The 111,618-nt window shown below is 73.4% G+C and carries 107 protein-coding genes and 1 pseudogene (2 of these 108 cut by a window edge); 50 read left to right on the forward strand and 58 right to left on the reverse strand.

Going from position 1 to position 111,618, the window contains the following annotated elements; translation table 11 throughout:
- From FHS37_RS06710 to FHS37_RS06720, 3 genes are all read right to left on the reverse strand, one after another.
- Positions 1-399, reverse strand: partial view of an ABC transporter permease gene (locus FHS37_RS06710; RefSeq protein WP_184818112.1) — the start only. It extends 1,047 nt beyond the left edge of the window; the window shows 399 of its 1,446 coding nt (coding positions 1-399); the start codon lies at positions 397-399; its stop codon lies off the left edge, out of view.
- Between the two features lie 138 nt (positions 400-537).
- On the reverse strand, positions 538-1,791 hold the full coding sequence (locus FHS37_RS06715; protein ID WP_184818113.1) for a L,D-transpeptidase: 1,254 nt from the start codon (positions 1,789-1,791) through the stop codon (positions 538-540).
- Between the two features lie 223 nt (positions 1,792-2,014).
- Positions 2,015-2,425 (reverse strand): hypothetical protein, encoded by a 411-nt coding sequence (locus FHS37_RS06720; RefSeq protein ID WP_221499409.1) that lies wholly within the window; start codon positions 2,423-2,425, stop codon positions 2,015-2,017.
- 109 nt (positions 2,426-2,534) lie between these two features.
- Here FHS37_RS06720 and FHS37_RS06725 point away from each other — a divergent pair, with 109 nt between their 5' ends.
- A complete protein-coding gene (locus FHS37_RS06725; protein WP_184818114.1) occupies positions 2,535-2,861 on the forward strand; it encodes an LAETG motif-containing sortase-dependent surface protein in 327 nt (108 codons plus the stop codon).
- Between the two features lie 138 nt (positions 2,862-2,999).
- On the opposite strand, the gene hutH is transcribed toward FHS37_RS06725, so the two are convergent.
- The 3 genes from hutH to FHS37_RS06740 form a co-directional block, all read right to left on the reverse strand.
- Positions 3,000-4,538 (reverse strand): histidine ammonia-lyase, encoded by a 1,539-nt coding sequence (gene hutH, locus FHS37_RS06730; RefSeq protein WP_184818789.1) that lies wholly within the window; start codon positions 4,536-4,538, stop codon positions 3,000-3,002.
- A gap of 105 nt (positions 4,539-4,643) precedes the next feature.
- The gene (locus FHS37_RS06735) at positions 4,644-5,792 is read right to left on the reverse strand and encodes a GGDEF domain-containing protein (RefSeq protein ID WP_184818115.1); all 1,149 of its coding nucleotides are present in this window, start codon (positions 5,790-5,792) and stop codon (positions 4,644-4,646) included.
- Positions 5,793-5,890: 98 nt separating this feature from the next.
- Positions 5,891-6,691 carry an enoyl-CoA hydratase/isomerase family protein gene (locus FHS37_RS06740; protein WP_184818116.1) on the reverse strand — a complete coding sequence of 267 codons (801 nt, stop codon included), beginning with the start codon at positions 6,689-6,691 and terminating at the stop codon, positions 5,891-5,893.
- A gap of 214 nt (positions 6,692-6,905) precedes the next feature.
- Between FHS37_RS06740 and FHS37_RS06745 the strand changes: the two genes are divergently transcribed.
- Positions 6,906-7,517, forward strand: a complete 612-nt coding sequence (locus tag FHS37_RS06745) for a hypothetical protein (protein WP_184818117.1) — start codon at positions 6,906-6,908, stop codon at positions 7,515-7,517.
- A 10-nt stretch (positions 7,518-7,527) separates the two neighbouring features.
- On the opposite strand, the gene FHS37_RS06750 is transcribed toward FHS37_RS06745, so the two are convergent.
- Both FHS37_RS06750 and FHS37_RS06755 read right to left on the reverse strand, forming a co-directional pair.
- On the reverse strand, positions 7,528-8,688 hold the full coding sequence (locus FHS37_RS06750) for an adenylate/guanylate cyclase domain-containing protein (RefSeq protein ID WP_184818118.1): 1,161 nt from the start codon (positions 8,686-8,688) through the stop codon (positions 7,528-7,530).
- Between the two features lie 561 nt (positions 8,689-9,249).
- A complete protein-coding gene (locus FHS37_RS06755) occupies positions 9,250-10,116 on the reverse strand; it encodes a biotin--[acetyl-CoA-carboxylase] ligase (RefSeq protein ID WP_184818119.1) in 867 nt (288 codons plus the stop codon).
- 110 nt (positions 10,117-10,226) lie between these two features.
- Between FHS37_RS06755 and FHS37_RS06760 the strand changes: the two genes are divergently transcribed.
- The 4 genes from FHS37_RS06760 (at position 10,227) to FHS37_RS06770 (ending at position 12,929) form a co-directional block, all read left to right on the forward strand.
- On the forward strand, positions 10,227-11,816 hold the full coding sequence (locus FHS37_RS06760) for an acyl-CoA carboxylase subunit beta (protein WP_184818120.1): 1,590 nt from the start codon (positions 10,227-10,229) through the stop codon (positions 11,814-11,816).
- 28 nt (positions 11,817-11,844) lie between these two features.
- Positions 11,845-12,057, forward strand: coding sequence for an acyl-CoA carboxylase epsilon subunit (locus FHS37_RS06765; RefSeq protein WP_184818121.1), 213 nt, complete (start codon positions 11,845-11,847; stop codon positions 12,055-12,057).
- Positions 12,058-12,148: 91 nt separating this feature from the next.
- On the forward strand, positions 12,149-12,277 hold the full coding sequence (gene mmpB / locus FHS37_RS40440) for a morphogenic membrane protein MmpB (protein WP_268254628.1): 129 nt from the start codon (positions 12,149-12,151) through the stop codon (positions 12,275-12,277).
- A gap of 31 nt (positions 12,278-12,308) precedes the next feature.
- Positions 12,309-12,929, forward strand: coding sequence for a Maf family protein (locus FHS37_RS06770; RefSeq protein ID WP_184818122.1), 621 nt, complete (start codon positions 12,309-12,311; stop codon positions 12,927-12,929).
- Here FHS37_RS06770 and FHS37_RS06775 read toward each other — a convergent pair.
- The gene (locus FHS37_RS06775) at positions 12,898-13,392 is read right to left on the reverse strand and encodes a hypothetical protein (protein WP_229890326.1); all 495 of its coding nucleotides are present in this window, start codon (positions 13,390-13,392) and stop codon (positions 12,898-12,900) included. The genes FHS37_RS06770 and FHS37_RS06775 overlap by 32 nt on opposite strands.
- A gap of 395 nt (positions 13,393-13,787) precedes the next feature.
- Between FHS37_RS06775 and FHS37_RS06780 the strand changes: the two genes are divergently transcribed.
- On the forward strand, positions 13,788-15,563 hold the full coding sequence (locus FHS37_RS06780; protein WP_184818123.1) for an acetyl/propionyl/methylcrotonyl-CoA carboxylase subunit alpha: 1,776 nt from the start codon (positions 13,788-13,790) through the stop codon (positions 15,561-15,563).
- A gap of 294 nt (positions 15,564-15,857) precedes the next feature.
- Here FHS37_RS06780 and FHS37_RS06785 read toward each other — a convergent pair whose 3' ends face one another.
- Together FHS37_RS06785 and FHS37_RS06790 are read right to left on the reverse strand one after the other, a co-directional pair.
- Entirely contained in the window at positions 15,858-16,811 is a 954-nt protein-coding gene (locus FHS37_RS06785; protein ID WP_184818124.1) for a DeoR/GlpR family DNA-binding transcription regulator, read from the reverse strand.
- A 98-nt stretch (positions 16,812-16,909) separates the two neighbouring features.
- The gene (locus FHS37_RS06790) at positions 16,910-18,358 is read right to left on the reverse strand and encodes an NAD(P)H-quinone dehydrogenase (protein WP_184818125.1); all 1,449 of its coding nucleotides are present in this window, start codon (positions 18,356-18,358) and stop codon (positions 16,910-16,912) included.
- Positions 18,359-18,453: 95 nt separating this feature from the next.
- On the opposite strand from FHS37_RS06790, the gene FHS37_RS06795 reads away from it, so the two are divergent.
- From FHS37_RS06795 to FHS37_RS06805, 3 genes are all read left to right on the forward strand, one after another.
- On the forward strand, positions 18,454-18,921 hold the full coding sequence (locus FHS37_RS06795) for a gamma-glutamylcyclotransferase family protein (protein WP_184818126.1): 468 nt from the start codon (positions 18,454-18,456) through the stop codon (positions 18,919-18,921).
- A gap of 103 nt (positions 18,922-19,024) precedes the next feature.
- Entirely contained in the window at positions 19,025-19,849 is an 825-nt protein-coding gene (locus FHS37_RS06800) for a purine-nucleoside phosphorylase (protein WP_184818127.1), read from the forward strand.
- A 351-nt stretch (positions 19,850-20,200) separates the two neighbouring features.
- Entirely contained in the window at positions 20,201-21,832 is a 1,632-nt protein-coding gene (locus tag FHS37_RS06805; RefSeq protein ID WP_184818128.1) for a phospho-sugar mutase, read from the forward strand.
- A 160-nt stretch (positions 21,833-21,992) separates the two neighbouring features.
- Here the strand turns inward: FHS37_RS06805 and FHS37_RS06810 are convergent, their stop codons facing one another.
- The gene (locus tag FHS37_RS06810) at positions 21,993-22,745 is read right to left on the reverse strand and encodes a PH domain-containing protein (RefSeq protein WP_184818129.1); all 753 of its coding nucleotides are present in this window, start codon (positions 22,743-22,745) and stop codon (positions 21,993-21,995) included.
- A gap of 133 nt (positions 22,746-22,878) precedes the next feature.
- On the opposite strand from FHS37_RS06810, the gene deoC reads away from it, so the two are divergent.
- Genes deoC through FHS37_RS06825 form a run of 3 tightly spaced genes read left to right on the forward strand, consistent with a single transcriptional unit; the run spans position 22,879 to position 26,175 of the window.
- A complete protein-coding gene (deoC, locus tag FHS37_RS06815; RefSeq protein ID WP_184818792.1) occupies positions 22,879-23,838 on the forward strand; it encodes a deoxyribose-phosphate aldolase in 960 nt (319 codons plus the stop codon).
- Between the two features lie 11 nt (positions 23,839-23,849).
- Positions 23,850-25,295, forward strand: coding sequence for an aldehyde dehydrogenase family protein (locus tag FHS37_RS06820; protein ID WP_184818794.1), 1,446 nt, complete (start codon positions 23,850-23,852; stop codon positions 25,293-25,295).
- Positions 25,288-26,175 (forward strand): aldehyde dehydrogenase family protein, encoded by an 888-nt coding sequence (locus FHS37_RS06825; protein ID WP_184818130.1) that lies wholly within the window; start codon positions 25,288-25,290, stop codon positions 26,173-26,175. The genes FHS37_RS06820 and FHS37_RS06825 overlap by 8 nt, the downstream gene beginning before the upstream one ends.
- Positions 26,176-26,295: 120 nt before the next feature.
- Here the strand turns inward: FHS37_RS06825 and FHS37_RS06830 are convergent, their stop codons facing one another.
- Entirely contained in the window at positions 26,296-26,703 is a 408-nt protein-coding gene (locus FHS37_RS06830; RefSeq protein ID WP_184818131.1) for a hypothetical protein, read from the reverse strand.
- 127 nt (positions 26,704-26,830) lie between these two features.
- Here FHS37_RS06830 and FHS37_RS06835 point away from each other — a divergent pair, with 127 nt between their 5' ends.
- The gene (locus FHS37_RS06835; protein WP_184818132.1) at positions 26,831-27,472 is read left to right on the forward strand and encodes a uridine kinase family protein; all 642 of its coding nucleotides are present in this window, start codon (positions 26,831-26,833) and stop codon (positions 27,470-27,472) included.
- Positions 27,473-27,721: 249 nt separating this feature from the next.
- On the opposite strand, the gene FHS37_RS06840 is transcribed toward FHS37_RS06835, so the two are convergent.
- Positions 27,722-28,459, reverse strand: coding sequence for a SigE family RNA polymerase sigma factor (locus FHS37_RS06840; RefSeq protein ID WP_184818133.1), 738 nt, complete (start codon positions 28,457-28,459; stop codon positions 27,722-27,724).
- Between the two features lie 241 nt (positions 28,460-28,700).
- Here FHS37_RS06840 and afsQ1 point away from each other — a divergent pair, with 241 nt between their 5' ends.
- The 5 genes from afsQ1 (at position 28,701) to FHS37_RS06865 (ending at position 32,706) form a co-directional block, all read left to right on the forward strand.
- Complete coding sequence (gene afsQ1, locus FHS37_RS06845) at positions 28,701-29,378, forward strand: two-component system response regulator AfsQ1 (RefSeq protein WP_006133375.1); 678 nt, start codon at positions 28,701-28,703, stop codon at positions 29,376-29,378.
- Entirely contained in the window at positions 29,375-31,042 is a 1,668-nt protein-coding gene (locus tag FHS37_RS06850; RefSeq protein WP_184818134.1) for an ATP-binding protein, read from the forward strand. Before afsQ1 ends, FHS37_RS06850 begins: the two co-directional genes overlap by 4 nt.
- Positions 31,042-31,743: a hypothetical protein gene (locus tag FHS37_RS06855; protein ID WP_229889798.1), complete on the forward strand. Its 702-nt coding sequence runs from the start codon at positions 31,042-31,044 to the stop codon at positions 31,741-31,743. Before FHS37_RS06850 ends, FHS37_RS06855 begins: the two co-directional genes overlap by 1 nt.
- 120 nt (positions 31,744-31,863) lie before the next feature.
- The gene (locus FHS37_RS06860; protein WP_184818135.1) at positions 31,864-32,445 is read left to right on the forward strand and encodes a VanZ family protein; all 582 of its coding nucleotides are present in this window, start codon (positions 31,864-31,866) and stop codon (positions 32,443-32,445) included.
- 60 nt (positions 32,446-32,505) lie between these two features.
- Complete coding sequence (locus FHS37_RS06865) at positions 32,506-32,706, forward strand: PspC domain-containing protein (RefSeq protein ID WP_184818136.1); 201 nt, start codon at positions 32,506-32,508, stop codon at positions 32,704-32,706.
- An 81-nt stretch (positions 32,707-32,787) separates the two neighbouring features.
- Here the strand turns inward: FHS37_RS06865 and FHS37_RS06870 are convergent, their stop codons facing one another.
- Together FHS37_RS06870 and FHS37_RS06875 are read right to left on the reverse strand one after the other, a co-directional pair.
- Positions 32,788-33,132 (reverse strand): ATP-binding protein, encoded by a 345-nt coding sequence (locus FHS37_RS06870; RefSeq protein WP_184818137.1) that lies wholly within the window; start codon positions 33,130-33,132, stop codon positions 32,788-32,790.
- A 137-nt stretch (positions 33,133-33,269) separates the two neighbouring features.
- Entirely contained in the window at positions 33,270-34,427 is a 1,158-nt protein-coding gene (locus FHS37_RS06875; protein WP_184818138.1) for an adenosine deaminase, read from the reverse strand.
- A 113-nt stretch (positions 34,428-34,540) separates the two neighbouring features.
- On the opposite strand from FHS37_RS06875, the gene FHS37_RS06880 reads away from it, so the two are divergent.
- Complete coding sequence (locus FHS37_RS06880; protein WP_184818139.1) at positions 34,541-35,302, forward strand: alpha/beta hydrolase; 762 nt, start codon at positions 34,541-34,543, stop codon at positions 35,300-35,302.
- Between the two features lie 8 nt (positions 35,303-35,310).
- Here the strand turns inward: FHS37_RS06880 and FHS37_RS06885 are convergent, their stop codons facing one another.
- The gene (locus tag FHS37_RS06885) at positions 35,311-36,264 is read right to left on the reverse strand and encodes a LysR family transcriptional regulator (protein WP_184818140.1); all 954 of its coding nucleotides are present in this window, start codon (positions 36,262-36,264) and stop codon (positions 35,311-35,313) included.
- 63 nt (positions 36,265-36,327) lie between these two features.
- Here FHS37_RS06885 and FHS37_RS06890 point away from each other — a divergent pair, with 63 nt between their 5' ends.
- Positions 36,328-37,644, forward strand: coding sequence for an MFS transporter (locus FHS37_RS06890; RefSeq protein ID WP_184818141.1), 1,317 nt, complete (start codon positions 36,328-36,330; stop codon positions 37,642-37,644).
- 383 nt (positions 37,645-38,027) lie between these two features.
- Positions 38,028-39,041 (forward strand): sigma-70 family RNA polymerase sigma factor, encoded by a 1,014-nt coding sequence (locus FHS37_RS06895; protein ID WP_184818142.1) that lies wholly within the window; start codon positions 38,028-38,030, stop codon positions 39,039-39,041.
- Here FHS37_RS06895 and FHS37_RS06900 read toward each other — a convergent pair.
- Positions 38,925-39,314 carry an STAS domain-containing protein gene (locus FHS37_RS06900; protein WP_184818143.1) on the reverse strand — a complete coding sequence of 130 codons (390 nt, stop codon included), beginning with the start codon at positions 39,312-39,314 and terminating at the stop codon, positions 38,925-38,927. The genes FHS37_RS06895 and FHS37_RS06900 overlap by 117 nt on opposite strands.
- Before the next feature lie 145 nt (positions 39,315-39,459).
- Here FHS37_RS06900 and FHS37_RS06905 point away from each other — a divergent pair, with 145 nt between their 5' ends.
- Complete coding sequence (locus FHS37_RS06905; RefSeq protein WP_184818144.1) at positions 39,460-40,380, forward strand: AEC family transporter; 921 nt, start codon at positions 39,460-39,462, stop codon at positions 40,378-40,380.
- A 1-nt stretch (position 40,381) separates the two neighbouring features.
- Here the strand turns inward: FHS37_RS06905 and FHS37_RS06910 are convergent, their stop codons facing one another.
- The 9 genes from FHS37_RS06910 to FHS37_RS06950 form a co-directional block, all read right to left on the reverse strand.
- Complete coding sequence (locus FHS37_RS06910; protein ID WP_184818145.1) at positions 40,382-40,894, reverse strand: PDDEXK family nuclease; 513 nt, start codon at positions 40,892-40,894, stop codon at positions 40,382-40,384.
- A gap of 95 nt (positions 40,895-40,989) precedes the next feature.
- Positions 40,990-42,267, reverse strand: a complete 1,278-nt coding sequence (locus FHS37_RS06915) for a thymidine phosphorylase (RefSeq protein ID WP_184818798.1) — start codon at positions 42,265-42,267, stop codon at positions 40,990-40,992.
- Between the two features lie 101 nt (positions 42,268-42,368).
- A complete protein-coding gene (locus FHS37_RS39140; protein WP_184818147.1) occupies positions 42,369-42,782 on the reverse strand; it encodes a cytidine deaminase in 414 nt (137 codons plus the stop codon).
- On the reverse strand, positions 42,779-44,053 hold the full coding sequence (locus tag FHS37_RS39145; RefSeq protein WP_184818148.1) for an ABC transporter permease: 1,275 nt from the start codon (positions 44,051-44,053) through the stop codon (positions 42,779-42,781). Before FHS37_RS39145 ends, FHS37_RS39140 begins: the two co-directional genes overlap by 4 nt.
- Positions 44,050-45,174, reverse strand: coding sequence for an ABC transporter permease (locus tag FHS37_RS06930; protein ID WP_184818150.1), 1,125 nt, complete (start codon positions 45,172-45,174; stop codon positions 44,050-44,052). The genes FHS37_RS39145 and FHS37_RS06930 overlap by 4 nt, the downstream gene beginning before the upstream one ends.
- A complete protein-coding gene (locus FHS37_RS06935; RefSeq protein ID WP_184818152.1) occupies positions 45,174-46,751 on the reverse strand; it encodes an ABC transporter ATP-binding protein in 1,578 nt (525 codons plus the stop codon). The genes FHS37_RS06930 and FHS37_RS06935 overlap by 1 nt, the downstream gene beginning before the upstream one ends.
- Before the next feature lie 214 nt (positions 46,752-46,965).
- The gene (locus FHS37_RS06940) at positions 46,966-48,015 is read right to left on the reverse strand and encodes a BMP family lipoprotein (protein WP_184818153.1); all 1,050 of its coding nucleotides are present in this window, start codon (positions 48,013-48,015) and stop codon (positions 46,966-46,968) included.
- A gap of 266 nt (positions 48,016-48,281) precedes the next feature.
- A complete protein-coding gene (locus tag FHS37_RS06945; RefSeq protein WP_184818154.1) occupies positions 48,282-49,334 on the reverse strand; it encodes a BMP family lipoprotein in 1,053 nt (350 codons plus the stop codon).
- 278 nt (positions 49,335-49,612) lie between these two features.
- Positions 49,613-50,842: an amidohydrolase gene (locus FHS37_RS06950; protein ID WP_184818800.1), complete on the reverse strand. Its 1,230-nt coding sequence runs from the start codon at positions 50,840-50,842 to the stop codon at positions 49,613-49,615.
- Between the two features lie 398 nt (positions 50,843-51,240).
- Here FHS37_RS06950 and FHS37_RS06955 point away from each other — a divergent pair, with 398 nt between their 5' ends.
- Positions 51,241-51,693: a hypothetical protein gene (locus tag FHS37_RS06955; RefSeq protein WP_184818155.1), complete on the forward strand. Its 453-nt coding sequence runs from the start codon at positions 51,241-51,243 to the stop codon at positions 51,691-51,693.
- 62 nt (positions 51,694-51,755) lie between these two features.
- On the opposite strand, the gene FHS37_RS06960 is transcribed toward FHS37_RS06955, so the two are convergent.
- From FHS37_RS06960 to FHS37_RS06975, 4 genes are read right to left on the reverse strand one after another with little or no spacing between them, the layout of a single operon-like run.
- The gene (locus tag FHS37_RS06960; protein ID WP_184818156.1) at positions 51,756-52,820 is read right to left on the reverse strand and encodes a hypothetical protein; all 1,065 of its coding nucleotides are present in this window, start codon (positions 52,818-52,820) and stop codon (positions 51,756-51,758) included.
- A 47-nt stretch (positions 52,821-52,867) separates the two neighbouring features.
- Complete coding sequence (locus FHS37_RS06965; protein WP_184818157.1) at positions 52,868-53,806, reverse strand: N-acetylneuraminate synthase family protein; 939 nt, start codon at positions 53,804-53,806, stop codon at positions 52,868-52,870.
- Between the two features lie 14 nt (positions 53,807-53,820).
- The gene (locus tag FHS37_RS06970) at positions 53,821-55,038 is read right to left on the reverse strand and encodes an acylneuraminate cytidylyltransferase (RefSeq protein ID WP_184818158.1); all 1,218 of its coding nucleotides are present in this window, start codon (positions 55,036-55,038) and stop codon (positions 53,821-53,823) included.
- A 44-nt stretch (positions 55,039-55,082) separates the two neighbouring features.
- Positions 55,083-56,390, reverse strand: a complete 1,308-nt coding sequence (locus FHS37_RS06975; RefSeq protein WP_184818160.1) for a DUF6716 putative glycosyltransferase — start codon at positions 56,388-56,390, stop codon at positions 55,083-55,085.
- A gap of 198 nt (positions 56,391-56,588) precedes the next feature.
- Here FHS37_RS06975 and FHS37_RS06980 point away from each other — a divergent pair, with 198 nt between their 5' ends.
- The 7 genes from FHS37_RS06980 (at position 56,589) to FHS37_RS07010 (ending at position 66,472) form a co-directional block, all read left to right on the forward strand.
- Positions 56,589-57,575, forward strand: a complete 987-nt coding sequence (locus FHS37_RS06980; RefSeq protein ID WP_184818162.1) for a glycosyltransferase family 2 protein — start codon at positions 56,589-56,591, stop codon at positions 57,573-57,575.
- A complete protein-coding gene (locus tag FHS37_RS06985; RefSeq protein WP_184818163.1) occupies positions 57,575-58,906 on the forward strand; it encodes a polysialyltransferase family glycosyltransferase in 1,332 nt (443 codons plus the stop codon). The genes FHS37_RS06980 and FHS37_RS06985 overlap by 1 nt, the downstream gene beginning before the upstream one ends.
- 101 nt (positions 58,907-59,007) lie before the next feature.
- Positions 59,008-60,318: a glycosyltransferase family 29 protein gene (locus FHS37_RS06990; RefSeq protein WP_184818165.1), complete on the forward strand. Its 1,311-nt coding sequence runs from the start codon at positions 59,008-59,010 to the stop codon at positions 60,316-60,318.
- The gene (locus FHS37_RS06995) at positions 60,315-62,546 is read left to right on the forward strand and encodes a polysaccharide pyruvyl transferase family protein (protein WP_184818167.1); all 2,232 of its coding nucleotides are present in this window, start codon (positions 60,315-60,317) and stop codon (positions 62,544-62,546) included. The genes FHS37_RS06990 and FHS37_RS06995 overlap by 4 nt, the downstream gene beginning before the upstream one ends.
- 47 nt (positions 62,547-62,593) lie before the next feature.
- Positions 62,594-63,559, forward strand: coding sequence for a glycosyltransferase family 2 protein (locus FHS37_RS07000; protein ID WP_184818169.1), 966 nt, complete (start codon positions 62,594-62,596; stop codon positions 63,557-63,559).
- A 3-nt stretch (positions 63,560-63,562) separates the two neighbouring features.
- Positions 63,563-64,918 (forward strand): polysialyltransferase family glycosyltransferase, encoded by a 1,356-nt coding sequence (locus FHS37_RS07005; protein ID WP_184818170.1) that lies wholly within the window; start codon positions 63,563-63,565, stop codon positions 64,916-64,918.
- Positions 64,919-65,545: 627 nt separating this feature from the next.
- Positions 65,546-66,472, forward strand: coding sequence for a class I SAM-dependent methyltransferase (locus FHS37_RS07010; protein WP_184818172.1), 927 nt, complete (start codon positions 65,546-65,548; stop codon positions 66,470-66,472).
- Positions 66,473-66,491: 19 nt separating this feature from the next.
- Here FHS37_RS07010 and FHS37_RS07015 read toward each other — a convergent pair whose 3' ends face one another.
- Positions 66,492-67,142 (reverse strand): TetR/AcrR family transcriptional regulator, encoded by a 651-nt coding sequence (locus FHS37_RS07015; protein ID WP_184818174.1) that lies wholly within the window; start codon positions 67,140-67,142, stop codon positions 66,492-66,494.
- A gap of 71 nt (positions 67,143-67,213) precedes the next feature.
- Between FHS37_RS07015 and FHS37_RS07020 the strand changes: the two genes are divergently transcribed.
- Positions 67,214-68,617, forward strand: coding sequence for an FAD-dependent oxidoreductase (locus tag FHS37_RS07020; RefSeq protein WP_184818177.1), 1,404 nt, complete (start codon positions 67,214-67,216; stop codon positions 68,615-68,617).
- A 12-nt stretch (positions 68,618-68,629) separates the two neighbouring features.
- Here FHS37_RS07020 and leuE read toward each other — a convergent pair whose 3' ends face one another.
- Genes leuE through FHS37_RS07035 form a run of 3 tightly spaced genes read right to left on the reverse strand, consistent with a single transcriptional unit; the run spans position 68,630 to position 71,571 of the window.
- Positions 68,630-69,235, reverse strand: coding sequence for a leucine efflux protein LeuE (gene leuE, locus FHS37_RS07025; protein ID WP_375372292.1), 606 nt, complete (start codon positions 69,233-69,235; stop codon positions 68,630-68,632).
- The gene (locus FHS37_RS07030) at positions 69,132-69,968 is read right to left on the reverse strand and encodes a Uma2 family endonuclease (RefSeq protein ID WP_375372290.1); all 837 of its coding nucleotides are present in this window, start codon (positions 69,966-69,968) and stop codon (positions 69,132-69,134) included. The genes leuE and FHS37_RS07030 overlap by 104 nt, the downstream gene beginning before the upstream one ends.
- Before the next feature lie 22 nt (positions 69,969-69,990).
- Positions 69,991-71,571, reverse strand: a complete 1,581-nt coding sequence (locus tag FHS37_RS07035) for an acyl-CoA mutase large subunit family protein (protein WP_184818181.1) — start codon at positions 71,569-71,571, stop codon at positions 69,991-69,993.
- 297 nt (positions 71,572-71,868) lie between these two features.
- On the opposite strand from FHS37_RS07035, the gene FHS37_RS07040 reads away from it, so the two are divergent.
- Positions 71,869-72,801 carry a L,D-transpeptidase family protein gene (locus FHS37_RS07040; RefSeq protein WP_413790261.1) on the forward strand — a complete coding sequence of 311 codons (933 nt, stop codon included), beginning with the start codon at positions 71,869-71,871 and terminating at the stop codon, positions 72,799-72,801.
- Positions 72,802-73,053: 252 nt separating this feature from the next.
- Here the strand turns inward: FHS37_RS07040 and FHS37_RS07045 are convergent, their stop codons facing one another.
- The 5 genes from FHS37_RS07045 to FHS37_RS07065 form a co-directional block, all read right to left on the reverse strand.
- Positions 73,054-74,205, reverse strand: coding sequence for a hypothetical protein (locus tag FHS37_RS07045; protein WP_184818183.1), 1,152 nt, complete (start codon positions 74,203-74,205; stop codon positions 73,054-73,056).
- Complete coding sequence (locus FHS37_RS07050) at positions 74,205-74,879, reverse strand: RNA polymerase sigma factor (protein ID WP_184818185.1); 675 nt, start codon at positions 74,877-74,879, stop codon at positions 74,205-74,207. Before FHS37_RS07050 ends, FHS37_RS07045 begins: the two co-directional genes overlap by 1 nt.
- A 388-nt stretch (positions 74,880-75,267) precedes the next feature.
- On the reverse strand, positions 75,268-76,203 hold the full coding sequence (locus FHS37_RS40445; RefSeq protein ID WP_184818187.1) for a hypothetical protein: 936 nt from the start codon (positions 76,201-76,203) through the stop codon (positions 75,268-75,270).
- A 291-nt stretch (positions 76,204-76,494) separates the two neighbouring features.
- A complete protein-coding gene (locus FHS37_RS07060) occupies positions 76,495-77,112 on the reverse strand; it encodes an RNA polymerase sigma factor (protein ID WP_184818189.1) in 618 nt (205 codons plus the stop codon).
- A gap of 124 nt (positions 77,113-77,236) precedes the next feature.
- The gene (locus FHS37_RS07065) at positions 77,237-77,725 is read right to left on the reverse strand and encodes a hypothetical protein (protein ID WP_308436691.1); all 489 of its coding nucleotides are present in this window, start codon (positions 77,723-77,725) and stop codon (positions 77,237-77,239) included.
- 283 nt (positions 77,726-78,008) lie between these two features.
- On the opposite strand from FHS37_RS07065, the gene FHS37_RS40450 reads away from it, so the two are divergent.
- Positions 78,009-80,729, forward strand: a complete 2,721-nt coding sequence (locus FHS37_RS40450; protein ID WP_184818191.1) for an FG-GAP-like repeat-containing protein — start codon at positions 78,009-78,011, stop codon at positions 80,727-80,729.
- Between the two features lie 96 nt (positions 80,730-80,825).
- On the opposite strand, the gene FHS37_RS39165 is transcribed toward FHS37_RS40450, so the two are convergent.
- The 4 genes from FHS37_RS39165 to FHS37_RS07090 all read right to left on the reverse strand — a co-directional run bounded on the left by FHS37_RS39165 (position 80,826) and on the right by FHS37_RS07090 (position 84,786).
- On the reverse strand, positions 80,826-81,224 hold the full coding sequence (locus FHS37_RS39165; RefSeq protein WP_184818193.1) for a hypothetical protein: 399 nt from the start codon (positions 81,222-81,224) through the stop codon (positions 80,826-80,828).
- A gap of 610 nt (positions 81,225-81,834) precedes the next feature.
- Positions 81,835-82,419 carry a hypothetical protein gene (locus FHS37_RS07080; protein ID WP_184818195.1) on the reverse strand — a complete coding sequence of 195 codons (585 nt, stop codon included), beginning with the start codon at positions 82,417-82,419 and terminating at the stop codon, positions 81,835-81,837.
- Positions 82,420-82,525: 106 nt separating this feature from the next.
- Positions 82,526-83,032 (reverse strand): hypothetical protein, encoded by a 507-nt coding sequence (locus FHS37_RS07085; RefSeq protein ID WP_184818197.1) that lies wholly within the window; start codon positions 83,030-83,032, stop codon positions 82,526-82,528.
- A gap of 125 nt (positions 83,033-83,157) precedes the next feature.
- The gene (locus tag FHS37_RS07090) at positions 83,158-84,786 is read right to left on the reverse strand and encodes a beta-N-acetylhexosaminidase (protein WP_311136961.1); all 1,629 of its coding nucleotides are present in this window, start codon (positions 84,784-84,786) and stop codon (positions 83,158-83,160) included.
- A gap of 158 nt (positions 84,787-84,944) precedes the next feature.
- On the opposite strand from FHS37_RS07090, the gene FHS37_RS07095 reads away from it, so the two are divergent.
- The 6 genes from FHS37_RS07095 (at position 84,945) to FHS37_RS07120 (ending at position 89,983) form a co-directional block, all read left to right on the forward strand.
- A complete protein-coding gene (locus FHS37_RS07095; protein WP_375372291.1) occupies positions 84,945-85,613 on the forward strand; it encodes a 2-oxo-4-hydroxy-4-carboxy-5-ureidoimidazoline decarboxylase in 669 nt (222 codons plus the stop codon).
- Between the two features lie 172 nt (positions 85,614-85,785).
- Positions 85,786-86,166, forward strand: coding sequence for a succinate dehydrogenase, cytochrome b556 subunit (gene sdhC, locus FHS37_RS07100; protein ID WP_159535433.1), 381 nt, complete (start codon positions 85,786-85,788; stop codon positions 86,164-86,166).
- Positions 86,167-86,171: 5 nt separating this feature from the next.
- Positions 86,172-86,654 carry a succinate dehydrogenase hydrophobic membrane anchor subunit gene (locus FHS37_RS07105; RefSeq protein ID WP_184818201.1) on the forward strand — a complete coding sequence of 161 codons (483 nt, stop codon included), beginning with the start codon at positions 86,172-86,174 and terminating at the stop codon, positions 86,652-86,654.
- Between the two features lie 19 nt (positions 86,655-86,673).
- On the forward strand, positions 86,674-88,428 hold the full coding sequence (gene sdhA, locus FHS37_RS07110; RefSeq protein ID WP_184818203.1) for a succinate dehydrogenase flavoprotein subunit: 1,755 nt from the start codon (positions 86,674-86,676) through the stop codon (positions 88,426-88,428).
- Positions 88,428-89,207, forward strand: coding sequence for a succinate dehydrogenase iron-sulfur subunit (locus FHS37_RS07115; RefSeq protein ID WP_159535430.1), 780 nt, complete (start codon positions 88,428-88,430; stop codon positions 89,205-89,207). The genes sdhA and FHS37_RS07115 overlap by 1 nt, the downstream gene beginning before the upstream one ends.
- Before the next feature lie 155 nt (positions 89,208-89,362).
- Positions 89,363-89,983 (forward strand): Uma2 family endonuclease, encoded by a 621-nt coding sequence (locus FHS37_RS07120; protein WP_184818205.1) that lies wholly within the window; start codon positions 89,363-89,365, stop codon positions 89,981-89,983.
- On the opposite strand, the gene FHS37_RS40735 is transcribed toward FHS37_RS07120, so the two are convergent.
- Positions 89,919-90,317 carry a DUF4132 domain-containing protein gene (locus FHS37_RS40735; RefSeq protein ID WP_308439457.1) on the reverse strand — a complete coding sequence of 133 codons (399 nt, stop codon included), beginning with the start codon at positions 90,315-90,317 and terminating at the stop codon, positions 89,919-89,921. The two genes, FHS37_RS07120 and FHS37_RS40735, sit on opposite strands and share 65 nt — an antisense overlap.
- Before the next feature lie 85 nt (positions 90,318-90,402).
- On the opposite strand from FHS37_RS40735, the gene FHS37_RS07125 reads away from it, so the two are divergent.
- From FHS37_RS07125 to FHS37_RS07135, 3 genes are read left to right on the forward strand one after another with little or no spacing between them, the layout of a single operon-like run.
- The gene (locus FHS37_RS07125; protein ID WP_184818207.1) at positions 90,403-90,810 is read left to right on the forward strand and encodes a hypothetical protein; all 408 of its coding nucleotides are present in this window, start codon (positions 90,403-90,405) and stop codon (positions 90,808-90,810) included.
- Complete coding sequence (locus tag FHS37_RS07130; protein ID WP_184818209.1) at positions 90,807-91,310, forward strand: thiol-disulfide oxidoreductase DCC family protein; 504 nt, start codon at positions 90,807-90,809, stop codon at positions 91,308-91,310. The genes FHS37_RS07125 and FHS37_RS07130 overlap by 4 nt, the downstream gene beginning before the upstream one ends.
- Positions 91,311-91,342: 32 nt before the next feature.
- Positions 91,343-92,170: a TetR/AcrR family transcriptional regulator gene (locus tag FHS37_RS07135; RefSeq protein WP_184818211.1), complete on the forward strand. Its 828-nt coding sequence runs from the start codon at positions 91,343-91,345 to the stop codon at positions 92,168-92,170.
- On the opposite strand, the pseudogene FHS37_RS07140 reads toward FHS37_RS07135, so the two are convergent.
- The 4 genes and pseudogenes from FHS37_RS07140 to FHS37_RS07155 form a co-directional block, all read right to left on the reverse strand.
- A pseudogene (locus tag FHS37_RS07140) lies at positions 92,163-93,068 on the reverse strand (carboxypeptidase-like regulatory domain-containing protein); the annotation flags it as partial. The gene FHS37_RS07135 and the pseudogene FHS37_RS07140 sit on opposite strands and share 8 nt — an antisense overlap.
- Before the next feature lie 189 nt (positions 93,069-93,257).
- Positions 93,258-93,881 (reverse strand): cysteine hydrolase family protein, encoded by a 624-nt coding sequence (locus tag FHS37_RS07145; RefSeq protein WP_184818213.1) that lies wholly within the window; start codon positions 93,879-93,881, stop codon positions 93,258-93,260.
- A 28-nt stretch (positions 93,882-93,909) separates the two neighbouring features.
- A complete protein-coding gene (locus FHS37_RS07150; protein ID WP_184818215.1) occupies positions 93,910-95,289 on the reverse strand; it encodes a metallophosphoesterase in 1,380 nt (459 codons plus the stop codon).
- Between the two features lie 24 nt (positions 95,290-95,313).
- Entirely contained in the window at positions 95,314-95,562 is a 249-nt protein-coding gene (locus FHS37_RS07155) for an SCO4848 family membrane protein (protein ID WP_184818217.1), read from the reverse strand.
- Between the two features lie 172 nt (positions 95,563-95,734).
- Between FHS37_RS07155 and FHS37_RS07160 the strand changes: the two genes are divergently transcribed.
- Positions 95,735-97,033, forward strand: a complete 1,299-nt coding sequence (locus tag FHS37_RS07160; protein WP_229889796.1) for a D-alanyl-D-alanine carboxypeptidase family protein — start codon at positions 95,735-95,737, stop codon at positions 97,031-97,033.
- Here the strand turns inward: FHS37_RS07160 and FHS37_RS07165 are convergent.
- The 3 genes from FHS37_RS07165 to FHS37_RS07175 form a co-directional block, all read right to left on the reverse strand.
- The gene (locus FHS37_RS07165) at positions 96,981-97,904 is read right to left on the reverse strand and encodes a YihY/virulence factor BrkB family protein (protein WP_184818221.1); all 924 of its coding nucleotides are present in this window, start codon (positions 97,902-97,904) and stop codon (positions 96,981-96,983) included. The genes FHS37_RS07160 and FHS37_RS07165 overlap by 53 nt on opposite strands.
- Positions 97,905-98,335: 431 nt before the next feature.
- Complete coding sequence (locus FHS37_RS07170) at positions 98,336-99,280, reverse strand: decaprenyl-phosphate phosphoribosyltransferase (protein ID WP_184818223.1); 945 nt, start codon at positions 99,278-99,280, stop codon at positions 98,336-98,338.
- Positions 99,277-99,837 carry a phosphatase PAP2 family protein gene (locus tag FHS37_RS07175; RefSeq protein ID WP_373304206.1) on the reverse strand — a complete coding sequence of 187 codons (561 nt, stop codon included), beginning with the start codon at positions 99,835-99,837 and terminating at the stop codon, positions 99,277-99,279. The genes FHS37_RS07170 and FHS37_RS07175 overlap by 4 nt, the downstream gene beginning before the upstream one ends.
- A 133-nt stretch (positions 99,838-99,970) precedes the next feature.
- On the opposite strand from FHS37_RS07175, the gene dprE1 reads away from it, so the two are divergent.
- Complete coding sequence (gene dprE1 / locus FHS37_RS07180; RefSeq protein WP_184818224.1) at positions 99,971-101,326, forward strand: decaprenylphosphoryl-beta-D-ribose oxidase; 1,356 nt, start codon at positions 99,971-99,973, stop codon at positions 101,324-101,326.
- A 36-nt stretch (positions 101,327-101,362) separates the two neighbouring features.
- A complete protein-coding gene (gene dprE2, locus FHS37_RS07185) occupies positions 101,363-102,118 on the forward strand; it encodes a decaprenylphospho-beta-D-erythro-pentofuranosid-2-ulose 2-reductase (protein ID WP_184818226.1) in 756 nt (251 codons plus the stop codon).
- Positions 102,119-102,181: 63 nt separating this feature from the next.
- Here the strand turns inward: dprE2 and FHS37_RS07190 are convergent, their stop codons facing one another.
- Both FHS37_RS07190 and trpS read right to left on the reverse strand, forming a co-directional pair.
- Positions 102,182-102,760, reverse strand: coding sequence for a 2'-5' RNA ligase family protein (locus FHS37_RS07190; RefSeq protein ID WP_184818228.1), 579 nt, complete (start codon positions 102,758-102,760; stop codon positions 102,182-102,184).
- Positions 102,761-102,962: 202 nt separating this feature from the next.
- Complete coding sequence (gene trpS, locus FHS37_RS07195; protein ID WP_184818230.1) at positions 102,963-103,976, reverse strand: tryptophan--tRNA ligase; 1,014 nt, start codon at positions 103,974-103,976, stop codon at positions 102,963-102,965.
- A gap of 131 nt (positions 103,977-104,107) precedes the next feature.
- Here trpS and FHS37_RS07200 point away from each other — a divergent pair, with 131 nt between their 5' ends.
- The 3 genes from FHS37_RS07200 (at position 104,108) to FHS37_RS07210 (ending at position 106,430) form a co-directional block, all read left to right on the forward strand.
- On the forward strand, positions 104,108-104,665 hold the full coding sequence (locus FHS37_RS07200; RefSeq protein ID WP_184818231.1) for an RNA polymerase sigma factor: 558 nt from the start codon (positions 104,108-104,110) through the stop codon (positions 104,663-104,665).
- Positions 104,662-105,564, forward strand: a complete 903-nt coding sequence (locus FHS37_RS07205; protein WP_184818233.1) for a hypothetical protein — start codon at positions 104,662-104,664, stop codon at positions 105,562-105,564. Before FHS37_RS07200 ends, FHS37_RS07205 begins: the two co-directional genes overlap by 4 nt.
- Positions 105,565-105,743: 179 nt before the next feature.
- Entirely contained in the window at positions 105,744-106,430 is a 687-nt protein-coding gene (locus tag FHS37_RS07210) for a hypothetical protein (protein ID WP_311136962.1), read from the forward strand.
- 63 nt (positions 106,431-106,493) lie between these two features.
- On the opposite strand, the gene FHS37_RS07215 is transcribed toward FHS37_RS07210, so the two are convergent.
- The 4 genes from FHS37_RS07215 to pdxR form a co-directional block, all read right to left on the reverse strand.
- On the reverse strand, positions 106,494-107,942 hold the full coding sequence (locus tag FHS37_RS07215) for a glycine hydroxymethyltransferase (RefSeq protein WP_184818235.1): 1,449 nt from the start codon (positions 107,940-107,942) through the stop codon (positions 106,494-106,496).
- Between the two features lie 204 nt (positions 107,943-108,146).
- Positions 108,147-109,331, reverse strand: a complete 1,185-nt coding sequence (locus tag FHS37_RS07220) for a glutathionylspermidine synthase family protein (protein ID WP_184818237.1) — start codon at positions 109,329-109,331, stop codon at positions 108,147-108,149.
- Positions 109,332-109,358: 27 nt separating this feature from the next.
- The gene (locus tag FHS37_RS07225) at positions 109,359-109,667 is read right to left on the reverse strand and encodes a hypothetical protein (RefSeq protein WP_184818239.1); all 309 of its coding nucleotides are present in this window, start codon (positions 109,665-109,667) and stop codon (positions 109,359-109,361) included.
- Between the two features lie 177 nt (positions 109,668-109,844).
- Entirely contained in the window at positions 109,845-111,230 is a 1,386-nt protein-coding gene (pdxR, locus tag FHS37_RS07230) for a MocR-like pyridoxine biosynthesis transcription factor PdxR (RefSeq protein ID WP_184818241.1), read from the reverse strand.
- A gap of 46 nt (positions 111,231-111,276) precedes the next feature.
- On the opposite strand from pdxR, the gene FHS37_RS07235 reads away from it, so the two are divergent.
- Positions 111,277-111,618 carry the 5' portion of a carboxymuconolactone decarboxylase family protein gene (locus FHS37_RS07235; RefSeq protein WP_184818243.1) on the forward strand. 165 nt of this gene lie beyond the right edge of the window, so the window shows 342 of its 507 coding nt (coding positions 1-342); it begins with the start codon at positions 111,277-111,279; the stop codon falls past the right edge of the window.

A 111,618-nucleotide genomic window follows, 5' to 3' on the forward strand; every position in this document is an offset into this window, starting at 1 on the left:
CTGGCCGCTGACCTTGAGGACCTGCAGGCTCAGTCCGCCCACCGCGTCGGCGACGCCGCTCTGTTCGCCGACCTCGTCCACGGTGGAGCTCGCCAGGGTCTGGAAGCCCTGCACCATGACGCGGTCGCTGCTCTGCTCCTCGTCGGCGCCCTCGCTCCGCGCGTCGAAGCGGAAGCGCGGGCGCTCGGGGGTGGCCGTGGGCTCCGCGGCCTTGGTGACCGTCATGTCCGTGCCCAGCCCGTACAGGGACTGCAGGACCTTGCCCTGCGCCTTGCTCATGCCGGAGGACACGGAGGTGACCACGATGACCAGCGCGATGCCGACCGCGAGGCCGGAGGCGACGACGAGGGCCGCCTTTCTGCGGCGGCGCAGCTCGCGCCTCAGGTAGGTGATGAACATGGCGGCAAGCTAGGAACGGTCCGTGATGAAGCGTTAAGCGCGCCATAAGAGGCCCATGAGAAGACGGTGCCGCCGCCCGCCCCGGAAGGGGCGGGCGGCGGCACCGTCAGGTCGGGCGGGACTCCGTGAGCGGTGGGGTCAGAGGGCCGAGCCGGCCTTCCACTGCTCCCAGTCCATGTTCCAGCCGTTGAGGCCGTTGTCCGGGGCGATGGTCTTGTCGCCGGTGTTCTGGACGACGACCACGTCACCGATGATCGAGTTGTCGTAGAACCACGCGCCGGGCGTGTTCGGGTCGTTCGCGCCCTTGGTGTCGGCCAGACCCACGCAGCCGTGGCTGGTGTTGGCGCTGCCGAAGATGGACTTGGCGCCCCAGTAGTTGCCGTGGATGAAGGTGCCGGAGGTGCTCAGGCGCATGGCGTGCGGCACGTCCTTGATGTCGTACTCGCCCTTGCCGTCGTCGTCGGTGAAGCCGACGGTCGCGCCGTTCATCCGGGTCTCCTTGAACTTCTCGGAGATCACCATCTGGCCCTCGTACGTCTTGTTCTCGGGCGATCCGGCGGAGATCGGGATGGTGCGGACGGTCTTGCCGTCCTGCGTGACCTTCATCTGCTTGGTCTTGGCGTCGACGTAGGACACCTGGTTGCGGCCGATCTTGAAGGTGACCGTCTTCTGCTGGACGCCGTAGACGCCCTCGGCACCCTCGACGCCGTCGAGCGCCAGCTTGAGGGTGACGGTGGAGCCCTCCTGCCAGTAGTTCTCGGGGCGGCAGTCCATGCGGTTGGCGTTGAACCAGTGGCAGGCGACCTCCTGGCCACTGGTGGTCGAGACGGTGACGCCCTTCTGGACCTCCGCCTTGTTGGTGATCGCCTTGTCGAAGTTGATCGACACCGGCATGCCGACGCCCACGGTGGTGCCGTCGTCCGGGGTGAAGGTGCCGATGAAGCTGTTGGACGGGGAGACCGTGGTGAAGGAGGCGTTCTCGTGGGCGGCGCGGCCCTCGGAGTCCTCGGCGGTGGCCGTCACCTTGTAGGTGGTGGCGCGCTCCAGCTGGGCGTCGGGCTTCCAGCTCTTCTTGTCGTCGGATATACGGCCGGAGACGGCGGTGCCGTCGGCGGTCGTCATCTTCACCTCGGTGAGCGTGCCCTTGCTCACGGTCACGGCGGCGGAGTTGTTGATGGAGGCGTTGGTCGAGCCGTCCTTCGGCGTGATCTTGATCTGGGCCTCGGAGCTCTTCTTGGCCGCCGCCTCGTCGACCTGGGCCTGCGCGGTGTTGTTGCCGCTGTCGCCGCCCGAGGCGTCCGCGTCACCGCCGGAACACGCCGAGAGCACCAGCACACCGCCGAGCAGAGCGGACGCGGCCGTCAGGCCCCTGCGCCGCTTACCGTCCGTCATCACACGCTTCTCCATCGTTGCCGAACTCCCAACCCCACGAGCCCCGGCCCGGAGCCGGGATCTCGCCCTAACCATCAACGCTACGACCGGGTGATCCGGTTCCCCACGGCCTATGGGTGTGGGACTCGCCACGTCCGTCACGCCCACCGCGTCCACCGCGACGGACGGGACGAACGTGACGAACGTGACGAACGCGACCGGCACCGGCCGTTCCCCGGCCGCCTCAGCCGGCCCTGTCCGCCCCGCCCGCGTCACCGCCGCCGTGGCTCTCTTCGCCGTCGCCCTCGGCGACTTCGCCGTCCCCCTCGTCGTGGGACTCCCCGTCATCATCCTCGTCGAGGTCCCACTCCGGCGAGTCGGGGTCGTAGTCGATCCGCTCACCGCTCCACGAGGCCTGCTGGAGTTCGACCCCCGGCACCTCGCCGACCAGGCCGAACGGGTCGATGAGATAGGCGAGGGCCTCGGCGGTGTCCTCCGTCACAGCGCTCTCGGCGTGCGCCCGTTCCGCGGCCGGCATGTCGCCGTCGTCCGCGATCCTGCGCAGCGCGGCCCCGGTCACCGCGTCCTCGTCGTCCACCTCGAGGACGAGTTCCACCCGGAGCCGGACAAATCGTGAGGTCTCTGGAGTGCTCATGCCCGGAGAGTACGGCCCCGGGCCCCCGTGACTTTCCTGTGACCCGCGCCTTTCATTAACATCGGCCCACACGGCCAATTCGTCAGCGCCACAAGGGGATCGATATTCCGTGTCATCCGCGCTCCGTCCGTTGCTGACCGCCACCGCCGCGGGCACCCTGCTGTGCGCCCTGTGGTTCGTCCCGTCCGCGAACGCGACCTCGGACACCCCGGCGAGAGAGTCGGTCCCGGCGAGCCCGTCTCCGCAGGTCACGGAGCAGGCGAGGATCGTGTCCCACACCACGTCCGCGTCCCTGGACGGCGCCTCCCAGGACGCCCGGCTCGCCGACACCGGCAGCTTCGACAGCACCCCCTACATCGCCGGCGGCACGGCCTGCCTGGCCCTGGGCGCCGGGTTCGTCGTCTACTCGGTGCGCCGCGAGCGCCTCGGTCCCTGACGCGCCCGCCCCCCTCCCCGACGGGGGCGCCGGGCCACCGGCCCACGGCGGGTGACAGCCCGTCAACCCCGCGACGCCCCGGTCCCGCCGGAACGAACCCGCGGGGTCCCGCGGCGCTTCCGCGGGACCCCGGCCGGTTCAGCGCAGTGGTCCGGTGACCGTCTCCGCGGCCGCGACCAGCCGCCCGTCACGGACGAACGCCTCCGCCGCGGCGAGGTCGGGCGCGAGGTACCGGTCCGGCCCCGGGCCCCCCACGCCCGCCTCCCGCACGGCCTCGATCACGGCCCGCGTCGCGGGCGCGGGCGTCAGCCCCTCACGCAGCTCCACCGCGCGCGTGGCGGCGTACAGCTCGACGGCGATGACCCGGGTGAGGTTGTCCACGGCCGTGCGCAGCTTGCGCGCCGCCGACCAGCCCATGGAGACGTGGTCCTCCTGCATCGCGGAGGAGGGGATGGAGTCGGCCGACGCGGGGACGGCGAGCCGCTTCAGCTCGCTCACCAGTGCGGCCTGCGTGTACTGCGCGATCATCAGCCCCGAGTCGACGCCCGCGTCGTCGGCGAGGAACGGCGGCAGTCCGTGGCTGCGGTTCTTGTCCAGCAGCCGGTCGGTGCGGCGCTCGGCGACGGAGGCGAGGTCGGCGACGGCGATGGCGAGGAAGTCCAGCACGTAGGCCACCGGCGCCCCGTGGAAGTTGCCGTTGGACTCCACCCGGCCGTCGGGGAGGACGACCGGATTGTCCACCGCCGACGCCAGCTCCCGTTCGGCGACCAGCCGGGCGTGGGCCAGGGTGTCCCGCCCGGCGCCCGCGACCTGCGGGGCGCAGCGCACCGAGTAGGCGTCCTGGACGCGGGGCGCGTCGTCCTGGTGATGGCCCGTCAGCCCCGAACCCTTCAGCACGGCCAGCATGTTGGCGGCGCTGGCGGCCTGTCCCGGGTGCGGGCGGATGGCGTGCAGCTCGGGGGCGAGCACCTTGTCGGTGCCGAGCAGCGCCTCCAGGCTGAGGGCGGCCGTGACGTCGGCGGACCGGTACAGGGTGTCCAGGTCGGCGAGGGCCATGACCAGCATGCCGAGCATGCCGTCGGTGCCGTTGAGGAGGGCGAGCCCTTCCTTCTCGCACAGTACGACGGGCCGGATCCCGTGCCCGGCGAGCAGCTCGCCCGCGGGGCGCACGGTCCCGTCGGGCCCCTCGGCGTCCCCCTCGCCCATCAGCGTGAGGGCGCAGTGGGACAGCGGGGCCAGGTCTCCGGAGCAGCCGAGGGAGCCGTACTCGTGCACGACCGGGGTGATCCCGGCGTTCAGCACGTCGGCCATGGTCTGCGCGACCTCGGGCCGGACCCCGGTGTGCCCGGAGCAGACGGTCTTCAGCCGCAGGAACATCAGGGCGCGGACGACCTCGCGCTCCACGCGCGGCCCCATCCCGGCGGCGTGCGAGCGGACGATGTTGCGCTGCAGCTGGGCGCGCAGCTCGGGGCTGATGTGCCGGGTCGCGAGGGCGCCGAAGCCGGTGCTCACCCCGTACACGGGGTCCGGCTTGGCGGCCAGGGCGTCCACGATCTCGCGGGACGCGGCGAGCGCGGCCACCGCCTCCGCGGACAGTTCGACGCGGGCACCCCCGCGCGCCACGGCGAGCACGTCGGACGCGGTCGCCCCGGACGTCCCCACCACCACAGTGTGCATATCCATATTCAGGAGCGTACGCAGTGAATTCGACGATGTCACCACTGAGGGCCCGGTCCGCCCCTTACCGATACGTCACACCCGCCGGGGCCGCCGCGGAACGCCCTACGGCGAGTGCCGTCCCCGGAACCGGCGCCGCTCCCCGTCCGCCACCCGCGACGGCTCGTCCGCGAGCCGTACGACGGGATCGTCGGGCCCCTCCCGTCCGGCGACGACGGGGTGAGCGGCCCGGTCGGCCTTGGCCCGGTACTGCGCCGCGTCGGCCAGCCGGAACAGCCGCCGGGCGGAGCCCACCGGCCCGACGGGGTCCGCGGTGGACGCCACCCCGCAGGCGACGCCGTCACCGATCCCCAGCTCGACGGCCCGGCGGCACACCTCGTCGGCCGCCTTGACGACCTCGTCGGCGGGCGGCCCCACGGACAGCAGACAGAACTCGTCCCCCCCGAGCCGCGCCGCCAGGGCCCCCGGCAGCATGGCCCCGCACAGCGACAGGACGGTCCCGAACCGCTCCAGCAGCCGGTCCCCGACCGCGTGTCCGAGGGTGTCGTTGACCCGCTTCAGCCCGTTGAGGTCGCACACCACGAGGCTGACGACGGCCCCGTCCCGGCGGTGCCGCTCGATCGCCTCGTCGAGCCGCGCGTCCACGGCCCGGCGGTTGGCCAGCCCGGTCAGCTCGTCCGTGTACGCCAGTCGGCGGGCCTCCTCCAGCCGCTCGGTCTGCGCGATCCCGGCGGCGACGACGGCGGCCAGAACGGTGGCGAAGTCGGCGTCGCCCCGCCCGAAGACGGGCACGCGCGCCGGCCGGGCCACGTACAGCTCCCCCCACGCCCGCCCGTGCAGCACGATCGGAGCGACCACGCAGCAGCCCCGCCCGCGCCGCCGCAGCGCCGCGACCCGCTGGTGGTGGTACCCCGGCCGCCCCGCCGCCGGCCCCTCGGCCGTCTCCACCCAGGCATCGGGCTCACCGCCGCCGGCCCACCGCTCGTGCAGGAACTCGGTGATCTCGGCGAACTGGTGCACCGGATAGGACTCGTCGTCCGGGAACTCCTCCTCCCCCTCGGCCAGCTCCCCGACGTTCACCAGGACCCGCAGCCGGCCGAGCTCCCGCTCCCACACCGACAGCGCGGCGAAGCTCCCGTCCAGCGCCCGGCAGGCGCCGCTCGCCGCCGCCCGCCAGGCCTCCCGCGAACTCTGTGCGGCGGCCATGCCCTGGGCCAGCGCCACCACGGCCGCCAGCCGGCTGTCCTCACCCATTCCTCCAGGCTAAGGAGGTTCCGGACGAACCGGGACATCAACGGAGCGAACGGGCACCAACCACAACGAGGCGGACCGCCGGACCGGAACGGGCCCCGCTACTCCCCCGGCCAGTCCGGCCTGCGCTTCTCGTTGAAGGCGGCGACCCCCTCCGCGCGGTCGCCCGAGAACGCCACCGACCGCCAGGCCGCGTCCTCGACCTCGAGACCGGCGGACAGGTCCAGCCCGTGCCCGAGGCGCAGCGCCCGCTTGGCCGCCCGCAGCCCCACCGGGGAGTTCGCGGCGATCCGGGAGGCCATGGCCAGGGCCTCCTCCCGGTCCCGCCCCTCCTCCACCAGCTGGTCGACGAGCCCCAGCTCCCGGGCCTCGGCGGCCTCCACCCGCCGCGCCGTGAAGATCAGCTCGGCGGCGCGCGCCGCACCCACCCGCCGGGGCAGCAGCTGCGTCCCGCCACCGCCCGGGATCACCCCGACGGACACCTCGGGCAGCCCCACCACGGCCGTACGGTCGGCCACGATCACATCGCACGACAGGGCCAGCTCGAAACCACCGCCCAGGGCGAACCCGTGCACCGCCGCGATCGTGGGCACCGGCAGTTCGAGCACCCCGGTGTACGCCCCGCGCGCCACGGGGCGCTGACGCACCAGGTCGGCGTCGCTGAAGGAATTGCGCTCCTTCAGATCGGCCCCCACGCAGAACGCCCGCTCGTGCGACGAGGTCAGCACCACCGCCCGGACCCCGCGGTCCTCCCCCAGCGCCGCACAGGCGCCGGCGATCGACCGGGCCATCCCGGTCGACACGGCGTTCATGGCCTTCGGCCGGTCGAGGACGAGCTCCGCGACATGCCCCTGCCCGTGCCGGCGCACCAGCACGAACTCCCCGAACCGTTCCTCACTCATGACACCCTCCGGTTAACGCGGGTTAACATCGCTCGCCCCGATCATCGCAGCACGACGCCCACCCGGAAAAGGGCGCACGCCCGGTTCCCCCGCCACCCCCCGCCCACCCGTTCGAGTGACATCCGGCCGACTCCCGCGTCCCTCCCCCACAGGAGCGCATAGCGTGCGCCCCACCGCGGCGCGTCGGGGGCGCGTCCGCAGGGGAGGGACCGCGATGACACCGAACACGCCGACACCGCCCGCACCACGACCCGACGCGTCACCGGAGCGCACCGGCTCGCGTGTCCGGGGCCGTCACCGCAAGCCCCGCCCCCACAAGGTCCTGCTGGCCGCCGGCGGCCTGGCCCTGACCGCGGGCGCCCTCGGCCTCGTCCGCCTGGTCTCCGCTCCGGGCGGCGAGGACATCGGCGCGGAGGCCGCCCCGCGCCCGAGCGCGGCCACCACCACGGTCCCCACCGCCACGGACGACACGCCGAGCACACCGGCCCCCGCGCGCAGACCGGCCTCCACCCCCGGGACCGGCCCCTCCTCCCCCACCGCCCTGGGCGGCCAGAACGCGTCCCCGCTCACCCCGGGCACACCGACGTCCTCCGCCCCGGCGCGTTCCCCGGCCGCCTCCGCCCCGGCCGCTCCGTCGGCCGTCCCGCCCCCGGAACCGACGACCCGGGCACCGGACCCGACCACTCCTCCGCCACCGGACCCGCCCCGCACCCGGACACCCCCGCCCGCGCCCCCGGAACCACCACCGAACCGGCCGAGCGAGCCGCCCCCCGACCCCGGCCTGTGCATACCGGTCATCGGCCTGTGCGTCGGCGGTGCGGACTAGGGGGTCCCGTTCAGGGGGTCCCGTTCCGGCGCGTGAGCAGCCAGGGCTCCACCACGCCGAGACCACGCACCGGCCGCTGCCACATCGGCTGCAGTGCGAACCGGTACGCCGGCGGCTCCTCGCCCTCCTTCTCCGCCGCGGCCACCGCCTCGGCCGCCGCCGCCTCGGAGGCGGGGGCGTCACCGGTGCGGATCACTTCCTCGGCGAAGGCGGTGTCGACCAGCACGGCGTCCCGGGGGGCTATGGACGTGAGCCGGGACGCCAGGTTGACCGTGGTCCCGAAGACATCGCCCATCCGGGTGGTCACGGTGCCGAACGCCATGCCGACCCGCAGCTCCGGCATCGTCTCGTCGTTCGCCATGGTCTCGATCAGCCGCACGGCGATCTCCGCGGCCGTACCCGCGTCGTCCGCGACGTACAGCACCTCGTCGCCCAGCGTCTTGATGAGCCGCCCGCCGCGCGCCGCCACCAGGTCGGCGGCGGTGGTCTCGAAGGCCTCGACGAGCTCGCCGAGCTCCTCCTCCTCCATCCGCCGGGTGAGCCGCGTGAACCCCACGAGGTCCGCGAACGCGACGGCGAGCCGCCGGTCCACCATCTCCTCGTCGTCGGCCCCCTGCACCACTCGCCCGGCCGAGGCGGCGAGCTGACGCCGCCAGACGTACACCAGGAACTCCTCCAGCTCGGGCAGGAGCAGCTCGACGATCGGATACGTCACCTCGGTCCGGGTCATCCCCGGCTCGGGCGGCTCGGTCAGGCCCTCCAGGAACGAATCGATCTGCCACTCGGCCAGCCGCGCGGTGGTCTGCCCGGTGGACCGCGCCACCTGCACCGCCATGGCCTCGCTCAGCAGCCCCGCCTCCACCAGACCGGCCAGCCGGCGCAGCGCCAGTACGTCCGCCTCCGTGAGCGCCTTGGCCTGCCCCACGTCGGCGAAGCCCATGGCGCGCCAGAACCGCGTGGCCAGCTCCATGGTGACGCCGGCACTGCGGGCCGCCTGGAAGGGCGTGTACCGGCGCTCGGCGCCCAGGATGAGCTGTTCGAGGCGCAGAGCGAGCGGATCCTCGCCGGTGTCGGCGGGGTGGGGGTCCCCCCGCTCGAACGAAGCCGAGAGTGGGGGAGGCTCCACCCGGCCCTGCGCGTCCGTACCGGAACCCGAGTCGTCGACGGTCACGCGTTGCTGCCCTTCCGATCTGCCACGGCCATGGATCGACCGGCCTCAACTCTACGGCAGGTGTGCGCCAGCTCACTCCGTTCGGTTGGGCCAGGGGTGAGGTGAGCGGCGCTCCCCGCGCACCCGGCGCCGGCGCTGTCCTGGTGCCCGGGGCGGCGCTGCGCCCGCACCGGCCCCGGGCGGCACGAATGCCCGCGGTGGAACGGCAGCCCGCGGTGGAGCGGCACGCGAAGGCGGCGGTGGGCGGTCGGCACCCGCGCACGGCGGGGAGGGGACGGGGCGGGGTGTCCGCCCGCAGCGGCCGGCGCGTCGGCACCGGCACCCCGTCGAGTCACCGGTCCCGCGCCGGACCGGGGACGGACCCCCCCGGCGCGGCCCCGGCCCACGACGCACCGCAGGCGCCACGCGCACCCCCACCGGAGCCGCGGCCGCGCCGCAGGCCTCGAACACGCACCCCCACCGGAGCCGCACCCGAGCCGCAGGCACCCGCCCCCGAACCCGAACCAGCGCCGCAGGCGCCCCCGCCCGAACCCGAACCAGCGGCCCCGCCGACCCACCCGCTCAAGCGGAGCGCAAGTGCACGATGTCCCCCGCCCCCACCGGCTCCTGCACCCCCGCCTCCGTGGCGAGCACCAGCCGCCCGTCCCCGTCCACGGCGACCGCCTCCCCCACCACCGACCGCTCCCCCGGCAGCTCCGCCCGCACCGTCCGCCCGAGCGTCGCGCACCCCGCCGCGTACGTCTCCTGCAGACCGCACTCCGCGGGATCGCCCCCGGCCGCCCGCCACCGCCCGTACCACTCCTCCAGCGCCCGCAGCATCCCCCGCAGCAGCGGATCCCGGTCCGTGCTCACCGCCCCCGCCAGCGCCAGCGACCCCGCAGTCGGCACCGGCAGCTCGTCGGCCCGCAGGCTCACGTTGATCCCGACCCCGATGACCACCCCGCCGCTCCCCGCCCCCTCCGCGAGGATCCCCCCGGCCTTCCGCTCCTCTCCCCCCACCGTCACCAGCACGTCGTTGGGCCACTTCAGCGCCGTGTCCACCCCCGCCGCCCGCGACAGCCCCGTCGCCACCGCGACCCCCGTCAGCAGGGGCAGCCACCCCCACCGCGCCACCGGCACCTCACGGGGCGTGAGCAGCACGGAGAAGAACAGCCCCGACCGGGCCGGCGCCGACCACTGCCGGTCCAGCCGCCCCCGCCCGGCGGTCTGCTCCTCGGCGACGAGCACGGCCCCCTCCCCCGCCCGCCCCCCGGCCGCCCGTGCCACCAGGTCGGAATTGGTCGACCCGGTCCGCTGCACCACGTCCACCTGGGACCACAGAGACCCCTCCCGCACCAACCCCCGCCGCAGCGCGCCCTCGTTGAGAGGCGGCCGGTCCAGGTCCGACCAACGATTTCCGAACGGCTCTGATGCATCTCGCGGCGTCATGCAACCCACACTAGGTGTGTTGAACGCCGCACTGCCGATGACGGGACCCCCCACTACGCTACGGATGAGTAACCGTCCCCCCTTTTGAGCAGGCAGGGAGCCGCATCCCGATGTCCGAGCCGGAAGAGCAGCAGCCTGACATCCACACGACCGCGGGCAAGCTCGCGGATCTGCGGCGTCGCATCGAAGAGGCGACGCACGCCGGCTCCGCACGCGCCGTCGAAAAGCAGCACGCCAAGGGCAAGCTGACGGCCCGTGAGCGGATCGACCTCCTGCTCGACGAGGGTTCCTTCGTCGAACTGGACGAGTTCGCCCGGCACCGCTCCACCAACTTCGGCCTCGACGCCAACCGCCCCTACGGCGACGGCGTCGTCACCGGCTACGGCACCGTCGACGGCCGCCCGGTCGCCGTCTTCTCCCAGGACTTCACGGTCTTCGGCGGGGCGCTGGGCGAGGTCTACGGCCAGAAGATCGTCAAGGTGATGGACTTCGCGCTGAAGACCGGCTGCCCGGTCATCGGCATCAACGACTCCGGCGGCGCCCGCATCCAGGAGGGCGTGGCCTCCCTCGGCGCCTACGGCGAGATCTTCCGCCGCAACACCCACGCCTCCGGCGTGATCCCGCAGATCAGCCTGGTGGTCGGCCCGTGCGCGGGCGGTGCGGTGTACTCCCCCGCGATCACCGACTTCACGGTCATGGTCGACCAGACGTCGCACATGTTCATCACCGGTCCGGACGTCATCAAGACGGTCACCGGCGAGGACGTCGGCTTCGAGGAGCTGGGCGGCGCCCGCACCCACAACTCCACCTCGGGCGTGGCCCACCACATGGCCGGGGACGAGAAGGACGCGATCGAGTACGTCAAGCAGCTGCTGTCCTACCTGCCGTCCAACAACCTCTCCGAGCCCCCGGCGTTCCCGGAGGAGGCCGACCTCACGGTCACCGACGAGGACCGCGAGCTGGACGGCATCGTCCCGGACTCGGCGAACCAGCCCTACGACATGCACACCGTCATCGAGCACGTCCTCGACGACGCCGAGTTCTTCGAGACCCAGCCGCTGTTCGCGCCGAACATCCTCACCGGCTTCGGCCGCGTCGAGGGCCGCCCCGTCGGCATCGTCGCCAACCAGCCGATGCAGTTCGCCGGCTGCCTGGACATCACGGCCTCCGAGAAGGCCGCCCGCTTCGTGCGCACCTGCGACGCCTTCAACGTCCCGGTCATCACCTTCGTGGACGTCCCCGGCTTCCTGCCCGGCGTGGACCAGGAGCACGACGGCATCATCCGCCGCGGCGCCAAGCTGATCTACGCCTACGCCGAGGCCACCGTCCCGCTGATCACCGTCATCACCCGCAAGGCCTTCGGCGGCGCCTACGACGTCATGGGCTCCAAGCACCTGGGCGCCGACCTCAACCTCGCCTGGCCGACCGCGCAGATCGCGGTGATGGGCGCGCAGGGCGCCGTCAACATCCTGCACCGCCGCACCATCGCCGAATCGGATGATCCGGAGGCGACCCGCGCCCGGCTGATGCAGGAGTACGAGGACGCCCTCCTCAACCCCTACGTCGCGGCCGAGCGCGGCTACGTCGACGCGGTGATCATGCCGTCCGACACCCGCCGGCACATCGTCCGCGGCCTGCGTCAGCTGCGCACCAAGCGGGAATCACTGCCTCCGAAGAAGCACGGCAACATCCCCCTGTAACCCGCCCCGCCGATCGATGGGAGACACCATGACGATCAAGGTTCTCCGGGGCAACCCGACCCCGGAGGAGCTGGCCGCCGCACTGGCGGTGGTCCGCGCCCGCGCCGCGGCGGCGTCCGCCCCGCCGTCCGGCGCGCCCGTCCCCCGCGACTCCTGGTCCGACCCGTCCCGCATCGCGGCGAGCCGCCTGCCCCAGCCGGGGCCGACGGCGTGGTCGCGGACGTACTGGCCGGGTTCGTAGCGCACGGCCCCCGCACCGGACCCCGGTCGGGCGGGAAGTTGAGTACGCGTACTCAGGCGCCCGCTCGGGCGGGGACCGGACGATGGAGGGCATGCTGTGGTCCGACCCCGAGAACGAGCCGCCGAAAGAGCTGCGGGACATGCAGGTGATGCTGCGGCGGCTGGGCGTTCTCGTGGCGTCGGCCATGGTCCTCGCGATGCTCGTCATCGGTGTGAGGTGAGGCATCCGGGCGACGTCGATACGCTGATCGCATGACAGATCAGCCGCGCCGCCGACTCGTGCTCGCCTCCCAGTCCCCCGCCCGGCTCGGACTGCTCCGCCAGGCCGGACTGGACCCCGAGGTGATCGTCAGCGGGGTCGACGAGGACGCCGTCTCCGCCCCCACGCCCGCCGAGCTGGCGCTCGCCCTGGCCGAGGCCAAGGCATCCGTCGTCGCCGCGAAACCCGAGGTCAAGGGCGCGCTGGTGATCGGCTGCGACTCGGTCCTCGAACTGGACGGCCAGGCCCTCGGCAAGCCCGCGGACACCGAGGAGGCCACCGCGCGCTGGAAGGCCATGCGGGGCCGCGCGGGCACGCTCCAGACCGGCCACTGCGTCTACGACACCCTCAGCGGCCGTTACGCCTCCGCCACCGCCTCCACCGTCGTCCGCTTCGGCGACCCCACCGACGAGGAGATCGCCGCCTACGTGGCCTCCGGCGAGCCCCTCCACGTCGCCGGGGCGTTCACCCTGGACGGCCGCTCGGCCCCGTTCATCGACGGCATCGACGGCGACCACGGCAACGTCATCGGCATCAGCCTGCCGCTGGTGCGCCGCCTGCTGGCCGAGCTGGGCGTGGGCATCACGGAGCTGTGGGCGACGCGGGGGGCGTGAGCGGGGAGCCGGGCCCACCGGGGCCGCCCCCGGCGCCCGGGGCGGCGTCGGCGGGTCCGGCGGACTCCTCCGGGCGCCGGTCGTACGTCACCAGCAGCAGCACGACGAGACCCAGCGCCCCCACCATGAACAGGAACGCGCCCGGACCGGCCGGCCCCCACGTGACCGCGCCCAGCAGCGCGTGCACCACCGCGACGCTGATCAGCAGCGCCCGGCCGAGGCCGGCCGGCGCCCGGTCGCGCACGGCGACCAGCAGGGCCACCAGGCCGCACAGCGCGAAGTAGAGCCCGAGGACGATCCCGCCGATCTTCGAGGACACCGACATCACGTGCGGGTCGAGGCCGGCCAGCGACATGTCCTGCCGGTCGACGACGACGCCCAGGAACCAGTTCAGGGCCGCCACGCCGAACGCCTCCGCGAACAGCACGAGCGCCAGGACCCACGCCACCGGTCTGCGCACCACCGGCCTCACCCACTCCCGAGCACGACTGTGGTTACCCCGAGTACGTTCGGTTCGACGCGAAGGCTACATGGGGATGTCCCCTGTTCGTTAAGAGCCCGGGGGAGGGTAGAGGTCGGTACGAGGGTTCCGCGGAGGGCAAAGAATCATTGGGCCATTCGTAGGGATTCCACAAAGAAACGGAGTGGGCCGCAGCACGCCCTCACAGAGACCTTGACCACACAGGACGGCTAGGGTTTCCGGGAGGAGTCCCGCGTGCCACGGTGCGACAAGGGATTTCGCGGGTCGAGCGCGCCTCGCATCACGCTCCGTGTGGGCAAGCTCACCATTGGGGACGGGTCGAAGTGCCGTGTCGGCAGTCCCTAAACTCGGCTTGTTTCAAGGAGGGAGCCTCAATCGTGCGCAAGGTGCTCATCGCCAACCGTGGCGAAATCGCTGTCCGCGTGGCCCGGGCCTGCCGGGACGCCGGGATCGCGAGCGTGGCCGTCTACGCGGACCCGGACCGGGACGCTCTGCATGTCCGCGCCGCGGATGAGGCGTTCGCCCTGGGCGGTGACACCCCGGCCACCAGCTATCTCGACATCGAGAAGGTGCTGAAGGCCGCCCGCGAGTCGGGCGCGGACGCGATCCACCCGGGCTACGGCTTCCTCTCCGAGAACGCCGAGTTCGCGCAGGCGGTGCTGGACGCCGGTCTGATCTGGATCGGCCCGCCGCCGCAGGCCATCCGCGACCTGGGCGACAAGGTCGCCGCCCGGCACATCGCCCAGCGCGCCGGTGCCCCGCTGGTGGCCGGTACGCCCGATCCGGTGAGCGGCGCCGAGGAGGTCGTCGCCTTCGCCGAGGAGCACGGCCTGCCGATCGCGATCAAGGCCGCGTTCGGCGGCGGCGGGCGCGGCCTGAAGGTCGCCCGCACGCTGGAGGAGGTCCCCGAGCTGTACGACTCCGCGGTGCGCGAGGCGGTGGCCGCCTTCGGCCGCGGCGAGTGCTTCGTCGAGCGCTACCTCGACAAGCCCCGCCACGTCGAGACCCAGTGCCTCGCCGACCAGCACGGCAACGTGGTCGTCGTCTCCACCCGTGACTGCTCCCTGCAGCGCCGCCACCAGAAGCTGGTCGAGGAGGCCCCGGCGCCGTTCCTGTCCGAGGCGCAGGTGGCCGAGCTGTACCGCGCCTCCAAGGCGATCCTGAAGGAGGCCGGCTACGTCGGCGCCGGCACGGTGGAGTTCCTGGTCGGCCTGGACGGCACGATCTCCTTCCTGGAGGTCAACACCCGCCTGCAGGTGGAGCACCCGGTCACCGAGGAGGTCTCCGGCATCGACCTGGTGCGCGAGATGTTCCGCATCGCCGACGGCGAGGAGCTCGGCTACGACGACCCGCCGCTGCGCGGCCACTCCTTCGAGTTCCGCATCAACGGCGAGGACCCGGGCCGCAACTTCCTCCCGGCCCCCGGCACGGTCACCACGTTCGCCCCGCCGTCGGGCCCGGGCGTGCGCCTGGACGCGGGCGTGGAGTCGGGCAGCGTGATCGGCCCGGCCTGGGACTCCCTGCTGGCCAAGCTGATCGTCACCGGCCGCACCCGCAAGGAGGCGCTGGAGCGCGCCTCCCGTGCGCTGGAGGAGTTCCAGGTCGAGGGCATGGCCACGGCCATCCCGTTCCACCGCGTGGTGGTGAAGGACCCGGCGTTCGCTCCCGAGCTCACCGGTTCGGCCGATCCGTTCACGGTGCACACCCGCTGGATCGAGACCGAGTTCGTCAACGAGATCAAGCCCTTCGCCGCCCCCGCCGACACCGCGGAGGCCGACGAGGAGACGGGCCGCGAGACGGTCGTCGTCGAGGTCGGCGGCAAGCGCCTGGAGGTGTCCCTCCCGGCCTCGCTCGGCATGTCCCTGGCCCGCACGGGCCTGGCGGCGGGCGCGAAGCCGAAGCGGCGGGCGGCGAAGAAGTCCGGCCCCGTCGCCTCGGGCGACACCCTCGCCTCCCCGATGCAGGGCACGATCGTCAAGATCGCCGTGGAGGAGGGCCAGGAGGTCAAGGAGGGCGACCTGGTCGTCGTCCTGGAGGCCATGAAGATGGAGCAGCCCCTCAACGCCCACAAGTCCGGCACCATCAAGGGCCTGAGCGCGGAGGTCGGCGCGTCGGTGACGTCCGGTGCGGCGATCTGCGAGATCAAGGACTGAGCGGTACGGCGTGACGGGGCGCCCGGCGGACCGGTCGAGGATCCGCCGGGCGCCCTTCGCGTGCGGGCCCGTCGGCACCCGTACGACGCGGCGGTGAGCGGCGGCGCGCACGACGACGCGGTCCGGCGGGCCGCGGAGGCCGCGCGACCCGGCTGGACGGTGATCGCGGGAGTGACCGGCCGCCGGTCCTCGCCCCGGCCGCCGTACCCGTGGCCGTGGCCCTCCTGGCGAAGGAGGCCGGGACGGCCTACGTCGTGGTCGGCCCGGATCGGGCCGCCCCGCGCCGCCCCGCCCTCACCGCCTGCGCAGGTCCGCCACCCGGGCCCGCTCCTGGGGCTGCTCGGAGGCTCCCAGACCCACGGCCGGGCGGAGCCCCGGACCCTGGCGGCGCGGCCCGGGGAGGGGCACGTCACGGCGCTGTCGGCCCGTCGGAGGGCCGTCGGCCCCCGCGCCCGCGGAACCCCCCGGCGCCCCGGCGACGGCGATCTGCACGCCCTGGTCGGCGAGCGCCTGGAGCTCGGTGGCCGCGCGGTCGTCGTGGGCGGGCGGCTCGTCCGTCACGAGACGGGTGATGAGGTCCGTGGGCACGGTCTGGAACATGGTGTCCGTGCCGAGCTTGGTGTGGTCGGCGAGGACCACCACCTCGGCCGCGGCCTGCACCAGGGCCCGGTCGACCGAGGCCGAGAGCATGTTGGACGTGGAGAGGCCCCGCTCGGCGGTCAGGCCGCTCCCGGAGAGGAAGGCCCGGGACACCCGCAGCCCCTGGAGGGACTGTTCGGCACCGCTGCCGACGAGGGCGTAGTTCGAGCCGCGGAGCGTGCCGCCGGTCATCACGACCTCCACCCGGTTGGCGTGGGCCAGGGCCTGGGCGACCAGCAGGGAGTTGGTGACGACGGTCAGACCCGGCACCCGGGCCAGCCGGCGCGCCAGCTCCTGCGTGGTGGTGCCCGCGCCGACCACGATGGCCTCGCCCTCCTCCACGAAGTTCGCGGCGAGGTCGGCGATGGCGGTCTTCTCGGCGGTCGCGAGATGTGACTTCTGCGGAAAACCGGACTCTCGCGTGAACCCGCCCGGCAGTACCGCACCGCCGTGCCGGCGGTCGAGGAGTCCTTCTGCCTCCAGCGCGCGCACGTCCCGCCGTACGGTCACTTCGGAGGTCTGGACGACGCGGGCGAGCTCACGGAGCGACACGGCCCCGTTCGCTCGCACCATTTCGAGGATCAATTGGCGACGTTCTGCAGCGAACACGAAACTGACAGTAACGCCAGCGACCGTCTGCTTTCAGCAGTTTGCGCTGAATAGCAGAAGTTGTTCGCACGGCACCGCGTCAAGTGGTATAGGGCCCGTCAGGCCTCGCCGCCCGTCTTCCGGGTGTGCAACTGGCGCGCCACCTCGGCGATCGAGCCCGACAGCGACGGGTAGACCGTGAAGGCGTTCGCGATCTGTTCCACCGTCATGTTGTTGTCGACCGCGATCGAGATGGGGTGGATGAGTTCCGAGGCGCGCGGCGCGACGACGACGCCGCCCACCACGATGCCGGTGCCCGGCCGGCAGAAGATCTTGACGAAGCCGTCGCGGATGCCCTGCATCTTCGCGCGGGGGTTGCGCAGCAGCGGCAGCTTCACGACCCGGGCGTCGATCTTGCCGGCGTCGACGTCGGCCTGGGTGTACCCGACGGTGGCGATCTCGGGGTCGGTGAAGACGTTCGACGAGACGGTCTTCAGGTTCAGCGGGGCGACCGCGTCGCCGAGGAAGTGGTACATGGCGATGCGCCCCTGCATGGCGGCCACGGACGCCAGCGCGAAGACGCCGGTGACGTCGCCGGCGGCGTACACGCCCGGAGCCGTCGTACGGGAGACCTTGTCGGTCCAGATGTGGCCGGACTCGCGCAGCCGCACGCCGGCCTCCTCCAGGCCCATGCCCGCGGAGTTCGGGACGGCGCCGACGGCCATCAGGCAGTGCGAGCCGGTGATGACCCGCCCGTCGGCGAGGGTCACCTCCACCCGGTCCCCGACCCGCTTCGCGGACTGCGCCCGCGAGCGCGCCATGACGTTCATGCCGCGCCGCCGGAAGACGTCCTCCAGCACCGCGGCGGCGTCCGGGTCCTCGCCCGGCAGCACCCGGTCGCGCGACGACACGAGCGTCACCTTGGAGCCGAGCGCCTGGTAGGCACCGGCGAACTCGGCGCCCGTGACACCGGATCCGACCACGATGAGCTCCTCGGGGAGCTCGTTCAGGTCGTACACCTGGGTCCAGTTCAGGATCCGCTCGCCGTCGGGCCGGGCGTCGGGCAGCTCGCGCGGGTGTCCGCCCGTGGCGATCAGCACGGCGTCCGCGACGAGCGTCTCCTCGGTCCCGTCGGCGGCGCGCACCACGACCTTGCGCGACCCGTCGAGGGCCTGCATGCCCTCCAGCCGCCCGCGTCCGCGCACGACCCGCGCCCCGGCCCGGGTCACGGACGCGGCGATGTCGTGCGACTGCGCCAGGGCGAGCCGCTTCACACGCCGGTTGACCTTGCCCAGGTCCACGCCGACCACCCGGGCGGCCTGCTCGATGTGCGGGGTGTCGTCGGCGACGATGATGCCCAGCTCCTCGTACGAGGAGTCGAAGGTGGTCATCACCTCGGCCGTGGCGATCAGGGTCTTCGACGGCACGCAGTCGGTGAGCACCGACGCCCCGCCCAGACCGTCGCAGTCGACGACGGTCACCTCCGCGCCGAGCTGCGCGGCGACCAGCGCCGCTTCGTATCCGCCGGGTCCGCCACCGATGATCACGATCCGAGTCACGTACTCCATTGTCCCGCACACTTCACCGTGCGACTGCCCGGGGGCCCACCCGTGGCCCCGCCGTTACCGGAGTGGCCCGGTTCACGCTGCCGTACCCTTCCCCCATGTCGCTCTACGCCGCGTACGCCGGCAACCTCGACGCGCGGCTGATGTCCCGCCGCGCCCCGCACTCGCCGCTGCGCGCCACCGGCTGGCTGAACGGGTGGCGGCTGACGTTCGGGGGCGAGGGCTGGGGCCTCCCGCACCTGAGCGAGGGCGAGGGGCCGGGGAAGGGCGCGCTGGCGACCCTCGTCGAGGACCCGCTGGCCCAGGTCTTCGTCGCGCTGTACGACATCGCCCCCATGGACGAGGAGACCCTGGACCGCTGGGAGGGCGTCGGCCTGGACGTCTACCGCCGCACCCGGGTCCGCGTCCACACCCTGGACGGCGAGGAGCCGGCCTGGACCTACGTGCTCAACGCCTACGAGGGCGGTCTGCCCTCGGCCCGCCACCTGGGCGAGATCGCCGACGCGGCGGAGTCCGCGGGCGCACCCCACGACTACGTCATGGAGCTGCGCAAGCGCCCCTGCTGAGCGCACGCCGACGGACACCTCGTCGGAAACGACGAGACAACGATCGCCGCCCCGTGAGCTTCGACATCTACGCGCGTAGGCGAATACCGGATACCCTCATCGCGTGAACGCATCTCTTCTTCCGGACGACATCCAGGGCGACCCCTACGCCGCAGCCGACGCCGCCGCCGCGCGACTGCGCGAACTCACCGGCGCCGAGACCCACGACGTCGCCCTCGTGATGGGCTCCGGCTGGGCACCGGCCGTGGACGCCCTCGGCGACCCCGACGCCGAGTTCCAGGTCACCGAGCTGCCCGGCTTCCCGCCGCCGGCCGTCGAGGGCCACGGGGGCAAGATCCGCTCGTACCGCATCGGCGCCAAGCGCGCCCTGGTCTTCCTGGGCCGCACCCACTACTACGAGGGCCGCGGCGTCGCCGCCGTCGCCCACGGCGTCCGCACCGCCGTGGCCGCCGGCGCCAAGACCGTCGTCCTGACCAACGGCTGCGGCGGCCTGCGCGCGGGCATGCGCCCCGGCCAGCCGGTCCTGATCAGCGACCACATCAACCTCACGGCCACCTCCCCCATCGTCGGCGCCAACTTCGTCGACCTCACGGACCTCTACTCCCCCCGCCTCCGGGCCCTCTGCAAGGAGGTCGACCCCACCCTGGAGGAGGGCGTCTACGCCCAGTTCCCCGGCCCGCACTACGAGACCCCGGCCGAGATCCGCATGGCCCGTGTCATCGGCGCGGACCTGGTCGGCATGTCCACGGTCCTGGAGGCCATCGCCGCCCGCGAGGCGGGCGCCGAGGTCCTGGGCATCTCCCTGGTCACCAACCTGGCCGCCGGCATGACCGGCGAACCCCTCAACCACGAGGAGGTCCTCCAGGCGGGACGCGACTCCGCCACCCGCATGGGCTCCCTGCTGGCCCAGGTGCTGGGCCGCCTGTAGAACGGGTACCCGTCCCCCGCCGGCCACGGAGCGCGCACGGGGACGGCGTGGGCGTCCGACAGCCGCGCACGGCGGGAACCCGGGACGGCGGTGGGCGCCCGCCGGCCGCCCGCGGCGGGGAGGGGACGGGGCGGGGTGTCCGCCCGCAGCGGCCGGCGCGTCGGCACCGGCACCCCGTCGAGTCACCGGTCCCGCGCCGGACCGGGGACGGACCCCCCCGGCGCGGCCCCGGCCCACGACGCACCGCAGGCGCCACGCGCACCCCCACCGGAGCCGCACCCGAGCCGCAGGCACCCGCACCCGAACCCACCCCCGAGACACCCACCCCGCACGACGAGAGGCTGACCGACCGTGCAAGACGACCTCATCGCACGCGCCAAGGCCTGGCTGGCCGAGGACCCCGACGCGGACACCCGCGAGGAACTCGCCCGCCTCATCGACGCCGAGGACCACGCCGAGCTCGCCGCACGCTTCGGCGGCACCCTCCAGTTCGGCACCGCGGGCCTCCGCGGCGAACTCGGCGCCGGCCCGATGCGCATGAACCGCTCCGTCGTCATCCGCGCCGCCGCCGGCCTCGCCGCGTACCTGAGGAAGAACGGCCACACCGACGGCCTCGTCGTCATCGGCTACGACGCCCGCCACAAGTCGGCCGACTTCGCCCGTGACACCGCCGCCGTCATGACCGGCGCCGGCCTCCGGGCGGCCGTCCTCCCCCGTCCCCTCCCCACCCCCGTCCTCGCCTTCGCCGTCCGGCACCTCGGCGCGGTCGCCGGCGTGGAGGTCACCGCCAGCCACAACCCGCCCCGCGACAACGGCTACAAGGTGTACCTCGGCGACGGCTCCCAGATCGTCCCCCCGGCCGACGCGGAGATCGCCGCCGAGATCGCCGCCGTCGCCTCCCTCACCACGGTCCCCCGCCCCACGGAGGGCTGGGAGACCCTCGACGACGGCGTCCTGGACGCCTACCTCGCCCGCACGGACGCCGTCCTGGCCGAGGACTCCCCCCGCACCGCCCGCACGGTCTACACGGCGATGCACGGCGTCGGCAAGGACGTCCTGCTCGCCGCCTTCGCCCGCGCCGGCTTCCCCGCCCCCGACCTCGTCACCGAGCAGGCCGACCCCGACCCGGAGTTCCCGACCGTCGCGTTCCCCAACCCGGAGGAGCCCGGCGCGATGGACCTCGCCTTCGCGAAGGCCCGCGAGACGAACCCCGACCTGGTCATCGCCAACGACCCCGACGCCGACCGCTGCGCCGCGGCCGTCAGGGACGGCGCGGACTGGCGCATGCTGCGCGGCGACGAGGTCGGCGCCCTGCTCGCCGCCCACCTGGTCCGCCGCGGGGCGTCCGGCACGTTCGCCGAGTCGATCGTGTCGTCCTCGCTCCTCGGCCGTGTCGCCGAGAAGGCCGGGCTCCCGTACGAGGAGACCCTGACCGGCTTCAAGTGGATCGCCCGCGTCGAGGGCCTGCGCTACGGCTACGAGGAGGCGCTGGGCTACTGCGTCGACCCGGACGGCGTGCGCGACAAGGACGGCATCACGGCGGCGCTCCTCCTGACGGAACTGGCGTCCGAGCTCAAGTCGGAGGGGCGCACCCTCCTCGACCTCCTCGACGACCTCGCCGTGGAGCACGGCCTGCACGCCACCGACCAGCTCTCGGTCCGCGTCCAGGACCTCTCCCTCATCGCGGCCGCGATGCGCCGCCTGCGCGAGCAGCCCCCGACCGGGCTGGCGGGCCTGCGGGTCACCGACGCCGAGGACCTGACCCGGGGCACGGACCGGCTCCCGCCCACGGACGGCCTGCGCTACACCCTGGACGGTGCCCGGGTGATCGTCCGCCCCAGCGGCACGGAACCGAAGCTGAAGTGCTACCTGGAGGTGGTGGTCCCGGTCGCCGCGAGGGACGGCCTCCCCGCGGCCCGCGCGACGGCGGCGGAGCTGCTGACCGCGCTCAAGCGGGACCTGGCCCGGGCGGCCGGCATCTGAGCGGCTCCCGCCCCACCCGGCCCGCCCCCGGGGTGCCCCGCCGGGCGCCCCGGAGCAGGGCCTCACCGGACACCCTTGAGCAGTACCCCACCGGGCACCCCGGAGCGATGCCCACCGTCCGTCCCGGAGCGCGGGGTCCCGGGGCGGACCCGCCGTGCGCTCAGCCCACGGCGAGCAGGATCGCCAGCAGCACGGCGCCCGCGACCGCCGGCCCCGCGATCTCGTAGGCCCACCGCACGGTCACCTCGCCCTGGGCCGACGGCTCGCCCTCCCGGGCCTCGTGCGTCTTGCGCAGATCGTCCATGGCCTGGTCCGTCTCCGCCCGCTTCGGCGCCTCGGTGACGCCCCCGCGGCCGAGCTGGACGCCGAGGCCGACACCGGGGTCACGCCCGTCCCGGCGGCCACCGCGCTCACCGCGCGCGGCCTGCGCGTCCAGCCGGGCCTGCGCCCGCGCCGCCTTCTTGCGGGCGCGCAGCGAGACGGGCAGGGCCCACAGCTGGTACTTGGTGCCGGAGTCGTCGACGACCTCGTTGGTGAAACCGGAGCGCAGGGAGGCGACCTGTCCCCAGGGCAGCACGATGACGCGGAAGGGGTTGCGGACGCGCAGCCGGTCGTCGTTGACGAAGACGGCGGGGCGCAGGGTGTACGCGACGACCAGGGGCACCAGGAGGAGCATCACCGCGAGCGCCAGCCACGGCGTGCGGCCCTCCCCGGTGACCACCGCGTCGATGCCGAGCCACCCGACGAGGGCGAGCAGCAGCGCACCGCCGACGAGGGCCGCGGGCGACCGGTAGATCCGGTCCTTGAACCGGGGCGCCGCGGGTGCCGCGGGTGCCGGGGACTGCGGGGCCTTCGACGGCTTCGTGGGCTTCGAGGGCTCCGGCGCAGGCGACTGAGGGTCAGGGGTCGTCATGCTCCCGATTCTGCACGACGCCCCCGGAAGCGCTCCTCCGCGGTGGGGCCCGGCCGGCGCCGCCGGCGGCCGGACGGAACGAGCGCGGGGGCTGTACAGCCGCTACGCGCGTAGATATGCTCGGCTGGTGACCATGCCCACCACTGCACCCCCCGCACACGCTCTGAGTGACGTCACCGCGTCCGACGGCACGCTGCGCCGCTTCCTCCACGGGCTGCCCGGCGTCGACGCGGTCGGCCTGGAGGCGCGTGCCGCCTCCCTCGGCACCCGCTCGATCAAGACGACCGCGAAGGCGTACGCCATCGACCTCGCCATCTCGATGGTCGACCTGACGACGCTGGAAGGCGCGGACACCCCGGGCAAGGTCCGGGCGCTCGGCGCGAAGGCGGTCCGTCCCGACCCGACCGACCGCACGGCCCCCGCCACGGCCGCGGTCTGCGTCTACCCCGACATGGTGGCCACGGCCAGGGAGGCGGTCGCCGGCTCCGGCGTCAAGGTCGCCTCCGTCGCCACCGCCTTCCCGGCCGGCCGCGCCCCGATCGCCGTCAAGCTGGCGGACGTCCGCGAGGCCGTCTCCGCCGGCGCGGACGAGATCGACATGGTCATCGACCGCGGGGCGTTCCTCGCCGGGAACTACCTGAAGGTGTACGAGGAGATCGTGGCCGTGAAGGAGGCCTGCGGCACGAGCGCGCGGCTGAAGGTCATCTTCGAGACGGGCGAGCTGTCGACGTACGACAACATCCGCCGGGCGAGCTGGCTCGGCATGCTGGCGGGCGCGGACTTCATCAAGACCTCGACCGGCAAGGTGGCGGTGAACGCCACGCCCGCGAACACGCTCCTGATGCTGGAGGCGGTCCGCGACTTCCGCGCGCAGACCGGCGTCCAGGTCGGCGTGAAGCCGGCCGGCGGCATCCGCACCAGCAAGGACGCGATCAAGTTCCTCGTGCTGGTCAACGAGACCGCGGGTGAGGACTGGCTGGACAACCACTGGTTCCGCTTCGGCGCCTCCTCGCTGCTCAACGACCTGCTGATGCAGCGCCAGAAGCTGGCCACCGGCCGCTACTCCGGCCCCGACTACGTGACGGTGGACTGATCACCATGACCATGGAAAAGCGGTCATCCGCATTCGAGTACGCGCCGGCGCCCGAGTCCCGCTCGATCGTCGACATCGCCCCGTCGTACGGCCTGTTCATCGACGGCGAGTTCACCGAGGCGGCCGACGGCAAGGTCTTCAAGACCGTCTCCCCCTCCACCGAGGAGGTCCTCTCCGAGGTCGCCGAGGCCGGCGAGGCGGACGTGGACCGCGCGGTCAAGGCGGCCCGCAGGGCCTTCGAGAAGTGGTCGGCGCTCCCGGGCGCCGAGCGCGCCAAGTACCTGTTCCGCATCGCGCGGATCATCCAGGAACGCAGCCGCGAGCTGGCCGTGCTCGAGACCCTCGACAACGGCAAGCCGATCAGGGAGACCCGCGACGCGGACCTCCCCCTGGTCGCGGCGCACTTCTTCTACTACGCGGGCTGGGCGGACAAGCTCGGCCACGCCGGCTTCGGCGCGGACCCGCGCCCCCTCGGCGTCGCGGGCCAGGTCATCCCCTGGAACTTCCCGCTCCTGATGCTGGCGTGGAAGATCGCCCCGGCGCTGGCGACCGGCAACACGGTGGTGCTGAAGCCCGCCGAGACGACCCCGCTCTCCGCGCTGTTCTTCGCGGACGTCTGCCGCCAGGCCGGCCTGCCCGGGGGCGTCGTCAACATCGTCACCGGCGACGGCCGCGCCGGCGCCGCGCTGGTCGCCCACCCCGACGTGAACAAGGTCGCCTTCACCGGCTCCACGGCCGTCGGCAAGGAGATCGCGCGCACGGTCGCGGGCACCCGCAAGAAGCTCACCCTGGAGCTGGGCGGCAAGGGCGCCAACATCGTCTTCGACGACGCCCCGATCGACCAGGCCGTCGAGGGCATCGTGAACGGCATCTTCTTCAACCAGGGCCAGGTCTGCTGCGCGGGCAGCCGCCTCCTGGTCCAGGAGTCGGTCCAGGACGAGCTGCTGGACGCGCTCAAGCGCCGCCTGTCGACGCTCCGCCTGGGCGACCCGCTCGACAAGAACACCGACATCGGCGCGATCAACTCCGCCGAGCAGCTGGCCCGGATCACCGCGCTCGCCGACCAGGGCGAGGCGGAGGGCGCCGAACGCTGGTCCCCGGCCTGCGAGATCCCCTCCGCCGGCTACTGGTTCGCCCCGACGCTCTTCACGAACGTCACCCAGGCGCACACTATCGCCCGCGACGAGATCTTCGGCCCGGTGCTGTCCGTCCTCACCTTCCGCACCCCGGACGAGGCCGTCGCCAAGGCCAACAACACCCCGTACGGCCTGTCGGCGGGCGTCTGGACGGAGAAGGGCTCGCGCATCCTGGCGGTCGCGAACAGGCTCCGCGCGGGCGTGATCTGGTCCAACACGTTCAACAAGTTCGACCCGACGTCGCCGTTCGGCGGCTACAAGGAGTCGGGCTTCGGCCGCGAGGGCGGCCGCCACGGCCTGGAGGCGTACCTCGATGTCTGACCGACTCAACGTACTGAAGACCTACAAGCTGTACGTCGGCGGGAAGTTCCCGCGTTCGGAGAGCGGCCGGGTGTACGAGGTGACGGACTCCAAGAACAGGTGGCTGGCCAACGCCCCGCTCTCCTCGCGCAAGGACGCCCGGGACGCGGTGGTCGCCGCGCGCAAGGCGTTCGGCGGCTGGTCCGGCGCGACGGCGTACAACCGCGGCCAGATCCTCTACCGCGTCGCGGAGATGCTGGAGGGCCGCAGGGACCAGTACGTCCGTGAGGTCGCCGAGGCCGAGGGCCTGTCGAAGTCGAAGGCCGCCGAGCAGGTGGACGCGGCGATCGACCGCTGGGTCTGGTACGCGGGCTGGACCGACAAGATCGCCCAGGTGGTCGGCGGCGGGAACCCGGTCGCGGGCCCGTACTTCAACCTGTCCTCCCCGGAACCGACGGGCGTGGTGGCGGTGCTGGCCCCGCAGGAGTCGTCCTTCCTCGGACTGGTCTCCGTGGTCGCCCCGGTCATCGCCACCGGCAACACGGCGGTGGTGGTCGCGAGCGAGGAGTCCCCGCTCCCGGCCCTCTCCCTGGGTGAGGTGCTGGCCACCTCCGACCTCCCCGGCGGCGTGGTCAACATCCTCTCCGGCCGTACGGCGGAGATCGCCGCCCCGCTCGCCGCGCACCAGGACGTCAACGCGATCGACCTCGCGGGCGCCGACGAGGCGCTGGCCAGGGAGCTGGAGATCGCCGCGGCCGACAACCTCAAGCGCGTCCTGCGTCCACAGCCTGTGGACGACTGGTCGGCCACTCCGGGAACGGACCGGATGACGGCGTTCCTGGAGACCAAGACGGTCTGGCACCCGACGGGGTCGCTGGGCGCGTCGGGCTCCGCCTACTGACCGGCCGCCGGCCCGCCGCCGACCGCGCCCCGTACGGCCGGGGCGCCGTGCCCCGCCCGTCGTCCGGGAGGGGTACGGCGCTCCGCCGTTCCGTGCCGCTCGACGCCGTGCCGGCCGGCCTCAACCGCCCAGCACGCCCGTCGCCGGACCGGCCACCGGGAGGCCGCCGACCGACGGCGCCTGGGCGACCGGGCCGGTCACCGCCCGCGAGTCCAGCGGCTTGAAGTCGGCGACCCGGGTGCCGACGCCGTTGTCGAGCGGGTCCACGCCCGTGCCGGCGAGCGGGTTGGGCTTCAGGCCCTCGACCGGTCCCGTGACGTGGGCGGTCGAGCCGGTCACGGCCCGCAGACCGGCCTGCGGGTCGAGGGCGCCGAGCGAGGTGCGGCCCGTGTCCACCGCGCCCGGGAGCGCCCCGGAGTCCGCCGCTGCCGCCGTCGCCGCGCCCGTCCCGAGCGCCGCTCCCGCGGTCGCGAGGACGGCCAGGGCGCGCCGGCCGGCCGGCGTCCTGGGTGCCTTGTGTCGGGCCATCGCTCCGCCACCCCTTGCCTTCACTGAGTCATCGGATCGGTGCGCAGCGTAGTGGAGGTGTGACGCGCGCTTCAAAGCCGGACCGCGGGGCGTACACCGTCCGGACGATGCCTCAGACTGGTGTTCCGTGAGTTCCCAGTCGCCCCTCTCCGCGCGAGTCGTGCTGCTCTGCGGCCCCTCCGGCTCCGGCAAGTCCCTCCTCGCGGCCCGTTCCGGTCTTCCCGTGCTGCGCCTCGACGACTTCTACAAGGAGGGCGACGACCCGACGCTCCCGCTCGTGGCGGGCAGCTCCGACATCGACTGGGACCACCCCGGCTCCTGGGACGCGGACACCGCGGTCGCCGCGATCGACCGGCTGTGCCGCACGCGGCGCACCCAGGTCCCCGTCTACGACATCTCGCTCAGCGCCCGCACGGGTGAGGGGACCGTCGACATCGGCGCCGCCCCGCTGTTCATCGCGGAGGGCATCTTCGCCGCGGAGATCGTCACCCGCTGCCGCGAGCTGGGGGTGCTGGCCGACGCGCTGTGCCTGAGCCGCGGACCGGTGACGACGTTCCGCCGGCGCTTCCTGCGGGACCTGAAGGAGGGCCGCAAGTCGGTGCCGTTCCTGCTGCGCCGCGGCTGGCGGCTGATGCGGCGGGAGCGGTCGATCGTCGCCCGTCAGACGGCGCTGGGCGCGTACGCCTGCGACCGGGACGAGGCACTGGGCCGCCTGACGGCCGCCGCGGCCGGCGGGCGCACCACGACGGACACCACCGCGCCCGCCTGAAAGCCGCCCGGCGGCACGTGACGTCGGCGCGTGCACGCGAGAGCGGGACTGGACGGACCCCCCGGCCCTCCAGTCCCGCTCCTTCACGCCCCCCGTGGGTCCCCCGTGTCCCCCCGTGGATCCCCCCGGGTCCCCCGTGACCCCCTCGTTGTTCCCCCTCCGCCCCCGTTCCCCCCGGTGACGCCCCCCTCCGGCGTCCCCGCGGTTCCCCCGTGGTCCCCCGTGGTCCCCCGTGGTCCCCCCGGACCTTCAGGCGACCAGCTCGCCGAAGGCGTTCTCCTCGTCACGGCCGAAGCTGAGGACCTCGTCCTCGCGCAGCCGGCGGAGCGACCGCCAGATGCTCGACTTCACCGTGCCGACGCTGATGCCGAGGATGTCGGCGATCTCCGGGTCCGTGCGGCCCTCGTAGTAGCGCAGGACCAGCATCGTGCGCTGGAGCTCGGGCAGCCGGGCCAGCGCCTGCCACAGGACCGCGCGCAGCTCGGTGCCGCGCATCGCGTCCGTGTCGCCGGCCGTCTCCGGCAGTTCCTCGGTCGGGTACTCGTTGAGCTTGCGGCGGCGCCAGGCACTGATGTGCAGGTTGGTCATGGTGCGGCGGAGGTATCCGCCGACCGCCGCCTTGTCGCTGATCCGGTCCCACGCCCGGTAGGTCGAGAACAGCGCGCTCTGCAGCAGGTCCTCGGCCTCGAAGCGGTCGCCGGTCAGGTGGTAGGCGGTGGCGTACAGGGAGGCGCGGCGCTCCTGGACGTAGGCGGTGAACTCCGCCTCCGACAGCGAGCGGCGCTCCCCCGGGTCCTCCCCGTACGCGCTTCCCCCGTGCGTCTCCCCCGTGGGCGCGTCAACCACCGTCATGAACGCGGTGTGCTGACGCCCGGTGCCGCGAGCGCACCCCCGCCCGCTCACGGCACCGGACTTCTCGCCACCTCGGTGCACGTCGTGCAGGCGCGTGACCACTGCGCTGGTGCTGTTGCCGTGCAGCGTGTTCATCTCGCGCCCCCCGTCGTGGACTTCCGGTGGTTTCCGTGCTGTCTTGCCTGTGCCGAAAAGCTTGCCCGGGCGACTTCATGGCCGTGTCCGCCGACTGTCACAGGCGTGTCACAGGGGTCGGTCACAGCGCGGACACAGGTCCTTCACCGGCGTCGGTGCACGTAGCCCCCGTATGCGGGCCCAACGGGCATCTGCCCGCCACGGGTCGAACAGGGAGGCCTCCATGGGCCAGAATGAGCCCGTGCCTTCCCTGTTGCTGATCGAGGACGACGACGCCATCCGTACGGCCCTGGAGCTCTCCCTGACCCGCCAGGGACACCGGGTGGCGACCGCTGCCAGCGGAGAGGACGGTCTGAAACTGCTGCGCGAGCAGCGGCCGGATCTGATCGTGCTGGACGTGATGCTGCCCGGCATCGACGGGTTCGAGGTGTGCCGGCGCATCCGGCGCACGGACCAGCTGCCGATCATCCTGCTGACCGCGCGCAGCGACGACATCGACGTCGTGGTGGGCCTGGAGTCGGGCGCCGACGACTACGTCGTCAAACCGGTGCAGGGCCGGGTGCTGGACGCCCGGATCCGGGCGGTGCTGCGGCGCGGGGAGCGGGAGTCCAGCGACTCGGCGACCTTCGGCAGCCTGGTCATCGACCGCGCGGCGATGACGGTGACGAAGAACGGCGAGGACCTCCAGCTGACGCCGACCGAGCTGCGGCTGCTGCTGGAGCTGAGCCGGCGGCCGGGCCAGGCGCTGTCCCGGCAGCAGCTGCTGCGGCTGGTGTGGGAGCACGACTACCTGGGTGACTCGCGCCTGGTGGACGCCTGTGTCCAGCGGCTGCGCGCCAAGGTCGAGGACGTGCCGTCGTCCCCGACGCTGATCCGTACCGTGCGCGGTGTCGGCTACCGGCTGGATCCGCCTCAGTGACACAGGAGCACCAAGGGGGGTCCCGCGGCTGGTCCGCGGCGCGCAGGGGAGTCTGGTCCCGGCTGCGCTTCACCAGCCTGCGCCTGCGGCTGGTCGTCGTCTTCGGGCTGGTGGCGCTCACCGCCGCGGTGTCCGCGTCCGGGATCGCGTACTGGCTCAACCGCGAGGCCGTGCTCACCCGCGCCCAGGACGCGGTGCTGCGCGGCTTCGAGCAGGAGATGCAGAACCGGGCGGGCGCGCTGCCCGAGCACCCGACGCAGGACGAGCTGCAGCACACCGCGGGCCAGATGGCGAACAGCAGTCAGCGCTTCACCGTGCTGCTCGTCGCCGAGGACCCCGAGGGCCGGACCGTGTACGGCAGCTCGGGCGGGCTGAACGGCTTCTCGCTGCGGGACGTGCCGGCCTCGCTGCGCGAGGCGGTCACCGAGCGGCAGAAGATCACCTCGACCAACGAGTACGCGTACCACCTGTACTGGCAGCGGATCGTCGACGGCGACACCCCGTACCTGGTGGCGGGGACGCGGCTGATCGGCGGCGGGCCGACCGGCTACATGCTGAAGTCGCTGGAGCCGGAGGCCAAGGACCTCAACTCGCTGGCCTGGTCCCTGGGGATCGCCACCGGCCTCGCGCTGATCGGCTCCGCGCTGCTCGCGCAGGCCCTGGCCACGACCGTGCTGAAGCCGGTGCAGCGGCTCGGGACCGCCGCCCGGCGGCTCGGCGAGGGCAAGCTGGACACCCGGCTCAGGGTGTCGGGGACGGACGAACTGGCCGACCTGTCACGGACGTTCAACAGGGCCGCCGAGGCGCTGGAGAAACGGGTGGCCGACATGGCCGCCCGGGACGAGGCGTCCCGCCGGTTCGTGGCGGACATGAGCCATGAGCTGCGTACGCCGCTGACGGCGATCACGGCGGTGACCGAGGTCCTGGAGGAGGAACTGGAGTTCGAGGGCGGCGGCATCGACCCGATGATCGAGCCGGCCGTGCGGCTCGTGGTCAGCGAGACGCGGCGGCTCAACGACCTGGTCGAGAACCTGATGGAGGTCACCCGCTTCGACGCGGGCACCGCCCGCCTGGTCCTCGACGACGTCGACGTCGCCGACCAGATCACCGCCTGCATCGACGCGCGCGCCTGGCTGGACGCGGTCGAGCTGGACGCCGAGCGCGGCATCCACGCCCGGCTCGACCCGCGCCGGCTGGACGTGATCCTGGCCAACCTCATCGGCAACGCGCTCAAGCACGGCGGCTCGCCGGTGCGGGTGTCGGTGCGGGAAAGCCCTGACGGCGTGGACGGCGTGGGCGTCGCGAAGGGCGCCGGGGGGCCGGGGGCGGTGGTCATCGAGGTGCGGGACCAGGGGCCCGGCATCCCCGAGGACGTCCTGCCGCACGTCTTCGACCGCTTCTACAAGGCCAGCGCGTCCCGGCCGCGTTCCGAGGGCAGCGGTCTGGGCCTGTCCATCGCGCTGGAGAACGCCCACATCCACGGCGGCGAGATCACCGCGGCCAACTCGCCCGAGGGCGGCGCGGTGTTCACCCTGCGGCTGCCGCGGGACGTGTCCGCGCCCGCGGAACGGGACGCGGACGCGGAGGGCGCGCGGGAGGACGAGGAGAGTCCTTCCGGGAAGGCCGACGGCGCCAGGGGCGAGGGCACCGAGGGGGACTCCTGATGAACGTACGCGGGACGACCGCCCGACGGGTGACGGCCCGTCGGGCCACCGCACGACGGACCACCGTGCGACGGGCCGTCGTGCGCCGGGCGGCCGGACGCCGCCTGCCGGGGCTGCTCGCCGTCACCGCGCTCGGCGCCCTGCTCGCCGGGTGCGGGATACGGGCCACGGAGGTGCCGACCGACTTCGGCCCGGCGCCCTCGCGGGTGCGCTGCTCGCTGGCCGAGCCGGGCGTCTCGAAGCAGGCGGCGCGGGGCCTGCCCGTGCAGGTGTTCCTGCTGTGCGGCTCGTCGCTGGTGGCCGTCGACCGGACCGTGCGGGTGCCGGACGGGGCGGCGGACTCCGAGCGGCGCGTGGCGGTGGCGCAGGGACTGCTGGACGAGCTCTCGGCGCCGCCGTCGGCCGCCGAGAGGGAGGCCGGCTACACGACGAGCGTGCGCGGCGGGACGACCGTGCGCGGACCCGGGCCCGGTGACCCCGAGGACGCGCTGCGGCTGAGCACCGCGCCGGGGAGCCTCACCTCCTCCGCGCTCGGGCAGATCGTGTGCACCTTCTCCGACTCGGCGGCGGCCGAGGGCGACGGCTCGGTCATCCTGGGCGGCCCCGGCGGGGAACCGCCGCGCCGCTACAAGTGCACGGACGAGGTCCGGGCCCGTCCGGGCAGCGTGGAACCCCCGTCGGCGGAGGCCGCCGGGGAGTGAGCCGGGGAGGTGCGCCGGGCGGTGGCGCGGGGGCGGTGCGCCGGGTTGTGGCGCATGCCTCACCCGGCGAACGGGTGACATCCCGGAACCGATCCCGCCGGCCGCCGCGTCTAGGGTGACGTGCAGCGTCAAGGCCCCATCGGCGGCACCGCCGGGATCCGCATCCGCGTGACGGGAGGTCTCCTCCTGGCCGCGTACCTCACGTTCATCGCCTGGTTCACGCTGCGCCCCCTGGACGTCCCCTGGGTGATGCCCGCCAACCTGCACCCCTTCGACGGCATCCGGGCCGACTTCGCGCTGGGCTGGACGGCGGGGGTCCGCCGGATCGGCGAGGGGCTGGCGCTGCTCGCGCCGCTGGGAGTGCTGCTGCCGATGGCAGGGGGCCGGCTGGCCGTGTCGCCCCTGGGTTCGCTGGTCCGCACCGTGGCCGCGACCGCCCTGCTGTCGCTGGCCATCGAGATGCTGCAGACCGCGGTGCCCGGCCAGGTCGTGGACGTCGACTCGCTGCTGCTGAACACCGCGGGGGCGGCGCTCGCGCACGCCGTCGTGGTGCCCGCGGTCCGCTCCCGGCTGCGCCGCCGGGAGGAGCGGCGGTCCGTCGCGACCGTACGCGAGGAGGAGCCTGCCCCGGGGCGGACCCCGACGATTCCCAGGGTCGGGATCGCCCCGTGGAGTGATGCTTTGCCCCCTTCGTCTCCGTAACGTGGAGGGCAGACGAGGCAGCCGGCCGGGAGGCCTCGCACCGTCCACCGAGGAGTCATGATGAGCCGCCCCGTCCGCCCCACCGACAACCGCATGATCGGCGGAGTGTGCGCCGCGCTGGCCCGGCGCTTCGGCACCTCCGCGACCACGATGCGGGTGATCTTCCTGGCGTCGTGCCTGCTTCCGGGCCCGCAGTTCCTGCTGTACGCGGCGCTGTGGATCCTGCTGCCCTCGGAGGGCAAGGCGCGTACCGCCTGGTAGGCCGTACGGCCTCTGCCGAGGAAGCCGAGGGGGCGCCCCGATTCCGGAGCGCCCCCTCGGTGGTGTGTCCGCCCGGCCGGGTCAGCCGAGCGGGACCCCGTTGACGCCGAGGCCCTGCGCGGGCAGTCCCGCCACCGGCAGGCCGCCGAGCAGGCCGGCGGCCGGCACCTCGGGAACCATCCGCTCGACGGCCGGCTGGGCGGCGGCCGTACCGGTGCCGGCCACGTGCTGTCCCGCCGACAGCACCCGGTCGGTGCCCGGCAGCGCACCGGAGAGGTTCTGCGCGGGGACGGCCTGGGTGACGGTGTCCAGCGCCGGGCCGGCGCCGGGGACGGCCGGGGCCGCGTTGGCGGCGCCGGCGCCGGCCGCGGCGAAGGCGGCACCGAGAGCGGCGACACCGAGGGTCTTGGCAGCAGACTGCTTCATGGAATGCGTCCTCGAAATGGGGTACGGAATGTGAGCGGTGCTGCGACCGTAAACAGGGGGCGGTCGGCGCCGCAAACACGGAAATGCGGACGGTTGGTGAACGCCGTCCGCACATTCCCCGCCCACGAACGCCCCGGTCAGCCCTCCGACGCCGCGGAATCGCTGGTGGAAGCGGTCTGCCGGAACAGCCATTCGGATTTCAGCTCGGCGTAACCGGGCTTGATGACGTCATTGATCATGGCCAGCCGTTCATCGAAAGGAATGAACGCTGATTTCATCGCATTGACGGAGAACCACTGCATGTCGTCGAGCGTGTAACCGAACGCGTCGACCAGGTGCTCGAATTCCCGGCTCATGCTGGTGTGGGACATGAGGCGGTTGTCGGTGTTCACCGTGGCCCGGAAGTGCAGCCGCCGCAGCAGCCCGATCGGGTGCTCGGCGTAGGAGGCGGCCGCCCCGGTCTGGAGGTTGGAGCTGGGGCACAGTTCCAGCGGGACGCGCTTGTCGCGGACGTAGGAGGCGAGCCGGCCGAGCTTCACGGACCCGTCCTCGTGGACCTGGATGTCGTCGATGATGCGCACCCCGTGCCCGAGCCGGTCGGCGCCGCACCACTGCAGGGCCTGCCAGATGGACGGCAGCCCGAACGCCTCGCCGGCGTGGATGGTGAAGTGGTTGTTCTCCCGCTTGAGGTACTCGAAGGCGTCGAGGTGCCGGGTGGGCGGGTGACCGGCCTCGGCGCCCGCGATGTCGAAGCCGACGACGCCCAGGTCCCGGTAGCGGTTGGCGAGTTCGGCGATCTCCAGGGCGCGGGCGGCGTGCCGCATCGCGGTGAGCAGGGCGCCGACGCGGATGCGGTGGCCGTTCTCCCTCGCGCGCCGCTCCCCCTGGCGGAAGCCCTCGTTGACGGCCTCGACGACCTCTTCGAGGCTCAGCCCGCCCTCGAGGTGCTGCTCGGGGGCGTAGCGCACCTCGGCGTAGACGACACCGTCCTCGGCGAGGTCCTCGGCGCACTCGGCGGCGACCCGGACCAGGGCCTCGCGGGTCTGCATGACCCCGACGGTGTGCGAGAACGTCTCCAGGTACCGCTCCAGGGAGCCGGAGTCGGCGGCCTGGTGGAACCAGAGGGCGAGCTTGCCGGGGTCGGTCTCGGGGAGGCCGGCGTAGCCGGTCTCCCGGGCCAGGTCGACGACGGTGCCGGGGCGCAGTCCGCCGTCGAGGTGGTCGTGCAGCAGGACCTTGGGCGCCCGGCGGATCTGGTCCGTGGTCGGGGTGTTCGCGATGGTCTGGCTCGTCATTTCCGCACTCTAACTCCTACGCGCGTAGATCACCCGGTGTGCGCATCCGCCGATATGTAACGGTGACCGCACGGACGGGTGGCGTACACGTGCGCTTCTGACACTGTTCTGCCATGGCACAGCAAGCGACGCCGGTTCGCAGGGCCCGGCTGGGGAGGGCACTCGGCCCGGAGCCGACGGCGGTGAGCGGCGTGGTGCTGCTGCTCCCCGGCGGCGACGAGGTCTCCGGCCGCCGGCCGTCCCCCCTGGTGGCGGCCGCCTCCGTACGCGCCCTGGGGCGCCGTCTCACCCGCGCGGGCCGGGGCGAGGGCCTCGCCGCCCATGTCGTCCACTACCGCTACCGGGGCTGGAACGGCAGTGAGGCGCACCTGGCGCGCGACGCCGCCTGGGCCGCCGACGAGGCCGTGCGGCGCTACGGTGACGTCCCCGTCTGCCTGGCCGGTCTCGGCATGGGCGGCCGGGCCGCGCTGCGCGCGGGCGGTCACGAGGCCGTCGACTCCGTGCTGGCGCTGGCCCCCTGGCTGCCCGAGGAGGACGTGGCGGCGCCACCCGAACCGGTGAAACAGCTCGCCGGGCGGCGGGTGCTGATCGTGCACGGCACGAACGACGCGCGGACCGATCCGGAACTGTCGTTCCGGCTGGCGGCACGGGCGAAGAAGGCGAACCGGGACGTGTGCCGCTTCGAAGTGCACGCCGACGGCCACGGGTTGTCCCAGTACCGGGACGAAGTGCTGGCGCTGGCCGAGGACTTCGTGATGGGGACGCTGTTCGGGCGGGCGTTCTCGCGGCCGGTGCAGGACGCCCTGGCGGCACCGCCGCCGCTGGGGCTGCGGATGCCGCTCGCGGCGGGGTTCGGGAAGTCGTTGCGGCGGTAGGGGCGCGGTCAGTCCGGGAGCAGGGTGCCCCTCTTGGAGAGCAGGAACTTCTTGAAGGCCGCCACCGGAGGCGTGTCCGGGCGGCCCGCCAGCCAGGCCACGCCGATCTCCCGGGCCGCCTTCGGCGCCGTGACGCTCAACTCCACGACCCCGGGCCGGGGGACGGCCGGCGGCGGCAGGAGGGCGACGCCCAGGCCCGCGGCCACCAGACCGCGCAGGGTCTCGGCCTCCTCGCCCTCGAAGGCGATACGGGGCCTGAACCCGGCCTGTGCGCAGAGGTCGTCGGTGATGCGGCGCAGGCCGTAGCCGGGTTCCAGGGTCACGAAGGTGTCGTCGGCGGCCTCCGCGAGGCGGATGCGGCGGCGGCCCGCGAGGCGGTGGTCGGCGGGGACGACCAGGCGCAGCTTCTGCTCGTCGAGGCGGCGGGCGACGAGGTCGGGGGCGTCCGGCACCGGGGAGGTCAGGCACAGGTCGAGTTCGCCCGCGCGGAGGCGCTCCAGCATGGCCTCGCCGTAGTTCTGGACGAGGCTGAAGCGGATGCGCGGATGGTCGGCGCGGAAGGCGTGCAGCAGGCCCGGCACGGTCTCGGCCCCCATGGTGTGCAGGAACCCGAAGGCGACCTTGCCGGTGGCGGGGTCGGCGTCGGCGCGGACCTCCTCGGCGGCGCGTCCGACCTCGGCGAGGGCCCGCTCGACGGAGGCGAGGAAGGTGCGGCCGGCCGGGGTGAGGGAGACGGTGCGGCCGTGGCGGGCGAACAGGTCGACGCCCAGGTCCTCCTCGAGCCGGACCAGGGACCGGGAGAGGGTGGACTGCGGCACCTGCATCTCCTGGGCGGCGCGCGTGACGTGCTCGGTGCGGGCCACGCCGGCGAAGTGGGCGAGGCGCGGCGCCAGCAACATCACCATGTCTCGTGTGTCACCGGACGGTGACAGGCGACCCTGTGAGCTCTGCTGATGCACCATGGGAACGATTATGCCGATTCCATGCATTGGACGGATGAGCGCGGGCCTCCGTAGCTTCGAGGCATGACTCCCGCCAGTACCGGGGCGTCCACCAGCGTGGGCGCCGTCCCGTCCGTCTCCCCGTCCCCGAGGCCCGTCCCCCCGCCCCCGGCATGCCCCGAGTCCCGGATGTCCCCGGGCGGCCCCGGTTACCGCCGGATGAGTCTCGCCCTGTTCCTCGCGGGTGTCGCGACCTTCGCGCTGCTGTACTCCACCCAGGCCCTGCTGCCGCTGGTCTCCGCCGACTTCGCCGTGAGCGCGGGCGACGCGAGCTGGACGGTGGCGGCGGCGACCGGCGGCCTGGCGCTGTTCGTGCTGCCGATGAGCGCGCTGTCGGAGCGCTACGGACGCCGTACGGTCATGACGGCCTCGCTGGCCGTCGCGGTGACCCTCGGACTGCTGGTCCCCTTCGCCCCGTCGCTGGGCGCCCTGGTGGCGCTGCGGGCGCTGCAGGGCGCGGCCCTGGCCGGGCTGCCCGCGTCGGCGACGGCGTACCTCGCGGAGGAGGTCACGCCCAGGGCGCTGGTCACCGCGATCGGGCTGTTCGTGGCGGGCAACAGCGTCGGCGGGATGAGCGGCCGGGTCGTCACCGGCTGGGTCGCCCAGGAGTGGGGCTGGCGGGTCGCCCTCGGCGTGATCGGCGTGGTGGCGGTGGCGTGCGCGGTGGCCTTCCGGATGCTGCTGCCGGCGCCGCGGCACTTCCGGCCGGGCTCGCTGCGCCCGCGCGTGCTGGTCCGCACGGTCCGCGGTCACCTCGGCAACCCGCTGCTGCGGCGCCTGTACGCGATCGGCGCGCTGTTCATGACGGTGTTCGGCGGCGTCTACACCGTCATCGGCTACCGCCTGACCGAGGCGCCGTTCTCGCTTCCCCAGGGCATCGTCGGCTCCGTCTTCCTGGTCTACCTGGTGGGCACGGTCTCGGCGTCGGCGGCGGGGCGGCTGGTGGGCCGCCTGGGCCGCCGGGGCGCGCTGTACGCGGCGGGCGGGACCACCGCGGCCGGCCTGCTGCTGTCCCTGGGCGGCTCCCTGGCCCTGGTCCTGTCGGGCCTGGTGCTGATCACGGCGGGCTTCTTCGCGGGACACGCGGTGGCGTCCTCGGCGGTCGGCAGGACGGCCACCGAGGGCCGCGCCCAGGCCTCCGCGCTGTACCAGTCCGCCTACTACGTCGGCTCCAGCGCGGGCAGCACGGTCGGCGCGCTCGCCTTCCACTCGGGCGGCTGGGCCGGGACGGTGGGCGTCGGCCTGGTGGCGGTGGCCGGGGTCGCGGCGGTCACGCTGCTGGGCACGCGGGCGGCGCGCTCGCGGCACCGCGTGGTGGAGCCGTCGGGCTCCGTCCGGTGACGCCGCTCCGGCCGTCCCGCGCGGGAGGCGCCCGGAGGCACGGTTCCGACCACGCCGGTGGACCGGTCGCGGGGCGGCGCCCGACCACGTGGGTGCGGGGCGCGGTCGATGCCCCACCGCCCGGCGGGCGGTCGGACGCGAGCGTGGCGTCACGCCCGGTGGCGAGCGCCGTCGGCAGTCGACCGGGCCGCTGCGGACGAAGCCCCCGAAGACGCCCGGTCGGCGGCGGGAGGGCTGCGCCGCCGGGCGCTCCGCGGGTGGCGCACCCCCCTCGAACTGCCCGTTCCCGCGTTTGCGGGCCGTTGTCAGTGCCGTGCGGTAGCTTCCGAAGTGCGAGGCGCGAAGACGCGCACGACGGGAATGGCCACAGGGGTGGGCGGACGATGAGCGACACGGCGACTGCGACGGACCTGGACGCCAGGCTGGAGGCGCACCGGGTCGAACTGACCGGGTACTGCTACCGGATGCTCGGCTCCTCCTTCGAGGCGGAGGACGCGGTGCAGGACACGATGATCCGCGCCTGGCGCAGCTTCGACAAGTTCGAGGGCCGCTCCAGCCTGCGCTCCTGGCTGTACCGCATCGCGACCAACGTCTGCCTGGACATGCTGACGGCCGGCAACAAGCGCGCCCGGCCGATGGACCTGACGGAGTCCACCCCGCTCGCCCGGGCGGCCCTCTCCCCGCGTCCGGACAACACCTGGCTCGAGCCGGTGCCGGACGCGCGCGTGCTGCCCACGACGGACGACCCGGCGGAGGCGGCGGTCGCCAAGGAGTCGGTGCGGCTCGCCTTCATGGCCGCGCTGCAGCAGCTGCCGGCCAAGCAGCGGGCGGTGCTGATCCTGCGCGAGGTGCTGGCCTGGAAGGCGAGCGAGGTCGCCGAGCTGCTCGGCACCTCGGTCGCCTCGGTCAACAGCGCGCTCCAGCGGGCCCGGGCGACGCTCGCCGAGCGGCAGCAGCCGGGCGCCGACGCGTCGGTCTCCGACCCGCTGGACGAGGAGCAGCAGAAGCTGCTCGAGCGCTACGTGGCGGCGTTCGAGGGGTACGACATGTCGGCGCTGACCGCGCTGCTGCACGAGGACGCCGTCATGACGATGCCGCCGTTCGACCTGTGGCTGACCGGCGCCGACGACATCACGGGCTTCATGACGACGCTGGGCGCCCCCTGCGCGGGTTCGCGGCTGGTGCCGGTCCAGGTCAACGGGCTGCCCGGGTTCGCGCAGTACAAGCCCGATCCGGAGGCCGGCGGCTTCGTCCCGTGGGCGATCCAGGTGCTGGAGATCTCAGACGACCGGATCACCGGGTTCCACTGCTTCCTGGACACCCAGCGGTGGTTCCCGCTGTTCGGGCTGCCCCTCCGTCTCGAAGCGGAGGCCGACCAGGTCGAGCAGGGCGCGTAGGGCCGGCGAGGGGTCGCGCAGCCGGATCCGGCCCCCGGCCCGCCGTGCCGTGAGCTGGAGCCGCGCGAGCAGGTTCACGGCGGCGAGTCCGGGTGGTCCGAGCCCGCCCACGTCACACACCACGACCGCGCCGGCCCCGCTGTCGTCCAGCAGCGCGCGCAGCGCGTCGCAGGGCCCGCTCACCTCGTTCCGGGTGACGGGTCCGTGCAGCACGAGTACGGGCGGTGTCATGGCGTCCACGACCGGTAGACCGGGCCGGGTCGCGGAACTCATCGCGGGGACCGGTCCGCGCAGGTCGCGGCGGGTGCCGTGAGGATCACATTGACCGGGCGCGCCCTTCCGCGGAGGGTGGGGGCATGCGCCGAAGATCGTCTCCGCCCGCGGTGTCCGGTGCGGTCCGCCGCCGCGAGGAGTCTCCGTGCAGGGGGTGCTGAGCGGGTTCGCGGTGATCGCGGTCGTCATCGGCGTCGGTTACGTCCTCGGCCGCCGGGGGCACCTCGGCCGGCAGGGCAGTGAGGTCCTGACGACGCTCGCGTTCCACGTGGCGTCCCCGGCCCTGCTGTTCACCACGCTCGCCCGGGCCGACCTGTCGGTGGTCTTCTCCGGCCGGCTGCTGGTCACGGCGCTGAGCACGGCGGCGGTGGCGGGCGTCTTCGTGGCGGTGGGCGTCGTACGCCGCTGGGGCGTGGGCCGCACCACGATCGGCGCCCTGTGCGCCGGCTACGTCAACTCGGGCAACCTCGGCATCCCGATCGCCGTGTACGTCCTGGGGGACGCCTCCCTGGTGGCGCCGGTGCTGCTGTTCCAGCTCGTCGGGGTCACCCCGGTGGCCCTGACGGTCCTCGACCTGACCACCGCGGGTGAGAAGGGTCCGCTGTGGCGGCGGCTGCTCACGCCGTTGCGCAATCCGATCGCGGTGGGGTCGCTGGCGGGGGTGGCGGTGTCGGCGACCGGCATCACGGTCCCGGGCCCCGTCATGGACCCGGTGACGTTGATCGGCAACATGGCGGTTCCGGCCGTGCTGCTCGCGTTCGGGATCTCGCTGCGGGGCAGCACGCTCCCCCTGCGGGGCGGCGAGCGCGGCGCGGTGCTGCTCGCCGTGGCGCTGAAGTCGGTGGGCCAGCCGGTGGTGGCCTGGGCGCTGGCGGTGGGGGTCTTCGGACTGCGCGGGGCGCAGCTGCTGGACGTGGTGGTGACGTCGGCCCTGCCGGCCGCGCAGAACCTCTTCACGTACGCGAGCAGGTACCGGGTGGGCGAGACGCTGGCACGGGAGTCGATCCTGGTGTCGACGGTGCTGTCGGTGCCGGTGCTGGTGGCGGTGGCGGCGTTGCTGGGGTGACTCAGCTCCCGGGGAACTCCGCGGTGTCGATCACGAGGTCGAAGGGGGCGGGGAGCCTGACCGGCTCGCCGAACTTCGCCGTGCTCAGGGGACGGTGGACGTCACCCTTCGGTTCGCCGTGGAGCGCCGCGGTCGGGCCTTCGGGGGCCCGGCGGTCGACGAGGAGGCACAGCGGGATGCCCGCGGCGGCGCAGGCGGCGGGGACGTGGGTGTCCGACTCCGTGTGCTCCCGTACCGGGGCCGCCACGAGGTCCGGGACGAGCATGCCCAGACGTGAGGGCACGGCGATGGCCGAAGTCTGGAGGACTTCCCAGTCCTCGGGGATCACGGAGTAGAGACGACGCTGGATGCGGGCCGCGATCACGTTGTGGCGGTACGCGGGAGCGGGTGACACGGTGATGATCCCCTCGATGATCTCCACCTTGCTGCCCTCGGGCCGTTCCGTCTCCTCCCAGAACCGGACGAGGTCGTCCCAGCTCCGGTCGGGCTCCTGGCTGACGGTGAGTGCGCTCACGGCGGTCTCCTATGGGTGCGTCACCGGTCTCAGCATGCCGAACGGGACCGGTGGGGGTCCACCGGTCCCGTTCACCCGATCGGGAAAACCGCAGGTCAGGCGATGCGTTCCAGCACCACCGGCGACGCCGTGAAGTCCGTGCCGGGGGCGGCGAGGTCGTAGGAGCCCTCGATCGCCTGCAGGGCGTACTCGAAGCGGTCGGGCGTGTCCGTGTGGAGGGTCAGGAGGGGCTGGCCCTCGGTCACCGTGTCGCCGGGCTTGGCGTGGAGCTCCACGCCCGCGCCCGCCTGCACCGGGTCCTCCTTGCGGGCGCGGCCCGCGCCGAGGCGCCAGGCGGCGACGCCGATGCCGTAGGCGTCCAGGCGGGTCAGGACGCCGGAGGACGGGGCCTTCACCACGTGCTGCTCGCGGGCCACCGGCAGCTCGGCGTCCGGGTCGCCGCCCTGGGCGGTGATCATGCGGCGCCAGACGTCCATCGCGGAGCCGTCGGCCAGGGCCTTCGCCGGGTCGGCGTCCCTGAGGCCGGCCGCGTCGAGCATCTCGCGGGCCAGGGCGAGGGTCAGTTCGACGACGTCCGCCGGGCCGCCGCCCGCGAGGACCTCGACCGACTCGCGGACCTCGAGCGCGTTGCCCGCGGTCAGGCCGAGCGGGGTCGCCATGTCGGTCAGCAGGGCGACCGTCCTCACGCCGTGGTCGGTGCCCAGGCCGACCATCGTGCGCGCCAGCTCGCGGGCGTCCTCGATGGTCTTCATGAAGGCGCCGGTGCCGACCTTGACGTCCAGGACCAGGGAGCCGGTGCCCTCGGCGATCTTCTTCGACATGATCGAGGAGGCGATGAGCGGGATCGCCTCCACCGTGCCGGTCACGTCGCGCAGGGCGTAGAGCTTCTTGTCGGCGGGGGCGAGTCCGTCGCCCGCCGCGCAGATCACCGCGCCGGTGGTGTCCAGGACGTCCAGCATCTCCTCGTTGGAGAGCAGGGCGCGCCAGCCGGGGATCGACTCCAGCTTGTCGAGGGTGCCGCCGGTGTGGCCGAGGCCGCGGCCGGAGAGCTGGGGGACGGCCGCGCCGCAGGCCGCGACCAGCGGGGCCAGCGGGAGGGTGATCTTGTCGCCGACGCCACCGGTGGAGTGCTTGTCGGCGGTGGGGCGGGACAGGGACGAGAAGTCCATGCGCTCGCCGGAGGCGATCATCGCGGCCGTCCAGCGGGCGATCTCGCTCCGGTTCATGCCGTTGAGGAGGATCGCCATGGCGAGGGCCGACATCTGCTCGTCGGCCACCTCCCCGCGGGTGTACGCGTCGATGACCCAGTCGATCTGCTCGTCGCTGAGTTCGCCGCGGTCCCGCTTGGTGCGGATGACGGAGATGGCGTCCATGGCCATGGGTGGCGTTCCTTCCGGGGTGCGAAGGGCGGTGCGAAGGGGGCGGCCCCTCCGGTCGACGGTGTCGGCAGTCGCTCGGAGGGGCCGCACGGGGGTCACTTGGTGAGGTGCTGCGGGCCGAAGGCCTGGGGCAGCATCTCCGACAGCGGCAGGATCCCCTCGGGGGTCTCCAGCAGCAGTCCGGGCCCGCCGAACTCGTACAGCAGCTGGCGGCAGCGGCCGCACGGGACGAGGATCTCGCCGTCGCCGTCCACGCAGGTGAAGTGCGTGAGGCGGCCGCCCCCGGTGCGGTGCAGCTCCGAGACCATCCCGCACTCGGCGCACAGGCCGAGCCCGTAGCTGGCGTTCTCGACGTTGCAGCCGGAGACCGTGCGCCCGTCGTCGACCAGGGCGGCGACGCCGACCGGGTACCCCGAGTAGGGGACGTAGGCGTGGGTCATGGCCTCCCGGGCGAGTGCGCGCAGCGCCTCCCAGTCGACGTCGGCCGCGGCGGCCTCGGGCGGGGTCACTTGCCCTGCCCCTTCCGGTACGGCATGCCGTCCGCCTTCGGCATCCGCAGCCGCTGCGCGGACAGGGCGAGGACGACGAGGGTGATGACGTACGGCGTGGCGGAGACGACCTGGTTGGGGACCTCGTTGGTGCCGGCGTACCAGGCGAAGACGAGGGCGCCGACGATCAGGGTGATCACCGCGTGGAGGTACTTCTTGCGGACGGCCAGCCAGATCGCGCCGATGACCAGCAGCAGCGCGCCGAGCAGCAGCAGGGCGTGCACGTTGGTGGAGCCGCCGCGCAGGTTGAGGCTGTCGGTGTAGCCGAAGAGGCCGGCGCCGATGGCGAGGCCGCCCGGCATCCAGTTGCCGAAGATCATCGCGGCGAGGCCGATGTAGCCGCGGCCGCTGGTCTGGCCCTCCAGGTAGAAGGGGTTGGCCACGATGGACAGGAAGACACCGCCGAGGCCGGCCAGGGCACCGGAGATGATCACGGCGAGGTACTTGTACTTGTAGACGTTGACGCCGAGGGACTCGGCGGCCACCGGGTTCTCGCCGCAGGAGCGCAGTCGCAGGCCGAACGGGGTGCGCCACAGGATCCACCAGGTGGCGGGGACGAGCGCGACGGCGATCAGGGTCAGCCAGGAGACGTCGGTGACCAGTCCGCCGAGCAGGCCGGCGACGTCGGAGACGAAGAACCAGCCCCTGTCGTTGAGGTCGCTCAGCCAGTCGGACAGTCCGGGCACGGTGAAGTGGCCGAGGGAGTCGACCGCCGGGGACTGCTTGGCGGAGCCGCCCTGGTGGCCCTCGAAGGCCAGCGGGGCGAGGTAGCGGGTGGCGCCGAGGGCCAGGATGTTGATGGCCACACCGGAGACGATGTGGTTGACGTTGAAGGTGACGGTGACGATCGCGTGCAGCAGACCGCCGAGCGCGCCGCCGACGAGGCCGACCAGGACGCCGGTCCACGGACCCCACTGGAATCCGGCCCAGGCACCGAACCAGGTGCCCAGGATCATCATGCCCTCGAGGCCGATGTTGACGACGCCCGCGCGTTCGGCCCACAGGCCGCCGAGGCCGGCGAGGCCGATCGGGACGGCGAGCTGGAGGGCGGTGGACATCTGGCTGACGTTGGTGATGCCGTTGGCACCGGTGATGAGGCGGACGAGCGAGGTCAGTGCCAGGGCTCCGGCGATGACCAGGAGCAGTACGGGCCACGACATGCGGCGGCCGGCCTTCGGTGCGTGCTCCAGCGACGGCTGGTTGACGTCGGTCGCTGTGGTCGGTGCGGTCATCGGCCGGCCACCTCCTTCGTGGTGTTGTTGTCGGCGCCCAGGACGTGACCCGCGGCGAGCTCCGCGCCGACCCGGCGCTGCTGGCGGCGCAGGCCCCACTCGCGGACGGCCTCGTAGGAGACGACGACCGAGAGGACGATCAGGCCCTGCATGATGACCGCGATCTCCTTGTCGTAGCCGTGGAAGTCCAGCTCGGGCGAGGCCTTGTCGAGCCAGGCCCACAGCAGGGCGGCGAAGGCGATGCCGACGGGGCTGTTGCGGCCCAGCAGGGCGATGCCGATGCCGAGGAAGCCGATGCCGGTGGGGAAGTTGAGGTTGTAGGTGTGGGAGTCGCCGAGCAGGATCGGCAGGCCCGCGAGACCGGCGATGGCGCCGGAGAGCAGCATGGCGGTGAGCACCATGCGCTTGGGGTCGACACCGCTGGCGGAGGCGGCGGACTCCGAGGCGCCGGAGGCGCGCAGGTCGAAGCCGAAGCGGGTGCGGTTGAGGACGACCCAGTAGCCGATGCCGAGCAGGACGGCGAGGATCACCAGGCCGTAGACCTCGCCGGCCGCGCCCATGTCGATGCCGGGGACCCAGCCGGACTCGTGCATCTCGCCGGTGGTGTTGTTGTTGCCGATCTTGACGCCGAAGACGTCCGGCTTCCACATGTAGACGATGAGCGAGGTGGCGATCGCGTTGAGCATGATCGTCGCGACGACCTCGCTGACGCCGCGGGTGACCTTGAGGACACCGGCGACGCCGGCCCAGAAGGCGCCGGTGAACACGGCGGTGAGGAGCAGCAGCGGGATCTGCAGGGCGGCCGGCAGGTCGGCGTGGGCGCCGACGACGGCGGCCATGAAGGCGCCGAGCTGGTACTGGCCGTCGACGCCGATGTTGAACAGGTTCATCCGGAAGCCGATGGCCACCGCGAGGGCCGCGATGTAGTACATCGAGGCCTGGTTGATGATCAGGACCTGGATGTCGGAGAACCCGGCCTGCTCGAACATCAGGGCGAACGGCTCGACGGGGTTCTTGCCGGAGGCGATCAGCACGATCGCGCTCAGCACGAAGGCCACGGCGAGCGCGATGACCGGCCCGGCCACCGCGAGGAGCACGCGCTCCTTGTCGAACTTCTTCATCAGCGGGCCTCGTCTTCCGGAGACTCGGGGGACGTGGAGGCGTCGGCCGGGGTCTCGGGGGTCTCTTCGTGTTCGAGGTGGCCGGAGGCGGCGCCGGTCATGGCGGTGCCGAGCTCCTCCGGGGTGATGGTGGCCGGGTCGGCGTCGGCGACCAGCCTGCCGTCGTAGATCACGCGGAGGGTGTCGGACAGGCCGATCAGCTCGTCCAGGTCGGCGGAGATCAGCAGCACCGCCAGGCCCTCGCGGCGGGCCTCGCGGATGTGGTCCCAGATGGCGGCCTGGGCGCCGACGTCCACGCCGCGGGTGGGGTGGGCGGCGATCAGGAAGCGCGGCTTGTGGCTCATCTCGCGGCCGACGATCAGCTTCTGCTGGTTGCCGCCGGACAGGGAGGCGGCGGTGACGTCGATGCCGGGGGTGCGGACGTCGTACGCCTGGACGATCCGGCGGGTGTCCTCCTGGGCGGCCTTCGGGTCCAGCCAGACGCCCTTGGCGTTGGGCCGCTCGGTGACGTGGCCGAGGATGCGGTTCTCCCAGAGGGGGGCCTCCAGGAGCAGGCCGTGGCGGTGGCGGTCCTCGGGGATGTAGCCGATGCCCTGCTCGCGGCGCCTGCGGGTGGGCCAGGCGGTGATCTCCTCGTCGACGAGCCGGATGGTGCCGGAGTCGGCGTGGCGCAGCCCGATGAGCGCGTCCACCAGCTCGGTCTGGCCGTTGCCCTCGACGCCGGCGATGCCCAGGACCTCGCCCGCGTGGATGGTGAAGGTGATGTCGTCGAGCAGGGCCTTGCCGCCGGGGGCCGTCAGGCGCAGCTTGTCGACGGTGAGGACCGGGCGGTCGGTGACCGTGGACTCGGCCGTCTCGGGGGTGGGCAGTTCGCTGCCGACCATCAGCTCGGCCAGCTGGCGCGGGGTGGTCTCGGCGGGGACGGCGGTGCCGACCGTGGTGCCGCGGCGGATGACGGTGATGTCGTCGGCGACGGAGAGGACCTCGCCCAGCTTGTGGGAGATGAAGATGACGGACAGGCCCTCGGACTTCAGCTCGCGCAGGTTGTCGAAGAGCGCGTCGACCTCCTGCGGGACCAGGACGGCGGTGGGCTCGTCGAGGATCAGGGTGGTGGCGCCGCGGTAGAGGACCTTGAGGATCTCCACGCGCTGGCGGGCGGCGACGCCGAGCTCCTCGACCAGGACGTCGGGGCGGACGTCGAGGCCGTAGCGGTCGGAGATCTCCTTGATCCTGCGGCGGGCCTTGGCGCCGATGCCGTACAGCTTCTCGCTGCCGAGGACGACGTTCTCGAGGACGGTGAGGTTGTCGGCGAGCATGAAGTGCTGGTGCACCATGCCGATGCCGCGGGCGATGGCGTCGGCCGGCGACGAGAAGCTCACCTGCTCGCCGTGGATCGCGATGGTGCCCTCGTCCGGCTTCTGCATGCCGTAGAGGATCTTCATCAGCGTCGACTTGCCGGCGCCGTTCTCGCCGACGAGGGCGTGGACGGTGCCCTTGCGGACGGTGAGGTGGATGTCGTGGTTGGCCACGACGCCCGGGAAACGCTTGGTGATCCCGGCGAGTTCGACGGCGGTCACCGATTCGCTGACCGCCGCTCCGGCCGGAGGGCTGCTGGACGCGTTGATGGCGCACTCTCCTGGGGACGGGGGTCGTCTACGCGCGTAGCGCCCCTACGGCATACAAAGGGGTGGCGCACCACACCGACGGGGTACGGGGAGCCGGGCTCCCCGTACCCCGTCGAGCGGACGCGACCCCGCGGTTACCTGCTGCTCAGGGTCGTTCAGGGGTGTCTCAGCTCGACTTGACCTTGATCTCGCCGCTGATGATCTTCTCCTTGGCCGTCTCGATGGCTTCCTGGAGTTCGGCGTCGTCCGCGAACTTCGGGTTGGAGTTCGACAGGCTCACCTCACCCGTCTTCAGATCGCCCTTGACGATACCGGTCGTGGGCTTGCCGGCCTCGACCGACTTCGCCAGGTTGTACACCGCCTTGGCGACGTCCTTCATCGCCGAGGTCAGGATGGAGTCCTTGTACTTGGCGAGGGCTTCCTGCTGGTACTGGTCGGAGTCGACGCCGATCGCCCACACCTTGTTGGCGGCGGCGGCCTCGATGACGCCCTGACCGGACAGACCGGCGGCCGCGTAGACGACGTCGGCCTTCTTCTCGATCTGGCCCTCGGCGGCGGACTTGCCCTTGTCCGGGCTGGAGAAGCCGCCCTCCTCCGCGGTCTGGGTCAGGAACTGCGAGAGGACCTTGACCTTGGGGTCGGTGTCCTTGACGCCCTGCTCGAAGCCCGCGCGGAACTTGTGGATCAGCGGGATGTTCACGCCGCCCACGAAGCCGACGACGCCGGTCTCGGTGGTCTCGGCGGCGGCGACGCCGGCCAGGTACGAGGCCTCCTCCTCGGAGAAGACCAGGTCGGCCACGTTGTCGGCCTCGACCGTGGCGTCGTCGACGATGCCGAAGGTGGTGTCCGGGAACTTCTCGGCGGCGCCCTTCACGGCGGAGGCGTAGGCGTAGCCGACGCCGACGACCGGGTTGTAGCCCTGCTTCGCCAGCGAGACCAGGCGCTGCTCCTTGTCGGCGTCGGTCTCGCCGTCGGTGGGCTCGACGTCGGCCGTCTCGTAGCCGAACTCCTTCTCCGCCTTCTCCAGACCCGCGTACGCGGCGTCGTTGAAGGACTGGTCACCCTTGCCGCCGACGTCGTACGCGATGGCGAGGCCCTTGTCGCCCTTGGACTCCGAGGACGAGCTTTCGGACGAGGTGCTGCCGCAGGCGGAGAGGGCGAGGGCCAGGGAGGCGGTCGCTGCGCCTGCGACCGTGATCCGGGAAATCCGGCGCATGAGTGGTGCTCCTAGTCGTACAAGCGCCGGACGGTTCAGCTACGGCGCTGGCTTCGCCGCAGATTAACGCGCGTAGACCTGCCTGAAAACCCCTTCTGTCCACCTTGTTATCCGGCCGTGCCCAAGCTCACCCGAAGCCCTGGTCAAGGCGTTGCCGATCGCGAAGGCGGGGTGGCGGTGGGTGACCTGGACGCGACCGGGCGCGGGCACGGCGAAGCGGGCGGGCGCTCCCGGGCGCCCGCCCGCTTCGTACGGCTCCGGACGGGTTACTCCGTCTTGACCTCGATGGAGCCGCCGACGATGCCCTCCTCGGCCTTGGCCACGGCGTCCGTCAGGCCGGGGACCTCGGCCATCTTCGGGTTGCTCTCGGACAGGCCGACGCCGTTCACCTTGAGGTCGAACACCTGGGTGCCGGTCAGCGGCTTGCCGTCCTCGACGGACTTGGCCAGGGCGTACACCGCACCGCCGACGTCCTTCAGGGCGGAGGTGAGGATGTAGTCCTTGTACGCGGCGAGGGCTTCCTGCTGGTACTGGTCGGAGTCGACGCCGATCGCCCAGACCTTCGCCTTGGCGGCGGCCTCGATCACGCCCTGACCGGACAGGCCCGCCGCCTGGTAGACGACGTCGGCCTTCTTCTCGATCTGGCCCTCGGCGGCGGCCTTGCCCTTGTCCGGGCTGGAGAAGCCGCCCTCCTCCGCCGTCTGCGTCAGGTACTGCGGGATCACCTTCACCTTGGGGTCGGTGTCCTTGACGCCCTGCGTGTAGCCCGCCTCGAACTTGTGGATCAGCGGGATGTCCACACCGCCCACGAAGCCGACGACCTTGCTCTTGGTGGCCTTGGCGGCGGCGACGCCGGCCAGGTACGAGGCCTGCTCCTCGGCGAACACGAGGGAGGCGACGTTGTCGCCCTCGACCACGGAGTCGACGATGCCGAAGGTGGTGTCCGGGTACTTCTCGGCCACGGCCTTCATCGCGGGGCCGTAGGCGAAGCCGACGCCGATGACCGGGTCGTAGCCCTGGCGGGCCAGCGAGGCCAGGCGCTGCTCCTTGTCCGCGTCGGTCTCGCCCTCGGTGGGCTCGACGTCGGCGGTCTTGTAGTCGAACTCCTTCTTCGCCTTCTCCAGACCGGCGAAGGCGGCGTCGTTGAAGGACTGGTCGCCCTTGCCGCCGATGTCGTAGGCGATGGCGAGGCCGAGGTCTTCCTTGGAACCGCCGCCGCCGTCGTTGTTGTCACTGCTGGTGCCGCCGCAGGCCGTGGCGGCGAGTGCGAGCGACGCGACCCCCACCGCGACGCGGGCCAGTTTGGATATCCGACGCATCTGAAGTTCCCCATTCTCCAAAGCCCCGCAACGGGTGCTCGGTTCGGCGCACATTAACGCGCGTAGACACTCCTGGGAACGGGGTTCCACGGGGCCGTTATCCATTCGTGCCGATGGCCGGTTACGCCCCCGTGAACCAGGTGATCATGAGGGGTCGAAAGGGGCGTCCGGTGCGGCGCGCATGCCGTACGGCACGCGACCCACGCTGCCCCTCCCCCGACCGCGCTGCAACCGGAGCGGCCGGAAGGCGACGGCGGGGGCCGCCGGGGCCGAAGGGGTCAGCGGAGGGCGTCGAGCAGGGCGGCGGCGGTGAAGAGCTCCACGCCCACGGTGATGGCGTGCTCGTCCACGTCGAAGTCGCCCTGGTGCAGGTCGCGCACGGTGCGCTCACCGGGAGGGCGGACGCCGAGACGGGCCATGGCGCCGGGGACGTGCTCCAGGTACCAGGAGAAGTCCTCGCCGCCCAGGCTCTGCTCGGTGCCCTCGACGGAATCCGCTCCGCGCCGGGCGGTCATGGCGTCGCGCAGCAGCGCGGCGGCCCCGGCCTCGTTGACGACCGGCGGGACGCCGCGCACGTAGTTGATCTCCGATTTCGCGCCGTGCAGGTTGGCCACCTCGTCGATGGCCGCGACCACGATGTCGGGGGCCTGCCGCCAGGTCTCCAGGTCCAGGCAGCGCACGGTGCCGGACAGTTCGGCGTGCTGCGGGATGACGTTGGGCGCGTGGCCCGACTCGATCCGGCCCCAGGTCACGGCGAGGCCGCTGCGGCTGTCGACGCGCCGGCCGACCAGGGCGGGCACGTCGGTGACGACGCGGGCGGCGGCGGTGACCAGGTCGGTGGTCAGGTGCGGGCGGGCGGTGTGGCCGCCGGGACCGTCGAGGGCGATCTCCAGCCGGTCGCAGGCCGAGGTGATGGGCCCCTCGCGCAGTCCGATCCTCCCGGCGTCGACCCGGGGGTCGCAGTGCACGGCGAGGATCCGGCCGATGCCGTCGAGCGCGCCGTCCGCGATGGCGTCGGCGGCGCCGCCGGGCAGCACCTCCTCGGCGGGCTGGAAGATCAGCCGCACGGGCCGGGGCAGCAGGCCCTGGCGGTGCAGTTCGGCGAGGACGAGGCCGGTGCCGAGCACCACGGCGGTGTGCACGTCGTGGCCGCAGGCGTGCGCGCGGTCGGGCACGGTGGAGCGGTACGGGCACTCGGTCTTCATGTCGGGGATGGGCAGGCCGTCGATGTCGGCGCGCAGGGCCAGCATCGCCGAGTCGGTGCCGGCCTCGACGTCCGTCCCGATGTCACAGATCACGCCGGTCCCGCTGGAGAGCACGCGCGGCTTCAGGCCCGCCTGCTCCAGCCGTTCCTTGATCGCGGCGGTCGTGCGGAACTCCTGGTTGCCGAGCTCCGGGTGCATGTGCAGGTCGCGCCGGAACGCGACGAGCTCGGCACGCAGGGCCTCGGGCAGCGCGCCGGGAAGCACCGCTCCGCCGGGAAGGTCGACCTCGGACTCCAGTGACATCAGTGGTTTCACCCTTTGAAGGGTAGGGCGCCGGGGCCGTCGACTGACCCTCGATCAAGAAAAATCATTCCGTTAGGGGAAGAAAATCCGGCTGTCCTACGCATAGCTGTCAATCGAGATGGGTAAACTCGCCGCTCTTTCACGGGGTGGAAGCCCGATGACCTGCCGGATCGTGACGTCGGTCACAGTGACGCCGCGGTTCCGGTATCCACCCACTCCTCCACGGTTACCACGCTCGGCCCAGCCCACGCGGACCGGTTCATCCGGCGGACACCGGTGCGGCCGCCCGGGGCGGGTCGGTGGCGGGCGGGCGGACGGGACCGGAGGATGCGGGGAACGCCGGGCTCCACCCCTGCCGGGAGGCCGGTACGACCGACGGACCGCCCTCGACGACCACCGTGACCCCGCGGATCCGGGACACCGTCGAGCGGTACTTCGCCCTCCTGCAGGCGCACGCGTCGCCGGAGCGGGTGCTCGACGACGTCCTCACGCCGGACTTCCGGACCGGCTTCGTGGGCGGTCACGTGTGGCGGGGCCCGGAAGGGCCGGCGGACTTCCTCCAGGCGCGGTCCGAGCTCTTCGACGAGTCGCACGAGATCCGGCAGATGTCGGAGCCCGTCGCGCCGGCGGACGGCCTCTGGGCGGTGCGGACCCGGCTCGGCCTCGCCCTCCGCAGGCGCGCGCCGGCGGCGCCCCGCAGCGAGCTGCTGACCGGCGTCGCCTTCCACGCGTGGGAGCTGCGGGCCGGCCCGCGGTGGCGGGTCGCGGCCCGGATGGTGGAGGGGCTCGCGCACCTCGACGAAGGCGCCCGGACGCTGTTCGGCACGCCCGGCACGGGGCTGAACACCTGAGGCCGTGCGGTCGGCCCTCCGGTACCGCGGGCAGGGCCGGACCGCCGGTACCGCCCGCGGGGTCAGACCGCCGGTACCGCCGACAGGTGGTGGGCGTCCTTCGCCGTGTCCGTGACGTTCGACAGGAAGCCCCGGGCCCGGGGGGAAGCGTTCCGGGTCAGCCAGGCGGGGTCGATGTCGCACACCGCGACGGTGACCCCCGTGCCGGACAGGGCGAGCGGGAGGGTGTGGACGACCGTGGACGGGAAGCTGACGACGGTGCGGCCGATGGGGCCGCGACGGGCGATCAGCTCCAGGGGGAGTTCGGGGCGGACGATCTCCAGGCCCGTCCCGACCGCCAGCCGGTGGAGTTTCTCCGTGCTCTCGCGGCGGTGGGCGAAGTAGCGTTTCGCGCCGTGCACCTCGGCCAGGGAGCGGACGGCCGCCAGGTAGGCGTCGGCGTCCACCACGCCGGTCTCCACCAGGGAGGTGCCCACCAGGTCGGCGCCCTGGGTGATCCGGGGAGGGCCGAAGCGGGCCCGGGTCCAGGCGAAGGTGTGGGCGGTGAGCGTGACCCCGGGCGGGGTGTCCTCCATCGGCATCGAGGAGAAGACCTCCACCCGGCGCTTCCCGCCCGGGGTGAGCCGGCGCCGGGCGGCGGCCGACACCGGGGCGAGGAGCAGGTCCCGGGGGCCGGGGCGGCCGCCCTTGCGGTGCCAGCGGACCAGGCGTTCGCCCCGGGCCAGCTGGCCGACGAACTCCATGGTCGCCGTGCCGTCGTCGACGACGACGAGGTCGCGGGCCCGGGTGATCGTCAGCAGCAGCTGGACGTACCGCGAGAAGGGGTCGCCGAGGACGATCCGGGAGGCGCGGCGGAGCGGGCCGGCCAGGCCGCCGATCGTCTGCAGCGGCGCGGCCGGTCCGCCCCTGGCCTCCTCCCAGCGGACCTCGTGGCCCTCCTCGCGGGCCAGTTCGGACATGCGGCGCAGCTGGCCGCGCGTCATCGGGTCGACCGGGGACAGCACCACGAGGGTGAGCCCCACGCCGGGAGCGTGCGCGTGCGCCCACTCCAGCACGTTCAGCAGCTGTACCGGACTCTCGACGAAGGCGAGGGTGTGGGGGCCGGCCTTCCCGGCGCGGGGGCTCATCGACGTACGCCGTTCCCGTCGTAAGGGGGGTGTGGGATTCGGTGCGCTCAGACCGTCAGCGGCTCGCCCGCCGCCGCCGCGATCTCCGCCTCGGCGACCACGCCGGGGACCCGGCGCAGCTTCTTCATCGGGCCCAGCTCGGACTCGTAGACCTTCTTCACGCCGTCGCCGAGGGACGCCTCGATGGTGCGGATGTCGCGGACCAGGCGGGCGAGGCCCTGGGGCTCGACGGAGGCGGCCTGGTCGGATCCCCACATGGCGCGGTCCAGGGTGATGTGGCGCTCGACGAAGGTGGCGCCGAGGGCGACGGCGGCCAGCGTGGTCTGCAGGCCGGTCTCGTGGCCGGAGTAGCCGATCGGGACGTTCGGGTACTCCTGCTGGAGGGTGTTGATCACGCGGAGGTTCAGCTCCTCGGCCTTCGCCGGGTAGGTGGACGTCGCGTGGCAGAGCAGGATGTTGTCGCTGCCCAGGACCTCGACCGCGTGGCGGATCTGCTTCGGGGTGGACATGCCGGTGGAGAGGATGACCGTGCGGCCGGTGGCGCGCAGGGCGCGCAGCAGCTCGTCGTCGGTCAGGGAGGCGGAGGCCACCTTGTGGGCGGGGACGTCGAACTTCTCCAGGAAGGCGACGGCCTCGGTGTCCCACGGGGAGGCGAACCAGTCGATCCCCTTCTCCTTGCAGTACTCGTCGATCCGGCGGTACTCGTCCTCGCCGAACTCCACGCGGTGGCGGTAGTCGATGTAGGTCATCCGGCCCCAGGGGGTGTCGCGCTCGATGTCCCACTGGTCGCGCGGGGTGCAGATCTCCGGCGTGCGCTTCTGGAACTTGACGGCGTCGCAGCCGGCGTCCGCGGCGGCGTCGATCAGCTTGAAGGCGTTCTCGAGGTCGCCGTTGTGGTTGATGCCGATCTCGCCGGTGATGTAGACGGGACGACCGGGACCGGCCTCGCGGGAACCGAAGGTGCGGATGCGGGAGTTGGTGCTCATGACCGGGGGTTTCCTTACTTGGGGAGGGAATCGAGGGAGGGGCCGAGGATCCAGCCGGCGATCTCCCGGATCGCGCCGTCGCCGCCGGGGAGGGTGGTGACCGCGCGTGCGGCGCCGCGTACGACGTCGTGGGCGCTCGCGACCGCCACGGGCCAGCCGACGAGGGCGAAGCACGGGAGGTCGTTGACGTCGTTGCCGACGTAGAGCACGCGCTCCGGCGCGATGCCCTGTTCCTCGCACCACTGCTTGAGTGCGAGGTCCTTGCGGTCGACGCCGTGCAGCACGGGGAGCTCGAGCTTGCGTGCGCGGGCGGCGACGACCGGGTTCTGCTCCGTGGACAGGATCAGCATTTTCAGGCCCGACCTGCGCAGGGCTCCGATGCCGAGTCCGTCGCCGCGGTGCACGGCGACGAACTCCTGTCCGCCGGCGTCGATCAGCACCCGGTCGTCGGTCTGGGTGCCGTCGAAGTCGAGGACGACCGCGTCGATGTCCTGAGCGGTCGGAAGGGCGCCGGGCCTGTCCGCGTCGAGGAGCGGGGCGAGGGCGCGGGCGCGGGCGAGGTCGTGCGGGTCGTCGATCTCCAGCACGCGGGCCGGGTCGGTGCGCACGAGTTCGGTGCGGCCGAAGAAGCGGTGCCCGTGCTCGCGGAAGCCGGCCGCGTCCATGGCGTAGGCCGCGCCGGTCTCCAGGAAGTCCTGGGGACGGTCCTGACGGCGGGGGCGGAAGGACTTGTCGTGGTTGACGCCGTGACCGCCCGCGGCCGTCCCGTCGTCGGCGTCCCGCCAGACGAAGCCGTGGAAGGGGGCGACGGTCACCGCGGTGTCGGCTCCCTGGTCGACGACCGCGCCGGCCACGGCGTCGACGTCCTCGCGGACCAGGAACGGACTGGTGCACTGCACGAGCAGGACGACGTCCACCGGGGCGCCGTGCAGGGCCTCGTGGGTGTCCATGGCGTGCAGCACGGCCGCCTCGGAGGTGGCGGTGTCGCCGGCGATGGCGGCGGGCCGCAGCACGACCTCGGCGCCGGCCTGCCGGGCGACGGCCGCGATGGCCTGGTCGTCGGTGGAGACGACGACGTCCGTGACGTACCGGGCGGCCCGGCACTCGCGCACGGCGCGCGCCACCAGGGGGATGCCGCCGACGGGGGCGAGGTTCTTCGCGGGCACGCCCTTGGAGCCGCCGCGCGCGGGGATCACGGCGAGCACCCGGCGCACCACCGGTGGGTTGGACATGGGATCAGCTCCTCGAGCGGGGTTCGGGGCGGCGGCCCGGGCGGTCACAGCTCGCCCATCCGGCGGATCACCGGGGCCACGCGCTGCACGCCGTGCCGGTAGGCGCCGCGCGCCGCCCGGCGCACGACCTGCCGGACCGGTCCGGGCTCCTTCTCGGCGGCGGGCGCGCCGGGCAGCGGGGTGCCGTCCGGGCCGAGGTGGTGGCGGGCGAGGATGCCGGGCAGGTAGCCGGGCGCGGTGACGGGCGTGTAGTACGGGGTCAGCGGCGGGAGTCCGCCGGGGCGGCCGAGCAGCTCGGCGATGCGCGCGCGGGCCGCGTCGAAGGCGGTCGCGTACGAGCCGTCGGCGACGACCCCCTGCCGGGCCACCCACTCCGCGTCGGGCTCCGGTCGGTGCCCGGCGTCGAGCTGGTCCCAGGAGGCGAGGCAGCCGGAGCCGACGAAGTGGTGGTTGCCGAGCGCCTCGCGCACCCCGAGGTCGGTGAGGACCACGGTCGGGATGCGGCGGTGCAGCGACTCCAGGGCGGCCGTGGAGCTGACGGTGACCAGCAGGTCGGTGCGGTCGAGGACCTCGCCCATGTGCCCGTAGACCAGGCGGAAGTTGGCCGGCAGGTCCAGCCGCTGGGCGAGCTTCTGGTAGGGCAGTTCCTCGATGTGCGTGGTGTGCTCGCCGGGCTTGGAGCGCAGCTTCAGCAGCACCTCGCGCTCGGGGTGCCGGCGGGCGTGCTGCACCAGCCGGTTCAGCAGGTACGCACGGTCCCCGCGGCTCTCCGGGACGGAGGGCTGGGCGGCGAAGACCACCGTGCGGGGCTCGTGTTCGCCGGTGTAGGGGGCCCCGCCGAGGAAGGGCAGCGCGACCTCCGTCACCGACGAGGCGTCGGCGCCCACCCCCTCGTACACGGCGCGGAACCGGTCCGCGTCCTGGCGGGAGTTGGCGAGCACCAGGTCGGCGCCGTGGCGCAGCAGCAGGCCGTCGGCGAGCTTCTCGTAGACGACGCCGACGTATCCGGTGACGACGACGGGCCGCCGCGGCCGGTCCTCCCAGACCCGCTTCAGCCCGTGCAGCATCGCCTGCACACCGCCGCCGACCAGGGCGAGCACGAGGACGTCGCAGGGCTCCTCGCGCATCGCGCGCAGGAACTCGACCCCGGTGACCTCGCGGAGCGAGTCCGCGCGGACGCCGACCTCGCCGAGCTGGCGGGCGGTGGGGGTGGCGCGGCCCCGCAGCAGGTACCCGTCCAGGCGGATTTCCCGCGGCGCGACGCGGTTCGCGGTGAGCGCGCCCCATTTCCACCGGGTGTCGGAATCCGCGAGGACCGCCACCCTGAGGGGCTTCGTTGCACTTGCTGGCACGCCGAAGACGCTAGGAAGCGAATTCTAGGTATGGCCCAACCGTGAATCAACGAAGAGTTAACAACACCCCACCGAGAACCGAACCGGCCCGCGGGAATCCCGGACGTACGCGTGGTGCACCGGACCGACATACGGAGTTCACCCCCCGTACGGCCGGCGGAAAGTTGCCGAGCCGGACCGTCTCCTAGGGTTTTGCGGGTGCCAAAGCTTTCCGTGATCGTCCCGTTCTACAACGTTCGGCAATACGCCCCGGACACCCTCAGGAGTCTTCGCCTGAATGCCCGGCCGGACTTCGAGTTCGTTCTGGTCGACGACCATTCCGAGGACGGCACCCCGGCGATCGTCGACCGTGCGGCCGAGGAACTCTCGGGCGTCGCCCAGGTGCGCACCGTCCGTCATGACAGGAACGAGGGGGTCGCCACCGCGCGCAACACCGGACTGGACGCGGCGCGCGGCGAGTACCTGGCCTTCCTGGACGGCGGCGACTGGCTGGCCCCGGGCTACCTGTCCGGCCTGGTGGCGGCCGCCGAGGAGCTGGGCTGCGACTTCGTCCGCACCGACCACGTGCAGGTCACCGGCCGCGCCCGGTCCGTACGCCGGGTGCAGGTCGGCCTGCGCGACGAGGTGCTGAACCCGCGGGACGCGATCCTGCCCGCGGACCGGACGACCTCGGTGGACTACGTGTCCGTCTGGGCCGGCGCCTACCACCGGCGGCTGCTGGAGCGGGGGCTGCTGCACTTCACCGAGGGGCTGCACACGGCCGAGGACCGGCCGTGGACCTGGAGGCTGCACCGCGAGGCGGAGTCGTTCGCGGTGATCAGCCTGCTGGGGGTGTTCTACCGGCGCGGGGTCGCCTCCTCCCTCACCCGGATCGGCGACGCCCGCCAGCTCGACTTCATCCGCGCCTTCGACCAGATCGTCGAGGAGACGTCGGCGGACCGGGACGCCGACCGGCTGCTGCCCAAGGCGGTGCGGACGTACTGCGCGATCATCGCCCACCACCTGGCCGAGGAGGACAAGTTCGAACCGGCCGTGGCCAGGCAGCTGCGGACGATGAGCGCGGCGGCGCTCCGGCGGATGCCGCAGGACGTGCTCGACGAGGTGCTGGAGACCATGGACCTGCACCGTTCCACCGTGCTGCGGCGGCTGCGGCGGCGGACCGGCGCGGCGAAGGGGGCCGCCTGATGTCCCGCACCACCCAGATCTTCTGTGCCTCGACGCCGTACGGCGTCGCCACGCTGGCGGCCGCGATCGAGTCCGGCTGCTTCCCGGAGGCGGAGCGGCGGGTGCTGCTGGTCTGCAACGACGCCGCGACCCCGGAGACCGCTCCGGCGCCGGACGAGACGCCGGGCTTCGCACCGCTGCGCGAGCACTTCGACGACGTGCTCTCCTGGAACGAGACCATCCGGCCCTTCCACCCGGCGGCCTGGACGCCGCGCTCCGACGACGTCCCGCTCCTCCAGCGCCATCTGCGGCTGCTGTGGGGGCTCGGCGACGACCGCGTGGAGCTGGTCCTGGAGTCCCCGGAGGTCCCCCCGGCCCTGACGGTGGCCCAGGTGTTCACCGGGGCCCCGATCCACGTCTACGCCGACGGCCTGATGGGCTACGGCCCCACCCGGGGCAAGCTCGACCCGCTGGTGGGCACGCGCGTACGGCAGCTGCTGCACCTGGACCTGGTGCCGGGTCTCACGCCGATGCTGCTGACCGAGTTCGACGTGCCGGCGCGCGTGGTGCCGACGCACGCCTTCCTGAAGGCGGTGGACGAGGCGTCCGACGCCGCCGGCGCGCTGCCCGCGCCGCCGGACGGCGCGGCGCTGCTGCTCGGCCAGTACCTGTCCGCGCTCGGCGTCCTCTCCCCCGGCGAGGAGGAGGACCTGCACGTGCGGATGGTGCGCGGGGCGGCCGGGCGCGGCCACCGCACCGTCGTCTTCAAGCCGCACCCGCTCGCGCCGGTCCGCCACAGCCGAGCCCTGGAGACCGAGGCCGAGCGGCTCGGCGTGGACCTCACCGTCCTGGACGCCCCCGTCCTCGCCGAGGTGCTCTTCGCCAGGGCCCGGCCCGCGCTGGTCGTCGGCTGCTTCTCGACCGCGCTGTTCACGGCGTCCGCGTTCTACGGCCTGCCGGTCGCCCGCGTCGGCACCGAGCGGCTCCTGGAGCGGCTGACGCCGTACCAGAACGGCAACCGGGTGCCGGCCGTCCTGGCCGACGCGCTGCTGCCGGACCTGGAGTCCGGCGAGGGCGCGGACGTCCCTCCCGGGGACGAGCTGAAGGACCTGGTCACCGCGCTCGGCTTCACCATGCAGCCGCAGGTCCACCCGGCCCTGCGCCCGGTCGCGGAGCGCCACCTCGCCGAGCACTTCGGCCCGCGCGCCCGGCGCTACTTCCGGCGCAAGCGGCTCACCGCCCTGGGGCTCCCCGGCGGCGTCCCGACGCGGCTGGCGCTCCTGTCCCGCAACTCCGCCGCGCGCCGGGTGGTGCGGCGGGCGCGGGCGCTGAAGAAGGCCGTGCGGAGGTGAGGGCGAGTCCGGGGAGAGTTCACCCGCTGTCCACCCCGAAGCCACTCGCGGACCGCCGTGCTGGGGCACATTCGGCCTCCGATCCAAGGACGGTGGAAGGCATGGCGAACCCCCTGGCGGGGCTGCTCACGGCTCGGCAGAAGGAAGCCGCCAGGCGGGACCTGTACGCCCGGGGCCTGCGGCTGTGCGGTGAGTACCTCGCGGCGCGGGACGACCGGTCCGGTCCCCGGGACGCCCGCCTCACCCGGGCGATCGGCGTCCTCGCCGGTTCCCTGGCCACCCCGTCGGCCGACCCCTTCGACGCCCTGCTCCAGGTCGGCGAGCGCGCGCTGGAGGCCGGTGGGGACGACGGACCGGGCCTGGCGCTGGGCGTCGCCGAGACGGCGACGCTGATCCGGCAGCGGTCCAGGGGGGCGTGGCGGCTGCGCGGCCTGGCACTGGACGGGCTCGGCCGCGACGACGAGGCGCTGGCGGCCTACGACCGCCACCTCGCGCTGCTGCAGGGCGGCGACGCGACGGCGGAGGTCACCCGCAGGATCGACACGCTGCGGCGCCGGCGGGCGTGCCTGGAGGAGGCCGCCGCGCTCTTCCCCGAGGCCGGCTCCCCGCTGCGCGACCTGCCCGGGCGGCCCACCGCGACCGCGGCGCCCGAGTTCGCCGCCCACGTGCGGGCACGGGTGGCCGGGCACGGCAAGGGCGACCCCGCCGTGCGGCGCCTGCTGGAGCTGTACGGCACGTACCGGCGGCTCGTCGAGCGGGACGGGATGCCCGACCCGCTGCTCGGCGGGAGCACCCCGATCGGCGTCGACGGCCTGCGCGGCCTGGTCGCGGGACGGACGGCGTGCCTGGTCGCGGGTGCCGCGGAGGTCGCCGGGAGCGCGCTGGGCGCCGAGATCGACCGCTACGACCTGGTGGTGCGCTGCGACGCGTTCCGCGTCCGCGCGGAGGACACCGGCGGGCGCACCGATCTGCACGCCGTCTCGTTGCGGGGCGACGCCCCGTGGGACGGACCCGCCTGGACGCAGCGGGTCGGCATCCGGCTGGTGTTCGGCGACCCGGCCGCGGCGTGGCGCCGCGCCACGCGGCGGCGGCTCGTGCCCGGGGCGCAGGAACACGTCGGGGACGCCTCCCTGCGCCGGCCGCTGGACGACCCGGCGCTGCTGGGCGACGGGGGTGCCTCCCGCCCATGGGGGTCCCCCCGCTCGAGCGGTGCCGAGAGCGGGGGAGGCCGGGACGCGGGGGCCACCACCGCCTTCACCGTCCTGCGGCTCCTGGACTTCCTGGACGTCAGCCCCCGCCTGGACCTCGTCGGCTTCGACAAGCCCGGCCGGCTGCGGCCGGCGGAGGCCGCATGGGTCATGGACCGCGCGACGCACGTCGACGCCGGCACGACGAGGATCGCCCTGCGATGACCCACTCCCCCACCTCCTCCGCGGACGACCGGAGCACCGTCACCGGAAAACGCCGGATCGCCTTCGCCGTCCACACCGGCGAGGACCGCCTGTCCTGCCTCCCCGCGCTGCTCCGCAGCCTGGCGCTCACCAACCCGGGCGTGTGCGAGGACTTCGTGGTGCTGCACCCCGGGCTGCCGGACTCCTCGTTCGACGCGCTGCGCCGGCTGCACCCGCGCGTCGTCACGCGCCGGGCGGACGGCCGTGCGGACGTCTTCCGGCTGGAGGGCTACGACACCGTCGTCGCCCTCGGTCCGGACATGGTCGTGCTGGGGGACGTCGGCGAGCTGCTGAGGATGCGCCACGGGGTGGGCGCCGTCCCGCAGCTGCTGTGCGACGGGGCGGGCGGTGAGCGGCGCGCCGTCCTGCCGGACGGCCTGCTGGTCGTCCAGCGCGCCGACGTGGACGGCGCCGCGGCGGACCGGCTCGCCGACGCCGGCGGCGACGGCCTGGACGCGGCGCTCGAGGGCGTCCTGACCCCGCTCGACGCGCGGTACGACTTCCTGACCCGCCGGCTCCACGACGACACGCCGGTGCCCGCGCACGTCGCCGTCCTGCGCTTCACCGGCCCGTTCGACGAGCCCGGGTACGGTCCGGCCGCCGAGGCGCGGCGCCGCTTCGAGATGGGCGACGAGGAGTTCCGGGCCGCCTACTGCGCCCTGCCCGGGGAGAAGCACCCCGACCTCCTGGCGCACCTCGCGCCGCCCCTGCTGCGGGCGCGCCCCTCCCTCGGCCTGGCCCGCACGGTCGCCGACGTGTACCGCCGGCAGGGCCGCTACGACGAGGCCGTCGCCGTCCTCGCCCCGGTCGTGGCGGACCGGCTGGACGCGCCGCGCTGCCAGGAGACGCTCGGCGTCTGCCTGATGGCGCTGTCGCGCTACGACGAGGCCGAGGCGCACCTGCTGCTGGCGGCGGCCTCCCCCGACGTCGCCCCGCGTGCCTTCGCCCAGCTCGCCCGCCTGGCGTGGCTGTGCGGACGGGAGGAGGACGCGCGGCGCTACGCCCGCCACGGACTGGAGGCCGATCCCACCGACGCCGGGTGCCACGCCTGGTACGTCCGCACCCGTGCGGACGTGCCGGGGCCGCGGGAGCCGGACGCCGCCGCGGACCAGCTGGCGCACGTGGCGCTGTTCGCCGAGGGCCGGGAGAACGCGGGCGACAGGGTCCTGCCCGAGGCCGTGCGCCTGTGCTTCGGCACCGACACCGGCCCGCGCCGCTGGTACCGGCAGCCGGTGCACCGGCTGGTCGACGAGGCGGCGCTGGAGCGGCTGAACGCGCGGCGCGGGGTGATCGTGGGCGGCGGCGGGCTCTTCCTCCCGGACACCTCCCCCAACGCCAACAGCCACTGGCAGTGGAACGTCCCGGACGACGTCCTGGTCCGGCTCACCGTGCCCCTGGTGGTGTTCGCGGTCGGCTACAACGTGTTCGACGGGCAGCTCTACCGCCGGAGCCGGTTCGCCGAGAGCCTGCGGGTGCTCGTCGAGCGGTCGGCGTTCTTCGGGCTGCGCAACCACGGCTCGATCGAGCGGGTCCGCGAGCTGCTCCCCGAGGAGCTGCGCGACCGGGTGCGCCACCAGCCCTGCCCGACCACGGTGGCGCGGTACCTGGTCCCGGGGTGGCTCGACCCGGTGGAGCGGGACGACACCGTCCTGGTCAACTGCGCGTACGACCGCGCCGGACTGCGGTTCGGCCACGACTACGCCCATTTCCTCGCCCAGATGGCCACCGCGCTGCGGGCGCTGCGGGACCGGGCCGACGTGCGGTACGCGGCCCATATGCCCGCGGACGAGAAGTTCGTGCACGACCTGCGCCGGGAGCACGGCATCGGCCTTCCCGTGGAGCAGCTGTACGACGTGCCGAACGACGACATCCGTGCCCTGTACGGCCGTTCGCGGCTGGTGATCGGGATGCGCGGGCACGCGGGGATGATCCCCTTCGGCTGCGGCACCCCGATCCTCAGCCTCGTCTCCCACCCGAAGCTCGCCTACTTCCTGTCCGACATCGGCCGTCCGGAGTGGGGACTGTCCGTGCACGACCGGGAGCTGGGCCCCCGGCTCGCGGAGCGGGCCGCCGCCGTCCTGGACGACCACGCGGCCGCCGTGGCGGACGTGCACGGCGCGCAGAGACTCCTGTGGGAGACCACCCGGTCGAACCTCGACGACCTCCGGGAGATCCTCGGCCGGACGTGAGCCACCGGGAACGCACCGCCGCTTCGAGCTTCGAAAGAGAGAACCACGTGCCGAAACTGTCCGTCGTCGTCCCCCTGCACAACGTGGAGGCGTTCGCCGAGAGCACGCTGCGGAGCCTCGCCAACAACGCGGCACCCGACGTCGAGTTCCTGCTCGTCGACGACTGCTCCACGGACTCCACGTCATGGGTGGTAGACCGCTGGGCGGAGCGGCTTCCGGGCGCCAGGGTGATCCGGCACGAGACGAACATGGGCATCGCCCAGGCCCGCAACAGCGGTATCGACGCGGCCGGCGGCGAGTTCGTCACGTTCCTCGACGGCGACGACTGGTACGGGCCGGGTCACCTCGCCGAACTGGTGCGCGCCATCGAGGAGCTGGGCTGCGACTTCGCCCGCACCGACCACGTCCAGGCCACCGGCACCGAGCGGGTGATCAAGCGGCCCCCGGCCCCGGTGCGGGGCGCCGTGATGGATCCGCGCGACGGGATCGCGCCGGCCGACACGGAGACGATGGTCGACTACCCCTTCGTCTGGGCGGGGATCTACCGCCGGCACCTCTTCGACGACGGCGGCATGCGCTTCGCGACCGAACTGCGCACGGCCGAGGACCGGTTGTGGATCTGGCGCCTGCACCTGAAGGCCAGGACGTACGCGTCCCTGGGTCTGCACGGGGTGTTCTACCGGCGGGGCGTCGCGACCTCGCTCACCCAGATCAAGGACTCCCGTCAGCTGGACTTCATCCCGGCGTACGACACCCTGCTGCGGGAGGTGCTGGAGGACCCGGAGAGCGACCGTTTCCTCCTCAAGGCCGTCCGCACCTACTGCGCCATGATCGCCTTCCACATCGGCAAGGTGAACGAGTACGAGGCCTCGGCGGCCCAGCGGCTGCGGCGTGAGGCGAGGGCCGCGCTCCACCGCATGCCCGAGGACGCGCTCGAGGAGACCCTCAGGACCATCGACAGCAAACGGAGCAGGTTGCTCAGCCGCCTGCGCGACGGGCGGAAGGCTGCCTGATCCATGCCCCACACGACCCAGATCTTCCAGGTCTCGACCCTCTACGGAGCGGCCACCCTCGCCGCCGCGCTGGACGCGGGGCTGTTCGGACCGCGCGAGGGGGCCCGGCGCATCCTGCTGGTCTCCAACAACGCCGCCGTGCCGGAGACCGCCCTTCGCCTGGACGAGATGCACGGCTACACGCGGATATCCGGCCGGTTCGACTCGGTGATCAGCTGGAACGAGACGATCGCCCCGTACCACCCCAGCGCCTGGGGCCCGCGCGGGAACGACACGACGCTGTGGCAGCGGGCGTTCCGTCTCCGGTGGGGCATCGACGAGCGGGACGCGATCGAGCTCGCCGTCGAGTCGATCCAGGTCAACCCGGCCCGCGCGCTGGCGGCGATCTTCTCCGAGGCGGCCGTCGACGTGTACGCCGACGGCCTGATGAGCTACGGCCCGACCCGGGAGAAGCTGCCGCTGACCATCGCGCGCCGCATCCGCCGGCTGCTCCACCTCGACCTGATCCCCGGCCTGACGCCGCTGCTGCTGTCCGAGTACGGCGTCGGACCCCGGATCGTCCCGGACGAGGCGTTCCGCGGCGTGCTCGACGAGATCTCCCGGGACGCGGCGGACGACCCGCGACTGGCGCCCGTCCTGGCGGAGAGGCCCACGGCCGTGCTCCTCGGCCAGTACCTGGCGGCGATCAACATCCTGAGCGAGCAGGAGGAGGAGGACCTCCACGTCCGCATGCTGACCGGGGCCGCGCGCGCCGGGCACCGGTCCGTGGTCTTCAAGCCCCACCCGACGGCCCCCGCCGGCTATTCGGCCGCGCTGGGCAAGGCGGCGGCGGACGCGGGCGTGAAGCTCACCGTGCTGGACGCGCCGCTGCTGGCCGAGACGCTGTACCACCACTGCCGTCCCGAACTCGTGGTCGGCTGCTTCTCGACGGCGATGGTGACCGCCTCCGCCTACTACGACGTGCCCGTCGCCCGGGTCGGGACCGCGCTGGTGATGCGGCGCCTCAAGCCCTACCCGAACAGCAACCGGGTGCCGCTGGCCGTGGTCGACCACCTGGTGCCCGATCTGGAGCGCGGGCAGACCCCGGCGCTCGTCGGCACGGCCCCCGGGACGCTGTCGCCGCTGGTCCGGGCGATCGGCTTCTGCATGCAGCCCAAGACGTACGCGCGGCTGCGGGAGCCGACGGAGCAGTGGCTGCGCGAGAACCTGGCCGGCAGCCCCGGCCACTACTTCCCCGAACTCCGGCTGGCCGAGCTCGGCCTGCCCGGCAGCCGTCCGCGGGCGCGCGCGAGGATCCGGGTGACGCGGGCGAAGCGCGTGGTGCGCAGGGCGGTACGGCGCGGTGCCCGGAAGGGGTGACGACCACCCCTCCCACCCCGCTCTCCCGGACGGTCGGCCGAGACCCGCACCGCGCTGTTCGCCCTCGTGGTGCCGCTCAGGGCCGGGAAGCGGTCCCGGGGACCGGGCTCCGCGCTGCTCGGCACCGCGGTCCTGCCGAGCGCGCCGGCCCGGTCTCCGGGGCCACGGGGCGCGGGGCGCGGGGCGCCGACCGTGGCCCGGGGCTTCGGCACCTGTTCGCCGGGGTGCGCGGTCGGCGGCGCGCCGTCGTCCGCCCTCCCCGCAGGCACCGTGCGCCGGCGGTGGCCGCTGCACGTCCCGCTGCCGGTCACCGTGGCCGGGGCCCCCGACGCAGCACGCGGAACCGTCGAGTGGCGTCCGACGCGCACCTGTTCGTCGCCGCCACGCGCGTCTGCGCGCCGCTCCCGGTCAGCAGGGTCCGGGTCCCCGGGACGCGGCGGCCGCTCCCGCGGGGGCTGAACCCGCGGCGTCCGCCCGGCCGACCCGGCGCCATGCGGAGTTCGCCGTTTGTTCGCACGCCGCTCGACTCCGCATCCCTTCCGCACCGCGGACGCGCGCCTAGCCTGTTCCCGACCCGCGCACCACACCGTTCTCGCCCGCCCCCGACGGATCGAGGTCTCCGGTTCCATGAACAGTCGCTCCCTGCTCACCAGTCCGGCGTCCCGGCGTCTGTTGCGTCCGGTCGCCGACCTCATCGACCAGCGCATCGAGCGGCGCGTCCGCGCGGCGGCCGCCGCGGGCGGGGCGGACAGAGAACGGCTGCGGGAAGCCGTCGAGGTGATGGAGCGCCAGCGGCTCACCCTCGACCTGCTGCTCGGCTCCTCCGGCCGCGGTCTCTCCCGGATCGTGAGCCCCGGCCCGCTGAACCGCCTGCACGCCGAGGTGGCGGAGCTGGCCGGGGACCGGGACGCCGCCGTCCGCAACGTCGCCGCCGCGTACCGGCTGCTGGTCGCGCTGGAGTCGCTCGGGGTCGGCCGGATCGCCGGCGGCACCATGAACATCTGCGGCAAGCTCGGCACGATCCCCCTGCTCGACCCGCCGAACGACGAGGTACTGGAGATCGGCACGCTCTACGGCATGTTCTCCGCCGGCCTGATCCGGATGATGGAGCGCGACGGCCGCAGCCCGAGCGTGACGATCGTCGACCCGTTCGCCGGCGTCCAGCTCCAGCCCGGCACCCCGCGGCGCTCCGACCCCTCCGGCACCCCGGTCGACGAGCACGCCGTCCGCACCAACCTCGCCCTGGCCGGTCCGGCGGGCGCGGCCGCCCGGATCCAGCGGGGCTTCTCCGAGGACCCCGGCACCCGCGCGGCCGTCTCGGACCGCCGCTACGGCGTGATCGTCGTCGACGGCGACCACTCGGCGGAGGGGGTCGCCAGGGACCTGGAGTGGGCGGAGGAGATCGCCGCCCCGGGCGCGATCGTCGTCCTCGACGACTTCGGCGACCCCAAGTGGCCCGGCATCAAGGAGGCGCTGGACAAGCACCTCACGGGCGACACCCGCTTCACCTACCTCGGCAAGGCGGCGCTCTCGGCGTTCCTGCGGGCTTCCTGACCCCCGCGGTCCGGGGTTCTCAGTCGATCCCGTACTGCGCCCCGATCCCCGCGATCAGCAGCGCCAGCCCTTCTTCGTAGTGCCGGTCGTAGTCCGCGAAGATCTCCGCGCCCGCCGCGGCCGCCAGGGGGAAGTCGGCCAGCAGGCGGGCGCGTTCGTCCATGTCGTAGCCCTCGCGGCGCTCGCCGGGCAGGGGCTGGACGCCCTGCTCCTCGGTGACGAAGCCGAGCGTGTACAGGTACGTCGTCGAGGTCGCCCGCGCCGCCTGGGCGAGCGTGAGGCCGGCGGCGGTGAGCAGCCGCAGGACGTCCTCCATCTGCTCGGCGTGCTCCGTGCCGGTGAAGCGTGAACCGCTGAACACCCTGGCGCCGTCGCGGTAGCCGAGCAGCGCCGCGCGCAGGCCGCGGTTGGCCTTCAGCAGCCGTTCCCGCCAGGTGTCGTCCGGGTCGAGCGCGGTGCCGGCGACCATGCGCCGGTACATCTCGGTGGCCATCTCGTCCAGCAGGGCCTGCTTGTCCTTGAAGTGCCAGTAGAGGGCGGGCGCCTTCACGTCCAGTTCCCTGGCGATGGTCCGCAGCGTCAGGCCCTCCAGGCCGACCTCGTTCAGCAGTCTCAGCGCCGTGTCCACGACCCGTCGGCGGTCGAGGGGAGCGCGTCGTTCCGTACCCACGCTTGACAGCTTAACGGCGTTAAGTCCATGCTCGGACCCAAGTAGCACTTAACAGCGTTAAGGAGAGTGCCATGAACACGGACGTTCTGGTCGTCGGCGCGGGTCCGACCGGCCTCACCCTCGGCATCGACCTGGCCCGGCGCGGTGTGGACGCGCTGGTCGTGGAGCGGGCGGACGGGCTGTTCCCCGGCTCGCGCGGCAAGGGGCTCCAGCCCCGGACGATGGAGGTCTTCGACGACCTCGGCGTCCTCGACGCGATCCACGCCGCCGGCGGGGGCTACCCGGTCGGCATGGTCTGGCGGAACGGCGAGCGGGTCGGCGAGCACCGGATGTTCGACCCGGTGGAGACGAGCGAGGACGCGCCGTACAACGAGCCGTGGATGGTGCCGCAGTGGCGGACCCAGGAGATCCTGCTGGCCCGGCTGGAGGAGCTGGGCGGCAAGGTCGTCCTCGGCCGCGAGGTCGTCGGGGTCGCGCAGGACGCGGAGGGCGTGACCGCGCACCTGGCCTCCGGGGAGACCGTCCGCGCCCGGTACGCCGTCGCCGCCGACGGCGGTCGCTCGGTGGTGCGCCGCGCGGTCGGCGTCGGCATGACCGGGGAGGAGGTCGACCCGAACCCGACGCTGGTGGCGGACGTCCGCGTCCCCGGGCTCGACCGCGACAACTGGCACGTCTTCCCGCCGCGCGACGGCGCCGACGACTTCCTGGCGATCTGCCCGCTGGCCGGGACGGAGGACTTCCAGCTGGTCGCCCGGTTCGCGGAGGGGACGGACGTGGACCTCTCCCCGGACGGCGTGCGCCGGGTCGTCGCCGCCCGCTCGCACCTCGCCCCCGAGGACGTCACCGAGGTCCGCTGGGCCTCGGACTTCCGCCCCCGGGCCGCGCTCGCCGACCGCTTCCGCGCGGGCCGGGTGTTCCTCGCCGGCGACGCGGCGCACGTGCACTCCCCGGCCGGCGGACAGGGTCTCAACACCAGTGTCCAGGACGCCTACAACCTGGGCTGGAAGCTCGGCGCGGTGCTGCGCGACGGGGCGGACGCGTCCCTGCTGGACACCTACGAGGAGGAGCGGCGCCCGATCGCCGCGCACGTGCTCGGCCTGTCGACCGGCGTGCACCGCGGCGAGGTGCGGCGCGGGACGGCCACCACGCAACTGGGCCTGGGCTACCGGGAGTCGTCCCTGACGGCGGAGACGCGCCGGGCCCCGGACGGTGCGCTGCGGGCCGGCGACCGCGCGCCCGACGGGACGGTGGCGGGCGTACGGCTCTTCGACGCCTTCCGCGGCCCGCACTGGACGCTGCTGGCGCTGGGCGTCGAGGCGCCGCGGGTCGGGGAGGCGGTGCCGGTCGTCCGGGGGCCCGCGCACGGGGCGTACGGGACGGGGCTGTTCCTGGTCCGGCCGGACGGGTACGTCGGGTGGGCCGGGGACACGGCCACCGGGCTCACCGGCCGCCTCGCCCGGTTCGGCGTGCGCTGACGCCGCCGTCGGTCACGCGCTCGCCAGCGACAGCTTCACCGCGAAGCCGAGGAACAGCGCGCCCGCCGCCGAGGTGGCCCCGGCCGCCAGCCGCCGCCTGCGGCGGAACGCGTCGGCCAGGCGGGTGCCGCCGAATATCAGCAGCGACAGGTACAGGAAGCTGGCCGTCTGGAGCAGGGCGCCGAGGACGACGAAGGAGAGCGCGGGATAGGCGTAGCCGGGGTCGACGAACTGCACGAAGAAGGAGATCAGGAAGAGGATCGCCTTCGGGTTGAGCAGCGACACCACCAGGGCGCGGCGGTAGGGGCGCTCCCCGGCGGACAAGGCGGTCTCGGGCACCTCGGCCGACGCCGACCCGCCCCGCCCCTTCCACATGCCCCACGCCGAGCGCAGCATGCCGTACGCCATCCACCCCAGGTAGGCGGCACCGGCGTACTTCACCACCAGGAACAGCAGCGGCGTCGTGGTGAGCACGGAGGCCGCGCCGAGCGCCGCCAGCGTCATCAGGATCGTGTCACCGGTGAAGACACCGGCCGCCGCGGCGTAGCCGGTGCGGACGCCCCTGCGGGCGGCGACGGAGAGGACGTAGAGCGAGTTGGGCCCCGGGAGCAGGACGATGAGGACGAGTCCCGCCAGGTAGGTGGGCAGATCGATGACGCCGAACATGGGGGGAGTCTCGCACGGGGGTGCGACACTCCGCGCCGGTGTTCCAGCCGTCGAGAAGCGTGTCCGCGGAGAGCTCGACGCGCACACCGACCGGCTCCGGCACGGCCACGTCCTGACCCCGCTCGAAGCGTCGGGGGCCGGGGTACTTGCCGTCGGCCGGCTCGGTGCGGAGCAGGACCTCGTCGTGCTTGGGGTCCACGATCAGGCAGGCCGGGACGCCGGCCTGGGCGTAGCACTCGGCCTTGGGGCCGAGGTCGTCGGACCAGTTGGACGACGTGATCTCGACGACCAGGCGGAAGACGTCCGGCGCGTAGTGGTTCCCGGTGACGTGGGCGCCGCGGAAGTCCTCGTCCACGACGGAGAAGTCGGGGATCGCGAAGTCCGCCGGCGATGTCGGCAGCCAGGGTCCGGCTCCTCGGACGTGCTCCTGGCCGGCCTCGACGATCCCGGCACGGTCGAACGCCCTGCCGAGCCTGGTCGGCGCGAGCTGGTGCGAGCCGTCCGGCGGAGTGTCACAGCGAGCCTTCCCTGGAGGATCTCCACGCGGTGGCCAGGCAGTGCACGGGCGAGCTGGTCGGCGGCCCCGCCCAGGGTCAGCTCCTGCTGCAGTACGGCCATGGCGTCCTCCTTTTCGGGGCCCCCCCACGAGAGCAACCGGGGACGGACGGCTTCCGCCCGCGGTCACTCGTACGGGGTAACCACCCAGGTCAGAAGGCGTCCGAGGGCACGTACGTGCCCCATACCTCCCGCAGCGCGTTGCACACCTCGCCCACGGTCGCCCGCGCCCGCAGGGCCTCGCGCATCGGGTACAGGACGTTGTCCTCGCCCTCCGCCGCCTTCCTCAGGGCCGCCAGCGCCGAGTCCACCGCCTGCTGGTCGCGCTCCGCGCGCAGCGCGGCGAGGCGTTCGGCCTGCTGGGCCTCGATGGCGGGGTCGACGCGCAGCGGCTCGTAGGGCTCCTCCTCGTCGAGCTGGAAGCGGTTGACGCCGACCACGACCCGCTCGCCGGAGTCGGTCTCCTGGGCGATGCGGTAGGCGGAACGCTCGATCTCGCCCTTCTGGAAGCCGCGCTCGATGGCGGCCACCGCGCCGCCGAGCTCCTCGACCTTGCCCATCAGCTCCAGCGCCGCCGCCTCGACCTCGTCGGTCATCGTCTCGATGACGTACGAGCCCGCGAACGGGTCGACGGTCGCGGTCACGTCCGTCTCGTAGGCCAGCACCTGCTGCGTGCGCAGCGCCAGCCGGGCGCTCTTGTCGGTGGGCAGGGCGATGGCCTCGTCGAAGGAGTTGGTGTGCAGCGACTGGGTCCCGCCCAGCACCGCCGCCAGCCCCTGCACGGCGACGCGGACCAGGTTCACCTCCGGCTGCTGGGCCGTCAGCTGGACGCCCGCGGTCTGGGTGTGGAAGCGGAGCATCAGCGACTTGGGGTTCTCCGCGCCGAACTCCTCCTTCATCACCCGTGCCCAGATCCGGCGCGCCGCGCGGAACTTGGCGACCTCCTCCAGGATCGTCGTACGGGCCACGAAGAAGAACGACAGACGCGGTGCGAAGTCGTCGACGTCCATGCCCGCCGCGACCGCGGTGCGCACGTACTCGATGCCGTCGGCGAGGGTGAACGCGATCTCCTGCGCCGGGGAGGCGCCCGCCTCGGCCATGTGGTAGCCGGAGATCGAGATCGTGTTCCACTTCGGGATCTCGGCCTTGCAGTACTTGAAGATGTCCGCGATCAGGCGGAGGGAGGGCTTGGGCGGGAAGATGTACGTGCCGCGCGCGATGTACTCCTTCAGCACGTCGTTCTGGATCGTGCCGGTGAGCCGGTCCGCGCTGACGCCCTGCTCCTCGGCCACCAGTTGGTACAGCAGCAGGAGCACCGCCGCCGGGGCGTTGATCGTCATCGACGTGGAGACCTTGTCCAGCGGGATCCCGCCGAACAGCACCCGCATGTCGTCGATCGAGTCGATCGCCACCCCCACCTTGCCGACCTCGCCGTGCGCGATCGGGGCGTCGGAGTCGTGGCCCATCTGGGTCGGCAGGTCGAAGGCGACCGACAGCCCCATCGTGCCGTTGGCGATCAGCTGCTGGTAGCGGGCGTTGGACTCCGTCGCCGTGCCGAACCCGGCGTACTGGCGCATCGTCCAGGGACGGCCGGTGTACATCGTCGGGTACACGCCCCGGGTGAACGGGTACGCCCCCGGTTCGCCCAGCTTCTCCGCCGGGTCCCAGCCCGCGAGGGACTCCGGCCCGTAGACCGGTTCGATGGGCAGTCCGGACTCCGACTCGCGCGCCATGGTGTGATGCCTCCCGCTGAGCAGTGCTGCTCGTCCTGCTCGCCCGTTACTCGTCAGTTACTCGCCAGTACAGACCCGGTTCTCCGACGGACTGTAGCGGTGCGCGCACGGTCCGGTGGAGGGGCACACGCTGGGACCTTCCTCACAGCCGGGGCGGGACCCCGCTCACAGCCTCCGTCCCGGCGGTCGCCTTCCGGTCACCCACCACCATGCCCCGTGGTTCGGCCGCGGTCACGTCCGGGGAACATCTCGGTTGACGACCGGGTGCGGCGACCGGCGGGACGACGGGGGGCTTGCATGCACAGGACGGGTGGGGAGGACCGCGTGCGCGGGACGGACAGGGGGAGAGCGCTCGCCGTCCTGACGGCACTGGCCGTCCTGACGGGCGGTGCGGCGGGTTGCACGGTGCAGCCCGCCGGCGCGGACGGCGAGGGCGGGCCGCCGGTGCGCGTCGAACTGCCGTCCGGTGCGCCGTCCGCGTCCCGCGCCCCGGAGGGCCACGGCGTCGGCGACGGCGACGGCGACGGCAAGGGCTCGTCCGGTGGCGGTGACGACGCCGGTGACGACCGGCCCGGCACCGCGCCGGAGCAGCGGCCCCCGCGCGTGCTGTGGTCCCCCGGCGACTCCGGCCGCGACGTCCGCGAGCTCCAGGCCCGGCTGCGTCAGGCCGCCTGGCTCTTCCACGGCCCCACCGGGACGTACGACGAGCTCACGGAGAAGGCGGTGCGGGGCTTCCAGGGCAAGCGCGGGCTGCCGCGGACCGGCAGGATCGACACCGTCACCTGGCAGCGGCTGCTCGGGATGACCCGCGAACCGGGCAAGTGGGAGCTGTACCTGATGGGCGGTCAGCCGGTCGACGCACCCGACGCCCGCTGCCGGACCGGCCGGGTGCTGTGCATCAGCAAGTCGAGCCGCACCCTCCGCTGGATGGTCGACGGACGGACCGTGTCGACGATGGCCGTCCGCTTCGGCTCGGAGTACACGCCGACCCGGGAGGGGGTCTTCCACGTCTACTGGAAGTCCCGGCACCACGTGTCCACGCTCTACGACTCCCCCATGCCGTACGCCATGTTCTTCAGCGGCGGGCAGGCCGTGCACTTCTCGGCCGACTTCGCCGCACGCGGATACGCCGGCTCCTCGCACGGCTGCGTCAACGTACGGGACGAGGCGGCGATCGCCCGGCTGTACGCGCAGGTGCGCAACGGCGACAAGGTCGTCGTGCACTGGTGAGGCGCGTGGGGCGGGACGGGATGCGGGGCGCGGGCGGGACCGGGGGAACGTGTCCCGCCCGCGCCGGAGTGCACGAGCCGCGGGTACGGGGGGAACCCCGGCTCCGTGCGACAGCCGATGACCAGTCGGCTCATTCATTACTGCGTCGCGGAGGCCGAAAACGTCACACCCGTCGGCGAAGAAATTTCCGGGACCGTGAAACACCAGGTCAGAGGCGTTCTGAGCGCGGAATCGGCCGGGGCGTCACCGCCGTCACCTCCCGCCTCCCTTGCCGTTGTTGCCGTTGTTGCCGTTGTTGCCGTTGTTGCCGTTCTTTCCGGCCTCGGCGCTCTGGCCGCCGTTCCCGCCGCCCTTGCCCTGTGCGCCACCGTCACCGCTGCCGCTCTGGCCCTTGGAGGCGCCGCGCCCCCCGCCGACACCGTTGCCATTGCCGTTACTGCTGCCGCTGCCGTTACTGCTGCCGCTGCCGTTGCCATTGCCGTTACTGCTGCCGCTGCCGTTACTGCTGCCGCTGCCGTTGCCGTTGCCGCTACTGCTGCCGTTGCCGTTAACGCTGCCGTTGCCGTTGTCCTGGTGGGCCTCGTCGGCGCGCTTCCCGACCGTGGGGTCGGAGTCGGTGGTGGACAGGACGTCCCTGCAGTACGCGTCGACGCGGGAGGGACCGCCCGCCGCGTCCTCGACGAGGCGCTGGCGGCCGACGCCCAGTCCCTTGCCCTCCTGGAGGTCGCGGCAGGCCGAGGCGATCTGCTTCCAGCCATGTCCAGAACGGGCCGCGGGGTCACCGGCGTCCGCGTCCTCGTCGTCCCGTGCGTCCGGACCGCCCTGGACGGCACCCCCGGCCTCCCGGCCGGAGCCGCCCTCGGGCGTGGCTCCGCCGGGTGCGTCCTCCTTCGACGGGGGCGACAGCCGGGGACGCGCGGAAGGGGTGCCGGTGGCCGTGACGGAGGCGGCCGGGTCGGCCTCGGGGTCGCCGGACAGTACCGGCAGGACTCCGGTTCCGGCCAGGGCCGCGGCACCGCCGACCATGCCGACCGCCAGCGCGGCGGCCAGTCCGAAGCGCAGGGGGCGTGTCCAGCGGGGTCCGCCGACGGCTCCGGAACGGTCACCGTGCGGGGTGCCCGGCTGGACCGGCCCGGTATCGGAGGAGTGGGTTCCGGCCTGGCGGCCGGCAGCCGCGCCCGCCGCGGCGCGCTCCTCGCGCACGGCGCGGAAGGCGGCCAGGGCGGCGGCCTCACCGGGGAGTTCCCCGTCGGCCGACGGGGGCGGGGCGGAGAGGGCGCCGAGCGTCCTGGCGAGCCGTTCGGCCTGGTCACGGGAGACGGGATCGGCAGCTTCGGGGGGCTCTCCGCTCAGCAAGCGCTCCGCCGTCTCGCGGTCCAGCCACCTGTACTGCTCGTCGGCCATCACATGTCCTTCTGTGTCCGCGCTCGCATCTGCGTCACACTCGCGGACGTCACCGTACGACGGCGTGGTTCTCTCTGGGGCGGAAGGGCGTCGAGCACACCAGCGGATTCCGGATGGGCTTCCGGATCGTCACCGAGCAGTTCGGCCAGCCGTTTCAGGCCACGGTGCGCGGCCGTCCGCACGGCCCCCGGGCGTTTGCCCAGCGTCTCGGCGGCGGTCTTCGCGTCGAGCCCCACGACCACGCGCAGCACGACGGCCTCGGCCTGGTCCTGCGGCAGCCGGCCGATGAGGGAGAAGGTGCCGTCGGTGGCCAGTGCCTCGATGGCCTCGCCCGCGGTGTCGGACTCGGCGGCCCGCCCGGTGAGTTCGGTCTCGTCGCCGCCGATCGAGGGGCGGCGGCCGCGCATGCGTATGTGGTCCAGCGCGCGGTTGCGTGCGATGCGGGCGGCCCAGCCGCGGAACCGGTCCGCGTCACCGGTGAACCGCTCCAGGTCACGGGCTATCTGCAGCCACGCCTCGGACGCCACGTCCTCGGCGTCGGGCTCGCCGACGAGTGTCCGTACGTATCCCAGCAGCCGCGGGTGCACGGTGCGGTACACAGTCCGGAACGCGGTCTCGTCCCCGTCCTGTGCCGCACGCACCGCGGCGGTCAGCTCCGCGTCGTCCCCCAGCACCGCGCGCGCCCTTCTGCGCCTCAGCCGGCGCCGCTCTCGCGGACCGGGTTCTCGCCGTCGTGGTTCCTCAAGTGGTCGTTGCCGTCTCTAGGCCGCTGGTGGCTGTTGTGGTCGTTTGTCCTCCACGGCCTGGCGCGAAAGGCACGTTACGACCTGCAACCTGTCTCCGTCCATATCCGTCCAAGATGCAACTAACCCGTGACACAGCGGGGTGTGACAGAAAACGCACGCTCGGCGCTGTAGGGAGTACGGGTCGCCGCGCGGCCCGTACCGCGCGACGGCCGGGGCCTCTCCTGTGGGGGGTGGCGGCCCCGGCCGTTGCCTCGGCGGGGGCGTCCGTCAGCGCGGAACCCCGTGCCCTCCCCGGTCGCCGGGGCGCCTCGGCGCGTTACGGCCTGTCGGCGCCCGGCTGGGCGGGCTTGCCCTGGCGGCTGCCCGAGCCGCTGTTCGCCGCACCGGAGCCGCCCGCACCGGACCCGCCGTTGCCGTTGTCGTTGCCGGCCGGGCCACCGCCCGAGGCGTTGCCCGCGTTGCCCGCGTTGCCCGCGTTGCCCGAGGCGCCGTCACGTGCGGTGCCGGAGGAGCCGTTCCCGGCCCGGCCTGCCTCGCCGGCGTCCTTCCCCGCCGCCGGGCCGCCGCGCCGCTCCTCGGCGGTGGCCTGCTCCAGCTGCTCGGCACAGTACGCGTCGACCTTCGCCTCGCCGCCCGCGGCCTCCGTGAGCCGCTTCCAGGCCGTCGCGTCCAGCGCCTTGCCGCGTCCCTCGACCTTCTCGTAGGCGCGGCAGTGCGCCTCGGTGTCCCGGGCCGCGGCGGGGCGGTCCGGGCCGGCGGGGGCGGACCCCGGGCCGGTGGACTCCCCGAGGGGCCCCCCGGTGGACGGGCCGGGTGTGTCCGGCGAGGCGTGGGCGCGTCGGTCGTCCCGCGCGGGGCCGTCCGTGGCCGATCCCGCGGCGCCGATCCCGGCGACCGCGACCCCGCCGAGGGTGAGGCCGCCGAGCAGCACGGAGAGCACGGTCTTCACCGAGTGGCTCCCGAGCCGCCGCCGACGGGGCCGCCAGTCGTCCCGGCGCCGGGTGCGCGCGCGGTGCGCTCCCGCCTCCCGGGCGGCCCGGAACGCGGCGACGGCCCGTTGCTCGGCGGCGGCGTCGACGGAGTCCCGGATCAGCGAGGCGGCGAGCAGCGCCTCGAGGCCGGCGGCGTCCACGGCGTGGGGCCGGCCCCCGACGGAGCCGTCCCGCCCGGCCGTGCGGTGCCCGGGCGGTGCGCCCTCAGGGTGCACACGCCGACGGCCGGCCGGCCCGCCGTCGCTCTGCCGCTCACCCATGTCCGTTCCCGTCCCTGCTCGATCCACTCGGCCCCGTCGGCCCACCGGGCCCGTACGATCCGCCCGGTCCGTACGATCCGTCCGGTCCGTACGATCCGTCCGGTCCGTATGGTTCACCCGACCCGTGCCGTCCGCCCGGGCAGGCGGTCCTGCCCGGACCGAGGCATACGTGCCGCGCGTCCGACCTGTTCAGTCCACCGGTCCGGACGGACCGCCGCGGGCCGCCGGGTCCGGCCGGCTCACGCGGGGCGTCGTCGCCCCGCCCGCCGTGTCCGCCGTCCCGGCCGCCGTTCATGTCGACTCACCCAGCGTCCGCGGCGCCTCATCCGTCACACTTTCGATACCCAACTGTTTGGCCAGGCGTTTCAGCCCCCGGTACGCGGCCGTCCGGACCGCCCCCGGCCGCTTGCCGAGGACGCGGGCGGCGGCGGGGCCGTCCAGGCCGACGACCACCCGCAGCAGCACGGCCTCGGCCTGGTCCCGCGGCAGCCCGCCGACCAGTGCCAGGGCGTGTTCGGTGGACATGGCCTCCATGGCCTGGTCGTGGGTGCTCTGCGGTCCGGGCAGCTCCAGCACGTCCTGTTCCAGGGCCGACGGCCGGGGCCGCACCCGCTGCCGGCGCAGGTGGTCCAGTGCCCGGTGCCGGGCGATGGTCGCCGTCCACCCCCGGAACCCCGCTCCGTCGCCCTTGAACCGCCCCAGGTCGCGGGCTATCTCCAGCCAGGCGTCGGACGTCACGTCCTCGGCGTCGTCCCCGACCAGCCCGCGCACGTAGGCGAGCAGTCCGGGCTGCACGAGCCGGTAGGCCGCGGCGAAGGCGGCCTCGTCCCCTTCCTGGGCCCGCGCGACGGCCGCGCCCAGTTCCCCGTCGTACGCCTGTGCGCGGCGGGATTCCCCTCCGTGGCCCAAGAACCGTCCTCGTCCGTACCGAGTGCGTAGCGCGTCCGCTTGCCGTGCGCGCGTCCGCTTGGCGTGAGCGCGTCCGGCCGTGCCCACGCCCCCACGGTCATCAGCGTCGGACGCCATGAAAGTGTCACAGCTCGTCAGAGGCCTCACGCGGCACACGCACCGGGGCGGGCCGCCCGTGCGCGGCCGCCGGGGAGCGGCGGGCCCGCCCGTGCAGCACCAGGTAGAAGGTCTGCAGCGACTCCTGCGGGCCGCCCGCCTCGAAGCGGTTGTGCACCTTGCCCACCGGGTTCCAGATCCGGCCGTCCGGCATCCGCACCCCGACCGGCTGGCCGAAGCAGGCCCGTTGCTCCTCGTCGAGGTCCACCCACACCGCTCCGGCCTGGCGCACGAGCACCTCACCGACGTAGGCGCCGAGCCCGAACAGCGTCTCGCGCACCCGCCCGCGGTCCGCGCCGCCCTTGCGCAGTCCGTCGACCAGGAAGTCGACGACGCGCAGGCTGGTCACGGAGTAGTCCAGCGGGATCCGGCCGCGGGCGGTCACCCGGGCGACGAAGGCCGCCGCGTACGGTCGCATCCGTCCCGCGGCCGGCACCCGCTCGTCCGCCACCTCCATGGGCCCCACCCTTCCGCTCGGGCCGCCGGGGAGCCCGGCCGGGTTCCCCGGCAGACCAAGCGGGCGCCGCGCCCCGGGCGTCACGGGTCACGGACGTGTCGATCGCCACACAGCGGATCCACAGGACGGGCACAACCTTTCGGCCTCCCGTACGTCCGCGAGGACCCCGGGGCGAGAGGACGGATCCGGCGCCACCGGGTGACGTTCGGCCATCCCTTGACGCTGAGTGGATGTCATCTGTGTGACAGGTGATGTCGGTGTTCCTTTTCTAGGGGTGGGGTAGTTGAGTCCTCGCAGGACCCATGCGTACAAGCCGCTCAGCCTGAAGCGGCGGGCGTGGCTGACCGTCGGAGCCGTCGTGCTGAGCGGCGCGGGCGTCGTCACCTACGCGGTGGCCGGCCCGTCGTCCGAGCCGGCCGGCCCCGGGGCGAAGGCCCGCAAGCCGAGCATCCACACGGTGAAGCTGGAGAACCGCGGCGCGGGCCGCCGGGGACTGGAGCGGCAGGCCACGGAGCGCTTCAGCGCGGTGCTCGTGACCTGGGACAACCCCGAGGCCGAGGTCAAGGGCACGCCCGAGGTGCGGACCCGGGACCTGAAGACCGGCAAGTGGTCCGGCTGGCAGAAGCTGGAGGACGAGCCGAACCAGGCCGACGGCGCGGAGGGCGAGCGGGCGGCGACGCGCGGCGGTACGGCCTCGGTGTGGACCGGCGCCTCCGACGGCGTCGAGGTGCGCGTGGTCAAGGCCGACGGCACCCAGGCGGGCGGCCAGCCGGCCGGCATGGACGTCAAGCTGCTCGACCCGGGCACGGACCCGAAGACCACCGCCCCGGCCGCGGACGGCATGGAACCCGCCGCTTTCGCGGCGGAGACCACGGCGCCGACGACGGAGGCCCCGGTCCCGACGGGGACGCCCGCCGGGACGGTGACCCCCGCCCCGGCCGAGACCTCGCCCGACGCCCCGACCGGGACCGCGGCACCCACCGGGACGTCCTCGCAGACGGCCACGGACACCGCGTCCCCGACGGCGTCCCCCTCCCCCACCCCCACCGTCCCCGAGCCCCGTCCCTCGACGGTCGTGAAGCCGCCGATCATCACGCAGGCCGAGTGGGGCGCCTCCACCGACTACGACGGCACGCCGAGCTACGGCACCGAGATCAAGGCCGCCGTCATCCACCACACCGGCGTCGACAGCGACAACAGCGTGTCCTGCGCCGACTCGCGCGCCCGGCTGCGCTCCATCCAGCAGGAGCACTTCGCGCGCGGTTACTACGACATCGGCTACAACTTCGTCGTCGACCGCTGCGGCCAGATCTTCGAGGGCCGCAGCGGCGGCACGGACCTGCCGGTGGTGGGCGCGCACGACGTCGGCTTCAACACCGACACGCTCGGCATCTCCTACATCGGCAACTTCGAGAGCGCGCAGCCGAGCCGGGCCGCGATGGACTCGATCGCGCGCGTCGTCGCCTGGAAGTTCGGGATGTACGGCATCGACCCGACCGGCAAGGTCACGCTGACCTCGGGTACGGAGGCCGGCGTCAGCGGCAACAAGATCGACCAGGGTGAGTCGGTCACCCTGCCGCGCGTCTTCGGCCACCGGGACACCAACTACACGGCCTGCCCCGGCAAGAACCTCCACCCGAAGCTCTCCCGCATCGCCGCGCTGGCCAGGACGCCGGGCATCTCGCACGCCCTGGCCACCTCCGACCACGACCGGGACGGCCTCGCCGACCTGGTCGCGGGAACCCCGAAGGCCTCGGGCGGCGGCAGCGTCACCGTGATCCCGGGCGGCGTGAACGGCCCGGTCACCGGCGCCAGGAGGACGCTCACCCAGAGCAGCGCCGGCGTCCCCGGCTCCAACGAGTCCGGTGACGGCTTCGGCACCTCCAGCGCCTGGGGCGACGTCAACGGCGACGGCCACGCGGACCTCGCGATCGGCGTCCCCGGGGAGAACGACACCAGCGGCCACACCGACCGCGGCGGGGTCGTGGTGATGTACGGCCCGGCACTGAACACCGGCTTCTCGTACTCGACGACGGGGGTGACGCAGACCGGCGCCAAGCTCGGCACCACGGTCGCCGTCGGCGACTTCAACGGCGACGGCAAGGCGGACGTGTTCGCCGCCGGCACCGGCAGGGGCGGCAACTGGAACGCCCGTCACACCGGCGGCGCCACCAAGTACGGCACGCTGACCTCGGCCACGGGCTCGGTGGCGTACCTCGACGCCGCGGCCGGCGACTTCAACCGGGACGGCTACGCGGACATCGCCCTCAACTACCGCGACACCGGCGGCACCGGCCGCGTGCTCCGCTTCGCGGGCTCCGCGTCCGGCCTGACCAAGGTGGGGGTCATCTCGGTCAAGGGCGGCCGGTCCATCGCCGCGGGCGACGTCAACGGCAACGGCTACGACGACATCGTCATCGGCCAGCCGGTGGGCGCGGAGTCCGGCTTCTCGACGCCGGGCGGCCGGATCACCATGGTCCTGGGCACGTCGAGCGGGTTCACCACGACCGGCATGAAGTCCCTCCACCAGGACACGGCGTCCGTCCCGGGCGGCAACGAGTCCGGTGACTCCCTGGGCGCCTCGGTCTCGATCGGCGACTACAACGCCGACGGGTACGCGGACGTCCTGGCCGGCGCCCCCGGCGAGGACCTCACCCGCAGCGGCGCCAACCGCTCCGACGCGGGCAACGCGCTCCTGTTCCCCGGCACCTCGGCCGGCCTCACCGGCTCCGGCTCGAAGGGCGTCTCGCAGGACACGTCCGGCATCCCCGGTTCCACGGAGTCCAACGACCGGCTCGGTTCCGCGGTGTCCCTGACGGACCTGTCCGGCTACGGCCGCGCGGACCTGACGATCGGCGCCGACGGCGAGGACACCTCGGACGGCGTCGTCCTGTACCTGCCCAGCAGCAGCACAGGACTCGGCTACGGCGGTTCCTACGTCTTCGGCAAGGGCACCCTCGGCCTGTCGGCGGACGTGCGGCTGGGCCAGGCGCTGACTCCGTAGCACCGCGCCACCGCCCCGACGGCCGGGGTCCCCGCACCGGGCGGGGGCCCCGGCCGCTTCGCGTCCGCCCGCCGGCCGGCCGCGGCGCGCGGGACGTCACCGCGGGTGCGGTCCCCCGCCCGACGCGTCCCGGCACAGCAGCCGCAGGGAACCGTCGCCCGTGTAGCAGCGGACGGCCTCCTCGATCGGGTCCCAGAGGCGGCCGTCGGGCGTGCGCACCCAGTGGTCGCCGCCCGTGGCCCACCACTCGCCGCCGGTCTGACGGACGATCACCTCGCCGGTGTAGGCGCCGAACCCGCGCAGCACCTGCTCCACGGCGGCGTACGGGGCCCCCTCCCGGCGTATCTCCTCGATCATGCGGTCGACGCTCCACAGACTGCGCGCCGAGTAGTCGAGGCGCAGCCGTGCCCCTTCGCGCATCGCCGCCACCGCGTCCGCCGCCCACCGGACCGGCTTCGCTGCGGCCGAAGGCCTGGTCTCCTGCTGTGTCGTCACAGTCGTCGCAGTCGTCACACCTTGAAGAGCGTGCCGGTGAAGCGTTTCGTCACCTGGTTCCCGCGACTCCCCGCGATCGGCGCAGGACCGCCCCGACTCCACCCCACACCGGTCACAGGACCTTCCCGGCAGGGGGCGGCGCGAGGGGTGACGGATCGGGGTCCGCTGCGCTCGTGTCGGTGATGAGCACGTACTTCCGTCCGCGCGCCGTCCCGCCCCCGGTCCTGGACGACGGTCCCGCCCGGCTGCCGCAGCTCTTCGAGGACGACTGGGACGCCGTACGGGAACGGATCGGCCGGCACCGGGAGGAGGTGCCGGACAAGGGCCGCCTCGGCCACGGACTCCTGTACGCCGGCGCGTCCGCGGGCACCGCGGGGTACCCCGTCCTCGCTCGTCGTGCTCGGCGGCGCCCGGTGTCCCGCCCGGCCCGGGTCCTCCGCCGTTCCCGCTGCTCACCGCCGTCGAGGCGCACCGCGCCGCGGCGGCCCGGACGTCGAGCCCCTGGTGCGCGAGGTGTTCGCGTCGGCCCACCGCGGCCCGACCGCGTTCCACGCGCACACGGCCGAGCGGCGGGACGCCGTCGTGAAGCGGCTGCCGGCCTGAACGAACCTCAATCCCTCCGGCGGCTGCGCCGGGACACCGCGGCGCGGAGCACCCGCCGTCCCTCCGTCGCCACCTCCAGCGCCCCGCGCAGACCCGCCGGGCCGTGGGCGGACAGGAGCTCCAGGACCGCGATCTGGCGGCGCAGCTCCGCCGCGACGAGCGGCGACACGCCCTCCGTGCGGCCCTCGGCGGAGGTCCCCGCGGACCGAGCCGCGTGGAGGGCCGGGTCCGCGTCGTCGTCCGGGGCGGCGGCGCCGTCCAGGAGCCGGTGGACGCGCAGCGCGGCGACGGAGCAGGCGTCGGCCCAGACCCGCAGCTCGGCGGCGGACCGCCGGCCGGGTGCGGCGGTGAGCATCCGGTGCGCGAGCGCCGCGGCCCCGTCCTCGTCGTCCGCCGCGTCCAGCTTGCCGCGCACCTCCTCCAGCCGCTGGGCCCAGTCGCCGTCGGCGGCGCCCTCCGCGAGGCTCGACCACAGCGGCCGCAGCACCTCGTCGTCGCCGCCCAGCAAGGGCACGCACCGATCCAAACAAGCCAACCCGCTCACGGCCAGCCCGCGCTCGTCGGCCTGTGCGATCAGTTCCACCAGGCTCATCCACGCCTCCCTCAGCGGGTCCCACAGGCCCCGAAGACGCCCTTCACAAGCCTCTTCCCTCACGGAGCCCGCACTCTCCCTTACTGCGTGCGACGGGCCGGGAATGTCACAGGGGCACCACTCCGAGCCGGTCCAGCAGGCGGAAGAAGAGATTTTCGGCCACCGGATCGGGGTCGGCGGTCAGCACCTCGAGCAGGCCCTCGGCGGAGACGTCGTGCCCCGCCTCCTCGGCCCAGAAGACGGCACGCTCGGCGGCGTCGGCGGGCTCCAGGAAGTAGTCCTCCAGCGTGAGTCCCTCCTCCTGCCCCTCGAGGTAACCGGCCATGCGGGCCCGCGCCAGGCAGGTCGTCCACGCCCCGCTCTCCGGCGACGCCGCCTCCACCACCACGCAGTCGCTGCCCATGACGTATCCGAACAGCGCGGGCGCGCCGGTCTCCCGGGCCAGGTCGTTCATGTTCCCGATGTCGCCCTCGCCGCCCGGGTACTCCCACACCTGCCATCCGTCCGGCGCCGAGGTGCGCAGGGTCATGCCCCCGGCCGCACCGGACAGCGCGTCCAGTTCGGCGAGCGGCCGCTCCCCGCGGCCCACGACGAAGTACCCCCAGTAGCCCATGTGCTGATGTTCCCCCCGGTTCTCGGTTCGCCGGCGTCGTTCCGCTCGTCAGAACACCACCACAGTCGTACGGGGGTTCGCAGGCGTATGCGGCAATCCGTCCCCCCGCGGGGGTCCCGCGGGGGTCAGTCCAGCTCGTCCGCCAGGGCCCGGAACTCCGTCCAGGACAGGTCCGGTTCCCCCGGGTCCCACAGCTTCTGGACGGTCGCCCGCAGCGGCAGCCGGATCCCGGCCGCGACCTGCTCCTGGGTCTGGGAGCGGGGCAGGTCGCCCCAGACGGCGAAGGACCCGCCGAGGATCTGGTCGTCGTACCGGGCGGGTACGGAGGTGGTGCCGCGCAGCACCAGCGGCGTCCACTGCTCGTAGATCCGCTCCCCCGTCGGGTAGACGAAGGTCAGCGGCTCCCCGAGCACGTAGTAGAGGAACTCGTCGTTGTAGTTGAGGACGGTACGGCCCTCGCGCAGGTACTCGGCCGGCTGCCGGGCGCCGATCTCCTTGCCGGTCCAGTAGGCGACCTGGATGTCCTTCGCGGCCCGCACCGAACCGCCCCGGAAGAAGCCGTCGTTCCAGGCGCGGGGCGTGCGGCCGTGGGCGCGGACGGTGGCGGCCCGGTCATCGAGCCAGCCGGTGGCCAGGTCCTCGACGGTCGCGCCGGAGCCGTGCTTCTCCCGCGCGGCGGCGGCCAGGCCCGGGAACGACGCCTCGGGGTCGGAGACCACCAGCGCCTGGTACTCGTCGCCGCCGAGGTGCCACTGCCCGCCGGGGAACAGCCCGGCGTACTCGTCCAGCAGGTCGTCGACGATCCCGGCGGACCCGGGCTTCGAGATGTCGATCGCGCCGCGCACGGCGCGACCGCTCGCGTCGCGCAGCTGGAGGTCCGGGTGGGCGGCGAGGACCGCACCGAGGTGTCCGGGCGAGTCGATCTCGGGGACGACGGTGATGTGCCGGCTCGCCGCGAGGTCGACGATCCTCTTGACCTGCGCCTTGGTCAGGTGGTCCCGCGACACGATCTCCGGGTGCGAGTCGGACTCGATGCGGAAGCCCTGGTCGTCGGAGAAGTGCAGGCCGAGCTCGTTGAACTTCAGGTCGCCGAGCTCGCGGATCCGGTCCTCGATCCAGTCGGCGGTGTAGTGCTTGCGCGCGATGTCCAGCATCAGGCCGCGCCGCCGCTTGGCCGGCTCGTCGCGGACGACGCCCTCGGGGGCGGTCCCGGCGCCGCGTACCTCCTGCTTGAGCGTGCGGGTGCCGTAGAACACGCCCGCCTCGCCGGGGCCGCTGACGGTCACCCGCCCGCCCCGCACGGTCATCGTGTACGACTCGGGGTTCGCGCCCGCGTCGCGGTTCAGCACCAGCCGCAGGTCCCCGTGGCGCTCGTCGTCCTTCTCGCCGGCGTACGTCAGCCCCAGCTCGCCGGCTATCAGGCGCCCCTCGTCGGCCAGCGCGCCGTCGCCGACCACCACCCGGTGGGTCCGCTCGGGGCGCCAGCCGGGGCCGCGCTCGGCGGTGTGCTCGCGGACGGCGGGGATGGTGCGCGGCGCCCGGGACAAGGGGTAGGACCGGCTGGGGCTCGGGCTCGCCTCCGGTGCCGTCCCGGCGGCCTCGTCCGAACCGCCGGGGCTCTTCCCGGCGGAGGCCGTCGCCGGGTCCGCCGGGCCCTCGCCGTCCGAGGACACCCAGAGCCCGAGGCCCACCCCGGAGGCGGCCACCAGCGCGCCCGCGGCGGCGGCCACGACCAGCACCTTCCGCTGCCTCACCGTCCGCGCCGCCGTCCGACGCCTGTGCTGCCTGTGCCGACTCACCCCGCCAACCTACGACCCGTACGGGTGAGCGGCGCCGACGAGCCATTCCGAAACTCGACCGTTCGAGTGAATTCAGAGCATCGATCGGACACGTGATGGACTCACTCGATAACGTGTCGCCACAACTCTCACACCATCCGCCACCGACACACACGCGACGCCCACGAGGACCCACGCTGCCTGCGCCCCGTCTCCCAGACCTCCCCGGCCGAGTCGCCATACCCGGACAGTCCCGCGGCGGGCCCGGCGCCCCGTCCCCGCTGGAGCGCTTCAACGCCGCCCCCGCCGAGGACGCCGAGCGCACCCTGCTGGCCTGCCTGAACAGCGTCCGCTGGGCCCGGCGCGTGGCCGGCCACCGCCCCTACCCCGACCCGGCCTCCCTGCTGGCCGCCTCCGACGAGGCGGCGTACGACCTGACCGCGGCGGAACTCGCCCAGGCCCTGGCGGCGGAGGCGCTGCCCGCCCTGCCGGAGGACACGTACGCGGCCGCCCACACGGCGCTGAACGCGGCGTACGCCGCCTACGAGGCCAGATTCGGCCACGTGTTCGTCATCTGCCTCGACGGTCTGAAGCCGGACGCCGTCCTGGACCACGTACTCGAAGGCATCCGGTCACGATTGGCCAACGATCCGGAAGAGGAGCGCCCGGTGGCCGCGGAGGAACTCCGGCGCCTAGCGAGGGGCCGGCTCACCGGCCTCCTGGAGGAAACGACGACCGGACACCGGCCGCTCACCCCCGACGAACCCGACAAGCAGGGCGAATGCCCGCGTCCACGGCCGTGAACACCTCCTCCACACCCCTTCGGGTGCAAGTTTGATCACACCGGCAGGCCCCCTGTAAGCGCCGCAGAGACACGTGGCTACGATGCTGGGGGCCGGTGGACCGTACCCGGCCGGGCCCGACCGACAAGGAAAGCCGGCGCGGCCCCAGACCCCGCTCCCGGAGGAAATTTCCGTGCCGGCTGGAACGCTGTACCGCGGCCGGGAAGGAATGTGGTCCTGGGTGGCTCACCGAGTCACCGGCGTCCTCATTTTCTTCTTCCTGTTCGTTCACGTGCTGGACACCGCCCTCGTGCGCGTGTCCCCGGAGGCCTACGACACCGTCGTGGCCACGTACAAGACGCCGATCGTCGCGCTGCTGGAGTACGGCCTCGTCGCCGCCATCCTGTTCCACGCGCTCAACGGCCTGCGCGTCATCGCCGTCGACTTCTGGATCAAGGGCGCCCGCTACCAGAAGCAGATGCTCTGGACCGTCGTCGCCATCTGGGTCGTGCTCATGCTCGGGGCGATCTACCCCGTCCTCGGCCACGCCGCTCGTGAACTGTTCGGGAGCTGACGTCCATGTCCACGACTGAAACCTCCGCCTCGGGCATCGGCCCCGTCGAGGGCGCGTCCCTGTACTCCGTCGACAACCCGGCGCCGGTCATCGAGCCCCCGCGCAAGCGGACCAAGAAGACCCCGAAGACCACCCGGGGCAACTTCGAGCTGGCCGCCTGGCTGTTCATGCGCCTGTCCGGCGTCGTCCTGGTCGTCCTCGTCATCGGCCACCTGCTGATCCAGCTGGTGCTGGACGGCGGCGTCTCCAAGATCGGTTTCGCCTTCGTGGCCGGCCGCTGGGCCTCGCCGTTCTGGCAGGTCTGGGACCTGCTGATGCTGTGGCTGGCGATGCTGCACGGCGCCAACGGCCTGCGCACGGTCATCAACGACTACGCGGAGCGGCCGAACACCCGGCTGTGGCTCAAGGGCCTGCTCTACACCGCCACGGTGTTCACCATCCTGCTGGGCACGCTGGTGATCTTCACCTTCGACCCGAACATCCGCTAGGCACGGGGCTGCGAGAATCATGAAGATCCACAAGTACGACACCGTCATCGTCGGCGCCGGTGGCGCCGGTATGCGGGCCGCCATCGAGGCGACCAAGCGCAGCCGCACCGCCGTGCTGACCAAGCTCTACCCCACCCGCTCCCACACGGGCGCCGCGCAGGGCGGCATGGCCGCCGCGCTGGCCAACGTGGAGGAGGACAACTGGGAGTGGCACACCTTCGACACGGTCAAGGGCGGTGACTACCTGGTCGACCAGGACGCCGCCGAGATCCTGGCGAAGGAGGCCATCGACTCCGTCCTCGACCTGGAGAAGATGGGCCTGCCGTTCAACCGGACCCCGAACGGCACCATCGACCAGCGCCGCTTCGGCGGCCACTCCCGCAACCACGGCGAGGCCCCGGTCCGCCGCTCCTGCTACGCGGCCGACCGCACCGGCCACATGATCCTCCAGACGCTGTACCAGAACTGCGTCAAGGAGGGCGTGGAGTTCTTCAACGAGTTCTACGTCCTGGACCAGCTGATCACCGAGGTCGACGGCGTCAAGAAGTCGGCCGGCGTGGTGGCGTACGAGCTGGCCACCGGCGAGATCCACGTCTTCCAGGCGAAGGCCGTGATCTACGCCTCCGGCGGCTGCGGCAAGTTCTTCAAGGTGACGTCCAACGCGCACACCCTGACCGGTGACGGCCAGGCCGCCGTGTACCGCCGGGGTCTGCCGCTGGAGGACATGGAGTTCTTCCAGTTCCACCCGACCGGCATCTGGCGCATGGGCATCCTGCTCACCGAGGGCGCCCGCGGTGAGGGCGGCATCCTGCGCAACAAGGACGGCGAGCGCTTCATGGAGAAGTACGCGCCGGTCATGAAGGACCTCGCCTCCCGCGACGTCGTCTCCCGCTCCATCTACACGGAGATCCGCGAGGGCCGCGGCTGCGGTCCCGAGGGCGACCACGTCTACCTGGACCTCACCCACCTCCCGCCGGAGCAGCTGGACGCCAAGCTGCCCGACATCACGGAGTTCGCGCGGACCTACCTCGGGATCGAGCCCTACACGGACCCGATCCCGATCCAGCCCACCGCGCACTACGCGATGGGCGGCATCCCGACCAACGTCCAGGGCGAGGTGCTGGCGGACAACACCACCGTCGTCCCCGGCCTGTACGCGGCCGGCGAGGTGGCCTGCGTGTCGGTGCACGGCGCCAACCGCCTGGGCACCAACTCGCTGCTGGACATCAACGTCTTCGGCAAGCGGGCCGGCATCGCGGCGGCGGAGTACTCGCAGACCGCCGACTTCGTCGAGCTGCCGGAGAACCCGGAGGCCTTCGTCGTCGAGCAGATCGAGCGGCTGCGCACCTCCACCGGCAACGAGCGGGTGGCCGAGCTCCGCCGCGAGCTGCAGGAGACCATGGACGCCAACGTCATGGTGTTCCGCACCGAGCAGACGATCAAGACGGCGGTCGAGAAGATCGCCGAGCTGCGCGAGCGCTACAGGAACGTCGCCATCCAGGACAAGGGCAAGCGGTTCAACACCGACCTGCTGGAGGCCGTCGAGCTGGGCAACCTGCTCGACCTGGCCGAGGTCATGGCCGTCTCCGCGCTGGCCCGCAAGGAGTCCCGCGGCGGTCACTACCGCGAGGACTACCCGAACCGCGACGACGTCAACTTCATGCGCCACACCATGGCGTACCGCGAGGTCGGCGCCGACGGCACCGAGACCGTCCGTCTGGACTACAAGCCGGTCGTCCAGACCCGCTACCAGCCGATGGAGCGTAAGTACTGATGGCTACCCCTGTTCTGGACAAGGCGGACGCGGCCGGATCGCCCGAGCGCGGCTTCGCCGACTCCCCCTACATCACCGTCACGTTCCGGATCCGCCGCTTCAACCCGGAGATCTCGGCCGAGGCGACCTGGGAAGACTTCCAGCTGGAGATCGACCCGAAGGAGCGCGTCCTGGACGCGCTGCACAAGATCAAGTGGGATCAGGACGGCACCCTGACCTTCCGCCGTTCCTGCGCCCACGGCATCTGCGGCTCCGACGCCATGCGGATCAACGGCAAGAACCGCCTGGCGTGCAAGACGCTGATCAAGGACATCAACCCCGAGAAGCCGATCACGGTCGAGGCCATAAAGGGCCTGACGGTCCTGAAGGACCTGGTCGTGGACATGGAGCCGTTCTTCCAGGCGTACCGGGACGTGATGCCCTTCCTGATCACGAAGGACACCAACGAGCCGACGCGCGAGCGGCTGCAGTCCGCCGAGGACCGCGAGCGCTTCGACGACACGACCAAGTGCATCCTGTGCGCCGCGTGCACCACGTCGTGCCCGGTGTTCTGGAACGACGGCCAGTACTTCGGCCCGGCCGCCATCGTCAACGCGCACCGCTTCATCTTCGACTCGCGTGACGAGGCCGGCGAGCAGCGCCTGGAGATCCTCAACGACCGCGACGGCGTGTGGCGCTGCCGCACGACCTTCAACTGCACGGACGCCTGCCCGCGCGGCATCGAGGTCACCAAGGCGATCGCGGAAGTGAAGCGCGCGCTGATCACGCGCCGCTACTGAGGTTCGTCGCCGTACGTCCTCGAGGGCCCCGTCTCCGCCGGAGACGGGGCCCTCTGGCGTATGCCACGTCATCGGGTGAACGCGGCCGCGACCGCCGTACGGGCGTCCTCCGCCCCACGATGACGGTCTCGGCACCAGCCCCCGGGAGGCACGCGATGTCCGCAGCATCCGTCGAGCGGCCCCACGGCGAGCGTCCGCTGATCGCGGAGGCGAACCGTCTCATGGACCGCAATCCGGGCTACCGCGTCGAGATCATCGGAGGCCGGCTCCTCGTGACCCCGCCACCGGACGGCCCGCACGCCGATGCCCTCGCCAGCCTGAGCGTTCCCTTCCTGACAGCAGGGCTGCACGGCGTGGAGAACCGAGTACTGCAGGGGGTCGGGCTGTGGCTTCCAGCGGGCGCCGAGGACTACGCCGTCCCCGACCTGGCCGTGGTGGACGCCGACTACCGCGACAGGTACGTCGAGAACGGCGCCCACGACCCGGTCTGCTTCCGTCCGGTCCTCGAAGTGACGTCCAGCAACTGGAAGGCCGACCTGAAGACCAGGGCCGCCGCCTACGCCGAGGCGAAGGTCCCCGTCTACGTCGTCGTCGACCGCGAGCACCGGCGCGTCCACGTCCTGACCGACCCGGTCGAGAGCGAGTACGCCACCCACCGCTTCCACTCCCCCGGTCAGATGGTCGCCCTCCCCGACTCCATCGGCGCCAAGGTCACCCTGGACGTGGCCGAGATCCTCGAGGCCGGCCGCGCGAGGCGGACGCCCGACCGGAGCTAGAGCCGACTCGGGACCGCCGGGTCCGTGAGGGCCGCGCCGTCGGCCAGCGGCACCGCTCCGCCGAGGACGACGGCCGGCCTGCGGGGCGGCCGGGTCTCCGCGCCCTGGTCCAGCCCGCCGAGGCCGTACGACGCCCGGTGCTCCCCGAAGCGGCCGCCGGGGAGTGGGACCGGTGCCGGCGCAGGACGTGGGCCGCGAACCGGCTGGAGCACGTGCGCGTGGTGCGCTCGGCGCCGGTGCGCGGGTACACCTCGCGGTGGCCCTGCCCGAACGGCCGGGTGACGCCGTGCCGCTCCGGCCGGTCCCGCCGGGCGACGACCGTGACGAGGCCCACCCGCCATCGAGTTGAACATGTTCAAAACAAGGGTCTACAGTCTTCTCGTCAGCGTTTTGAACGCGTTCAAGAGAGGCTGGGGGACATGGACCGCACGGTCATCGCCTACGTCATCTACCTGCTGGTCAGCATCGCGCTGACCGTCTGGGTGGCCCGCACGCTCAGCAGCAACGGGCGGGTCTTCCTCGCCGACGTGCTGCACGGCAACGAGAAGCTCGCCGACGCCGTCAACCACCTCCTGGTGGTCGGCTTCTACCTCGTCAACCTCGGGTTCGTCGCGCTGTACCTGAGCGGCGACGAGACGATCGCCGACACGCGCGGCGTCTTCGAGGCCCTGTCGACCAAGCTCGGCGTGGTGCTGCTGGTGCTGGGCGTGATGCACCTGGGCAACGTGTACGTGCTCAACCGGATCCGGCGGCGCGGCGTGCTGGAGCGGGAGCAGCTGCCGCCGGTCGCACCGCAGGACTGGGTGGCCCCCTCGGCCGGGGCGTGAGCGGCGTGACGGCCACGCACGGGGACCGGGGCGCCGCGCGCGTCCCGGTCCGCCGGCTCACCGTGCTGTACGACGCCGAGTGCTCCCTGTGCGCCTTCGTACGGGACTGGCTGGTCCGCCAGCGGCAGTTGGTGCCCCTGGAGCTGGTCCCGGCGGGGTCCGGGGCGGCGCGGGCCCGCTTCCCCGGCCTCGACCACCGGTCCACCCTGGAGGAGATCACCGTCGTGGGGGACGGTGGACAGGTGTACCGGGGCGCCGCCGCCTGGGTCGTCACCCTGTGGGCGCTGCGGGAGCACCGGCCGCTGGCCCACCGGCTGTCCACCCCGTCCGGCGCCCGGCTCGCCAAGGGTGCGGTGCTGGCCGCCGCCAAGTGGCGCGGGGCCCGGCCCGGGTGGGGCGGAGGGGTGTACCGCCGGGGCGACGGCTGGACGTACGATCCGCACGGGGGCTGGAGCTACACCGCGCCGGACTGCGCCGGGAGCTCCTGCACCACCCCGTAGGGCGCCCGTCCCGGGCGTTAGGCTCTGTTCCCGTGCCCGCGAAGAACGACGGCCCCGACGACGGCGCCGCACCCAGCAAGTCCGAACAGACCCGTGCCCTGATCCTCCAGACGGCCATGCGGCTGTTCCAGGAGCGCGGGTACGACAAGACGACCATGCGGGCCATCGCCAAGGAGGCCGGGGTCTCCGTCGGCAACGCGTACTACTACTTCGAGGGCAAGGAACACCTGATCCAGGGCTTCTACGACCGGATCGCCGCCGAGCACCAGGTGGCGGTCCGGGAGGTCCTGGCCCGGGAGACCGACCTGGAGGCCCGGCTGGCCGGGGTGCTGAAGGCGTGGCTGGACATCGCCACGCCGTACCACGAGTTCGCGGTGCAGTTCTTCAAGAACGCCGCCGACCCGGACAGCCCGCTCAGCCCGTTCTCCGCCGAGTCGGAGCACGCGCGCGTGGAGGCGATCAGCGTGCACCGGGCGGTGCTGGCCGGCACGAGGACCAAGGTGCCCGAGGAACTGCGGGACATCCTCCCGGAGTTGATGTGGCTGGCCCAGATGGGGCTGTGCCTGTACTGGATCTTCGACCGCACCGAGGGCCGCGAACGCAGTTACCGGCTCGCCGAGCGGGGCGCCCGGATCACCGCGCGCGGTGTCGCCCTGGCCCGCTTCCGGGTGCTGCGGCCGCTCGTGCGCGAGGTGCACGAACTGTTCACGGAGTTCCTGCCGGGGATGACGAAGGCGCTGCCGGACCCCGCGAAGGGCCCCGCGAGAAGTCCCGTGGAGGACTCCGCGAAGGGTCCCGTGGAGGACTCCCCGGAGAAGGGGGCGCCCGCCGACGACGGGCACCCCGGGAAGCTCAGTTGACCGAGTCCACCTCGCCGGGCGTGAGCTCGACGTCGTACACCAGCGGTCCCCCGGCCACGTCCACGCGCGCCGCGCGCGAACCGTACGGGGCGGCCGTCACCGGGAGCAGGTAGCCGCCCGGGGACGGCACCGAGACGACGTACGCGCCGTCGGCGAGCGAGACCACGCGGTCCACCCGGCGTCCGCCCGGGGCCGGCAGGGCGACGGCCGCGCCCTCCACCGGCTCGCCGTCGGCGGTGCGGACGAAACCGTGCACCACCGAGGCGGAGCCGCGCTGCGCGGGGAGCACCGAGGCCGCGGGCGCCACCGGGCCGGCGGCGTCCTCCTTCGGCTCGACCGCCAGGTGCGGCAGCCGCTTCTCCAGGGCGGCCGGCAGCCACCAGTCGGACCTGCCGAGCAGGTGCATCGCGGCCGGCACCAGCGCCGTGCGCGGGATGAACGCGTCCAGGGCGACGGCGGCGAGACCCACGCCCGCCATGGCCGCGCCGTAGTCGCCGCTGAGCACGAAGGCGAGGAAGACGCAGACCATGATCAGGGCCGCGGAGTCGATGACCCGGCTGGTCTGCGCGAGCCCGACGCGCACCGCGCGGGCGTTGTCCCGGGTGTGCACCCACTCCTCGTGCATCCGGCTCACCAGGAACACCTGGTGGTCCGTGGAGAGGCCGAACAGCAGCGAGAGCATGATGATCGGCAGGAAGGAGGCGATGGGGCCCTCCTCGCCCAGGCCCAGCAGGTCCGGCCCCCAGCCCCACTGGAAGATCGCCACGAGGACGCCGAAGGAGGCGGCCGCCGCGAGCAGGTTCATCACGGCGGCCGTCAGCGGCACCACCAGGGAGCGGAAGGCGAGCAGCAGGAGCGGGAAGCCTAGGCCGACGATCGTGCCGACGAACAGCGACAGCAGCGGGACCGCGAGCGCGGCCATCAGGACGACCGCCAGGACGGCGACGGACCGCGGACGGCGTTCCACGGTGGCGGACCACCGCGCGGCGAGACCGCTCGGCCGTTCCGCCTCGGGCCCCCGGTCCGCGAGCCTGCGGCGCCGGCGGCGGCTGAGCACCCGGGGGCCGAGCAGCGCGGGCAGCCCCGCTCACAGGGACCGGGAACCGGGGCCGGACTCCGTGGAGCAGCCGGGACGGGCCGGACAGGCGGACGGGTCCTGAGGAGTCCGCGCGCCGCCGGGCCGGTCCGCGGGGCGCGCCGTCAGGAGTTCCGCGACCCGGACGGTGCGCGCGCCGAGCGCCGTGAGCCGGTCGAGCGCCTCGCGGTGCTGTGCGTCGTCCACGCTCGCGGTGGCGTCGCCGACCACGGCCACGCCGTAGCCCAGGCGCAGCGCCGTCTCGGCCGTGGACGCGACCCCGTGCGCGGTGGACAGCCCGGCGACGACCACCTCGGTGACCCCCTCACGGCGCAGGATCCCGTGCAGCTCGGTGTCCTCGAAGGCGTCCAGGCCGTGCTTGGTCACCAGGTGGTCGCCCGCGCGCGGGGCGCAGTCGGGGACCAGCCGGTCGGGGGCCGCGTCGGCACCGCCGTCCGCACCGTCGGCGCGGACGTACCGGACGAGGACGACCGTCGAGGAACCGGTGTCCGCGAAGTGCGCGCGCAGCCTCGCGCACGCGGCGACCACCACGTCGCCGCCGACCGGCCGCCACGGCATGTCGACGATCCACTGCTGCGGGTCGATCAGGACGAGTGCCGTGCGGGCACCGGCCATCGCTTCCCCCCGGGAGTGGTCCGGTCCTTCACGCCTGCTTCGACGCGAGTTCGATCACCGTGATGTCCGACGGCGCCCCGACCCGGGTGGGCGGGCCCCAGGCGCCGGCGCCGCGGGAGACGTAGAGCTGGGTGTCGCCGTAGCGGTCCAGGCCGGCGAGGGTGGGGTTGGCGGCGCCGGCGATGAGGCTGCCGGGCCAGAGCTGGCCGCCGTGGGTGTGCCCGGAGAGCTGGAGGTCGACGCCGTGGTCGACGGCCTCGTGGATCTGCACCGGCTGGTGGGCGAGCAGCACGCACGCGCGTGCCCGGTCCCGGTCCCCGAGCGCCTTCGCGTAGTCGGGGCCCTGGCCCTCGTCCTCGCCGGCCACGTCGTTCACTCCCGCCAGGTCGAAGTGCGGGAGTTCCGTGCGGGCGTTCTCCAACGGGCGCAGGCCGAGGCGGCGCACCTCCGCGACCCACTGCTCGGCGCCGGAGAAGTACTCGTGGTTGCCGGTGACGAAGAAGGAGCCGTGACGCGCCGTCAGTTGCGCCAGCGGGGCCGCGGCCGGGCCGAGGTCCTTCACGCTGCCGTCCACCAGGTCGCCGACGACCGCGATCAGGTCGGGCTGGGTCGAGTTGATCGTGTCGACGACCTTCTGCGCGAAACCGCGGCCGAGGACCGGTCCCAGGTGGATGTCGCTGACCACCGCGATGCGGTAACCGTGCGCGGCGCGCGGCAGCTTGGCGAGCGGCACGGTGACCCGCTTCACCTGCGGTCCGCGCAGCACGCCGTACGTCCCGTAGCCGACGGTCCCCAGGGCCGCGGCGGCGGCGGCCCCGCCGACGACCCGGGAGACGAACAGGCGGCGGGAGGGTCCGGAAGGGGCGCCGGCGCCCGGCGTTCCGGCCGCGTCCTCGGGGCGGTCGGGCTGCGACGGCCCGGGCGCGGGACCGGCCGCGGCGGCGGGGTCGGCCGCCGGGACGGGACCGGCCGCCGAGACGGGGGCGGTCGTGGCGGCGGAGCCCGCGGCCGGTGCGGCGGCCGGCGCTCCCGCCGGTATCGGCGTCGGTTCCGGCCGTTCTCCGGCCGCCGTCCGCGCCGACCTGGCCCGCCGCTCCAGGAACCACCGCAGCACGGGCCGCACGAGCTCGCCCGCGAGCACGGCCAGCAGCAGGTAGAGGGACAGGGCCAGCCACAGGAAGCCGGGCCAGGCCAGGACCTGTTGGAGCCGGAAGGGGGCGTCGCTGCGGCCGACGACGAAGGCGGCCACCGTCAGCGCCCAGCCGCCGGCGATCACCGCCGCGCCCACGCGGCGCACCGGGCCCGGTCCCCGGGTGGTGTCCCGGAACAGCCGGCGCCACACGTACCAGTTGCCCGTCACCAGGACGGCCAGGACGAGCAGCGCGACGAGTACGAAAACGATGGCCACGGTGCGGAGTTCCCCTGCTTCCGGTCAGGACGTCCGTGACGTCCGGCTCAGTGCGCGCAGACCGCGCAACCCGATGCCCCCGATGACCGTCCCCAATACGAAGGAGACGACGGCGAGCGTCAGGTGAACGAAGAAGTAAGCCGTCGGGTGCCCGTCCTCGAACGCGAGTCCGCTGCTGTCCTTGACCAGGTTCTTGACGAAAGTGATCCAGATGACCCAGCTCCACACCCCGAAGGCGAGCAGGAACCAGGAGACGGGGCGGCTGAGTTTCACCAGAACAGACCTTTCGTCGCGACGCCGGTCCCCCTCTGCCGGCCGGGGGTCCCGGGGGTGTCCCCCGGAGGAGCACGGCACGGGTCCAGTATCTCCGGCACCTGTCCGGTTCCTTGCCCGGGGTGGGGACCGGGACGGGACGCCCCCAGGTGTGGCATGTACCTTTCCGACCGTGCCCGCATCCGAGAACACCGTCCGGCGATCGCTCCTGGTCACCTCCGCCGTCCTGTTGTCCACCGCGCTGACCGCGCCCGTCGCCCTCGCGGCCCCGAAGCCGTCGGCCACTCCCTCGGCCACGCCCCCGGCGAAGATGTCGACCGTGGGCGGCGCCCGGCTCGGGCAGCCGGGGACCCAGGTCAACCTCGCGAGCGGGGTCCCGGTGCTGCCGAAGGACCTGTCCGCCCGGTCCTGGATCGTCGCCGACGCCGAGTCCGGCGACGTGCTGGCCGCGCACAACGCCCACTGGCGGCTGGCCCCGGCGAGCACGCTGAAGATGCTGTTCGCCGACACGCTGCTGCCCAAGTGGCCCAAGTCGACAAAGCACAAGGTGGAGGTCTCCGACCTGGCCGGCGTCGGCTCCGGTTCCAGCATGGTCGGGATCAAGGAGGACGAGACCTACACCGTCCACGACCTGTGGCTCGGGGTCTTCCTGCGGTCCGGCAACGACGCCGTGCACGTGCTGTCGGCGATGAACGGCGGCGTCGAGAAGACCGTCGAGGAGATGAACGAGCACGCCGAGGAGCTCCAGGCCCTCGACACCTACGTGGTCAGCCCCGACGGCTACGACGCCGAGAGGCAGGTGTCCTCCGCGTACGACCTGACGCTGATCGCCCGGTCCGGGCTGCAGAAGAAGGACTTCCGGGAGTACAGCTCGACGGTCAGGGCGAAGTTCCCCGGCGAGACGAAGAAGAACAAGAAGGGCAAGAAGGTCCGCGGGTCCTTCGAGATCCAGAACACCAACCGGCTGCTGTCCGGCGACTACGACGTGCCCGTCTACGAGGGCATAGCCGGCGTGAAGAACGGCAACACCACCAGCGCGGGCTCCACCTTCACCGGGGTCGCCGAGCGCGACGGCAGGGTGCTGCTGGTCACCGTGATGAACCCGGGGAAGGACGAGCACAACGGGGTCTACAAGGAGACCGCGAGGCTCTTCGACTGGGGGTTCAAGGCGGCCGGCAAGGTCGAGCCGGTGGGTGAGCTGGTGCCGCCGAAGGGCGCCGTGCAGGCGGACGCCAGGCCGGGCGCGACCGCGTCCCCCGGTGCGGCCGGGGGTGCCGGGGACGGCGCGGCCGGGGTGGCCGGGGCGGGGTCGAACCCGGTGGCGAGTGCCCCGGCCGGGAACGGCTCCAGCGGTATCGGGGTCGCCCTGGGCATCACCGGCGGGGTGCTGGTGCTGCTCGCGGGGGGCGCGTTCCTGGTCAACCGCCGCTGGCCGCTGCCGGACCTGGTGCGGCGCCGCCCGCGTCCGTGAGTCCGGTCTCCTCGGACTCGGCCCCCTTGCTCGGCGTCGCCGTCCAGGCGGCGCAGAACAGGACGAGTTTCGCGGTGAAGTTGATCCACAGCAGCAGGGCGACCGGCACGCCGAACGCGCCGTACATGCTCTTCGTGGCGACGCCCTGCATGTAGCCGCTGAGCAGCAGCTTCAGCAGTTCGAAGCCGACCGCGCCGGTGATCGCGGCCACCAGCAGGCGGCGCCGGGCGGGTTCGACGCCGGGCAGCAGGGTCAGGACGTACAGCAGGAGCAGGAAGTCGGCGCCCACGGCGACGGCGAACGCCGCGGTCTGCAGGACGATCCCGCCCCAGCCGCCCTTCTCCAGCCCGATGGCGTCGCTGATCCGGCCGACCAGCGCGGAGGCGACCGTGGAGACGACCAGGGTGACCAGGAGCGCGCCGCCCAGCCCGACGAGGACGCCCGCGTCCCTGCCCCTGCCCAGGACGGGGTTCTCCTCCTCGTCGGGCAGCTCCCACACCGCGCGCAGGCACTCGCGCATGGAGCCGGCCCATCGGATGCCGGTGAACAGCAGGACGGCGCCGGCGATGAGGCCGACGGTGCCGGCGTTCTGCACCAGGTCGTCGATGTTCAGCTGCTCGGAGATGCCGGGCACCTGGTCGGCGATCTTGTTCTGGAGGGTGTTCTGCTGGTCCTGGCTGAGCGTGGCGGCGCCGATCGCGGCGGCCACGGTGAGCAGCGGGAACAGCGCGACGAAGCTGGTGAACGTCATCGCGGCGGCCAGCCGCGTCCAGTGCACGCGGTCCAGGCGCTCGTACGACCGCCACGCGTGCGTGAGCATCAGCCGCGCCACCCACGGTCCGACGGCCGGGAGCTTCTTCAGCCAGTCCATGAACCGACTCTGCCCCCGCCGCGGAAGCCCCATGTCCGGGTGCTCCGGAACCGCACGCCGGTGGCCGGCGCCGTGCCGGCCACGGCTCCGGAGACGGTGTCCGCGCCCGGGCGGAGCCGGGAGCGGGGGAGGCCGGCGGCCGGGCACGGCCGCCGCACGGCGGCGCCGGCGGGGTTCGCCGCGCAGGACACGGCGTACGGGCGCACGCCGCGCACGCGCGCGTGGCGGTGGGTGCCGAGCGCGTCGCCGGCGTGGGCGGCCGTGCGGCCGGCGACGGAGGAGAGCGCCTCGGCGGTGGGCGGGTCGGGTCCGGCGGGGCCGCGCAGGTGCGGGGAGGGGGCGGGGCCGGCGGCGCGGGCGAGCGGTCCGGCGGTGGCGAGGCCGAGCAGCCCGCGCCGGTGCCGGGCGGTGCCCTCCTGCCGGAGGGCACCTCACCAGCCCGCCACCGCCAGGGCGTACATCGCCGCCCACACCAGGCCGATGAGGGCGAGCGCGCGGTCGTGCAGGACCACCTCCTCGGGTTCGCCGGCGGTCCCGCGGTCGGCGAAGACGGCGTACCTCAGGACGGCGAGGACGAAGGCGACCACGGACAGCTCCCGCCAGGGCAGCAGGCCGGTGTGCGGCGCCCCGCCCCCCTCCAGGGCCCACAGGCAGTAGCCGAGGACGGCGACGCCGGCCGCGAGCTGCCAGACGAAGCGGAGGTAGCCGGTGGTGTACTCGGTGAGCAACGCGCGCGTGGCGCCCGCTTTCCCGGCCATCTGCACGGCCTCGGAGTAGCGCTTGGCCGCGACCATGAACAGCGCGCCGAAGCCGGTGGTGATCAGGAACCAGCGCGACAGCGGGATGCCGAGCGCGAGCCCGCCGGCCACCGCCCGCATCAGGAAGCCGGTGGTGACGACGACGAGGTCGACGACGAGGACGTGCTTGAGGCTGACGCAGTACGCCAGTTGCATGCCGAGGTACGCGGTCAGCAGCGCGGCGACCTGCGGCGGGCACAGCCGGGCCGCGGCGACGGGCGCGAGGACGCCGAGGGCGACGCCGACGGCGTAGGCGGCCGGCACCGGGACCTGGCCGGCGGCGACCGGGCGGCGGCACTTGACGGGGTGGGCGCGGTCGGCCTCGGCGTCACGGGCGTCGTTGACCAGGTAGACGGCGGCGGCGCAGGCGGTGAACAGGACGAAGACCAGCGCGAGCCGGGTCAGGACCGGCCAGGAGAAGAGTTCGCCGGCGGCGGCCGGGGCGGCGGCCACCAGGACGTTCTTGACCCACTGCTTGGGCCGCGCGGTTCTCAGCAGGCCCTTGAGGAGACCGCCCCGGGGGGACGGCGCCGCCTGCCGCCGGTCCGGGCGCCGGTGCAGGAGGGCGGTGTCGGTCACGCCGTGCCTCCCCGCATCCAGCGGGCGCCGAGCCGGGCCGTGAGCACGCCCAGGGCGGCGCCGGCCGCCACGTCCGAGGGGTGGTGCACGCCGGCCACCAGGCGGGAGAGGCAGACGGCGGCGGCGAGCGGGGGCACCGCGTGCGCCCCCAGCGCCCCGAAGGCGACGGCGGCGGCCGCGGCGGAGGTGGCGTGCGAGCTGGGGAAGGAGTGCCGGCCGACCGTGCCGACCAGGGGTTCGACCTGCGCGGGGCGCGGACGGCGCACGACCCGTTTCACGCCCATGCTGACGGCGTGCGCGCCCGCGGTGAGCACGGTGCCGCGCAGCCAGGCGCCGCGCCGTGGACGGTCCACGGCGGCTCCGGCCAGCCCCGCCGCGAGCCACAGCGCCGCGTGCTCCCCCGCCCAGGACAGGACGCGTGCGGCACCGGCCACGCGCGGGTCCGCACCGCACGCTCTGAAGGCCGCGCCGATCCGGTGGTCCATGCCGGGAAGACCGAGGGGGTGAGGGACGGGCCGGACGGGCCGGGGGTGGTGGGGGTCGTGGAGGTCGTCCATGTGGACTCACTGTTCACGCCCGACGGGCCGGAACTCCGCCGCTGTGGAGCGACATCCCATTAATCACTCGTTTCGGGGACGGAATTGACGTTTCGAAACGAATCGCTCACCCATGGGCGATACGGTCACCGTCATGCCTGCCGAGACCGTTCCCGTCACGGGATGGGGCCGCACCGCTCCCACCGCCGCCCGGCTGATCCGCCCGCGGACGTACGAGGAGGCCGCCCGGGCCGTGCGGGACTGCGGGGCGCGCGGGGGCATCGCGCGGGGCCTGGGCCGGGCGTACGGGGACGCGGCGCAGAACGCGGGCGGTGCGGTGCTCGACATGACGGGCCTGGACCGGATCCACGCGATCGACGCCGACGGCGGCACCGTGCTGTGCGACGCGGGCGTCTCCCTGCACCGGCTGATGGAGGTGCTGCTGCCGCTCGGCTGGTTCGTGCCGGTGACGCCGGGCACGCGCTACGTGACCGTCGGCGGGGCGATCGGCGCCGACATCCACGGCAAGAACCACCACGTCTCCGGCTCCTTCTCCCGGCACGTGCTGTCCCTGGAGCTGCTCACCGCCGACGGGCGGGTCCGCACGGTCGTGCCGGGCACGCCGCTGTTCGACGCGACCGCGGGCGGCATGGGCCTGACCGGGGTGATCCTGACCGCGACGATCCGGCTCCAGCCGGTCGAGACCTCGCTGATGTCGGTGGACACCGAGCGCGCGGGCGACCTCGACGACCTGATGGCCCGCCTGGCCGCCACCGACCACCGCTACCGCTACTCGGTGGCCTGGATCGACCTGCTGGCCCGCGGCGCGGCCACCGGCCGCGCGGTGCTCACGCGCGGCGACCACGCGCCCCTGGACGCGCTGCCCGGGGGCACGCGCGCGCGGCGGGAGCCGCTGTCCTTCCGCACCTCCCGGCTCCCGGCCGCCCCGTCCTTCGTCCCCGAGGGCCTGCTCAGCCGCACCACCGTGGGACTGTTCAACGAGCTCTGGTACCGCAAGGCGCCCCGCGCGCGGACGGGCCGGCTCCAGCGGATCTCCACGTTCTTCCACCCCCTGGACGGCGTGCCCCACTGGAACCGCGTGTACGGCCGGGGCGGCTTCGTGCAGTACCAGTTCGTCGTCGGCCACGGCCGGGAGGACGTCCTGCGCCGGATCGTGCGCCGGATCTCGCAGCGCCGCTGCCCGTCCTTCCTGGCCGTCCTCAAGCGCTTCGGCGAGGCCGACCCCGGCTGGCTGTCCTTCCCCGTGCCGGGCTGGACCCTGGCCCTGGACGTCCCGGCGTCCCTGCCCGGCCTCGGCGTCCTCCTCGACGAACTCGACGAGGAGGTCGCCTCGGCCGGCGGACGCGTCTACCTCGCCAAGGACTCCCGGCTGCGCCCGGAGCTGCTCGCGGCCATGTACCCGCGCCTGGACGACTTCCGCGCGCTGCGCGCCGAACTGGACCCGCGCGGGGTGTTCACCTCCGACCTGGCCCGCCGGCTCCACCTCTGAAACCGCCCTCCCCGTCCATGAGATCCAGGAGCCGCCGTGAAGGACGCCTTCGGCCTCCCCCAGTCCCTGCTCGTCCTCGGCGGCACGTCCGAGATCGCGCTGGCCACCGCGCGCCGGCTGATCGCCCGCCGCACCCGCACGGTGTGGCTGGCCGGCCGCCCGTCGCCCGCCCTGGAGAAGGCCGCCGGGCACCTGCGCGGGCTCGGGGCCGACGCGCACACCGTCGCCTTCGACGCGCTCGAGCCCGCCTCGCACGAGGCCGTGCTCGGCAAGGTCTTCGCCGAGGGCGACGTCGACCTGGTGCTGCTCGCCTTCGGCACCCTCGGCGACCAGGCCCGCGACGAACGGGAGCCGGAGTCCGCGGTGCGGGTCGCGCAGACCAACTACACCGGCGCCGTCTCGTCGGGACTGGTGTGCGCCCGCGCGCTCCAGTCCCAGGGCCACGGCTCCCTGGTCGTGCTGTCCTCCGTCGCGGGCGAGCGGGCCCGCCGCGCGAACTTCATCTACGGCTCCAGCAAGGCCGGCCTGGACGCCTTCGCGCAGGGCCTGGGCGACGCGCTCCACGGCACGGGCGTGCACGTCATGGTCGTACGCCCCGGCTTCGTCCGCACGCGGATGACCGCCGGGCTGCCCGAGGCGCCGCTCGCCACCACCCCGGAGGCGGTCGCGGCGGCCGTCGAGCTGGGGCTGCGGCGCCGCTCGGAGACGGTGTGGGTGCCGGGCGCGCTGCGCGTGGTGATGTCGGCGCTGCGGCATCTGCCGCGGGGGGTGTTCCGGCGGCTGCCGGTCTGAGGCGCGACGGCGCCCGGCGCGGGTCCGGCGGGGGCCCTGCGAAGGCCCGGCGCGGGTCCGCGTTCAGCGGGCGGAGACGGATCCCCGGTCCACGTGTCCGGCCTGCGGCGGCACCACGGCGGAGCCGAAGGGGAACTCCCGCAGCTTGCGCCAGACCCCGTCGGCGCCCTGCTCGTAGAGCGCGAAGCCGGTGCAGGACCACTCGGCCTCGTAGCCGGCGAGGTCCTCGAAGGCCCGGTCCAGGGCCGCTTCCTCGATGCCGTGCGCCACGGTGACGTGCGGGTGGTACGGGAACTGCAGCTCGCGGGCCACGGGGCCGGAGGCGTCGCGGACCTGCTTCTGCAGCCAGGTGCAGGCCTCGGCGCCCTCGACGATCCGGACGAACACCACCGGCGACAGCGGCCGGAAGGTGCCGGTGCCCGACAGCCGCATGGGGAAGGGCCGCCCGGCCGCGGCGACCTCGCTCAGGTGCGCCTCGACGGCCGGCAGGTCGGCGTCGTCGACCTCCGTCGGCGGCAGCAGGGTGACGTGCGTGGGGATGCCGTGCGCCGCGGCGTCACCGAAGCCCGCGCGCAGCTGCTGAAGCCGGCTGCCGTGAGGCTCCGGGACCGCGATCGACACACCGATCGTTACGGTCCCCACGTCGTCTCCTGTCGTTGTGGTGGTGAAGCGCGGTGGTGGAGCGTGGTGCTGCGGCTCCGGTGAGCGCCGGGTGACCGCCGAAGCGGTCACCCGGTTATCGACTGTACGGCCACGACCCGGATGCGGGCAGGCGCAACCGGAGTGATGTGCAGCGCTGTGCGGTGGTACGGACCCGCGCCGTGGGCCGGTCCGGTGCGCCGGTTCAGTGCTTGGCGGGCAGGAAGCCCACCCGGTCGTACGCCTGGGCGAGGGTCTCGGCGGCGACGGCGCGCGCCTTCTCCGCGCCCTTGGCCAGGATCGAGTCGAGCGTCTCGGGGTCGTCCAGGTACTGCTGGGTGCGCTCCTTGAACGGGGTCACGAACTCGACCATGATCTCGGCGAGGTCCGTCTTGAGCGCGCCGTAGCCCTTGCCGGCGTACCTCTCCTCCAGTTCGAGGACACCCGCCCCGGTGAGGGTCGAGTAGATCGTGAGGAGGTTGCTCACACCGGGCTTGTTCTCGGTGTCGTAGCGGATCACGGTGTCGGTGTCGGTGACCGCGCTCTTGACCTTCTTCGCCGTGGTCTTCGGCTCGTCGAGGAGGTTGATGAGGCCCTTCGGCGTGGACGCCGACTTGCTCATCTTGACCGTCGGGTCCTGGAGGTCGTAGATCTTCGCCGTCTCCTTGAGGATGTACGCCTTCGGGAGGGTGAAGGTCCGGCCGAACCGGCCGTTGAAGCGCTCGGCGAGATCGCGGGTGAGCTCGATGTGCTGGCGCTGGTCCTCGCCGACCGGCACCTCGTTGGCCTGGTACAGCAGGATGTCGGCGACCTGGAGGACCGGGTACGTGAACAGGCCGACGGAGGCGCGGTCCGCGCCGTGCCGGGCCGCCTTGTCCTTGAACTGGGTCATGCGGGAGGCCTCGCCGAAGCCGGTGAGGCAGTTCATGACCCAGCCGAGCTGGGCGTGCTCGGGGACGTGGCTCTGGACGAAGAGCGTGCAGCGGTCCGGGTCGAGTCCGGCGGCCAGCAGCTGGGCGACGGCGAGCCGGGTGTTGGCGCGCAGCTCCTTCGGGTCCTGCGGGACCGTGATCGCGTGCAGGTCGACGACCATGTAGAACGCGTCGTGGGTCTCCTGCAGGGCCACCCACTGGCGGACGGCGCCGAGGTAGTTGCCGAGGTGGAACGAGCCTGCGGTGGGCTGGATTCCGGAGAGCACGCGGGGTCGATCAGAGGCCATGCCCCCCATTCTCTCAGGTCCCGCGGGCCGGTCGGGAACGGACCGGAAACAGGTGGGAACCGGTCCGTCCCCGGCGGTGTAACAAGAGTGTGAGGACGCGGGAGGGGGGCCGCATCGTCGAGGAGGCCGCGGTGATCGCACGCGTACGCGCCGGGGAGCCGGAGGCGTACGCGGAGCTGGTGCGGGCCCATACGGGCATCGCGCTCAGGGCGGCCGCCGCGCTCGGGGCGGGTGCGGACGCGGAGGACGTGGTGCAGCAGGCGTTCGTGAAGGCGTACTGCGCGCTGGGCCGGTTCCGGGACGGCATGGCGTTCCGGCCGTGGCTGCTGTCGATCGTGGCCAACGAGACGAGGAACACCGTGCGGGCGGCGGCCCGCCGGCACACCCTCGCCGACCGCGAGGCGGCGTTCGTGGAGGCGGAGCCGGTGATACCGGAGTCGGCGGACCCGGCGGTCGCGACGCTCGAGACGGAGCGCCGCAGAGCGCTGGTGGCCGCCCTGGGGAAACTGAGCGAGGAGCACCGTCTGGTCGTCACCTACCGCTATCTGCTGGAGATGGACGAGCGGGAGACCGCCCAGGCCCTGGGCTGGCCCCGGGGCACGGTGAAGTCGCGGCTGAACCGCGCCCTGCGCAAGCTGGAGCGCCTGCTGCCGGACTTCCGGCCCCGGGAAGGGGGTGGGCGAGCGTGAGCGGGGCGTACGGCGGTGAGGGCGCCGGTGGCGCGGAGCACCGGCGCCCGGAGGCCGCCCGGCTGCGGGAGGAGCTGCTGGCGCTCGGGCGGTCCCTGGACGGGCCGGACGGGGCGGCCGACTCCGAGTCGATGGTCGAGCGAGTGCTGGGGCGGATACTCGCCGAGCAGGTGCCGGTCCCGGTGGCCGAGCCGCCGGGCGCCGGGGCGCGGCTGCGGGCGGTGCGGAGCTGGGCGCGGGCGCGGTGGCGGTCCCTGGTCGCGGGGTTGTGCGGGCTGCTGACGGTGCTCGTGCTGACGCCCCCGGTGCGGGCGGCGGTGACCGACTGGTTCGGCTTCGGCGGGGTCGAGGTGCGCCACGACCCGTCGGCGGTGCCCTCGCCGGGCGCGGAGGTGCCGGGCTGCGGCCGGTCGGTGTCGCTCGGCGAGGCGGAGCGGCGGGCCGGGTTCGCGCCCCTGGTGCCGCGGGCGCTGGGCACCCCGGAAGCGGTGGCGGTGAGCGGGCTGCCGCGGGGGCGGTCCCTGGTGACCCTGTGCTGGCGGGAGGAGGGGCGCACGATCCGGCTGGACCAGTTCCCGGCCCGCCTGGACATCACCTTCGTGAAGAGCGTGCGCGAGCAGCCGGAGTGGCTGTCGCCGGGCGGGGAGGACGACGGGGGCGGCGCTCCGGACCCGGCCCTGTGGTTCCCCCGGCCGCATCTGCTGAGCTTCTGGCTGGTGGACGCGGACGGTCACCGGTTCACCCGGGAGGAGCGCACGGCGGGGCCGACGCTGCTGTGGACTCATGCGGGGGCGGCCGGTGGGGGGCCCGCGGAGGGGGTGACGCTGCGGCTGGAGGGGACGGCGTCGAAGGCGCGGGCGCTGGAGATCGCGGAGGCCGTCGGGGGGGCGGGCGGGTAGCGGGCCGCGGGTGCGCAGAGGTCGCGGAAACGGGGTGGGGCGGACCGGGAACCCCGGCGGGCCGGGCGGTGTACCAGAAGTGACAGGCGGCTCGTGGGCGGGCCGCACGGGGATCGACCGGCCGAGTGGGGGTCCGGATGCGCGGGTGGACGGGCAGAGTTCGACGACTGACGGCGGGGGTGGGCGCGGCGGCGGCTGCGCTGGCCCTGCTGGTGTGGGGGGCCTCGCCCGCCTCCGCGGGAGGGCCGACGAGCGTGCTGGTGGTCTCGCCGGGGAGTGAGGAGACCGCCTCGCTGTACTACTCCGACGAGGAGTACGGCGAGCTCGAGCGGCTGCTCGGTCCGCCCGGCAGGGGCACCCGGGAGAAGCCGCCGGAGGCCGACCTGGCCTCGGTCCGGTTGATCAACGTCTCGTGGATGCTGCACGACGTGACGCCCTGGCGGGTGGACCGGGTCTTCCTCGGGGGCATGGGCGAGGAGGTGTGGATACACACGGCGGCGAGGCTCACGGAATCGGCGAACGGCCACTGGCACCGCGCCGAGTACCCCTCGGATGTCCACAAGTTCCTGTTCGAGCTGGGCGTCATGGGCGAGACGACGGGCACGGGGTCGGTCTCCGGGGTCTACCCGGCACCGTGGGGGACGGAGCAGGCCGGCCCCGGGACGGACCAGGAGGCGGCTGCGGCGGCCTCCGAGTCCCGCGCCGCGACGGCGACGGGCGACGGAACCGGCTGGTGGTGGGCGATACCGGGGGTGGTGGCCGGAGCGGCGCTGGCCCTGGTGCTGCGCCCGTATGTGACGCGGTGGCCTCTGACCCGTCGGCGGAAGGACGACCCGGGACCGAGGCAGGAGCTGCTGGACGCCTGACGACGGCACACGGCGGCCCGGCACCTGACCGGACCGCCGTGGGACGCGTCGAGGAGGGACCCCTCAGCCGAGGTCGATCTCCGGGTAGAGCGGGAAGCCGGACACGAGGTCGGTGGCGCGGCGGGAGATCTCGTCGGCGATCTTCGCGTCGAGGACGTGAGCGGCCTTGGAGGGGGCGCCGGACTTGGTGGTGCCGGGCTCCGCGGTGGTGAGGACGCGGTCGATGAGGCCGGCGACCTCGTCCATCTCGGCGGTGCCCAGGCCGCGCGTGGTCAGCGCGGGGGTGCCGATGCGGATGCCGGAGGTGTACCAGGCACCGTTGGGGTCGGCCGGGATGGCGTTGCGGTTGGTGACGATGCCCGACTCGAGCAGGGCGGCCTCGGCCTGGCGGCCGGTGAGGCCGTAGGAGGTGGCGACGTCGATCAGGTTGAGGTGGTTGTCGGTGCCGCCGGTGACCAGGGTGGCGCCGCGGCGCATCAGGCCCTCGGCGAGGGCGCGGGAGTTGTCGACGATGCGCTGGGCGTAGTCCTGGAAGGCGGGCTGGCGGGCCTCGGCCAGGGCGACGGCCTTGGCGGCCATGACGTGCGGGAGCGGGCCGCCGAGGACCATCGGGCAGCCGCGGTCCACCTGGTCCTTGAGGGAGTCGTCGCACAGGACCATGCCGCCGCGCGGGCCGCGCAGCGACTTGTGGGTGGTGGTGGTGACGATCTGGGCGTGCGGGACCGGGTCGAAGTCGCCGGTGAGGACCTTGCCGGCGACCAGGCCCGCGAAGTGGGCCATGTCGACCATGAGCGTGGCACCGACCTCGTCGGCGATCTCGCGCATGATCCGGAAGTTCACGAGGCGGGGGTAGGCGGAGTAGCCGGCGACGATGATCAGCGGCTTGAACTCGCGGGCGGAGGCACGCAGGGCCTCGTAGTCGATCAGGCCGGTGGCCGGGTCGGTGCCGTAGGAGCGCTGGTCGAACATCTTGCCGGAGATGTTCGGGCGGAAGCCGTGGGTGAGGTGACCGCCGGCGTCCAGGGACATGCCGAGCATGCGCTGGTTGCCGAAGGCCCGGCGCAGTTCGGCCCAGTCGGCCTCGGAGAGGTCGTTGACCTGGCGGACACCGGCCTTCTCCAGGGCGGGGAGCTCGACGCGCTGGGCGAGGACGGCCCAGAACGCGACGAGGTTGGCGTCGATGCCGGAGTGCGGCTGGACGTAGGCGTGGCGGGCGCCGAACAGTTCCTTGGCGTGTTCGGCGGCGAGCGACTCGACGGTGTCGACGTTGCGGCATCCGGCGTAGAAGCGGCGGCCGACGGTGCCCTCGGCGTACTTGTCGCTGAACCAGTTGCCCATCGCCAGGAGGGTGGCCGGGGAGGCGTAGTTCTCGGAGGCGATCAGCTTGAGCATCTCGCGCTGGTCGGCGACCTCCTGGCCGATGGCGTCGGCGACGCGCGGCTCGACGGCGCGGATCACGTCGAGGGCGGCGCGGTAGGCGGTGGAAGCGGTGGAGAGGGGCTCGGCTGACATGAGGGACCTCCGGACGGGGCGTCGGCTTTCACGGTACGGCCCAGGCGCACGGCACTCGTCCCGGATCCGCGGGATCCGGGGGCCGCTCCCCGATGGTCGGTCCCATCCCAGCGCGCCAGTCACGGCCCGCCGGCCAGCCTACCGGGAGTGCCCGGGCTCGGTCGGTGCCGTCCACCATGTGGGTCGCCCGGCCCGTCCCGGCACCTACAGGATCACGTGCGGCAGGAAGCGGGCGTACTCGTCGGTGACCAGGCCGGAGGACTCGCGGATGCCGAGGCCGGCGGACTCGTTCTCGACCACCCAGGCACCCAGGACGACGTGGTTGCCGTCGAAGACGGGCAGGGGGGCGAGTCGCTGGTAGCAGCAGGGCTCGTCGCGGACGACGGGCGCGGCGCCGGGCTGGTGGACGGTCACGCCAGCGCCCTCGCGGCCGAGCAGGGGCTTGGCGACGTAGCCGGTGGTGCCGGCCAGGTCGCGCGGGCCGTCGACGTAGGCGGGGAGGAGGTTGGGGTGGTCCGGGTAGAGCTCCCAGAGGATCGCCAGCAGGGCCTTGTTGCTGAGCAGCATCTTCCAGGCGGGTTCGATCCACAGGGTGGAGCCGGTGCCACCGCCGTTGTCGAGGGTGTCGAGGACGTGCCCGGCGAAGCGGTCGGTGGTGAGCCATTCCCAGGGGTAGAGCTTGAAGATGCCGCGGATGAACCGCAGCTTGTTGTCGACGAAGCGGCCGGAGAGGCGGTCCCAGCCGATCTCCTCCATGGAGATCCAGTCGGTGTCGAGACCGGCCTGCTCGGCGGTCTCCTTGAGGTAGGCGACGGTCATGACGTCCTCGCCGAGTTCGTCGGCGGAGGAGTGGGCGAAGTACAGGGGGCTGCCCGGCGGGAGGAGGGCGGCCTGCTTCTTCCAGGCGTCGACGAGGCGTTCGTGCAGGGAGTTCCACTGGTCGGCGCCGGGGAAGCGCTCCTCCATCCAGAACCACTGGGGCGAGGCGGCCTCCACGAGGGAGGTCGGGGTGTCGGCGTTGTACTCCAGGAGTTTGGCGGGGCCGGTGCCGTCGTAGTGGAGGTCGAAACGGCCGTAGACGGAGGGGAGTTCGGCGCGCCGGTGCCAGGCCTCGGCGACCGCGCGGACGACGCGCGGGTCGGTGATGCCCAGGTCGGCGAAGCGGTCGGCGGTGACGATGTGGTCGGCGGCCGCGAGGCACATGCGGTGCAGTTCCTCGACGACCTCCTCCAGTGCCTCGACCTCCTCCAGGCTGAAGACGTAGTAGGCGCTCTCGTCCCAGTAGGGGCGCAGGGAGCCGTCGGGGTAGCGGGTGAGGGGGTAGATGAGCCCCTGCTCCTCGACGGTCTGCTGCCAGCCGGGGCGGGGGTCGATGGTGCGGCGTTCCACGGCGGTGTCCTTCGGTCGGAGGGCTGCTCAGCCGCCGCCGCTGCCGGAGGCCGAGCAGCCGAAGCCGCCCCGGTCCACGGCCTCGCTGCGGCTGAAGGTGCCGTGGTCGGCGTAGCCGTTGCTGACGTCCGCGTCGTAGTACCAGTCGTCGTCGCCGGTGCTCTTCTTGCAGTTCTTGTCGGCGACGACCCGGTAGCCGTTGATGTAGTCGTAGCTGTCCCGGTCCACGCAGCGCCGGTCCGGGTCCGATCCGCACGCCGACAGGGCCGTCGCGAGCACCCCCATGCCGCCGAGCACCACCGTGCTGGACCGCAGCCGCCGCCGTGTCTGAGCCATGCCCTTCACTCCCCCTCGTACCGTTGGTGCCCGCTGCCGGACGTCTGCTCCCCGGCTCGCGGCGGACAGCCTAGGGACCGGCCGGACGGCTCGTGCAGGGGCCCCCTGCCCACGGGTCTCCCCCCGCCGTCGTTCGGCGGCGTTTGACCCCGGGTGCACCTTTGGTCCGGCGGCCGGTCAGGGCAGTGCCCGGCACAGCGCCTCCAGGGTGCCCGCCCAGGCGTGGTCCGGTGGGGTCGCGTAGCCGACGACCAGGGCGTCCTCTGCGGTGGTCGCGGCGGCGGGGTGGCGGTAGCGGGAGAGGCCGTGCACGGCGAGGCCCTGCCAGGTGGCCGCGCGGACCACCGACGGCTCGGTGCCCGGCGGGAGCCGGAGGACCGCGTGCAGTCCCGCCGCGATGCCGGTGACCCGTACGTCGGGTGCCCGGGTGGCGAGCGCCGCGACCAGGGCGTCGCGGCGGCGCCGGTAGCGCAGGCGGGCGGCGCGGACGTGGCGGTCGTAGGCGCCGGAGGTGAGGAACTCGGCGAGGGTGAGCTGTTCGAGGACGCCGACGGACCGGCCGCCGCCGTGCGCGACGGCGGCCTGCACCAGCGACGGCGGGAGGACCATCCAGCCGAGGCGCAGCCCGGGGGCGAGGGACTTGCTGGCCGTGCCGAGGTACACCACGTGGTCGGGGTCGAGGTCCTGGAGCGCGCCGACGGCCTGGCGGTCGTAGCGGAACTCGCCGTCGTAGTCGTCCTCCAGGATCAGTCCGCCGGTGCGGCGCGCCCAGTCGACCGCCGCGGCGCGCCGCTCGGGGACCAGGGCGCCGCCCAGCGGGAACTGGTGCGCCGGGTTGAGCAGCACCGCGTCGGCGTCACCGGCGTCCTGGGTGCGCGTACCGAGGTCGTCGGAGGGGAGCGGGACGGTGCGCAGTCCGGTGCGTTCGACCAGGTCCCAGTGGACGTCCAGGCCGTAGGACTCCACGGCCAGCGTGCGGGCGCCGCGGGCGCGCAGGACCGCGCAGAGCAGGTGGAGGCCGTGGGCGAAACCGGAGCAGACGACGAGGCGTTCGGGGTCGGCGCGCACGCCCCGCACGCGCGCCAGGTAGCCCGCGAGCGCCGTGCGCAGTTCGGGCCGGCCGCGCGGGTCGCCGTAGCCGAGGGCGTCGTTGGGGGCGGCGGCCAGAGCGCGGCGGGTGGCCTTGAGCCATGCGGCGCGGGGGAAGGAGGCGAGGTCGGGGGTGCCGGGGACGAGGTCGTAGGGAAGCCGGCCGGGGGCCCGGCGCGGGGAGGCGGGGCGGGCCGGCGGCCGGGGCACCGCGCGGTCGGCGACCCGGGTGCCGGAGCCCTGCCGTGCGGTGAGCCAGCCCTCGGCGACCAGGTCGGCGTAGGCGTCGGCGACGGTGTTGCGGGCGATGCCCAGGTCGCCGGCGAGGGAGCGGGAGGAGGGGAGCCGGGTCCCCGGGGCGAGCCGGCCGGTGCGGACGGCCTCGCGCAGGGCGTCGGTCAGGCCGCGGCGCAGACCCGGACCGGTCGGTTCGAGATGCAGGTCGATGCCCAGAGTGGCCCAGCGTTCCGCCATGGAAATGGACCATACCCCCGGGCTGCTTCGCCCCTAGGGTCGAGGCATGACGACGACGACCACAGAGACGGCCGCGGTGTACGCCGCCGCGCCCACCCCGCGTCTGGACTGGGCCGGGCTCGCCCCCGACGTCTACAAGGCGATGATCAGGCTCGACACGGCGGCCCGGAAGGGACTCGACCCGACGCTCTACGAACTGGTGAAGATCCGCGCCTCCCAGGTCAACCACTGCGCCTTCTGCATCGACATGCACACCAAGGACGCGCTCGCGGCGGGCGAGAGCGTCGAGCGGATCGTCCAGCTCAGCGCCTGGGAGGAGTCGCCGCACTTCTACACGGAGAAGGAGCTCGCGGCGCTGGAGCTGACGGAGGCGGTGACGGTCCTCACC

Origin of the sequence: Streptomyces griseomycini (genome assembly GCF_014203535.1) — a bacterium.
Lineage (GTDB): Bacteria > Actinomycetota > Actinomycetes > Streptomycetales > Streptomycetaceae > Streptomyces > Streptomyces griseomycini.

What these genes read in the sequence shown, in the direction of transcription:
- dprE1 (WP_184818224.1), top strand. Translation starts at nt 99,971, where the DNA reads ATGCCTGCCGAGACCGTTCCCGTCACGGGATGGGGCCGCACCGCTCCC.
- FHS37_RS06825 (WP_184818130.1), top strand. Translation starts at nt 25,288, where the DNA reads ATGTCTGACCGACTCAACGTACTGAAGACCTACAAGCTGTACGTCGGC.
- FHS37_RS06965 (WP_184818157.1), bottom strand. Translation starts at nt 53,806, where the DNA reads ATGAGCACCAACTCCCGCATCCGCACCTTCGGTTCCCGCGAGGCCGGT.
- FHS37_RS06995 (WP_184818167.1), top strand. Translation starts at nt 60,315, where the DNA reads ATGACCCACTCCCCCACCTCCTCCGCGGACGACCGGAGCACCGTCACC.
- FHS37_RS07215 (WP_184818235.1), bottom strand. Translation starts at nt 107,942, where the DNA reads ATGTCAGCCGAGCCCCTCTCCACCGCTTCCACCGCCTACCGCGCCGCC.
- FHS37_RS06765 (WP_184818121.1), top strand. Translation starts at nt 11,845, where the DNA reads ATGACGATCAAGGTTCTCCGGGGCAACCCGACCCCGGAGGAGCTGGCC.
- FHS37_RS07115 (WP_159535430.1), top strand. Translation starts at nt 88,428, where the DNA reads ATGGCTACCCCTGTTCTGGACAAGGCGGACGCGGCCGGATCGCCCGAG.
- FHS37_RS06830 (WP_184818131.1), bottom strand. Translation starts at nt 26,703, where the DNA reads ATGGCCCGACACAAGGCACCCAGGACGCCGGCCGGCCGGCGCGCCCTG.
- FHS37_RS06990 (WP_184818165.1), top strand. Translation starts at nt 59,008, where the DNA reads ATGGCGAACCCCCTGGCGGGGCTGCTCACGGCTCGGCAGAAGGAAGCC.
- FHS37_RS06895 (WP_184818142.1), top strand. Translation starts at nt 38,028, where the DNA reads ATGAGCGACACGGCGACTGCGACGGACCTGGACGCCAGGCTGGAGGCG.
- FHS37_RS07125 (WP_184818207.1), top strand. Translation starts at nt 90,403, where the DNA reads ATGGACCGCACGGTCATCGCCTACGTCATCTACCTGCTGGTCAGCATC.
- sdhA (WP_184818203.1), top strand. Translation starts at nt 86,674, where the DNA reads ATGAAGATCCACAAGTACGACACCGTCATCGTCGGCGCCGGTGGCGCC.
- FHS37_RS06715 (WP_184818113.1), bottom strand. Translation starts at nt 1,791, where the DNA reads ATGACGGACGGTAAGCGGCGCAGGGGCCTGACGGCCGCGTCCGCTCTG.
- FHS37_RS06720 (WP_221499409.1), bottom strand. Translation starts at nt 2,425, where the DNA reads ATGAGCACTCCAGAGACCTCACGATTTGTCCGGCTCCGGGTGGAACTC.
- FHS37_RS06930 (WP_184818150.1), bottom strand. Translation starts at nt 45,174, where the DNA reads ATGAAGAAGTTCGACAAGGAGCGCGTGCTCCTCGCGGTGGCCGGGCCG.
- FHS37_RS07105 (WP_184818201.1), top strand. Translation starts at nt 86,172, where the DNA reads ATGTCCACGACTGAAACCTCCGCCTCGGGCATCGGCCCCGTCGAGGGC.
- FHS37_RS07120 (WP_184818205.1), top strand. Translation starts at nt 89,363, where the DNA reads ATGTCCGCAGCATCCGTCGAGCGGCCCCACGGCGAGCGTCCGCTGATC.
- FHS37_RS06900 (WP_184818143.1), bottom strand. Translation starts at nt 39,314, where the DNA reads ATGAGTTCCGCGACCCGGCCCGGTCTACCGGTCGTGGACGCCATGACA.
- mmpB (WP_268254628.1), top strand. Translation starts at nt 12,149, where the DNA reads ATGCTGTGGTCCGACCCCGAGAACGAGCCGCCGAAAGAGCTGCGGGAC.
- FHS37_RS06890 (WP_184818141.1), top strand. Translation starts at nt 36,328, where the DNA reads ATGACTCCCGCCAGTACCGGGGCGTCCACCAGCGTGGGCGCCGTCCCG.
- FHS37_RS06945 (WP_184818154.1), bottom strand. Translation starts at nt 49,334, where the DNA reads ATGCGTCGGATATCCAAACTGGCCCGCGTCGCGGTGGGGGTCGCGTCG.
- pdxR (WP_184818241.1), bottom strand. Translation starts at nt 111,230, where the DNA reads ATGGCGGAACGCTGGGCCACTCTGGGCATCGACCTGCATCTCGAACCG.
- FHS37_RS06770 (WP_184818122.1), top strand. Translation starts at nt 12,309, where the DNA reads ATGACAGATCAGCCGCGCCGCCGACTCGTGCTCGCCTCCCAGTCCCCC.
- FHS37_RS06870 (WP_184818137.1), bottom strand. Translation starts at nt 33,132, where the DNA reads ATGAAGCAGTCTGCTGCCAAGACCCTCGGTGTCGCCGCTCTCGGTGCC.
- FHS37_RS07040 (WP_413790261.1), top strand. Translation starts at nt 71,869, where the DNA reads ATGCACAGGACGGGTGGGGAGGACCGCGTGCGCGGGACGGACAGGGGG.
- FHS37_RS07165 (WP_184818221.1), bottom strand. Translation starts at nt 97,904, where the DNA reads ATGGACTGGCTGAAGAAGCTCCCGGCCGTCGGACCGTGGGTGGCGCGG.
- FHS37_RS06735 (WP_184818115.1), bottom strand. Translation starts at nt 5,792, where the DNA reads ATGGGTGAGGACAGCCGGCTGGCGGCCGTGGTGGCGCTGGCCCAGGGC.
- FHS37_RS06885 (WP_184818140.1), bottom strand. Translation starts at nt 36,264, where the DNA reads ATGGTGCATCAGCAGAGCTCACAGGGTCGCCTGTCACCGTCCGGTGAC.
- hutH (WP_184818789.1), bottom strand. Translation starts at nt 4,538, where the DNA reads ATGCACACTGTGGTGGTGGGGACGTCCGGGGCGACCGCGTCCGACGTG.
- FHS37_RS06820 (WP_184818794.1), top strand. Translation starts at nt 23,850, where the DNA reads ATGGAAAAGCGGTCATCCGCATTCGAGTACGCGCCGGCGCCCGAGTCC.
- FHS37_RS39145 (WP_184818148.1), bottom strand. Translation starts at nt 44,053, where the DNA reads ATGACCGCACCGACCACAGCGACCGACGTCAACCAGCCGTCGCTGGAG.
- FHS37_RS06865 (WP_184818136.1), top strand. Translation starts at nt 32,506, where the DNA reads ATGAGCCGCCCCGTCCGCCCCACCGACAACCGCATGATCGGCGGAGTG.
- FHS37_RS07145 (WP_184818213.1), bottom strand. Translation starts at nt 93,881, where the DNA reads ATGGCCGGTGCCCGCACGGCACTCGTCCTGATCGACCCGCAGCAGTGG.
- FHS37_RS07045 (WP_184818183.1), bottom strand. Translation starts at nt 74,205, where the DNA reads ATGGCCGACGAGCAGTACAGGTGGCTGGACCGCGAGACGGCGGAGCGC.
- FHS37_RS06915 (WP_184818798.1), bottom strand. Translation starts at nt 42,267, where the DNA reads ATGGACGCCATCTCCGTCATCCGCACCAAGCGGGACCGCGGCGAACTC.
- FHS37_RS07085 (WP_184818197.1), bottom strand. Translation starts at nt 83,032, where the DNA reads ATGGGCTACTGGGGGTACTTCGTCGTGGGCCGCGGGGAGCGGCCGCTC.
- FHS37_RS06875 (WP_184818138.1), bottom strand. Translation starts at nt 34,427, where the DNA reads ATGACGAGCCAGACCATCGCGAACACCCCGACCACGGACCAGATCCGC.
- FHS37_RS06840 (WP_184818133.1), bottom strand. Translation starts at nt 28,459, where the DNA reads ATGAACACGCTGCACGGCAACAGCACCAGCGCAGTGGTCACGCGCCTG.
- FHS37_RS40445 (WP_184818187.1), bottom strand. Translation starts at nt 76,203, where the DNA reads ATGGGTGAGCGGCAGAGCGACGGCGGGCCGGCCGGCCGTCGGCGTGTG.
- FHS37_RS07005 (WP_184818170.1), top strand. Translation starts at nt 63,563, where the DNA reads ATGCCCCACACGACCCAGATCTTCCAGGTCTCGACCCTCTACGGAGCG.
- FHS37_RS07175 (WP_373304206.1), bottom strand. Translation starts at nt 99,837, where the DNA reads ATGGACGACCTCCACGACCCCCACCACCCCCGGCCCGTCCGGCCCGTC.
- FHS37_RS06970 (WP_184818158.1), bottom strand. Translation starts at nt 55,038, where the DNA reads ATGTCCAACCCACCGGTGGTGCGCCGGGTGCTCGCCGTGATCCCCGCG.
- FHS37_RS06740 (WP_184818116.1), bottom strand. Translation starts at nt 6,691, where the DNA reads ATGAGTGAGGAACGGTTCGGGGAGTTCGTGCTGGTGCGCCGGCACGGG.
- FHS37_RS07065 (WP_308436691.1), bottom strand. Translation starts at nt 77,725, where the DNA reads ATGGAGGTGGCGGACGAGCGGGTGCCGGCCGCGGGACGGATGCGACCG.
- FHS37_RS06940 (WP_184818153.1), bottom strand. Translation starts at nt 48,015, where the DNA reads ATGCGCCGGATTTCCCGGATCACGGTCGCAGGCGCAGCGACCGCCTCC.
- FHS37_RS06855 (WP_229889798.1), top strand. Translation starts at nt 31,042, where the DNA reads ATGAACGTACGCGGGACGACCGCCCGACGGGTGACGGCCCGTCGGGCC.
- FHS37_RS06790 (WP_184818125.1), bottom strand. Translation starts at nt 18,358, where the DNA reads ATGGAGTACGTGACTCGGATCGTGATCATCGGTGGCGGACCCGGCGGA.
- FHS37_RS06960 (WP_184818156.1), bottom strand. Translation starts at nt 52,820, where the DNA reads ATGAGCCCCCGCGCCGGGAAGGCCGGCCCCCACACCCTCGCCTTCGTC.
- trpS (WP_184818230.1), bottom strand. Translation starts at nt 103,976, where the DNA reads ATGGCCTCTGATCGACCCCGCGTGCTCTCCGGAATCCAGCCCACCGCA.
- FHS37_RS06950 (WP_184818800.1), bottom strand. Translation starts at nt 50,842, where the DNA reads ATGTCACTGGAGTCCGAGGTCGACCTTCCCGGCGGAGCGGTGCTTCCC.
- deoC (WP_184818792.1), top strand. Translation starts at nt 22,879, where the DNA reads ATGCCCACCACTGCACCCCCCGCACACGCTCTGAGTGACGTCACCGCG.
- FHS37_RS06745 (WP_184818117.1), top strand. Translation starts at nt 6,906, where the DNA reads ATGACACCGAACACGCCGACACCGCCCGCACCACGACCCGACGCGTCA.
- FHS37_RS07035 (WP_184818181.1), bottom strand. Translation starts at nt 71,571, where the DNA reads ATGGCGCGCGAGTCGGAGTCCGGACTGCCCATCGAACCGGTCTACGGG.
- FHS37_RS06755 (WP_184818119.1), bottom strand. Translation starts at nt 10,116, where the DNA reads ATGACGCCGCGAGATGCATCAGAGCCGTTCGGAAATCGTTGGTCGGAC.
- FHS37_RS07020 (WP_184818177.1), top strand. Translation starts at nt 67,214, where the DNA reads ATGAACACGGACGTTCTGGTCGTCGGCGCGGGTCCGACCGGCCTCACC.
- FHS37_RS07225 (WP_184818239.1), bottom strand. Translation starts at nt 109,667, where the DNA reads ATGGCTCAGACACGGCGGCGGCTGCGGTCCAGCACGGTGGTGCTCGGC.
- FHS37_RS06880 (WP_184818139.1), top strand. Translation starts at nt 34,541, where the DNA reads ATGGCACAGCAAGCGACGCCGGTTCGCAGGGCCCGGCTGGGGAGGGCA.
- FHS37_RS07010 (WP_184818172.1), top strand. Translation starts at nt 65,546, where the DNA reads ATGAACAGTCGCTCCCTGCTCACCAGTCCGGCGTCCCGGCGTCTGTTG.
- FHS37_RS06810 (WP_184818129.1), bottom strand. Translation starts at nt 22,745, where the DNA reads ATGACGACCCCTGACCCTCAGTCGCCTGCGCCGGAGCCCTCGAAGCCC.
- FHS37_RS06760 (WP_184818120.1), top strand. Translation starts at nt 10,227, where the DNA reads ATGTCCGAGCCGGAAGAGCAGCAGCCTGACATCCACACGACCGCGGGC.
- FHS37_RS06985 (WP_184818163.1), top strand. Translation starts at nt 57,575, where the DNA reads ATGTCCCGCACCACCCAGATCTTCTGTGCCTCGACGCCGTACGGCGTC.
- FHS37_RS06795 (WP_184818126.1), top strand. Translation starts at nt 18,454, where the DNA reads ATGTCGCTCTACGCCGCGTACGCCGGCAACCTCGACGCGCGGCTGATG.
- FHS37_RS07080 (WP_184818195.1), bottom strand. Translation starts at nt 82,419, where the DNA reads ATGAGCCTGGTGGAACTGATCGCACAGGCCGACGAGCGCGGGCTGGCC.